Here is an 81,180-nt window from a genome sequence, read left to right on the forward strand (position 1 = left end):
GGCACCGGCTCCCGTCCAGCCGGCCCCGGCCCCCGCGCCCGTCGGCCAGCCGCAGACGAGCGCCGTCGAGACCGCGATCTCGTACGCGTCCGCCCAGCTCGGCGAGCGCTACGTGCTCGGCGGCATGGGCCCGGACGCTGGGACTGCTCCGGTCTCACCAAGCAGTCGTACGCCACCGCCGGCCTCTACATCGGCACGCACTCGGCGACGAATCAGTACAACACCATGGCGGGCGCCGGGAAGCTGGTGCCCTACGGCGAGCGTCAGCGCGGCGACCTGATCTTCTGGGGATCGGCGGGCGACTACTACCACGTCGCCATCTACCTCGGGAACGGCCAGATCATCGAGGCACCGAACCCGAACGCACCGGTGCGCATCCACTCCATCTGGGGAGCGCCGACCGGCATGGTCGGCCGTCCGAGCGCTTAGCGCCTCCCCGCGAACGACAGAACCCGCCTCGACCGGGGATCCAGCAGTGCTGGACTCCGGCGGAGGCGGGTTCCGTCGTTCGAGAGGCGACCCGAGGGGTCAGTGACCCTCTTCGGCCAGCTTCTTGATGCCGTCCTGGACGATCTGCTCGGCCTCGGCCGCGTCGCCCCACGCCTCGACCTTGACCCACTTGCCGGGCTCGAGGTCCTTGTAGCGCTCGAAGAAGTGCTTGATCTCGTTCTTCGTCTGCTCCGGGACGTCGCCGATGTCCTGGATGTGCTGCCAGCGCGGGTCCTTCGCGGGGACCACGACCACCTTGGCGTCGGAGCCGGCCTCGTCGCTCATGTTGAGGACGCCCACGGGGCGCACCGAGACGCCCACGCCCGGGAAGACGGGGTACTCGAGCAGCACGAGCGCGTCGACGGGGTCGCCGTCCAGGCCCAGCGTGTTCTCGAAGTAGCCGTAGTCCGTCGGGTAGACGAACGAGGTGAAGAGCACGCGATCCAGGTACACGCGACCGGTCTCGTGGTCGACCTCGTACTTGTTGCGGCTGCCCTTGGGGATCTCTACGACGACGTCGTATGCGGCCATGTTCGCTCCTTGAGTCGGTGGCGCCGCGGGCGGCGCATCGGCGGATCGGATCCGCCTCCCGAGCGCGTGCACACGCCAGCGCTCGCAGGCCGGATCGCTGGCCTAACGTTACTTGATGTGCCCGATCGCCCCCGTCTGACCCCCGCCGTCGCCGACCTGCGCCGAGCCGTCCGCGCAGGCTTCGACGGCCTCGAGCGCGGCTCCCTCGTCCTCGTCGCGCTGAGCGGAGGAGCCGACTCGCTCGCCCTCGCGGCGGCCGTGGCCTTCGAGGCGCCGCGCGCCGGGCTGCGCGCGGGCGTCGTCGTCGTCGACCACGGCCTGCAGGCGGGGTCGGACGGAGTCGCCCGTCGCGCCGCCGAGCAGGCGCACGCTCTCGGTCTCGCGCCCGTCCTCGTCGAGGTGGTCACCGTGCAGGAGGGGGGAGGGCGGCCCCGAGGCGTCGGCCCGCGCCGCGCGGTACCGCGCCCTCGCCGACGCGGTGGAGGCCACCGGGGCGACGGCGGTCCTCCTCGGGCACACGCTCGACGACCAGGCCGAGACGGTCCTCCTGGGCCTCGCCCGCGGAGCCGGAGCCGCGAGCCTGCACGGCATGGCGCCGGTGAGCGGACCGCTGCGGCGGCCCCTGCTCGGCGTCCGCCGGGCGACGACGCGGGCCGCGTGCGAGGACGCCGGCCTGGAGCCGTGGGAGGACCCGCACAACGACGACGTCCGCTACTCCCGGGTGCGCGTGCGCCGCTCGGTGCTGCCCGTGCTCGAGGACGAGCTCGGCCCCGGCGTGGCCGAGGCCCTGGCCCGCACGGCCGAGCAGCTGCGCGAGGACGGCGACGCGCTCGACGCGATGGCGCTCGACTGGGCGCTCGAGCTCGTCGGCCAGAACGACGACGGCCACGTGACGGTCGCGCCCGCGGGCTCGCCGCCGATCCGCCCGCGCTACGGCAGCGCATCATCCGCCTGGTCGTGTCGAACGAGTTCGGAGTCTCGCTCTCGCGCGCGCAGACGCTCGCCGTCGCCGCGCTCGTCACCGACTGGCACGGCCAGAAGGGCGTCGACCTGCCGGGCGTCCTCGCCACCCGCTCGGGCTCCGACCTCGTCTTCGCGCCGGCCCGCCCGCGCTGACCTCCAGCTGCTCGCTCTGCAGGACGCGGGTCTCGATACGCCGCTGCTTGCTGATCGAGCAGCCCGCGCAGCGGGCGTATCGAGATCCACCCTCGGCAGGACGTGGGTCTCGATACACCGCTCGCGCGGCTACTCGACCAGCAGAGCGGGGATCGGCTCGCCGAGCGCGCGCGCAGCCCCCGTAGAGTGATCGGGTGGAAGCAGCCGACATCGCCGACGACATCACCGAGGTCCTCTACACCGAGGCCGAGATCCACGCGCGGATCCGCGATCTGGCCCGCGCGATCGAGCGCGACTACGCCGGGGAGAACCTGCTCATCGTGGGCGTTCTGCGCGGCGCCGTGATGGTCATGGCCGACCTCGCCCGCGAGCTCAAGATCGACATCGTCATGGACTGGATGGCCGTCTCCTCCTACGGCAGCAGCACCAAGTCCTCGGGCGTCGTGCGGATCCTGAAGGACCTCGACACCGACATCACCGACCGCAAGGTGCTGATCGTCGAGGACATCATCGACTCCGGCCTCACCCTCTCGTGGCTGCAGGGCAACCTGCGGAGCCGAGGAGCGGAGTCGGTCGAGATCTGCGCGCTGTTCCGCAAGCCCCGCGCCGCCAAGGTCGAGGTGGACGTGGCGTACGTCGGGTTCGACATCCCGAACGACTTCGTCATCGGCTACGGACTCGACTACGCCGAGCGCTACCGCAACCTCCGCGATGTCGCGATCCTCGCGCCCCACGTCTACGCCTGATCCGACTCCGCCGGCCGAGCGGGCCGACGTCGCGCAGCGCAGCCTCGACCGGCTGTTCCGGGCGCCCCTGATCGGGTACCACGCGAGCTACCCGACCTCGGTCGCCGCCGATGCGCCGTTCCACTACTGGTGGCTCGCGCACGCGATCGACGCCGCGGTCGACGCGTTCGAGCGCACGGGCGACGCCGCCCACCTCGAGCGGGCGCGCCGCGTGCACCGGGCGATCCGGCTCCGCAACGGCGGCCGACTGGTGAACGGCTACTTCGACGACATGATGTGGCTCGGTGGCGCTCTCGCGCACCTGGGAGCGGCGTCGGGCGAGCAGCGCTGGCTGGACCGCGCGGACCGGCTCTGGCGCTTCTCCGCCCGGAAGGGCTGGAACCTCCGCCACGGCGCGAGCCTGGCCTGGCGCCGCAGCCAGCTCGACTACAAGAACGCCCCGGCGAACGGCCCGTTCGCGATCCTCGGCGCGCGGCTCGAGCTGCTGCGTCCCGACGGGCGGGAGGTGCTCGCGCGCGCGGCGTTCGACTGGATGCACGTGCGGCTGCGCGACGACGAGTCCGGCTTCGTCGCCGACGGCATCGGCCGCGAGGGCGGCTCGGTGCGCGACGACTGGGCCTTCAGCTACAACCACGGCGTCTACATCGGCTCGGCGCTCGCCCTGCACCGACTGCAGCCGGATGCACGCCTCGTCGCCCACGCGTCCCGCACGGCCGAGAACCTGCTCGACCGCCTCGCTCCCGACGGCGTCCTCGTCGATCAGGGGACGGGCGACGGCGCCCTGTTCGGAGGGATCGCCTACCGCCACCTCGTCGATCTCGCGCTGACCGAGGGGGTCGCCCCCGCGGCCGCCGAGCGCCTCCGCTCCTTCGTCCTCGGCAGCGTCGATGCGCTCTGGAGGTCCGGGGAGAGGAACGGCGTCCTGCTCGCCGGCCCGCGCTGGGACGCCCCGCCGACCCTGCCCGCCACCCTCTCGGCCCAGTTGGGCGCGGTCCTCGCCACCGAGGCCGCCGCCCGCCTCCTGCGCTGACCGCCGCCACCCGTCGGCTCTCCCGGTCGGTGCTCGTACGATCTGCAGGCATCCCGCCCGGGAATCCGTTTCCCTCCGCGTGCCCTCGCCGTCCTGGGCCGGATCCCCTGCGAATCGCACGCTCGCGCGTCAGGAGCGAGCTCCGGCACGCATGCCCACGGCGAACGCGCGGGGCGCGTTCAGAGTGCGGGAGGTAGCCTGACACTCACATTTCTCCGTCAGAAAGGTGCCGGGTCTCCACCCGCAACATTCATGAACGTCAAGCGCATCTTCCGGGGTCCCATTCTCTACGTCGTCCTCGCGATCGTCGCGGTGTGGATCGGGTCCTCTCTGATCACGATGTCCGGGTTCCGGCAGATCAGCACGCAGGAGGGCCTGCAGCTGCTGCAGGACGGCCGGGTCGAGTCGGCGAAGATCGTCGACGGGGAGCAGCGGGTCGACCTGACGCTCGCGCAGGCCGACGGCGACAACGGCACGCAGGTGCAGTTCTACTACGTTGCTCCGCGCGGCACCGAGGTCATCGACGCCGTGACCGCGGCCGATCCGTCGGACGGCTACGACGACGAGGTCCCGCAGACGAACTGGTTCCTGTCGGCGCTCGGCTTCCTGCTCCCGATCCTCCTGATCGGCGCGTTCTTCTGGCTGATGCTCTCGGGCATGCAGGGCGGCGGCAACCGCGTCATGCAGTTCGGCAAGTCGAAGGCGAAGCTCGTCTCGAAGGAGTCGCCGAAGGTCACGTTCCAGGACGTCGCCGGTGCCGACGAGGCGATCGAGGAGCTGCACGAGATCAAGGAGTTCCTCAAGGAGCCCGCGAAGTTCCAGGCCGTCGGTGCCCGGATCCCCAAGGGCGTGCTGCTCTACGGCCCTCCCGGAACCGGCAAGACCCTGCTCGCCCGCGCCGTCGCGGGAGAGGCGGGAGTGCCGTTCTACTCCATCTCGGGCTCGGACTTCGTCGAGATGTTCGTGGGCGTCGGCGCGAGCCGCGTGCGCGACCTGTTCCAGCAGGCGAAGGAGAACTCGCCGGCCATCATCTTCGTCGACGAGATCGACGCCGTCGGCCGCCACCGCGGGGCCGGCATGGGCGGCGGGCACGACGAGCGCGAGCAGACGCTGAACCAGCTCCTCGTCGAGATGGACGGCTTCGACGTCAAGACGAACGTCATCCTGATCGCGGCGACGAACCGCCCCGACATCCTCGACCCGGCGCTGCTGCGCCCGGGCCGCTTCGACCGCCAGATCGGCGTCGACGCTCCCGACCTGCTCGGCCGCAAGCGCATCCTCGAGGTGCACGGGCGCGGCAAGCCGCTCGCCGAGGGCGTCGACCTCGAGGTCGTCGCGCGGAAGACCCCGGGCTTCACCGGCGCGACCTCGCGAACGTCCTCAACGAGGCCGCGCTGCTCACGGCCCGCTCCAACGCGCAGCTGATCGACAACCGCGCGCTCGACGAGGCGATCGACCGCGTCATCGCCGGCCCGCAGCGCCGCACGCGCGTCATGCGCGACAAGGAGAAGCTGATCACGGCGTACCACGAGGGCGGGCACGCTCTCGCCGCCGCCGCGATGCGCCACACCGACCCCGTCACCAAGGTGACGATCCTGCCGCGCGGCCGCGCCCTCGGCTACACGATGGTGCTGCCGCTCGAGGACAAGTACTCGACCACCCGCAACGAGCTCCTCGACCAGCTCACCTATGCCATGGGCGGCCGCGTCGCCGAGGAGATCGTCTTCCACGACCCCACCACGGGCGCGTCGAACGACATCGAGAAGGCGACCGCCATCGCCCGCAAGATGGTCACCGAGTACGGCATGTCCTCGAACGTCGGAGCCGTCAAGCTCGGCCAGTCCTCGGGCGAGATGTTCCTCGGCCGCGACATGGGCCACCAGCGCGACTACTCCGAGCAGATCGCCGAGCGGGTGGACGCCGAGACGCGGCAGCTCATCGAGCAGGCGCACGACGAGGCCTGGCAGGTCATCAACGCCAACCGCGACATCCTCGACCGGCTCGCCGCCGACCTCCTCGAGAAGGAGACGCTCGACCACGACCAGCTGGCCGACATCTTCAAGGACGTCCGCCGCATCGACGAGCGCCCGCAGTGGCTCTCGAGCGACAAGCGCCCGCTGTCCGACCTCCCGCCCATCGCGATCCCGGCCGCCAAGGCTCCGATCGACGCCGGCGCGACCGACGGAGGAGTCGTCTCCGAGAGCACGGAGCAGACCGCGCCGCAGCGTCCGCCGCTGATCAACCCGCGTCCCGCGACGGCCTAGGCTCCCGTGGCCGTCGACAGGGCGCGCATCGAGGCCGCCGTCGTCGAGCTCCTCGCGGCGATCGGAGACGATCCCGGCCGCGAGGGGCTCGCCTCCACGCCGCGGCGCTTCGCCGACGCGTACGAGGAGTTCTTCGGCGAGAGCGGTCTCGACCCCGCCTCGCACCTCGACGAGACCTTCGCGGTCGTCGAGGGCGAGGCGACCGCGCACCCGGACGGGCAGACCGTGATCGTCCGCGATCTCGCGTTCCGCTCCGTCTGCGAGCACCACCTCCTGCCGTTCGTCGGCGTCGCGCACATCGCCTACCGCGCGGGGGAGCGGGTCGTCGGCCTCGGCCGCCTGCCGCGCGTCGTCGAGACCGTCGCCTCCCGGCTCCAGCTGCAGGAGCGGCTGACCGAGCAGATCGCGGACGTGATCGAGACGGGCCTCGCACCCGAGGGCGTCGTCGTCGTGGTCGACGCCGAGCACGGCTGCGTGCGGATGCGCGGACCGCGCCAGACCCGCAGCTCGACCGTCACGGTCGCCGCCCGCGGCTCCCTCGCCGAGCCCGCCGCCCGCGCCGAGATCATCGCGCTGATCGGCGCCGCCCGGGGGGAGTGACGTGCCCCCCTCCGCCGCCGACCTCGCCCCGACCGGGCGCGCCGCCCTGCTCGGGATCCTCAACGTCACCCCTGACTCCTTCAGCGACGGCGGCCGCTGGTTCTCGGTCGACGACGCCGTGCGGCACGGCATCGGCATGACGCGCTCGAGCGGCGAGGGGCCGGCCGCGTTCGGCGCCGACCTGATCGACGTCGGCGGGGAGTCCACCCGGCCCGGCGCCGCGCGCGTCGACGCCGACGCCGAGCAGGCCCGCGTGCTCCCCGTGGTGCGTGCTCTGGCCACGGAGGGCGTGCAGGTCAGCATCGACACCATGAGCGCGGCGACCGCCGAGGCGGCCCTGGACGCGGGCGCCCTGGTCGTCAACGACGTCTCGGGCGGTCTCGCCGACCCCGCCATGCTGCCGCTCGTCGCCGAGCGCGGCGCCGTCTACATCGCCATGCACTGGCGCGGCCACAGCGCCGACATGAACGCGCTCGCCTCCTACGCCGACGTCGTGGGCGAGGTGCGGGGCGAGCTCGAGCGCCGGATCGACGCGGCGCGCGAGGCGGGCATCCGCGACGACCGCCTGATCCTGGATCCGGGACTCGGCTTCGCGAAGAACGGCGGCCACGACTGGGCCCTCCTCGCGCACCTCGACTCGATCGTGTCGCTCGGATTCCCGGTGCTCGTCGGGCACTCGCGCAAGCGCTTCCTCGCTCCGTTCGCCGCCGAGGCCGCCGCCGCCGAGCGCGACGACGTCACCGCCATGCTCAGCCTCCTCGCCGCCGACCGCGGCGCCTGGGGTGTCCGGGTGCACGACGTCCGCTCGAGCGCCCGCGCTCTGGCGCTCTCCGCCCGCCTGCACGAGGAGCTCCCGTGACCGAGTCCGAACCGCCCGCCGTCGACCCCGCCGTTCTCGCCCTGCGCGACTCGATCACCCTGACCGGGCTGCGCGTGCGCGCGCACCACGGCGTCTTCGACTTCGAGCGCGAGAACGGCCAGGACTTCGTGATCGACGCGACCGTCTGGCTCGACGTCGCACCGGCCGCCGGAGCCGACGCCCTCGCCGAGACGGTCCACTACGGCGAGCTCGCGATCGCTCTGGCCGACGCGGTGACCCGCGACCCGGTCGACCTCATCGAGACGGTCGCCGAGCGCCTCGCCGCCGTCGCGCTCGGCTTCGCGGCGGCGACGTGGTGCGCATCACGGTGCACAAGCCCGACGCGCCCATCCCGCTGCCGTTCGACGACGTCGCCGTGCAGATCACCCGGGCCCGCTCGTGAGGCCGCGGCAGGAGCGGATCCTCCCGGAGCGCCGGGTCGTGCTCGCCCTCGGCAGCAATCTCGGCGACCGCCTCGGCCACCTCGAGGACGCGGTCCGCGCGCTCGCGATTACTCCCGGCCTGCGGGTGCACGCCGTCTCGAAGGTCGTCGAGACCCCCGCGTGGAAGCTCGACGGCGTCGACCACGACGCGCCCGGCTACCTCAACGCGGTGGTCACCGGATCCACGACGCTCGATCCCGAGGACCTCCTCGCGGCGACGTCCGCGATCGAGCGGGCCGGCGGCCGCCTCCGGGTCGAGGGCGAGGAGCGCTGGGGCGACCGCACGCTCGACATCGACCTGATCGCGGTCGGAGCCGTCGTGCGCGACGACCCGCACCTCACCCTCCCGCACCCCCGCGCCGCCGAGCGCGCGTTCGTCCTCGAGCCGTGGCTCGACGTCGAGCCCGACGCGGCTCTGCCGGGGCACGGCCCCGTGGCGCAGCTGCGGGCCCGGGCGAGCGACCCGGTGCATCCGTGGCCCGGAGCGATAGCGTGGAGGGGCGCCCGCGCCGCGAGCGCACCGACGAGCACCGCCCCCGGAACACCCGACCCCGAGAGCAGCACTCCGTGACGCGCACCCGCCTCAGCACCCTGCTCGGCCTCGCCCTCGCGGGCGCCGTGGCGGGGTTCCTCCTCGACCTGGCGATCGCCTCCTCCGGCCGCCCCGTCCTGCTCCCGCCGCTGACGGTGCCGCTGACCCTGGTGGTCGTCGCGGCCGTGGTGCTCGCCTTCGCGATCCCGATCCACCGGGCCACCACGGGGACGCTGCGCCGACGGATCGATCCGTTCCGCGCGATGCGCGTCGTGGTGCTCGCGAAGGCCTCGAGCCTGGTCGGAGCGCTGCTGCTGGGAGCCTCGGGCGGGATCCTGGTCTACCTGCTGAGCCGTTCGGTGCCTTCGCTAGGCTCCGTGTGGCAGGACGTCGCCACGATCGCGGGATCGATCGTCCTGCTGGTGGCCGGACTGGTCGCCGAGCACCTCTGCACCATCCCGCCGAGCGATGACGACGACGACACCGTCGTCGGCGAGGCGAACCGCGCCTGACGCCGGCGGCCCGAGGGTCGCCGACAGGAGTACGTGAGCATGACGGACCAGCCCCAGCCGCAGTCCCGCCGCGAGGCGCGACTCGAGGAGGAGGCGCGCCGCGAGCGAGCGGAGCCGCTCCCGCACGACGAGCCGCCCGCGTCGCAGGCCCCGCAGAGCCCGCCCGGAACCCGCCTCGAGCTGACCGGGGACTGGCGCCGCGTCTCGCCCCGCTACATCGCCGTCGAGATCGTGTCGGCCGTCGTCTCGAGCGTGGTGCTGCTCGCCGTGCCCGTCGTGCTGTGGCTCGTCGGAGTCGGCTGGGCCTGGATCGCGCTCCTCGCCGCCGCCGCGCTCGCGCTGACCCTCCTGATCGTCGCGCCGCGCCGCGCCCGGTCCTACGGCTACCTGCTCCGCCAGGACGACCTGCTCTTCCGCCGCGGCATCATGTTCCAGCGCTTCGTGTCCGTGCCCTACGGCCGGATGCAGCTCATCGACGTCAACCGCGGCCCGCTCGCCCGGGCGCTGGGCCTCGCCGACCTGCGCTTCGTGACCGCCGCCGCGGCGACCGGGGTGAGCATCCCCGGCCTGGCCGAGGCCGACGCGGAGGAGCTGCGCGACAGCCTCGTCGCGCTCGCCGAGTCGCGCCGGGCAGGGCTGTGAGCGGCGCTGCCGAGGCGCCGGTCCGCGGCATCGAGACCGACCTCGCCGACGGCGAGTGGCACCGCCTCCACCCGGCGACGCCCGTCCTCAAGGGCGGCATCGGCCTGATCGTCGTGCTGGGCATCCTGATCACGAACCTCCGCGAGCGCTTCGTCGAGCTGTTCCTGCCCGGCCCCGGCGGCTACGAGAGCGGCGATCCCGTCGACCAGCTCGTGGAGCGGGGGCTGATCGGCTGGGCGCTGCTCGTGGTGGCCGTCGGGCTCGGCGTCGCGGTCTTCGCCTTCTGGCTGTCGTGGCGGATGCACACCTTCCGCATCACCGAGGAGGTCGTGGAGGTGCGCTCGGGCGTGCTGTTCCGCACGAACCGCCGGGCGCGCCTGGACCGCATCCAGGGCATCGCGGTGCAGCGCCCCCTCGTCGCGCGGATCTTCGGCGCCGCGAAGCTCGAGGTCGGCGTCGCGGGCCAGGACGCCAACGTGCAGCTCTCGTATCTCGGCTCCCGGCTGGTGGACGCGCTCCGCCGCGACATCCTGCGGCTCGCCTCCGGCGTCCGCGAGCACGAGACGGTCGTGCCGGGGGAGGCGCCGGCCGGCGGCTTCCTCGCGCGCCGGCTGGAGGAGTTCGGCGGCACGGACGACGACGGCACGCCCCCGGAGTCGATCGTGTCGATCCCGCCGGGCCGACTGCTGGGCTCGCTCGTCTTCAGCGGCTTCACCCTGTTCCTGGCGGCGTCGATCGTGGCGGTGGTGCTCGTCGCGGTGCACGGCTCGCCCTACGTGCTGATCGCGATCCTGCCGGGCCTCCTCGGCTCCGGCAGCTACTACGTGCGCCAGTTCGTCCGCTCGCTGCGCTACTCGATCGCGGCCACCCCCGACGGCGTCCGCGTCGGCTACGGCGTCTTCTCGACCAGCAGCGACACCCTCCCGCCCGGCCGCGTCCACGCGGTCGAGATCACGCAGCCGCTGCTCTGGCGGCCCTTCGGCTGGTGGCAGGTGAAGATCGACCGCGCCGGCCACGCCGCCTCGCAGGGCGCGAACGGGCAGCCGAACACCACGATCCTGCCGGTCGGCGATCTGCGCGACGTCGAGAAGGTGCTCGGGCTGCTGCTGCCGGGCGCCGCGGAGGGTGCAGAGGCCACTCCGGTCGGCGACGCCCTGCGGCACCGCGACGCCGCCGGCTTCACCCGGGCGCCCCGGGCCGCGGCCTGGCTCCGCCCGTTCTCGTGGCGCCGCACCGGCTACCGGCTCACCGACGACGTGGTGATCCTGCGCAGCGGAGCCGTCTGGCGGCGCGTCGCCGTCGTGCCGCTCGCGCGCATGCAGAGCATCGGCGTCCAGCAGGGACCGCTCCAGCGCCTGCTGGGGCTCGCGTCGGCCCGCGTGCACACGGTCGCCGGCCCCGTCACTCCGATGGTGCCCGTGATGGGCGCGGCCGACGGGATCGCGTTCTTCGACGCTCTGGCGCACGCCGGAGTGCGCGCGGCCGATCGCGACGCGAGCCACCTGTGGGGGAGGCGCGCGTCCGCCGCGACCGCCCCGTCCGCCCCGTCCGCCGCGACCGCCCCGTCGTGGCCCGCCCCCGAAGGAGACCCGTATGCCTGAGCCCCGCCGCGACGGACGCCTCGGCGTCGGGATCATCGGAGCCGGCCGCGTGGGCCCCGTGCTCGGTGCCGCCCTCGCCGGCGCCGGCCACGCGATCGTCGGAGTCGCCACCACGAGCGAGGCCGGCCGCGAGCGCGCCGACGCTCTGCTCCCGGGAGCGCCGATCCTCGCGATCCCCGAGCTCGTCGAGCGCAGCGAGCTCGTCGTGCTCGCGGTCCCGGGCGACGAGCTCGGCGCGCTGACCGCCGGACTCGCCGCCGCCGGGGTCTGGCAGCCGGGCCAGCTCGTCCTGCACACCGCCCCCGAGCACGGGGTCGGGATCCTCGCCCCCGCGCTCGCGGCCGGAATCATCCCGCTTGCCGTGCACCCCGCGATGGCGTTCAGCGGCACCAGCCTCGACCTCGCGCGCCTCGTCGAGACCTACTTCGCCGTCACGGCACCGGGTCCCGTCCTCCCGATCGCGCAGGCGCTCGTCGTCGAGATGGGCGGCGAGCCGGTGACCGTCGCCGAGACGGACCGCGCCGCCTACGCGGAGGCCGTCTCGACCGCCACCACGTTCTCGAGCGCCATCGTCGACCAGGCCGCCGGCCTGCTGGCGGGCATCGGCGTCGAGAAGCCGGGCTTCTTCCTCTCGAGCCTCGTCCGCTCCTCCGTCGACGACGCCCTCCGCCGCGCCGCCGGCTGACCGCCCCGCCCGCCTCAGCGATGGTGGATCTCGAGACGCCCGCTGCGCGGGCTGATCGATCAGCAGGAGGAGGCGGGGTGCCGAGAGCTCGCTGGTCGAGTAGCCCCGCAGGGGCGTATCGAGACCCCCGTCCTCCGAGCGTGATGTCCGGGCGCCGGTGGACCTTGAGACGCCCGCTGCGCGGGCTGCTCGATCAGCAGGGGGAGGGGCGCGCCGCCGGTAGCATCGTCGGGTGATCAGCACCATCGAACGCATCGACGCCCTCCGCGAGCGGGTGGCGGAGGCGCGTCGCGCCGGATCCCGCGTCGCCCTCGTCCCCACGATGGGCGCCCTGCACGACGGCCATCTCGCCCTCGTCGACGCCGCACGCGCGAGCGCCGACCTCGTCGTCGTGTCGGTGTTCGTGAACCCGCTGCAGTTCGGCCCCACCGAGGACCTCGACCGCTACCCGCGCGACCTCGCCGCCGACACGGCGCTGCTGGAGGCCGAGGGCGTCGACGTCGTCTTCGCGCCGTCGGTCGCGGAGATGTACCCGGACGGACCCACGTCGACCCGCGTCGTCGCCGGACACGTCGGCACCCTCTACGAGGGGCGCTCCCGCCCGGGCCACTTCGACGGCATGCTCACCGTCGTCGCGAAGCTGCTCCACATCGTGCAGCCCGACGTGGCGTTCTTCGGGCAGAAGGACGCGCAGCAGCTGTTCCTCGTGCGCCGCATGGTGCGCGACCTCGACGTGCCCGTCGCGATCGAGGCCGTCGAGACGGTCCGCGAGGAGGACGGCCTCGCCCTCTCGAGCCGGAACCGCTACCTCGACCCCCGTGAGCGCCGCGCCGCGCGCACCGTCCCGCACGTGCTCGAGGCCGCCGCCTCCGCGGCCGACGGCGGGATCGACGCCGTGATCGCGGCCGCCCAGTCGGCGGCGATGGGCGAGGCGCTGGTTAAGCTGGACTACCTCGTCGTCGTGAACCCGGCGACGCTCCTCCCGGTCGACGACGACCATCGCGGCCCGGCCCTCGTGCTCGTCGCCGCGATCGTCGGATCCACCCGGCTCCTCGACAACGGCCCGATCCTGCTCGCCTGATCGCGCCCCTCCGCCCCCGACCGAAAGCACCTGCGCCCCGACATGGCCGACACCCCCGACGCCCCCGTGCCCCCGACCGAGCTCTCCGCCGAGGAGGCGTCCGAGCAGAAGGCCGTGCGCCTCGCCAAGCGCGAGCGGCTGATCGAGCGCGCGGGCGAGGACCTCGGCGGCGGCGCCTACCCGGTGGCGGTCGGAGTGACCGACACCATCGCCGCGGTCCGCGCGCGGCACGAGGGCATCGAGCCCGATGTGCGCACGGGCGAGCGGGTCGGCCTCGCCGGCCGCGTGGTCTTCCAGCGCAACACCGGCAAGCTCTGCTTCGCGACGCTGCAGTCCGGCGACGGCTCGCGCATCCAGGCCATGGTCTCGCTCGGCGACGTGGGCGAGGAGTCGCTGGCCCTGTGGAAGGAGCTCGTCGACCTCGGCGACCACCTGTTCGTCGAGGGCGAGGTGCTCTCGAGCAAGCGCGGCGAGCTGAGCGTCTGGGTGTCGAGCTGGACCATCGCCGCGAAGGCGATCCTCCCGCTGCCGAACCTGCACAACGAGCTCGGCGACGAGACCCGCATGCGCCAGCGCTACCTCGACCTGATCGTGCGTCCGCAGGCCCGCGAGACGGTCGTCACCCGCGCGGCGGTCAACGCGTCCCTCCGCAGCACCTTCTCCTCGCACGGCTTCCTCGAGGTCGAGACGCCGATGCTGCAGGTCATGCACGGCGGAGCGTCGGCCCGCCCGTTCGCGACGCACTCGAACGCGTTCGACACCGAGCTCTACCTCCGCATCGCCCCCGAGCTGTACCTCAAGCGCGCCGTCGTCGGAGGCATCGACCGGGTCTTCGAGATCAACCGCAACTTCCGCAACGAGGGCGCCGACTCGACCCACTCGCCCGAGTTCGCGATGCTCGAGGCGTACCAGGCCTACGGCGACTACACCTCGATCGCCGACCTCACGCAGGAGCTGATCCAGAACGCGGCGCTCGCCGTCGCCGGATCTCACGTGGTCACCTGGGCCGACGGCACCGAGTTCGATCTCGGCGGCGAGTGGGACCGCATCTCGATGTACGAGAGCCTCTCGCAGGCCGCCGGCATCGCGATCACCCCGGAGACTCCGCTCGTCGAGCTCGAGACGCTCGCCGAGCGCGAGGGCGTCGAGGTGCACGTGCCCACGCACGGCAAGTACGTCGAGGAGCTGTGGGAGCACTTCGTCAAGGGCGGGCTCACCCGCCCCACCTTCGTGCTCGACTTCCCCGTCGACACCTCGCCGCTCGTGCGCGCGCACCGCAGCATCCCCGGCGTCGTCGAGAAGTGGGACCTCTACGTCCGCGGCTTCGAGCTCGCGACCGGGTACTCCGAGCTCATCGACCCCGTCGTGCAGCGGGAGCGCTTCGTCGAGCAGGCGCGCCAGGCGGCCGCGGGCGACGACGAGGCCATGCGCCTGGACGAGGACTTCCTGCGCGCCCTCGAGCACGGCATGCCGCCGACGGGTGGCATGGGCATGGGCATCGACCGGCTCCTGATGGCCATCACCGGCCTCGGGATCCGCGAGACGATCCTGTTCCCGCTCGTCAAGTAGCCTGGACGGACGGCGGGTCCGCCCCCGCCGAGCACGACGGCGGCCCTCGCGGCCGGACGGGGGAGACGTGGTCCGGGCATCCAGCATCGTCGCGATCGCGGTCGCCGGCGTGCTCACGATCGCGCAGTTCGGAGTGGGCACGGTGGTCGCGGCGTCCGTCCTCGCCGATTCCCGCGACCTCGGAGCGGCCGTCGCGGACCGGCAGGCGGCCGAGGCGTTCGCGCCCGACGCCACCGTCGCCGGATTCGCGGAGCGCACCGCCATGTCCACGCGCGGGCGCGCCCTCTACTACGCCTCGCACCCGTCGGTCGAGCCGACCACGGGCTTCAACGAGCTCTGCGGCTACGGCGCCTCCGACGAGATCGTGCTCGGCTGCTACACCGGCCGGGACATCTACATCTCGGACGTCGACAACCCCGATCTCGACGGCATCCGCGACGTCACCGCGGCGCACGAGATGCTGCACGCGGCCTGGGACCGGCTGGACGACGCCGAGCGGAGCGACCTGGGCGCGCAGCTCGAGGCCGCGTACGAGACGCTGCCCGAGGGCGGCACGGTCGCCGAGCGCCTCGAGCTCTACCGCACCGGCGGACTGGGCGAGCGCGTCAACGAGCTCCACTCCATCCTGGGCACCGAGGCGGTCGACCTGCCGCCGGCCCTCGAGGCGCACTACGCGCAGTACTTCACCGACCGCTCGGTGGTCGTCGGACTGAACGCGCGCTACGAGGCGGTCTTCACCGACCTCGAGAACCGCATCACCGACCTCGTCGCCCGGATCGAGGCCTCCTACGTCGACCTAACGGCGAGGGTCGAGGCGAACAACGCCGAGTACGACGCGTTGAACGCCGAGATCGACGCCTTCAACTCGCGCGCCGACAGCGGCGACTTCGCCTCGCAGTCCGCGTTCGACGCCGCCCGCGCCGATCTGCTGGCCCGCGGAGAGGGTATCGACGCCCGGCGCGACGTGATCGACGCGGACATCGCGGCGTACGACGCGCTCCGCAGCGAGCTCGAGGGTCTGAACGCCGATGCGGCCGCCCTCAACAAGTCCGTCGAGAGCGGCTGACACTCGCGTCACGGACATCCCCAGGCCCGGTCCGGCGCGCCCGGGTAGGATCGCCGCATGGACTGGGAGATCTGGAATCAGGGGCTGTGGGCTCTTCTGCCGACCGTCAGCATCGGCCTCCTCTTCTGGTTCATCATGCGCGCGATGATCCGCTCCGACCGCAACGAGCGCCGCGCCTACGACCGCATCGAGGCCAAGGAGCGCGCCCGCCGCGGCCTGCCTCCGCGCGACGCCTCCTGACCGACCCGTCCTGACCGACCCCGGATCGGGGAGCGGCGCGCAGACCGCACCGCCGCCGACCCCCTGCACGCGAACGGCGAGGAGACGCGGTGCCGCAACCGGACTGGTCGCTCGTCCTCGCGATCGGCGCGATCGTCGTGGAGCTCGTCGTGCGCGTCGTCGCCGTCATCGTGGTGCCGCGCAACCGCCGCCCCACCACCGGCCTCGCCTGGCTGATGGCGATCTTCCTGATCCCCTACGTCGGCATCCTGCTGTTCCTCTTCATCGGCAGCTACCGCCTGCCGCGCAAGCGCCGGCGCAAGCAGGAGGAGATCAACCGGTTCATCCTCGAGTCCACGGAGGGCATCGACCGGGTCGCCCGCAACCACCCGTGGCCGCAGTGGCTCGAGTCGGTCGTGACCCTCAACCGCAATCTCGGCGCCATGCCCCTGGTCGGCGGCAACGACGCCCGGCTGCAGGGCGACTACGAGCAGACGATCCGCGCGATGGCGGCCGAGATCGACCGGGCGCGCCGCTACGTGCACTGCGAGTTCTACATCCTCGCCGCCGACGCGACCACCGAGCCGTTCTTCGACGCGCTCGACCGGGCGGTCGCCCGGGGCGTGCGGGTGAGGATCCTGCTCGACCACATCGCGTCGATCCGCGTGCCGGGCTACGCGGCGGGCACCTACCGCCGGCTGCGCCGTCTGCGGCAGGCCGGCGCGCACTGGTCCTACATGCTGCCCGTGCGCCCGTGGCGCGGGCAGTACCAGCGCCCCGACCTCCGCAACCACCGCAAGCTCCTGATCGTCGACGGCAACGCGGCCTTCATGGGCTCGCAGAACGTGGTCGACTCCAGCTACAACAAGCGCGGCAACATCCGCCGCGGCCTGCACTGGCACGACCTGATGGTGCGGCTCGAGGGGCCGGTCGTGCAGGGCCTGAACGCCATCTTCATCACCGACTGGTACAGCGAGACCGACGAGCTGCTGCTGCGCGAGTCCGAGCCGATGGAGGCGCTGCAGCAGCGCGACACCATCGACTGCCAGGTCGTGCCGAGCGGGCCGGGATTCGACGGAGAGAACAACCTGCGGCTGTTCCTCACCCTGCTCTACTCGGCGCAGAAGTCGATCATCATCACGAGCCCGTACTTCGTGCCGGACGAGGCGATGCTCTACGCCATCACGACGGCCACGCGCCGGGGGATCCACGTCGAGCTGTTCGTCTCCGAGATCGGCGACCAGGCGGTCGTCTACCACGCGCAGCGCTCGTACTACGAGACGCTGCTGACAGCCGGCGTGCGGATCTGGATGTACCGGGCTCCGACCATCCTGCACGCGAAGCACTTCACGATCGACGACGACGTCGCCGTGATCGGCTCCAGCAACATGGACATGCGCTCGTTCACGCTGAACCTCGAGGTGTCGCTGATGGTGCGCGGAGCCGAGTTCGTGGAGGACCTGCGCCAGGTCCAGCAGGACTACCGCGAGCACTCGCGCGAGCTGACGCTGCGGGAGTGGCGCCGGCAGCCGCTGCGCTCGACGATCCTCGACAACCTCGCGAGGCTCACCTCCGCTCTGCAGTGACACGCGTGCCCCCTTTCTGGGCGGAGACGAGCAAGTCTCACTTCTCCTAGGCTCCGAGAGACGGCGCCTCCGCGGCGGCCGTGCTCACGATCGGAGTCGCCACCGTGGTCCCACGCCCCGTCCTGCAGAACCCCGCCAGCATCCCGGTCGGAGCGGGCGCCCGCACCGTCCGCCTGCGCGGCACCGACGGCGTCGCCGCGCTGCGCCGATCGGCCGACGTCGACGTCCACCTGCCGCTCGCCTTCCGGATGGATCTCGCCCTCGCCGGCGTCGACGGCGTGCGGGCGCTGCACGTCGTCAGCGGCCCGCTCGTGGTCCGCTGGCCGAGCGACCGCGTGGTCGAGCCCTCGACGGTCCTGCTCCTGCCGATGGAGGGGGAGCTCGTCGTGGAGTCCTCGGCCGGCACGATCACGGTGTCGGAGGGGGTACTCGCGCTGTCGTCCGACGTGCCGGTCGTCGTGTCGGCGCGCCGGCCGGTCCGGCTGCTCGTCCTGCGTCTCGCCGTGCCGGCCGCCGAGCGCTCCAGGAGGCCGGAGCCGCCGCGGTACGTCCCGGCGTCGCCGCTCACGGACGCCGCCCGCTCGGTGCTGCGGGTGTTCCTCGCCGACCTCGACATCGGGCACGGGGTGCAGGCCGAGTACCTGAAGGACGCGGTGCAGCGCCTCGGCCGGATCCTCGACTCCGAGCGGGCCGACCCGTCGCCCGAGCGGATGGGGATCCACGACATGGTCGAGGCGGCCGAGCGGGTCGTGCGGGCCGACCACGCCGATCCGGGCCTCGATCCCGGCACCGTCGCCCGCCGCTGCCGGGTGAGCCTGCGCACGCTGCAGCGGGCGATCGCCGACGAGCGCGGCACGACGCTGCGGGAGCTCATCTCGACGGTGCGCACCGAGAACGCGCTCCGGATCGTCGGCGGTCCGGAGGGAGCCGACCTGCCTCTCAGCGACATCGCGCGGCGCGCGGGGTTCTCGTCGCCCGAGCGGCTGCGCCGCGCGATCGCCACCCAGACGGGGCTCTCGCCCAGCGAGTACCGGCGGCGCCTGCGCGAGGAGGAGCGCGCCGTCGGCTGAGCCGCAGCACTCTTGCCGCTCGGCCGCGCGGGCGCAAGGCCCTGTCCGCCGAGAGGCCCTCGGCGTAGCGTCGGACACTCCTCCGCACCGCTGCACCCGGCCGCTCGTCGCGCCGGGTCCGAGAAGGGACCGACATGACGGCATCCGGAACCACGCGCATCCTCATCCTCGGCGGCGGGTACGTCGGCCTCTACACGGCGTGGGGGCTCGAGAAGCGCCGGGGACTCGCTCCGATCGACGTCACGGTCGTCGAGCCCAACCCCTACATGACCTACCAGCCGCTGCTGCCTGAGGTCGCCGGCGGGCACGTGCAGCCCCGGCACGTGACCGTCCCGCTGATCTCGGCCCTCAAGCGCACGCGTGTGATCCGCGGAGCGATCACCGGAGTGAGCCTCGAGGAGCGCAGCGCCACGGTCGCCGCGCTCGACGGCTCGACGCGCACCCTCGCCTTCGACCAGGTGGTCTTCGCCCTGGGCGCCGTCACGCGCACCTTCCCGACCCCCGGGCTCGCCGAGCACGGCATCGGCTTCAAGACCCTCGAGGAGGCTGCGCACCTGCGCGACCGCGTCATCGAGAACATCGCGCGGGCGGCGCTCACGACCGATCCGGCGGAGCGCCGGCGACTGCTCACCTTCGTCTTCGTCGGCGGGGGCTACACGGGCGTCGAGGCGCTGAGCGAGCTGCTCGACCTCAGCCGTCGCACGCTCGCCGCGCAGCCCTCGCTCTCGATGGGGGACGTGACCTGGCACCTCGTCGAGGCGCTCGACCGGGTCGCGCCCGAGGTCGGCCCCGAGCTCTCGAAGTGGACGCTCGAGCACCTGCGCGCCCGCGGCGTGCACGTGCACCTGAAGACCACGATGCCCTCCTGCGAGGACGGCGTCGTCGAGCTCTCGAGCGGCGAGCGGATCCCGTCGGCGACCATCGTCTGGACGGCCGGGGTGAAGCCCAACCCGGTCCTCGACGCCACGGACGCGCCCCGGGGCCCGCGCGGGCACGTGATGGCGGATGCGCGGCTGCGCGTGATCCGCGGGGACGGCACCCCGGTGCCCGGCGCGTGGGCGGCCGGCGACGGTGCGCAGATCCCGGACCTCACCTCCGAGAAGCAGCCGGCGTACTACCCGCCGAACGCGCAGAACGCGGTCCGCCAGGCCAAGCTGCTCGCGGCGAACATCATCGCCGACCTCACCGGCGGCACCGTCGAGGAGTACCGGCACGTCTCCGTCGGCACCGTCGCGGAGTACGGCATCGGCAAGGGCGCGGGCGTGATCAAGGGCGTCAAGCTGCGCGGCCCGCTCGCCTGGCTCGCCCACCGGGCCTACCACGGAGCGGCGATGCCGACCCTGGACCGCAAGTGGCGCGTGATCTCGGGCTGGCTGGTCGACGCGATCGGCTCGCGCGACCTCTCGCCGATGAGTGCGACGCAGGATCCGCGCCGGGCCTTCCGCGAGTCGGCGGAGGCGACCGACCGGGCGGCGGCCGAGAAGGCGGCGCAGAAGGAAGCCGAGAGCGGCGGCCACGAGAGCGGCGAGCAGCAGAGCGGCGCCGACAAGGCGAGTGCCGCGACGGAGTCCTGAGCGACCCGGCGCGCCTCGATCAGACCCGGCGGCGCGGCTTCAGCCGCACCGTCGGGAGGGTCGGCGCCGGGAGGGCGCGGCCGTCGTAGCCGGTGACGGTGCCGAACGGGCCCGCGGGGTCCCCTCCGCCGATCACGTCGGCCTGCCAGCGCTCACGCGCGGCCTCGATGTCGTCGTGGCGTCGGCCGACGAAGTTCCACCACATCACGAGGTCCTCCTCGAAGGGCTCGCCGCCGATCAGGACGACGCGTCCGCCCGCGTCGCCGACCGACAGGCGCAGGGCCTGCGGGCCGGGCGCGACGTAGGCCAGATCGGACCGCGCGACCTCGACCCCCTCGATGACGACCGGGCCGGAGTCGACCAGCACGCCGTGCTCCCAGCCCGTGTCGACCGGCAGGTCGATCGACGCCCCCGGCTCGAGGTCGATCTGCGCGGCGAGGAGCGGAGTGAAGGTGCTCGCGGGCACCGAGGCGCCCAGCATCCCTCCGACGAACACGCGGACCACCGCGCCCGGCAGATCGACGCGGACGCCGCGGTGGTGCTCGAAGAACGGGGCGATGCCCCTGGCGCTCTCGGGCAGGGCGACCCACAGCTGCATGCCGTGCAGCACGGGAGCGCCGCCCGTCGAGACCTCGGAGTGCGAGATGCCGCTGCCCGCGGTCATCAGGTTGAGCTCGCCCGGCCGCACGAGCTGGTGGCTCCCGACGCTGTCGCGGTGGTCGATCTCGCCCTCGAACAGCCAGCTGACGGTCTGGAGCCCGGTGTGCGGGTGCGGAGGCACGTCCATCCCGGCCTCCTCGCCCAGCGTCACCGGCCCGTAGTGGTCGGCGAAGCACCAGGCGCCGATGGTCGACCGCGAGCGCTGCGGAAGAGTGCGCCGCACCTCGATGGCGCGCGGGCCCCCGAGGGGCACGAGGCGCGCCTCCAGGACCTCGACGCCGGGAGAGCCGACCGCCGCGCCGCGGGCGGAGGGCACCGGGTGCTCGTCCGGGTGCTTCTCCAGGTTGCTCATGCGGGAAGTGTATGCCTGCGCATGGAGCTGCGGAGGAGCGCCGGGGATCCGCTGAGGAGCATCAGGGGACGCTGCAGGCGGGCTCCGCCGGCACGGAGGACAGCGGCTCGGCGGGAACGGTGACCGCGGGTGCCTGCACCGGCGCCCCCGCCTCCGGTACCTCGATCACCGTCGCGTCGACTCCACCGCCGCCGGCGATGGTGGCGGCCACGGTGCGATGGACGAGTGCCGTGTCGGGCTGCTCGGGCAGCGTGAGGGGGAGGCCGAGCTCCACGCGCACGAACGGGTGCTCCCGGGCGCTGACGGCGAGGCGGGCGAGTGCGGGGAGGGACGCGGCGGGCAGGCTCGTGGAGACGTTCTCACCGCCCGCGCGGGCGAGGGCGTCGAAGCGGGTCAGGACCGTGAGCGGGTCGGCCTGGCGGAACAGGGCGGCCTGCAGACAGCCCTGCCGCTCGGAGCGGTCCGCGTCCGAGGTGTTCACGCGCGAGCGGGCGAACCAGAGCGCCTCACTGCCGTCGAGGTGCTGGAGCCCGACCGGGAGGGGCGGCCCGTACTCCACGGGGCGGCCGCTGCCGTCGTCGGGCACGCCCGCCTGCAGGACGGGCCGGTTCACGACGACCGAGACTCCGCCGAGGGCGTCGACGAGATCGACGAATCCCCTCATTCGGATCGAGACGGTCGCCGAGACCGGCAGACCCGTGAAGCCCTCGACCGCGTCGCGCATCGCATCCGCACCCGGGTCCTCACTGCCGGGGTAGAGCTCCGGATGCTCGATCCCGTACTGGTAGGTGTGATTGATGCCGCAGCCGGCGAGGCAGCGGGTGCCCTCCGGCAGGGCGCGGGCGAGGGCCGAGCCGGCGGGGTACAGGAAGTTCGCGGCGGTGCGCGGGATCCCGAACAGCACGCTCCGGCCGGTCACCGCGTCGACGCTGACCAGGGTCAGGGAGTCGGGCAGCAGCACCTGGTCGCGCAGCGGATCCTCGTCGATCCCCATCACCAGGACGTTGTACCGGCCGTCGACGGGCTCGGCCCCTGCGCCGGAGGCGGAGATCGCGGTCAGGAGGCGGTGCTGCGCCGAGACGGTCGAGACCCACCAGGTCGTCGCTCCGAGGGGCATCAGGACGGCGAGCGCGGTGACGAGAGCGAGGGCGGTCGCCGGAGCACGGCCGCGGCGGGCGAGCACGGCGGCGGCGACCGGACCGGACGCCCAGATCAGCCCGACGAGCAGGCCGCCGACGCCGAGCAGCCGAAGTGCGCGGGTGTCGGTCGCGAGGCACACGAGGCGCGGGGATCGCGCAGCACGACCAGGGCCGCCGCGGCGATCGCCACGACCGTCGCGAGGCCGACGGCCGCGCGGACGGCGGCCGCGCGCGGTCGACCGAGCAGCCGATGGCCCAGCCCGGGCACGACGGAGGCGAGCACCGCCAGGAGTGCTCGCCTCGTGCTGATCGGAGCGGACGGGCCGGAGTGCTCGCGCAGCTCGGGTCCGACCGCTCCGTCGTCGTGCGTCAGACGCTCGCGCTGCGGCGTCGGGCGACCAGGAGGCCTCCGGCGCCGGCGGCGAGCAGCAGGCCGGCCAGCAGTGCTCCCGTGCCCGCCTCGGCGCCCGTCTCGGCGAGGTGCGCGCCGGGCTTCGAGCCGGGCTTCGAGCCGGTGTGCGCGACGGGTGCCGCGGCGACGGGCGTGGTGGCGGGCGCTGCGGTCGGAGTCGTCTCGGGAGCCGCGGCGGCGCCTCCGTCGAGGGTCGCGGTGGTGAGGATCCGGCCGTAGCCGTCCATCAGGGCCACCGTGCGGGGGTCGGCCGTGTACTCGGCGCCGATCGTGGTCGTGACGGAGCCGCCCGCGATCGTCGAGGCGCCGATCGTGGCCCGCTCGGAGTAGACGATCGTGGTGGTCTGCTGGCCGTCGAGATCACCCGGCGTCGCCCAGTCGAGGTCCGAGAAGGTGAGATCGAACGGCACGCCGACGGTGTAGCTCTCGGGCGCGACCGAGGCGAGCGTGAACGGGACGATGTACGGCTCGAAGCTGCTGAAGGCCGGGGCGACGACGGACGGGACCGCTCCGTCGACGACAGCGGTGCCCGCCTCCGGATCCACGTCGTACTCGATCTCGCCGCCGCGGTAGACGGAGGCGGTCGCGTCGGGCTCGGGCAGCTCGAGACCGGTGTGCGGGGCGCTCGGGCTGAAGAAGTACAGGTTGACGGGACCGGCGAAGTTGACGACCCGTGCGGATCCCTCGGCGTCGAGAGAGGCCTTCCGGATCGTCCAGACGCCCCCGTTCTCGTAGCCCGCGATGGAGCGGGGCGTCTGCGCCTGGACGAAGACGTCGTACCCGGCGTAGTCGGGTCCTGCGTCGACGGTGATGCCGCCCCCGTTGTACTCGAAGATCTCCTCGCCCTCGACGCCGGCGACAGAAGTGGCGGCTGCAGCGGGCGATGCCGCCGCGAGGACGAGGCCGACGGCGAGGAGCGCGCTGCCGAGCAGCGGACGGGTGGTGCGGTTCATGCGGACGATTCCCCCGGAGATGCGGCGCCTCCCCCGCGGAGGCGCGTCGCCATCCTGGCGCCGTCGAGCGTCCCGTGCATCCTCCGTCGGACGGATGATGCGCATCCGGGACATCGCGTCCCGGAGCCCGCATCGCCGGGCCTCCCCGATCGGCTGCACGCCCAGGGCGAACAGGGGGTCCGACCCGGGGGAGCGCTGGTTACAGTCGTCCTATCGGAGCCCACCCCTGCGGGTTCCGTAGGGAGTGACAGCATGTTCGAGAGATTCACCGATCGCGCACGGCGCGTCGTCGTCCTGGCCCAGGAAGAGGCCAAGATGCTCAATCACAACTACATCGGCACCGAGCACATCCTGCTCGGGCTGATCCACGAGGGCGAGGGAGTGGCCGCCAAGGCGCTCGAGTCCCTCGGCATCTCGCTCGACGCAGTGCGCGAGCAGGTCCAGGACATCATCGGCCAGGGGCAGCAGCAGCCGACGGGCCACATCCCGTTCACGCCGCGCGCCAAGAAGGTGCTCGAGCTCTCGCTCCGCGAGGCTCTGCAGCTCGGCCACAACTACATCGGCACCGAGCACATCCTGCTCGGGCTCATCCGCGAGGGCGAGGGCGTCGCCGCACAGGTGCTCGTCAAGCTCGGCGCCGACCTCAACCGCGTGCGCCAGCAGGTCATCCAGCTCCTGTCCGGCTACCAGGGCAAGGAGCAGGTCGCGGTCGGAGGAGAGCAGCAGCAGCCCCAGGGCGGCTCGCAGATCCTCGACCAGTTCGGGCGCAACCTCACGCAGGCCGCGCGCGACAACAAGCTCGACCCGGTCATCGGGCGCGAGAAGGAGATCGAGCGCGTGATGCAGATCCTCTCGCGCCGCTCCAAGAACAACCCGGTCCTGATCGGCGAGCCCGGCGTCGGCAAGACCGCCGTCGTCGAGGGCCTCGCCCAGGCGATCGTGCGCGGCGACGTGCCCGAGACGCTCAAGGACAAGCAGCTCTACACGCTCGACCTCGGCTCGCTCATCGCCGGCTCCCGCTACCGCGGGGACTTCGAGGAGCGCCTGAAGAAGGTGACGAAGGAGATCCGCACCCGCGGCGACATCATCACCTTCATCGACGAGATCCACACCCTCGTCGGCGCAGGGGCCGCGGAGGGCGCGATCGACGCCGCCTCGATCCTCAAGCCGCTGCTCGCCCGCGGCGAGCTGCAGACGATCGGCGCGACCACGCTCGACGAGTACCGCAAGCACTTCGAGAAGGACGCCGCGCTCGAGCGCCGCTTCCAGCCGATCCAGGTGGCGGAGCCGTCGCTGCCTCACACGATCAACATCCTCAAGGGCCTGCGCGACCGCTACGAGGCGCACCACAAGGTGTCCATCACCGACGGTGCGATCGTCTCGGCCGCGAACCTCGCCGACCGCTACATCAGCGACCGCTTCCTCCCGGACAAGGCCATCGACCTGATCGACGAGGCCGGCGCACGCCTGCGCCTCTCGATCCTGTCGGCCCCGCCGGAGCTGCGCGACTTCGACGACCGCATCGCCGTCGTCCGCGCCGCGAAGGAGGCCGCGATCGAGGACCAGGACTTCGAGAAGGCCGCGTCGCTCCGCGACGAGGAGAAGCAGCTGCTCGGTGAGCGCCTGCGCCTGGAGAAGAAGTGGAAGTCGGGCGACGTCAAGGCGACCGGTGTCGTCGACGAGGGCCTGATCGCCGAGGTCCTCGCCCAGGCGACCGGCATCCCGGTGTTCAAGCTGACCGAGGAGGAGTCCTCGCGGCTCGTCTTCATGGAGAAGGCGCTGCACCAGCGCGTCATCGGCCAGGAGGAGGCCATCGCGGCCCTCTCGCGCACCATCCGCCGCACCCGCGCGGGTCTGAAGGACCCCAAGCGCCCCTCCGGATCGTTCATCTTCGCCGGCCCCACGGGCGTCGGCAAGACGGAGCTCGCGAAGGCCCTCGCCGAGTTCCTGTTCGACGACGAGGACGCGATGATCTCGCTCGACATGTCGGAGTACGGCGAGAAGCACACCGTCTCGCGGCTCTTCGGCGCCCCTCCCGGGTTCGTCGGCTTCGAGGAGGGCGGCCAGCTCACCGAGAAGGTCCGCCGCAAGCCCTTCAGCGTGGTCCTGTTCGACGAGATCGAGAAGGCGCACCCCGACATCTTCAACTCGCTCCTCCAGATCCTGGAGGAGGGACGCCTGACCGACGGTCAGGGCCGGGTGGTCGACTTCAAGAACACCGTCATCATCATGACCACCAACCTCGGCGCGCGCGACATCGCGGGCGGCCCGGTCGGCTTCCAGATCGAGGGCGACAACGCCACCGGCTACGACCGCATGAAGGGCAAGGTCAACGAGGAGCTCAAGAAGCACTTCAAGCCCGAGTTCCTCAACCGCGTGGACGACGTCATCGTCTTCCCGCAGCTGTCCAAGCCCGAGCTGCTCCAGATCGTGGACCTGTTCATCAAGCGCCTGGGCGACCGCCTGCTCGACCGCGACATGACCGTCGAGCTGACGCAGCCGGCGAAGGAGCGCCTCATCGAGGTCGGGTTCGACCCGGCCCTCGGTGCCCGCCCCCTCCGCCGTGCGATCCAGCGCGAGATCGAGGACCAGCTGTCCGAGCAGATCCTGCACGGCCAGCTCGGCTCCGGAGACCACATCCACGTGGACTTCGCCGAGGGGAAGTTCGTCTTCACGACGACTCCGCGCCTCATCTCGATCAGCGCCGGTGCGACGACCGGGGCGGCGACCGCCGGCCCGGCGACGCCCGACCTGATGGCGTAGCACCGCATCACGACGACGAGCCCGTGCCCCTCTCCGGAGGGGGCGGGCTCGTCGTCGTTTCGCCCTACGCTTGTCCAATGGCCGATTGGAAGTACCCGGTGCGCCGGGCGCGCACGAGCGACGTCCCCTTCATCCAGGAGCTGAGCGAGCCCCTGGTCAACGAGCGGATCCTCCTGGGCAAGGACCGAGTGGTGCTGTACGGCGCGGTGCAGGAGTTCCGCATCGCCGAGGACGGCGAGGGCAACGCGATCGGCTGCGGCGCGCTGCACGTGATGTGGGACGACATCGCCGAGGTGCGCACCCTCGCCGTGACGCAGGACTGGCTGGGCCGCGGAGTCGGCCACCACATCCTGGAGCGGCTCGAGAACGACGCGCGCGAACTGGGGCTCAAGCGCCTGTTCTGCCTGACCTTCGAAGTCGACTTCTTCCGGAGCCACGGCTACGCGCCGATCGGCGAGAAGGTCGTCGACCCCGAGGTGTACGCCGAGCTGCTCCGCTCTCCCGACGAGGGTGTCGCGGAGTTCCTCGACCTCGCTCGCGTGAAGCCGAACACGCTCGGCAACACCCGCATGCTGAAGACGCTCTGACGGCTGCGGCGTCGTAGCCTGTTCCGGTGACTCCGCCGCCCCGCCGCCTGCCCTCCCGGGTGTACCGCAGGCGCAGGGCCGGCGTGCTGCTGGCGCTGCTCGTGATCGTGGTCGGCGTGGCCGTGCTGCTGTCGCTCCAGCCGTGGGCGGGATCGCGGCCGGCGGCCGACGGCACGGGCCCGTCGACCAGTCCGCTGCCCACGCTCTACCCCTCGACCATGCCGTCGGCATCGGGAGCCGTGCCGGACTGCACCGCCGACATGGTCGCGGTGACGGCGGTCACGGACTCGACGAGCTACTCCTCGGATGAGAATCCGCAGCTCTCGCTCTCGCTCGCCAACATCTCGAGCTCGGACTGCGTGATCAACGCGGGGACGTCGCAGCAGGTCTTCACCATCACGAGCGGCTCGGACCCGATCTGGTCCTCGACCGACTGCCAGACCGGCGCCTCCGATCTGGACGTGCTGCTGCAGTCGGGCCGCACGGTGACCGGGAGCCCGATCACCTGGGACCGCACCCGCTCCTCGCCCGACACGTGCGACGGCGGACGCGAGGCGGTCGCCGCCGAGGGTGCCGCGTACTCGCTCTCGGTGTCGATCGCGGGCATCCCGTCCGGGTCGACGACGCAGTTCCTGCTGCGGTAACGTCTCGCCCGCTCGGCGGACGCGGCGGGCCACGTCCCGCGCCTACGCTCGGGGACATGAGGGCCACTCTCTCCGCCGTCCTGTCCGCGGTCACCGTTGGAGGGATGCTCCTCGCGGCGCTGCTCGCAGCGCCCGCCGCCTCGGCCTCCGCACTGCGAGCGGGCGTGGACGACTTCCGCTTCTCGGAGTACTCGGCCGACTTCGTGCTCGACCGCGACGCCGAGGGCCGGTCGGTCCTGACGACGGAGGAGACCTTCGTCGCCGAGTTCCCGTCGAACCAGAACCGCGGGATGCAGCGGGCGATCCCGCTCGAGTTCGAGGGGCGGCCGACCGACGTCGACCTCGTGTCGGTGACGGACGGCGACGGCGAGCCCCGACCCGTCGACACGGAGTCGGAGGACGGCTTCCTGATCGTCACCAGCGCCGCGGACGACTACGTGAGCGGCAGCCAGACCTACGTGTTCACCTACACGCAGCGGAACGTCACGCTGCCCGCCTCGGGCACGACGAGCGGCGAGGACGAGTTCTACTGGGACGCGAACGGCACCGCCTGGCGCCAGCCGTTCGACGACTACCGGATCCGCGTGGAGCTGGGTCCCGGGCTGGCCGAGGCCGCGACCGGGACCGCGTCCTGCTACCGGGGCGTCGCCGGCTCGACGGACGGCTGCGTGCTGGAGGAGGGCGACGGAGTGGTCACCGCCACCGGCAGCGACCTCGCGGCGGGGGAGAACGTGACGATCGCGCTGGGCTTCGCGCCGGGCACGTTCACGCCGCGGGACGACAGCTACTTCGCGGCCGGCTGGGCGTGGGTGCAGCTCCTCGGGCTGGCGGCGTCGCTGGCCCTGCTGGCCCTGGCCGCGAGACGGCGTGCCACGGTGCTGAAGGACGCGCCGGGCAGGCCGACGATCATCGCCGAGTACGAGCCTCCGGTGCAGGGGCTGTTCCTGTCGGCGCAGCTGCGATCGAAGACCTCGCGGGCCGCCGCGGCGGCGCTGGTCGACTCCGCGGTGCGGCGGTTCGCCCGGATCGAGGAGGTCGACGGGCCGAAGGGGAAGCCGTCGTTCCTCCTGCGGGTGCTCGATCCGGCCGAGGTGTCGCTGCGGCGCGCCGGGCGGCCGCGTCCGCTGGCGGTGGACGAGCAGCGCTTCCGGGACATCGCGTTCGGTCCGTCGCCGGCGCCCGGTACCGTCCGGGATCTGGCCGGGAAGGACAAGGAGTTCGGCAAGGCGGTCACCGGTCTGCTCGGCGCGCTCCCGAAGCGGGTCGAGGAGGAGGGGCTGCAGCGTCCGGGGACGGTGCGCGGGTCGGTCTGGCTGATCCTCGCCACCGTCGCGGCCGTGATCGTCGCGGTGGTCGGCGGTGCGGGTCTGCTCGTCGCATCGCTCGGCGGGGCGCTGCCGTTCGTGCTGGTGCTGGTGGCGATCGCGGTCGGGGCGCTGGTGTGCGTGCTGCTGGCGAAGGTGCCGGTGACGGCGGCGGGGGCGGAGCTGCGCGATCATCTGCGCGGGCTGGAGCTGTATCTGAAGCTGGCGGAGGCGGATCGGTTCGCAGTCCTGCAGTCGCCGGAGGGGGCGCAGCGCCGGACGCTCGGTCCGGTGGAGGTCGTGGAGGTGACCGAGCGGCTGCTGCCGTGGGCGGTGCTGCTGGGGCTCGAGTCGGAGTGGGCGACGGCGCTGTCGGTCGCGTACGAGCAGTCGGGCGAGGATCCGGTCTGGTACTCGGGGTCGCGCGGGTTCCAGGCAGCGGCTTTCGCGAGCAGCGTGTCGTCGTTCTCGTCGTCGGCGTCGAGCTTCGTGGGCTCGTCGACGAGCTCGTCGAGCGGCGGCGCCGGGGGTGGCGGCAGCTCGGGCGGCGGCGGCGGTGGCGGTGGAGGCGGCGGGGTCTAGTCGGCGGGGTCTAGGCGGCGTCCGCTCCGGGTGCCGGTCTAGGCGCCCTGCATGCTCGATCGGGGGCCGGAGCGACCCTCGGGGATCCGGGCGGGCACCGGCACGAGGGCGTGCGTGATGGCGCTCGAGAGCGTGAAGGCGCTGGAGTCGAGGTGCGAGGAGTGGCCGAGGCGGGTGGCCTCGTTGGCGCGCTGCTTGGCCCCGGAGGCCGGGCGGATGTCTCCGGAGAGGCTGATCTCGCCGAACGCGGCAATGCCGGGCCGCAGCGGCGTGTAGGCGTGGGCGGAGGCGATCGCGACGGCGATGGCGAGGTCGGCCGCGGGCTCCATCAGCTTCACTCCGCCGACCGTCGACACATAGACGTCGCACCGGCGCAACGGGATGCCCGCCTGCCGTTCGAGGACGGCGAGGATCATCGCGACGCGCGAGGCGTCGACGCCGTTGGTGACGCGGCGGGGGTGCTCGCCGTCGTTCGCGATGACGAGCGCCTGGATCTCGACGGGCAGGGCGCGTCGGCCCTCCATCGCCACCGTGACGCAGATGCCCGGGGTGGGGAAGCGGGTGCGCGAGAGGAACAGGCCGCTCGGGTCGGGGATCTCGGCGATGCCCTCGGCGGTCATCTCGAAGCAGCCGACCTCGTCGGTCGGGCCGAACCGGTTCTTGAGCGAGCGGACGAAGCGCAGCGCCGTCTGCCGGTCGCCCTCGAAGTGGCAGACGACGTCGACCAGGTGCTCGAGCAGTCGAGGGCCGGCGATCGAGCCGTCCTTCGTGACGTGCCCGACGAGCACGAGGGGCAGCGCGCGCTCCTTGCAGACCCGGATGAGCGTCGCCGCGACCTCGCGGACCTGGCTGGGGCCGCCGGGCAGGCCGTCGACGGTGTCGCTCGCGACGGTCTGCACGGAGTCGACGATGAGGAGGTCAGGCTGCACCTCGTCGATCTGACCGAGGACCGTCGCCAGGTCGGTCTCGGCCGCGAGGTAGAGGCTGTCGTGCATCGCGCCGGTGCGCTCGGCGCGCATGCGGACCTGGGCGGCCGACTCCTCGGCGCTGACGTAGAGGACGCGCTGGCCCTCGGCGGCGGCGCGGGACGCGACCTCGAGCAGCAGCGTGGACTTGCCGACGCCGGGCTCGCCCGAGAGCAGGACCACGGCACCCGAGACGATGCCGCCGCCGAGCACGCGATCGAGCTCGCCGACTCCCGTGGGCCGATGGTGGGCACCCGAAGTCGTCGGGATCTCGGTGATGGGGCGGGCGACGCGGTTCGCCGAGGGGGCGACGGCCGCGACCGCGCGTACGAGCCCGGTGCGCTCGGTGCTCTCGACGACCGTGCCCCACTGCTGGCACTCGCCGCAGCGGCCGACCCACTTCGCGGTCGTCCAGCCGCACTCCGAGCAGCGGTAGGCGGCGGTGCGCGTCTTCGAGGCGGCCATGAGGTCCTTCCGGAGCGGGGCTGAGTGGGGTGGATCGGCGTCAGCGAGGCTACGAGCGGCCTCCGACATCGGAGCGTTCCTTCGAACGTGTCTTCGACGATAGCCGCCACTGCCGACACTCGTCCGCAGCGCGCCCGGTCGGGGGAGAAGTGCGCGGGCTCGATGCCTGGGGAGAAGCGCCGCTGCAGGGAGCGGCGAGCCCGCGCTGTCGGAGGTCTGCGCGAGACTGACCCCATGTCGTCGACAGTGCACCACCTCAAGTCCGGCCGCGCGCTCGGCGTCACCTGGACGGGGCCGGAGCACGCCGAGCACGTCGTCGTGCTCGCGCATCCCGCTCCCGGATCGGCCGACTTCGACCCCGACCCCGAGGCGACCGCGCGCCACGGCGTGCGCCTGCTCTCGGTCGACCGTCCCGGGTACGGCGCGTCCGAGCTGCTCACCGACCTCGACCAGGCGGGTGCCGGCGCTCCCGCCGCTCCCGAGCAGGCCGCCGCCGACATCGCCGAGTACCTCGCCACGATCGGCATCGCCTCCGTCACCGCCGCGGGATGGTCGGCCGGCGGCCGCGTCGCGCTCGCCCTCTCGGCCAACTACCCCGGCCTCGTCGAGCGCGTGGCCGTCCTCGCGACTCCGGCGCCCGACGACGCCGTGCCGTGGGTCGGCGACGCCAACCGGGCGATGCTCGAGTCGCTCCGGGCCCTGCCGTCCGCCGACGCCGTCCGCGCCCTCGACACGATGCTCGGGGAGGCGTTCGGCCCGGGTCCCGACCCGGCCGCCCTCCTCGGGATGCTCGGCGCGGCCGGCGCCGACGCCCCGCTCCTCGAGGCCCCCGGCGTCCGCGACCGCCTCCTCCGCATGCTCGAGCGCGCCGCCGCGCAGGGCACCACCGGCATGGCCGCCGACATCGTCGGCTACACCCTGCTCGACTGGGGCTTCGCGGTCGACCAGGTCGCATCGCCCGCGCTCCTCCTCTACGGCGCCGAGGATCCCGAGGTCGGCCGCGTGCACGGCGAGTGGTACGCCGCTCGCCTCGCCGACTCCCGCCTCGAGGTCGTCCCGGGCCGCGGCCACCTGCTGGCCGTCTCGGAGTGGGACCGCGTGCTGTCGTTCCTCCTGCCCGCGGCGGTCTGAGCCGGCTCTGCTCGCGGTCGCCGGCCGTCCGGCGCCCCGCCTCCGCGCCGATTGGCGCGACTTGAGAGCGTCGCGTACACTCGACCCCGGTACCGTGTCCGAGCGGCCGAAGGAGCATGTCTCGAAAACATGTGTGGGCTTGCGTCCACCGTGGGTTCAAATCCCACCGGTACCGCCACGAGAAGGCCCCCCGCTTCCACGGAAGCAGGGGGCCTTTCGTCTTGCCTGGAACCGCTGATCCTGATGGGCTCGGACGCCTTGTACCTGGGGTGGGGACAAGCCGCTCGTGTGGCGATTTTTGTCCCCCTTGAACGGGGTCTGGGGCGGAATGCGGCGGGGTGGGACCATCCGGTAGGACTCGGCGATCGTCGACCCGTTCACTCGACGAACCCGGAAGATCCCGACTTTCATGCGCAAAGCCGCACTCAGCTTCTCTCTCTTGCTCGCCCTCTTGATGTCCTTGCTCGTGGCCGCTCCAGCGCAGGCCGCAGGATCGCCCGCTCCGCCCACGAATGTCGTCGCATCGAATGATGGTTGCACGGAGGCCGTGACGATCTCTTGGACTCCTCCGGCCCAGGCGGTCGCCGGGTATCGCGTTCACGTCTATGGAATCAGCTACAGTTCGAGTTCGTTTGACCCGGATGAAACCTATACGGTTGCTTTCGCAAGCGTCGCCGGAAAGAGTTCGACCGTACTGTACCTGCCTCGAATCGACCGGCAACTTCTCGTAGAAGTGTCAAGTGTGACGGATATGGTTGCTCCTTTCGTAGGAGGGGCTAACGGCCAGCTTCTTGAGAGCTCAGCCACACAGAGTGTGACCGAAACATCGTATTTCAGGAATTTCGGGAGTCCACCTGCGCCGACAAACGTCACCGCGGCCGCTGACGCGAGTACGGGCCTCGCTAGCTTCCGGTGGGAGCGGCCGAGCCTCAACGGCCAGTCGTGTGACTTCGACTCTTACCGCTGGTACGTCTTCGATACTTATCGGGGCACGGACAGGGACATGTGGGAAGACGGTGCGGAGTCGTTCCCCGTAACCACTCAATCCCACACGGTTCAGCTCGACCGAAATTCTCGATATGACTTCTGTATCTGGGCAGTCTCACCCTATGAGAGGTCGCGTGAGTCGGACTACACCGAATACGCGAAGTCGCCGCAGGTCTGCGTCCCGTTCAATACCGGTGCATCGAAGCCGTCCGAGCCGGAATACGTATCGACCAGTTCCTCCGGAACGTCGGTAACAGTTTCGTGGTGGCCGCCGAACTCTGATGGTGGCAGCGACATCACCGGATACCGCGTCGCTCGCTCTGGAACGGATGCGTCGGGAAGTGGACCGTGGTCGACGGTCGTCGCAGCGGACAAGCTGTCGCAGACGTTCACGAACCTCCGTGCGAACACCACATACACATTCACAGTGCAGACGATCAATGCCATCGGCGTCAGTTCCCTCGCGAGTGTCGACGGTGTCTCCAACCCCTACTTGCCGCCCTCCTCGCCGACGTCGGTAGGTGGAACCATCAACAACACGGCTCGTACGGCGACCATCGGGTGGATGCCGCCGACGGACCCCGGGAACCCGGCGATCACCGGCTACCGCGTCTCGCGCAACGGAGTCGACAACGCGGGCTCCGGTCCGTGGTCGACCGTGGTCGCCGCGAGTGCTCGGTCGTACACGTTCACCAACCTCGCAGCGGGGGGCACTTACACGCTCAGCGTCACGGCGATCAACGCCGGCGGAGAGAGCTCGCCGACGTCGACGGTCGTGGCGCTCAGCGGGTCAGCGCTCACCGCTCCCACTCCGGCCATCAGCGGGACCGCGACCGTCGGGTCGACCCTGACGGCGAACGCCGGGACGTGGGGGCCTGCTCCGGTGGTGCTCGCGTACCAGTGGCGCGCGAACGGCACGGCCATCAGCGGCGCGACCGCGGGCACCTACCGGCTCGCGTCGACGGACGCGGGGAAGACGATCACCGTCGCGGTGACCGGCTCCAAGAGCGGGTACGTGTCGACGACGCGGGTCTCGACCGCGACCGCGGCGGTCTCGGGAGGCGCGCTGACGGCGGCGACTCCGACGGTCACCGGCACGGCGAAGGTGGGCTCCACCCTCACCGCGAACCCGGGGACGTGGGGTCCTGCGCCCGTGACCTTCTCCTACCAGTGGAAGGCCGACGGCGTCGCACTCTCGGGAGCGACGGCCAGCACCTACACGCCCTCCAGCGCGACTCTCGGCAAGAGGATCAGCGTGACGGTCGCGGGCAGCAAGACCGGATACACGGGAGCGAGCCGCACCTCGATCGCCACCCCGGCGGTCGTGGCCGGCACGTTCGCCGCCGTGACGCCGACGATCACCGGCACCGCGAAGGTCGGCTCCACTCTGACCGCGGTACCGGGCGCCTGGGGTCCGGCGCCGGTCGCCTTCACCTACCAGTGGAAGGCGAACGGAACGGCGCTCTCCGGCGCGACGGGCAGCACCTACCAGCCGTCGGCGGCCACCCTGGGCAAGACGATCACGGTCACGGTGTCCGGAACGAAGGCGGGGTACACCTCGGCGACCCGGACCTCCTCGGCCACCGCGGCCGTCGCCTCCGGCACCCTGACCGCGGTGACCCCGAGGATCACCGGCACGGCGAAGGTCGGCTCGACCCTCACCGCGACCGCAGGAACGTGGGGCCCCGCACCGGTGGCGCTGACGTACCAGTGGAAGGCGAACGGAACGGCGATCACCGGCGCGACCGCGACCACCTACAAACCCACCAGCGCGACCGTGGGGAAGACGATCACGGTCACCGTCACGGGCAAGAAGACCGCGTACACGACGGCGACGCGCACCTCCGCGGCGACGGCGGCAGTGGTGAGGTAACCGCGGAGAGGACCGGTTCGACGGTCGGACGAAGGCCCCTGCTCCCGGTGAGCGGGGGCCTTCGCCGTGTGCGGCTCGCCGAGCTCCTCGGCGGAGGCGGCGAAAGCGTGGAACCGTCCGTTCGGCTCGCGACCGACGTCCTGCGCTCGTCGTCCGTCGACGGAGGCTCGCTGCGACACTCGGCGGATGCGACCGGTGACGTACGGAGCGACCGCGGGGCTGCTCGCGCTTGCAGGGACGGTCCTTCTCGGAGGTCTGCATTCCGCCCTGCACGGTGGTGACCTGATCACAGGAGTGATCGGCGGCGTGATCGGCCTCGTCTGGGGAGCGGCGCTGTCGCTCCCGCTCGGGGTGCTCTGGATGCTCGTCCTCGTCGGCACGCTCCGACTGATCGGGCGCCGACGCTGGTGGGCGGGGGCGTCGGCCGGCCTGCTGGCGGGAGCGGCGGTGGCTGCCGTGCTGCTCGTCGTCCTCGAGTGTTCCCTGACCTCGAGCGAGGGAGGGGTCGCGCAGCAGCGGGCGCTCATGGCGGAGGAGCGCTGGGCTCTGCTGCCGTCCGTCCTCGGGAGTGCGGTGGCGGGGGCTGTTCCGCTCGTGCATCTCGCGAGAGGGTCCGGTCGCCGTCTCCGCGGCCCGACGCGCAGAACCTCAGCCGGGAGTGGTGCTCAGCCACGATCGTGGCTGACGGGTGGTCCTGGGTGACGTTCCGGCGCGGGGCGGCGTCAGCGGCGGCGGGAGGACGCCGCGTGAGCGAGGAGGGTGGCGACGACGCCGACGGCGACGCCGATGGCGGTCTCGAGGGCGCGGTCGCGGAGGAGGACGAGCTCGTCGGTGCGGTGGGCCAGCTCGACCATCAGGATCGCGAGCGGGGTGACGAAGGCGAGGGTCACGCCGTAGTTGCGGCCGACGAAGAGCTCGGCGAGGACCTGGAGGAGGACGACGACGGCGATCGTGGCCAGCGGCGACAGGGGGAGGGCGAGCAGGGCGGCGGCGATCGCGACGCCGACGACGGTGCCGAGCATCCGGTGGCCGGCGCGGACCAGGCGGGCGGCGGTGTCGGCGCCCGAGACGGCGGCGACGGCGGCGACCATCGCCCAGTAGGGGTGGCCGAGGCCGGTGGCGGTGGGGATCGCTCCGGAGACCAGGACGACGGCGCCGAAGCGGAGCATCGCGGCGCGGGTCGAGGGGCGGGCAGCGGCCGCCCGGAACGAGGTGCGCCACGGGGTGGGCGGCAGACGACGGGCCCGGGGCGAGGCCACTCCGGCCACTCCGACGAGGAGCGCGAAGGCGGCGGACGCGGCCGAGAGGAGGAACGCCTCCGGGATGCGGGCGGGATCGGTGGGGACGGAGGCGCACGCCGTGACGGCGAAGACGGGGAAGAGCGGGCCGGGCGGGTGCCAGTGCAGGGCGTCGCTCAGGTACGCGGCGGCGACGGCGACGGCGACCACCACGGGGATGATCAGCCACTCGCGGGCGGGTGACAGAGCGACCGCGGTGCCGACGGTGACCACGGTGACGAGGTAGGCGGCGGCCGAGAGCTGCATCCGCAGGCGCGGGCGGTGGGTGTGCTGGCGGCCGTAGAGGGCGGTGAAGGCGCCGAAGGTCGCGTAAAGCGCGAGGTCGGTGCGTCCGAAGGCCCAGAGCACGAGCAGGGGGACCGCCATCGAGACGCCGGCGCGGATCGCGACGCGGTGGGCGCCGGCGTGCGGGCCGAGGGTGACGAGCTCCTTCGGGTGGGGGAGCGGTGGCAGCAGGGTGGTGGGCATGGCGTCCTCGGGTCGGCGGGCGGATCCGAGCGGCACCGGCCGGAAGTGGTTCACGGGTGAACCGGATATACTTTACTCGTGAATCACTTCGGGAGTCCAGCGCGCGATGCGGTCGATGAGATCCGCGAGGGCTGGGCGGTGCTGCGGCCCGAGCTCGACACCGAGGCGGTCGACGTGATCGGCCGGCTGATCCGCGCCTCCGCACTCGTCGTGCGGGCGACGGAGGAGCGGCTCGCCGCCCACGGGCTCACCCGCGGCGAGTTCGACGTGCTGACGACGCTGCGGCGGGCGGGGGAGCCGCGGTCGCCGAGCGCGCTGCGGACCATCGGGCTCGCCTCCGCTCCCGCGATCACGAAGCGGCTGCACGCGCTCGAGAAGCGCGGGCTCGTCGTGCGCTCGGCGAACCCGGCCGACGGGCGGGGGGCGCTGATCGCGCTGACCGAGGGCGGCGTCGAGCTGATCGACCGGGCGTTCCCCGAGGTGCTCGCGGTCGAGCGCGAGCTGCTGGCGGGGGTGTCGTCAGCGCAGCGGGCCGAGGCGGCGCGCGCGCTCCGCGCGGTGCTCGCGAGCGTGGAGTCGGCGCACGAGCGCTGAACGGGCACGGCGTCCGCTCCGGCGCGCTCGCTACCGTGGGGGCATGCGCCTGACCTCCAGCTTCACCGTGGCCACCCGGCCGCCGCTGCTGCAGCTGGTCAAGACGGCCGTCGCGACCGTCGTCACCTGGGGCATCGCGGCCGCGGTCTTCCCCGGCACGCTGCCCGTGTTCGGCGCGATCGCGGCGCTGCTCGTCGTCGCGCCCAGCGTGAACCAGTCGTTCGCGAAGGCGCTCGAGCGCAGCGTCGGCGTGATCCTGGGCGTCGTCCTGGGCTCGGTGATCGGGACGCTGTTCGGCGGCGAGAGCGTGATCGTGCTGATCGCGATCGTGGCCGCCATCGCGGTGGGCTGGGCGGTGCGGCTGACGCCGGCCTCGGCGGTGCAGATCCCGATCAGCGCGATGCTCGTGCTCTCGGTCGGCGCGGTCACTCCGAACTACGCGTTCGACCGCATCGTCGAGACCCTCATCGGCGCGGCGGTCGGAGTCGTCGTCAACGGGCTCCTCGTGCCGCCGGTCGCGCTCGGGCCCGCCGAGAGGGCGGTCGGCGACCTCACCGCGCAGCTCGCCGCGGCGCTCGACGACCTCGGCGACGCCCTCCAGACGCCGGTGGAGCGGCGACGCCTCGACGAGCTGCTGATCAACGCGCGGCTGCTGCAGACCATGCAGGTGAAGGCCGAGGCGGCGATCGTCACGGGCGAGGAGTCGCTCCGCCTGAATCCGCGCCGCTCCGCCCACCGCGACCGGCTCGAGGCGCTCGACTCCGTCACTCCGCGGCTCGGCCGGATCGTCACGCGCGTGCGCGGGATGACCCGCACGGTGCACGACCTGTACGACGTGGAGCTGGTGCGCGAGCCCACCATCGCCGACATCGCGGTGCAGCTGCACCGCGCGGCGCACGATCTGCGGCTGCTCGTGCAGTCGGCGGTCGACGTACCGGAGCCGGAGATCATCACCGACGAGCTGCCCGCGCTGACGGCGCCGCTGGTCATCGCGACGCCGCATCCCGAGCACTGGATCCTCGTGGGGGCGCTCGCCGAGGACCTGCGCCGGATCCGCGAGGAGATCGTGGGCGAGGATTCCTGAGCGTCGTACTTAGGCGTCGTCGCGCAGCGCGGCCGGATCGGTCGCCTCGGCGTGCTGCGTCTTGCCCTCGGCGATGAGCGAGTCGTCGTCGGTGAGGATGCCGACCAGCTCGGTCACCCGGCCGCGGGCGGCGCCGAGCGGATCGGCGATCGGGGCGTCCTCCTCGGAGCGGTCGATCTCGGCGTCGGGGTAGCGCTTCAGCCCGGCCTCGTCGCGATCGGGCTGCGGGGCCCGGGCGTGCTCGACGCACAGTCGCGCGACCTCCTCGGCGTGCGCGTGCATGACGGAGTGGGCGGCGCCGGGGATCTCCCACGCGCGGGAGTGCGGCATCGACTCCGCCAGCTCCTCGATCCACTCCTGCGGCACGAGGCGGTCGTGCTCGCCGCGGATGAGGAGGGCCGATGCGCGGATCCGCGGCACGGTGTCCTCGATCGGGTAGTGCATCATCTCGGGCAGCACACGCGAGAACCAGCGCGGGCCGCAGAGCAGATAGGCGCCGACGGCGAGCAGGGCCACCCGGCGAGGCTCGCGGAGGCTCGACTGCGCGAAGCGGAGGCCCGCGATCGGCACGCGGCGCTCGTGCCGGTTCATCACAGGGCCCAGCAGCACGATCGTGGTGAGCTCGGGGCGCTGAGCGGCCAGCTCGGCGACGACCTGCGTGCCCATGGAGTGGCCGAGGACGACCGGATCTTTCAGGCCCAGCTCGTCGATCACCCGCCCGACGAGCGCGGCGTAGTCGGGGATGCTCATGTGCCGGGCGTGCGGCGGGTGCGGGACGCCGCCGAAGCCCGGCAGATCGAGGGCGTGCACGGGGCCGAACTCGTTGAGCGCGGGCGCGAGGCGCTCGAAGTACGTGGCCGCGACTCCGATGCCCGGGACCAGGACGAAGGTGCGCTCGCCGGTGCGGCCGACCGTGCTGACCCGGGCCCAGACGTCCTCGTGGCGGACGCGCTGCACCGAGACGTCGGTGCGCCTGTAGCGACGGCGCGGATCGCGGCGACGGGAGCGGGCGGTGGCGACAGCGTCGCGGAGGCGGGCGCGGACGCCGAGGGCGAGCGAGGGGAGGCCTCGGGGCACGGAGCGCCTCCTTCGATCAGGGGTGAGTGGTCGGAGCGAGCCTAGATGCTCGCCCGAGCGCTCAGATCAGCATGTCCTCCGAACGGTGGAGGATCAGCCGTGCCGGGCCGAGGCGGAGGACGCCGTTGCCCAGCGGTGCGGTCCGCACGCCGCCTCGCCGTCGCAGCGCCTTATGGGCGCCGGGGGCGAGCGCGACATCCAGCCACGCGCACGGGTTGGCGGGACGGCCGCCCTGGAACTCGATCCGCTGGTCGTCCTGCTCGAGGGCGAACGTGCGGCCGGCGAGGGCGTCGACGTCGGCACCGCGCAGGGTGATGTTCCGGCGCGCGTCGGCGGGGTCGAACGGCCCCGCACCGAGCTCGGCGGCCGCGTGCTCGAGCGATTCGATCGCGAACAGGGTGATCGCGGCCGTCCGGTGCGCCCGCTGCGCGAAGAAGCGGTCGCCGACGATGCCGAGCCCGGCGCGGATCTCGATGCGGTCGGGCTGCTCGTTGCCCTCGAACGGGATCGCCCCGTCGGCGGGCCGGCCCTCGTAGCGGTGGAGCGGCGACACGACGAACCGCACGATCTCGATCGAGGCGGCTTCCATGCGCTCCACGCTACGCGGGCTCAGCCCGGGGTGGGTGAGGGAACCCGGATGGTCGAGACAGCCAGGTGCAGCGGGACGCCTCGACCGTCCGGGGTTCCCTCGAGCACCGGGTGCGGCGCGCCGGGTGCGGCGCGCCGGGTGCGGCGCGCCGGGTCGGCCACCGCTCCGGAGCCCGCCGGAGGCTCACGCGATGTACACGCCGTCGACCCGCCGCGGGACGCCCAGCGGGTTGCCCTCGCGCAGGGCGAGCGGCAGCAGGCGCTCCGGAGCGTCCTGGAACGCGACCGGGCGCTGGAAGCGGCGGACCGCCGTCGCTCCGACCGAGGTGTGCTGCGAGGTGGTCGCCGGCCACGGCCCTCCGTGCTGCTGCGCCCACGAGACGGCGACGCCCGTCGCCAGCCGGCGAAGAGCACCCGGCCGCTGCGGTCGACGAGCGCGGCGAGCACGTCGTCGACGTCGTCGTCGGACTCGGAGTGGAGGGTCGCGGTGAGCGAGCCCTCGAGTCCGTCGAGAGCGGCGAGCAGGTCGTCGCGCTCGCCGTAGCGCACGAGCAGCGTGGCCGGGCCGAAGACCTCGGCGCCGAGCACCTCGTGCTGCTCGACGAACACGGCGCTGTCGACGGCGTAGACGCCGGGGCTGCCGGCGCCGGAGGAGGCGAGCAGCGTCTGCACGCCCTCGACCCCGGCCAGCGCGGTCGAGCCCTGGACGAATCCGTCGGCGATCGATCCGGTCAGCATGGTCGCGGCCGGCGCGGTGACGGCCGAGGGCAGGGCCCGCTCGAGAGCGGAGCCCTCCGGCACGAAGACGATGCCCGGCTTGGTGCAGAACTGGCCGGCCCCGAGCGTGAAGGAGCCCGCGAGCCCTGCGGCGAGCTCGCCTCCGCGCGCCGCGTCGGCGGCGGCGGTCACGACGACCGGGTTCGCGCTGCCCAGCTCGCCGAAGAACGGGATCGGAGCGGGTCGCGCGGCGGCCCGGTCGGCCAGCGCGCGGCCCCCGCGGACGGATCCCGTGAACGCGGCGGCGGTGATGCCGGGGTGCTCGACGAGGTCGATCCCCTCCTGGTACCCCTCGACCATGCCGAAGAGCCCGGTCGGAGCGCCCGCGGCGGCGAGCGCCTCCGTGACGATCGCGGCCGTGCGGAGCGACGTGCGCGGGTGGCCCGGGTGCGCCTTCACCACGACGGGGCAGCCGACGGCGAGGGCCGACGCGGTGTCGCCGCCCGCCACCGAGAAGGCGAACGGGAAGTTCGACGCGGCGTACACCGCGACCGGGCCCAGCGGCACGAGCACCCGCCGGAGGTCGGGACGGGGCGGGGTGGTCGTGGCGTCGGCGTGGTCGACGACGGCCTCGAGGTACGAGCCCTCCTGCACGACGGACGCGAACAGCCGCAGCTGCGCGGTGGTGCGGGCGACCTCTCCGGGCAGGCGCGGCGAGCCCAGGTGGGTCTCGGCGTCGGCCAGGGCGACGAGCTCGGCCGAGGCGGCGTCGAGGGCGTCGGCGACGGCGACGAGCCAGCCCGCGCGCTCGGCGTCCGAGGCGCGGCGGGCCGCGGGGGCCGCGGCGACGGCCGCCCGGACGGCGGAGTCCACGGCGCTCACGCGACCATCTCCCGCGCGGTCTCGAGCAGCCCGGAGAGCACCGACAGCTGCGCCGGCGACGGATCCACGAGGGGCGCGCGCACGGATCCGGCGTCGATCCCGCCGAGCCGCACGCCCGCCTTGATCAGCGAGACGGCGAACCCCGGTGTGGTGTCGCGCAGCTGGATCAGCGGAGTGTAGAAGCCGTCGAGCAGGCGGCGCTGCACGGCGACGTCGCCGTCGCGGTAGGCGGCGTAGAAGGCGAGCGCGATGTCCGGCGCCATCGCGAAGACGGCGGAGGAGTAGAGCGGCACGCCGATGGCGCGGTACGCGGCCTGGCTGGCCTCGGCCGTGAGCAGTCCGTTGAAGAACTGCACGTCCTCGCGGCCGACGCGGGCGGCCAGGTTCACGAACTGCTGGGCGAGCGCGATGTCGCCGACCCCGTCCTTGATGCCGACGAGGGTCGGCAGGGCGAGCAGGCGCTCGGCGGTGCGGAGGCTGAAGGCCGCGGTGCCGCGGTGGTAGGCGATCAGCGGCAGCGCGGTGGACGCGGCGAGCTGCTCGACGTAGCGCGCGATGCCCTCCTGCGGCCCGCGCACCAGGTACGGCGGCAGGATCAGCAGGCCGTCGACGCCGCTCTCCTCGGCCGCTTGGATGCAGGCGCGGGCGTGGCCGAGCGGACCGCCGACTCCGGCGATCACCGGCACGCGACCGGCGGTGGCCTCGACTCCGGTGCGCACGGTCGTGGCGTACTCGTCGATGCCGAGAGCGTGGAACTCGCCCGTCCCGCAGGCGATGAAGACGCCGCCGGCTCCGGCCGAGACTCCTCCGCCCACGTGCGCGGCCAGCGCCTCGACGTCGACGCGGTCGTGCTCGTCGAACGGGGTGACGGGGAAGAAGAGGACGCCGTCCAGAGCGCGGACGCCCCCGGGTGCCTCGGTGGTCGCGTCGGTCATCGGGGTGCTCCTCGTGAGGGTGGTCATCAGAACCTCGGCAGGGTGGGGTCGTAGGTGGGATCGATGCGGCGCATATAGCCGGTGTCGTCGCGGCGGCTGCGTCCGGACTCGAGGAAGACGCGGTGCTGGCGCTCGAGCGCCTCCTCGTCGAGCTCGACACCGAGGCCGGGGCCCCTGGGCACGACGATGTCGCCGTCGACGATCTCGAGGGCTCCGGGCCGGACGATGTCGTCGCCCCGGTTCCACGGGTAGTGGGTGTCGCAGGCGTAGCTGAGCTCGGGGCTCGCCGCGGCGACGTGCGTCATGGCCGCGAGGGAGATGCCCAGGTGCGAGTTCGAGTGCATCGACATCCCGATGCCGAACGTCTCGCAGATCGCGCCGAGCTCGCGGGTGTGCCGCAGTCCGCCCCAGTAGTGGTGGTCCGAGAGCACGATCTGCACCGCGCCCTTCGCCACCGCCTCGGGGATGTGCTCGAACGCGACGACGCACATGTTGGTCGCGAGCGGGAGGCCGGCGCCCGGAGCGACCGCGGCCATGCCGTCGATGCCGAGGACCGGGTCCTCGAAGTACTCGAGCACGTCGCGCAGCTCGTCGCGACGTGGAGGGCGGTCTCGACGGTCCACGCGCCGTTCGGGTCGATGCGGAGCGGGTAGCCGGGGAACGCCTCGGCGAGCGCGCGGATCGCGGCGATCTCCTGCTCCGGGGCGAAGACGCCCGCCTTGAGCTTGATCGAGCGGAAGCCGTAGCGGTCGATCAGCTGCCGGGCCTGGCGGACGATGCCGTCGGGGTCGAGCGCCTCGCCCCACTCGTCGGCCGGGACGTCGCTCCCGCCGTCGAGATCGGGATGCGCGGCCCACTTGTAGAAGAGGTACGCGCTGTAGGGCACGCGGTCGCGCGCCGCTCCGCCCAGGAGATCGACGACGGGCAGGCCGACGAGGTGCCCCTGCGCGTCGTGGCAGGCCACCTCGACGATCGAGAAGACGGTGCGCTGCTCGCGCCGGGCCAGGTCCCGCTCGTCGTGCAGCAGCGCGGCGCTGATCGCGCGCTCGATGCCCACGAGGTCGAAGACGCTGCGGCCGATGACGGCGGAGCGCACGCGCTGGAGCCGGTCGAGGACGACCGCTCCGCCCGTGCCCTCGCCGAGGCCGATCACTCCGCCGTCGACGACGAGCTGGAGGATCGTGCGCAGCGCGAGCGGCTCGTGCACGCCGTCGGAGTTGAGCAGCGGAGGATCGCGGAAGGCGATGGGGGTGATGAGGAGATCGCGGATGATCACGGCGGACTAGCCCTTCGTTGCGCCGGAGGTGATGCCACGGATCAGCGACTTCTGCATGAGCAGGTAGATGACCAGGCTGGGGAGGAGTGCGAGGAGCGCGCCGACCAGGAGGACGCCCGTGCCGACCTGCGCATCGACGCGCAGGATGCTCAGGGCCACGGTGAGCGTGTAGTCGTCCGGGGAGTCGGCGGCGATGAGCGGGAGCAGGTACTGGTCCCAGATCATCATGAAGCCGAAGATCGTCACGACGCCGAGCACCGGCGTGCACAGCGGCAGGATGATCTGCCACAGCATCCGGAGCTCGCCGATGCCGTCCAGGCGGGCGGCCTCCTCGATCTCGTCGGGGATCTCCTTCATGAACTCGGTCATGAGCAGGATCGAGAAGCCCCAGACGGCGACCGGGAGGATCACGCCGAACGGAGTGCCGCGGAGGCTGATGCCCAGCAGCGGCACGTCGCCGATGACCTGCGAGAGCGGCACGGCGATGACCTCCTCCGGCAGCATCATCGTGAGCAGGAACAGCAGCAGCACGAACGACTGACCGCGGAAGCGGTGCCGGGCCAGCGCGTACGCGGCGAGGATCGACACGGCGATCTGCAGCACCAGCCCGCCGCCGACGATGACGAGCGAGTTGAGGAAGTAGCCCCACACGCCCTTCTCGGTCGCGACGCGGAACGGCTCGAGCGAGGGCGCGGCCGGGAACAGGCTGAGGCTCGTGGAGTCGGCGTTGGAGTCGAAGGCGCCCGACAGGATCGTGACGAACGGCACGGCGAAGATCACGACGATCAGCGCGCAGAGCGCGAAGCGGACGACGTTCGAGACGGAGAAGCCGGGGCGCCAGCCGATCGCGCTGTCGAACTGCGTGTTCTGCGCGGTGCTGCGTGCGCGGCGCGGCGAGAGGGCGGTCATGCGGACGCCTTCCGGTTCGAGAGGGTGCGGACCACGACGGTGAGCACGAGGGTGGCGACGAGGAGGAGGACGGAGGCGGCCGAGGCGACGCCGAGGTCGTTCGCCTGGAAGCCGAGCGAGTAGACCCGGGTCATCCAGACCTCGGTGCTGCCGGCCGGGCCGCCGCCGGTGAGCACGTACACCTCGGTGAAGGTGCGCAGGCTCCGGATGGCCGCGAGGGTGAGGACCACCGAGACGGCGGGACGCAGCGCCGGCAGCACGATGAAGCGCAGGCGCTGGCGCACGCTCACCCCGTCGAGGGCGGCGGACTCGTAGAGGGTGCGGTCGATGCCGGTGAGCCCCGCCAGGATGATGACCATGTTGTAGGGGGCGCCGGTCCAGATCCCGACGACCGCGATGTAGCCCAGCGCCGTGGACGGATCGCTGAGGAACTGCTGCGGCGGGACTCCGAGGAGCCCCAGGGCCTGGTTGAGGAAGCCCGACTCGGTCGGGAAGTAGAGGATGCGCCAGATCTCGCCGACGACCGCGAGGGCCGTGACGACCGGGAGGAAGACGGCGGTGCGGACGAACCACAGGCGGCGGGCCTGGCCCTCGAGCAGGAGGGCGAGCACCGCGCCGAAGACGAGGGCCCCGAGTGTCTGCACGAGGCCGAGCACCACGGTGTGGCCCAGCGCGTCGCGGAAGCGGCTGTCCGAGAGCACGCGGACGTAGTTGTCGGCGCCGACGAAGACGTCGCCGAGGAACGGCTGCACCTTGACGGTGCTCATCCGGAAGCCCTCGATCATCGGATAGAACTTGAACACCAGGCCCAGCAGCAGGCCCGGCGCCAGGAACGCCCAGGGGATCAGCCACCGGGCGGTCCAGGGGCGGCGGCGGGCCGCGGGCCGCCCGGCCCGGGAGCGCTGAGGCTCCCGAGCGGGCGGTCCTGCGACCGCGCCGGTGACGAGGGGGGCTGTCACTTCACGAGGTCCTGGGCCTCGAGCTGCGCCTGGAACTGCTCGTCGATGGTGGCGAGGCCAGCGGGGATGTCGCTGTCGCAGTCCGCGACCATCGCGTTCATGTTGTCGGCGAGGATCTGGCGGAACGCGGTGAAGTCGATGTTCCACGGGAACGTCTTGGAGTCGTTCGCGTAGTCCTCGGCCACGATGCTCCACCGGTCGTCGCCGGTCACCGCGGCGACGTCGACCTGGTCGTTGACGGGGAGGCGGACGACCGGCTGGGAGGTGACTCCGGCCGCGTTCGTCTCGATCTTCATCGCGATCTCCTGCGCCTCGGGCGTGATCAGGAACTCGGCCAGCTGCTTCTGCAGGTCCGCCTTCTCGGAGCTGGCGCCGAAGTAGATGTTCTCGCCCTCGGCGAAGGTGGTGCTGCCCTCGGGTCCGGACGGCATCGGGATCACCTCGACGTTCTCGGCGCCCACCGCGGCGTCGAACGAGCTGATGTTGTAGGGGCCGGTGAGGTAGATGCCGGCGGTGCCCTGCGCGAAGAACGGGGTCTCGGCGGTGGTCAGGTTCACCGAGCCGGGGACGATGTTCCCGGGGGTGCAGAACTGGTCGCGGATGAAGGTCATCGCCTCCTCGGCCTCGGGGGAGTCGATGACGGAGGCGTAGGTGCCCTCGCCGTCCTCCTCGAGGATGTCGGCGCCGGCCTGCCAGAGGTAGGAGTTGCCCCAGCGGGCGATGTAGCCGTTCTTGGCGCTGCCGGGGACGACCATGCCGTAGGTGTCGGCCTGTCCGTTGCCGTCGGGGTCCTGCGTCGCGAAGGCGTTCGCGAGCGCCGAGAGCTCGTCCCACGTGGTGGGGATCTCCAGGCCCAGCTTCTCGCGCCAGTCCTTCCGGATGATCGTGACGTTGGCCTGACGCGACCACGGCACTCCGTAGGTCGCGCCGTCCAGGCCCACGTTCTGCTCCCAGGTCTCGTCGGCGATGTCGCCCTGGCCCTCGATCGAGTCGCGCTCGATCGGGAGGATCAGGCCCTGCGCCACGTAGGTGCCGAGCGAGGACGCGTCGTTGATCAGCACGTCGGGGAGGTCCTTCTGCGAGGCGCGGGCCTGCAGCTGGGTGTCGAACTCGACGACGGGCTGGTAGTCGATCTCGACGCCCGTCTTCTCGGTGAAGGCGTCGAACACCATCTGGTAGGAGGCGGCGGCCTCGGCTGCGCTGCGGGTCCAGACCTCGAGGCTCTGCTCGCCCTCTGCGGCGTCGTCGGCGGGCTCGCTCGAGCAGCCGGCCACGGAGGCGACCAGGCCGGCCGCGAGGACCGCCCCGACGAGCCGCCGCGTTCGCATGGTGTTCTTCATCGAATCTCCATTCGCATATGCAAACCGTTCACATCCTTGTGAATGCGAGTGGTAGCGTATGTACACATCGACGACGCTGTCAATGCGGAGCGGACACCGCTCCCCGATCGAGACCAGGGAGTCTGGCGCTTGCCGAACCGCATCCTCCTCACCGGCGCCGCGGGTGCCGCCGCCACGGGAATCCGGCCGCTGCTCGCCGCCCGCGGCCACCGCGTCGTGCTGCTCGACATCGCTCCCGTGCCCGGGCCTCTCGCTCCGACCGAGACCGCGGTGCGGGGCAGCATCACCGACGCCGCGGTCCTCGACGCGGCCCTCGACGGCGTCGACCTCGTCGTCCACCTCGGCGGGTTCTCCCGCGAGCGGCCGTGGTCCGACATCGCCGAGGTCAACATCGGCGGCACGCAGCTCCTGCTCGAGCGGACGCGCCTCGCGGGAGTCGCGCGGGTCGTGCTCGCGAGCTCGACCCACGCCGTCGGCTTCCACCCTGTCGGCACCCCGGTCGAGGCGATGCAGCCGCGCCCCGACACGTTCTACGGAGTGTCGAAGGCCGCGATGGAGGCGCTCGGCAGCGTCTACGCCGACCGCTTCGGCACGACGGTGGTCGCCGCGCGGATCGGCACGATCGAGGAGCGGCCCAGCGGGCGGCGCTCGCTCTCGACCTGGCTCTCCTTCGCCGACTTCGTGCGGCTGATCGAGGCGACGGCGACGACCCGGCAGCGCGGCTTCCACGTGGTCTGGGCGGTCTCGGCCAACACCCGCGGCTGGTTCCCGCTCGAAGCGGGCCTCGCGATCGGGTACCGTCCCGAGGACGACGCCGAGCGCTTCGCCCCGGAGATCGAGGCGTCGGCGCAGGGGGAGCCGCCCGTGTCCCACGGACTGATCGGCGGCGCGTTCGCGGATGACGAGCATCCGCTGGGAGGAGTCTGGTGAGCGATCGCGACGAGGCGGGGGCGGCCGCCGTCCGCGCGGTGAAGTCGTCGGAGCGCACGCTCCGCCTGCTCGAGGTGCTCGCCGCGCACCCGGGGCCCCTCGCGATCACCGAGCTGCACCGGCTCACCGGCTATCCGCGCTCGAGCCTCCACCAGCTGCTGCACACCATGGCCGCGAGCGACTGGATCGCGATGACGGCCGACGGCGCGCACGCGGCGATCGGCTCCCGCGCCCTCATCGTCGGCACCTCCTACCTCGACCACGACCCCGCTCTGCCCTGGGCGGTCGCCGCCCTCGAGCGGGTCCGCACGCAGGTCGGCTACACCGCGCACTACGCCCGGCTCACCGGCTCCGACGTGCTCTACCTCGCCACCCGCGAGGCCCAGGAGTCGCGTCGCCGGACGTCCCGCGTCGGCCGGTTCCTGCCCGCCCACGCCACTGCGCTCGGCAAGGCGCTGCTCAGCGAGCGCACGAGCGTCGAGCGGGCCGAGGCCCTCGGGCAGGGCGAGCTCGTGGCGCTGACTCCGCACACGATCACCGACCGCGCGGCGCTCGAGACGCAGCTCGACGAGGTGCACGCCCGCCGCTACGCCGTGGAGCGCGAGGAGAACACCCCGGGCGTCTGCTGCATCGGAGTCCCTGTGCGGTACCGGATCCCCGCGACGGACGCGATCAGCGTCTCGATCCCGCTCGACCGCGCGGGCGACGACGAGATCGCGCACGTCGCCGAGACGGTGCGCGACATCGCCGACGAGCTCGCGACGACCCTGCAGCGCTCGGGCGTGCGATGAGTCCGCGCACCCGCTTCTGCGCCTACTCGTGGGACCTCGCCGACGACCCGGCCGCCGCCGACCGGGCGCTCGCCGCGGGGGCTTCGGGCGTCGCGATCGCGGCCGCCTACCACTCCGTCCGCGCCGCGACTCCGCTGCACCCCCGCCACCGCGTCGTCGACGCGGCGACCGCGGCCTTCTACCTGCCGGTGCGCCCGGAGGCGTGGGGGCGGCTCGTGCCCCGCTCGGCCGCGCCGTGGGCGGGCGAGGACGCGTTCGAGCGCGCCGCCGCGACGGCCCGCCGCGCAGGACTCGACGTCGAGGCGTGGGTGGTGCTGACGCACTCGTCGGCCCTCGGCGCCGCGCATCCCGAGCTCTGCGTGCGGAGCGCCGCCGGCGACGTCTACCCGTACGCGCTCTGCCCGACCCACGAGGACGTGCGCGCCTACGCGGTGTCGGTCGTGACCGAGACGGTGCTGCTCGGCGGCGTCGACACCCTCATGATCGAGGCGTGCGGGCCGCTGGGGCTCGGGCACCTCGGCCACCACGAGAAGACCGCGGGCGCCGACTGGACCCGGGTCGACGAGGACCTGCTCTCGCTGTGCTTCTGCACGGCGTGCGGAGCGTCCCTCCGCTCGCGCGGGGGCGATCCGGAGGCGCTCGCCGCGAGAGCGCTCGCCGCCGCCGGCACCGGGGCGGCCCGTGTCGAGGACGCGCTGGGGGAGGCGGCGACGCTGCTGCTGGAGGTGCGCGACCACTCCCGCCGACAGCTCACCGCCGAGGTGACGGCCGCGGCCCGGGCGGCGGGCGCGCGGCGACTGCTCTTCCACGCGCAGGCGGACCCCTGGGCGACCGGGCCGTTCGCGGCGCTCCTGGACACGCCGGGCGCGACGGCGTCGTGCTCCCGGTGACCGATCTCGCGCTCGACGGCGGGGTCCGTCCGGCGGTGGCGCCCGGTGTCCGCGTCGGCGGCTACCTGCCCGTGCTCCCGCCCGTGGATCCGGAGGCGGTGCCCGGCTGGGCGGACCGGCTGCGCGATCTCGACGACCTGTACCTCTACCACCTGGGGCTGCTGTCGCGGCGGCGGCTCGACGCGGTGGGCGAGCTGGTGGCGGGACTGCGCGCGTAGCCTGAGCACGACACGGGAGGGGTGCGGAGTGATGCAGGACCTCTCGGAGCGTGCCCGCGTCCAGCGCTGCACGCTCGTCGTCGTCGTGGTCGGGCAGGTGCTCGGCGGGGCGGGCCTGGCGGCGGGGGCGACCGTCGGCGCGCTGCTCGCGCAGGACCTCTTCGGCGGCGAGGGGCTCGCGGGCCTGTCGACGGCGCTCCTCACGCTCGGATCGGCGCTCGCCGCGTTCCTCGTCGGGCGCACGGCGCAGCGCCGCGGCCGCCGGCTCGCACTCGGCCTCGGCTTCGCCGCGGGCGGGCTCGGCGCGGTCGGCGTGGTCGTCGCGGCGGCCACCGGCAGCGCCGCCCTGCTGTTCGCCTCGCTCGTCGTCTACGGCGCGGGCAGCGCCACCAACCTCCAGGCCCGCTACGCCGCGACCGACCTCGCCCTGCCCTCGCACCGCGGCCGCGCCATCAGCACCGCGCTGGTCTCGACGACGCTCGGAGCGGTCGCCGCCCCGGCCGTCGTCGAGCCCCTCGGCGTCGTCGCGATCGGCCTCGGGCTGCCGGCGCTCGCGGGGCCGTTCCTGCTCGCGGCGGCGGCCTACCTCTCGGCGGCGCGCCCTCCTCCTGCTCCTGCGGCCCGACCCGCTCCTGCTCGCCCGCCGCCTCGGCGCGACGGCGGCGCCCGTCGCGGCGGCACCGGTGCGGCGAGGGGCGGCGCCCGTGGGGGCGACGGTGATGGTGCTCACGCAGATCGCCATGGTCGCGATCATGACGATGACCCCGGTGCACATGCTCGCCCACGATCACGACCTCGGCGACGTGGGGCTGGTCATCGGGATCCACATCGGAGCGATGTACCTGCCGTCGCTCCTCACGGGTCCGCTGGTCGACCGCGTCGGTCCCAAGGCCGTGGCGGGCGCCTCGGGGATCGTGCTCCTCGGAGCCGGAGCGATCGCCGCCCTCGCGCCGGGCGACTCCCTCGCGCTGCTGATCACCGCGCTCGCGCTGCTCGGGCTGGGCTGGAACCTCGGCTTGATCTCGGGCACCGCCCTCGTCGTCGAGGGCACCTCGCCGGCGGACCGGGCCCGCGTGCAGGGGTCGCTGGACGTGCTGGTCGCCCTGTCCGGGGCGGGCGCGGGAGCCGCCTCCGGAGCGGTCGTCGCGAGCTCGGACTTCGCGGTGCTGAGCCTGGGCGGGGGCCTGCTGGCGCTGCTGCTGATCCCGGTGCTGGTGGTGGCGCGGGTGCGGCGGAACGCGGTGTGACGGAGGCGCATCGTCCACCGAATCTGCCCGATGACGCACAATGCGGGGATGTCCACTCTTCTCGTCTCCGAAGCACGCGCACGCTTCTCCGAAGTCCTCGAGCGGTCCCGCAACGAGGCTGTCATTCTCGTGCGGCACGGGCGAGCCGAGGCGGTAGTGATCAGCCCGGAGCAGTACGAGCGGATGCGTGGCGCGCTGGAGGAGCTCGAGGACGTCAGAGCTTTCGATGAGGCGCTGACCGACGAAGGCGAGAACGTCCCCTGGACGCAGGCGACGGCCGACCTCGGCTGGGGATGAGCCGCTACCCGATCGAGTTGCGTCCTGTACCCGGTCGCGGTGTGACGCCGGGTCGATGCGATGGACTGCACTGGTGTGAGCGCGTCGAGAGCGCTGCTCGCCGGGGATCCTCGACTCGGAGCCCCTTCCCTCCGGCACACGACGCCCCTACTCTGAGCGGCGAACCCGACCTCCGGAGGCTCCCGTGTCCCTCGTCCGCGTGCACAACTTCTCGATCTCGCTCGACGGCTTCGGCGCGGGGGAGGGCCAGACGCTCGAGGCCCCCTTCGGCCACGCCGGCCACCGGCTGATGGGCTGGGCGATGGGCACCCGCACCTTCCGCGATATGGGGCTGCCCGGCGACGGGCCGGGCTCGCGCGGCGTGGACGACGCGTTCGCGAGCGCCTGGGGTGAGGGCATCGGCGCCGAGATCATGGGCCGGAACAAGTTCGGGCCCCAGCGCGGACCGTGGGAGGACGAGCAGTGGCGCGGCTGGTGGGGCGAGGATCCGGTCTTCCGCACGCCGGTCGTCGTCCTGACCCACCACCCGCGTCCGACCCTCGAGATGGCGGGCGGCACGAGCTTCCACTTCGTCGACGCCGATCCGGCGGCCGCCCTCGCGAAGGCGCGGGAGCTGGCCGGCGGCAGCGACGTGCGGATCGGCGGCGGCGTCGCGACCGTGCGGCAGTTCCTCGAGGCGGATCTGATCGACCACCTGCACATGGTGGTCGTGCCGATCGTGCTCGGCCGGGGCGAGCGCCTCTGGGACGGACTCGAGGGCCTGGAGGAGCGCTACTCGGTCGAGGCGACGCCCTCGCCGTCCGGAGTGGTGCACCTCGTCCTGACGCGGCGGCCGCGCTAGCGGGACGGGCCGGATCCGACCCGCGCGACTACGCTGGGGAGCCACATGGCATCCGACAGCGAGTACCCCGTCACCCTGACCGACCCCCTCGAGGAGCGCCTGCGCGCCCAGGTCGCCCGCCAGGGCGAGCAGACCGTGGCGCTGCGCTCCGCCGCGCTGCTGACGGGCGGCTACGAGGGCGAGTCGTTCCTCCTCACCGTCGGCGGCGAGCACGCCGACGGCGTGCTGAAGGGCGCGCCGTCGCTGTACTGGCCGGAGCTCTGGGGCGCCCGCGCCCTGCTCTACGTGTGGGACGACCAGGCGGCCGACGCCGTCGTCGCGGGTCTCGCGAACGCGTCGTGGCGGGTCCGCGAGATGTGCGCGCGCGTCTGCGCCGAGCGGATCCTGGGCGGCCAGAAGAAGCTGTCGCGCCTGACCACCGACGAGCACGCCCGCGTGCGGAGCGCCGGGGCGCGGGCGCTGGTCGCCGTCGCGATCGCGGGCATCGGCTCCGGACGCGACGAGAAGGGCGAGTTCGCGGCCAGCGTGGAGCAGACGCTGACCGCGATGCTGCGCGACCCCGACCGCGACGTCCGCCGCGCGGTGCAGCAGTCGCTCGAGGCGCTGCGCGCAGCGCGCGGCTGAGCCGGCCGGGTCAGTCCACTCGCGCCGGCACCGCCTCGCGGGCGGCGGCCGCGGAGTCGGCGAGCAGCTGCTCCCCGCCCGCGACCTTCGTGAGGACGAGCGCCTCCGGAGCGACCGCCAGGAACTCCGCGAGGACCACGGGATCCAGCAGGCTCGCGCCGAAGCCCTCTCGCGCCGCGCGGGCGGTGCGGACGGGGAGGTGCGCGTCGCTGAACGCCGGGCCCAGTCGCGTGGCGACGTCAGACGCTCCGGACACCCCGAGGGCGACGAGCGTCCCGGCGTCCCGAGCTCGTCGCGCGTGCTCGAGCGGTCCGTCGAGGCGGCGGGTCTCGAGCCAGGAGCGGCCCCAGTTGATCGCGATGCCGAGGCCGTGGCGGGCGGCCTCCTCGAGCTCGGTGCCGAGATCGAGGAAGCCCTTCACCGGGTCGGGGCCTTCGAGGGAGTCGCAGTGCTCGACGACGATCCGCACCCCGTCGCGGTCCTTCCGGGCCACCTCGCCGAGGCTGCGGGCGAAGGCCGCTCGAGCGGCGGACGGGTCGCGAGTGCCGGCGGGCGCGGAGTGGACCAGCACGGAGTCGATCACGAGCCGCCCCTCGCGGTCGTTCAGCGCCGCGGCGCTCACCAGCGCCCGGCGGGTCAGCGCGACGGCTGCGCCCCTCCGCCCCTCGTCCGCGCTCGCCAGGCCGATGCCGCGCTCGAGGACCGCCGGGAGCAGGGTGAGCACGTGCCTCCCCGAGCGCGCCAGCAGCCGCAGCATCGCCGCCTCCTCCGGGACGAAGGCGCTGCCGAACGGGATCTCGAACCCGGAGCACCCGGTGACGAGCGCGATCCGCTCGTGGAACGCGTCGAAGGCCGCCGCGTCGGGCCGGGCCCGCTCCGGCGCCGACGGGTAGGCCCCGACGAGCACCTAGCGCGCGCCGTCCACCCGCGCCGACGCGGGCAGGGCGAGGTCGTGGATGTAGGCGGCGAGGTCGAGCAGCGGCTGACCCTCGTGCGGTCCGATCCCCTCCGGCTTCCAGCGGCTGATCGGTTCGATCATGAGCCGAGAGCTGTGGCGGAGGTAGTACTTGGCCGAGGTGGGGTAGCGCGAGTTGATCGTGTGCTCGGCCACCGTCAGGAGGCGCTGCACGGCGACGGCCTCCTCCGAAGGCTGGTCGTCGTAGTGCTCGCAGAGCCACGCCACGTGCTCGGGGTAGATGTTGGCGGCGTAGCCGCTGAGTCCCGCCGCGCCGAGGCGGAGGGACTCGGTCAGCGAGGAGATCTGCGCGTTGTAGAGCTTCATCGGCGTGCCGACGATCGCCCTCAGCCGCTCCTCCATGGTCGCGAGCGAGTGCGAGGTGTCCTTGTAGAAGACGAAGCGCCCGGTGCCGGCCATCCAGGCCACGTTCTCGGTCGAGGGCAGCCGCTTGAAGGGCACCGGGCACTCGTAGATGCCGAACCGCGCCTCGGGGACGGCGTCGAGGATGTGCTGCACCGTGGCGCGCCACTCCTCCTCGGTGGTGGTGAGCCCGCCGACCAGGGAGGAGATGAGGACGACCGCGTCGACCCCGGTCGCGGCCATCGCCGCCGCCGACGCCGCCTGCTCGTCGGGCGTCCCGGAGGAGACGGAGGAGGCGACCACGGGCACCCGGCCGGCCGCGCGGTCGACCACGCGGCGCGCGAGGGCGAGCCGCTCCTCCTCGGTCAGGTCGTACATCTCGCTCGAGAGCGCGACGGTGAAGATGCCGGCGGCGCCGTTGTCGATCAGCCAGTCGGTCAGGGCGTCGACCTGCTCGAAGTCGAGGGAGCGGTCGGGACGGAACGGGGTGAGCATCACGGGCCAGCCTCCATCGGGCAGGGTCGCTCCGGCGGTCGTCGTGGTCGTCGGGGTGTCGGTGCTGGTCATGTCGGTCCTTGTCTGTCGAAGGGTCGGTGCGGAGGGGCGTCAGCCCTTGAGCGAGCCGCTCACCAGGTCCAGGCGCCAGTAGCGCTGCAGGAACAGGAAGAGCGCGATGAGGGGGATCGTCGAGATCAGGCAGCCCATGATCACGACGTTGTAGGTGTTGGGCTGGTCGTTCCCCTGGTTCATCAGCGAGTAGAAGCCCACCGTCAGAGGGAAGGTCTCGGTGCGCGAGAGCATGATGAACGGCAGCAGGAAGTTGTTCCAGATGCCGACGAAGTGCAGCAGGAACACGGTGATCAGGCCCGGCACCATCGGGTACACGGCGATCCGCGAGAAGATGCGCCACTCGCTCGCGCCGTCGATCCGGCCCGCCTCGAGCATCTCGGTGGGCACGACCGCGGTGGCGTAGATCCGGCACAGGTAGATGCTGAACGGGCTGATCATGCAGGGCAGCAGCACCGACCAGTACGTCCCGGCGATCCCGATCGAGGAGAGCAGCAGGTACTGCGGGATCGCGAGGATCACCCCGGGGATGAGGACGCCGATCAGCAGGAAGTCGAAGACCAGCTTCTTGCCGCGGAACGAGTACTTCGCGAGGCCGTAGCCGGCGAGGGCCGAGACGACGGTGCCGAGCAGCCCGCCGCCTCCGGCGAAGATCAGGCTGTTCAGGCACCACGACCAGAACGCGCCGTCGCCGACTCCGAGCAGCAGGGCGAAGTTCTCCTGGAACCCGCCGGTGAAGCTCGGCGCGAGCGAGAAGGTCGTGAACAGCTCGCCCGAGCGCTTCGTCGCGGCGGTGAAGAGCCAGACGACGGGGAGGAGGCAGTAGCCGGCTCCGATCAGCAGGACGGCGGTGGGCCAGAACGCGGCGCGCGGCCGGGTGACGGTCGGCCCGCGGCGGCGCGAGCGGACCGACTGCGCGGCCTGCCGCGGATCCTCGACGACGGGAGGCAGCTTCGTGAGGGTGTCGGTCATGATCAGTCTTCTCCGAAGGCGCGCGTCTGCAGGAACCGCAGCAGGCCGAGCGAGGCGATGAGGGTGAGGAGGGTGACCACGACCGAGGTCGCGGACGCCGAGAACAGGTCGTTCGTGACGAAGGCGTCGCGGTAGATCAGCATCATCGGCACCCAGTCCGAGCCGATCACCGTGGTGAGCGTCACGAGCGTGTTCGGCTCCGAGAACACCTGCAGCGCGCCGATGATCGAGAACAGGCCGGTCATGATGACGCCCGGGACGATCAGCGGCAGCTTGATGCGCAGGGCGAGCTGCCACTCCGAGCAGCCGTCGATGCGGGCGGCGTCGTAGATCTCGGGCGGGAGGCCCCGCAGCGAGGTGTAGAGGATCACCATGTTGAAGCCGACGGAGCCCCAGATCGCGATGTTCGCGACCGAGAGGAAGACGGAGTCGGGGCCCAGGAAGACCGGCGCGGGGAGTCCGAGGGCGCTCGCCGCGTCGACGAAGGGGCTGACTCCCGGCAGGTAGAGGAAGCCCCACATCAGCGCGGCGATCACGCCCGGCACCGCGTACGGCACGAAGATCGCGATCCGCGAGAAGCGGCCGAAGCGGGTCGAGAGGTTGTCGAGCAGGAGCGCGAACACCAGCGCGAGGATCATCGTGACCGGCACCGAGAGCAGCGCGTAGGTCAGCATCCGGCCGAATCCGGCCCACAGGGCGGGGTCCGACAGGGTGCGCGCGTAGTTGTCGAAGCCGACGAACGTCTCGCGCTTGACCCCGAGGCCGCTGCCGCTGACCGTGCTGCCGCGGAAGCTGAGCCAGACCGTGTAGAGCAGCGGGAGGGCGAGGAGCCCGACGGCCAGGAGCACAGCGGGAGCCACGAAGAGCCAGGGTGCGGCTCGCGGGGCGAGGGTCGAGGGGCGCCCGGGGGAGGGCGCGGTCGTGGTCGTCATGGGAACCTCACTGTTCGAGACGGACGGACGGGGCCCCGCGGCGCGCGGGGCCCCGGGGCGCTACTCCGCGACGTCGTAGCCGGACTTCTCGAGGTCGGCGACGGTCGCCTCCTGGACGCTCGAGAGAGCCTCCGTGAAGTCGCCCTTCTCGTTGACCGCGGCGCTGAAGGCGTTGGTGAAGGCGTCGTAGGCGACCGAGACGTTGGGGCCCCAGGTCACCGACGCGGTCATCCGGTCGATCTCGTCGGCGGTCGCGTAGAAGTCAGTCTGCTCGGGGAGCAGGGCCGGGGCCTGCTGCAGCTCGGGCAGCTCCCGACCGGCGAGGGAGGCCGGCCAGATGCTGGCGTACTCGATGTACGCCTCCAGGGCCTCGGTCGAGGTGTTGAGCCAGAGCGCGAACTCGCGAGCCTGCTCCGGGTGGTCGGAGCCGGTGGTCACGATCGTCCCACTGCCGCCCAGGACGCCCGAGGCCGGGTCCGACGGGGTCCACTGCGGGATCGGCACTGCGGCCCATTTCCCGATCGTGTCGGGCGCGTTGTTCTGCAGCAGCGGAGGGGTCCAGACCGCGCCGAGCCAGCTGGCCAGGGTGCCGTCGGCGAGGGCGGCCTGCCATTCCGGCGTGAAGGTCTTGAAGGTCGCGAGGCTGCCGTCCTCGACGAGACCCTGCCAGTACTCGGCGACCTTCTGCGAGGCGGGGTCGTCGATGGCGACGGTCCAGGTGCCGTCCTCCTGGCTCCACCACTCGGCGCCGGCCTGCTGGCTGAGACCGGCGAACAGCTGAGCGTCGTTCGCGGGGAACGTCGCGATGTACTTCGTCGGATCGGCGGCGCGCAGCGCCCGGGCGGTGGCGGCGTACTCGTCCCAGGTGGTGGGGGCGGTGAGGCCGTTCGCCTCGAAGATGTCGGTGCGGTAGTAGAGGAACATCGGCGCGGTGCCCTGCGGGACGGCGTAGTTCACTCCGTCGAAGGTCGTGAGGTCCCAGGCAGGTCCGGCGGTCTCGTCCTCGCGGTCGCCCATGATCGACGTGACGTCGGAGGCGATCTCGCTCGTGATCAGGTTCGGCAGGTTCTCGTAGGTGGTGTTCGAGAGGTCGGGCAGGGTGCCGGCCTGCTTCGCGGCGCTGAGCTTCGCGACGATCTCGGCGCCGCCGGTGGAGGTGTTGACCTTCACCTGCGTGTCGGGGTTGGCCTGGTTCCAGACGTCGACGATCTTCTCGATGTTGGGCGCCCACGACCAGTACTCGAGGGTGACGGGGCCGTCGGCGGCGTCGCTCTCGGCGGCCGAGTCGGTCGCGCCGGAGCAGCCGGCGAGGAGGGCGGCGGCGGTGAGGGCGGTCACTGCCGCGAGGGACCTGGGGAACATCTTCGTTCTCATCGGAGTCTTCATCCTGACGTCGATCCTCTGCGGCTCTGCAGAGGGTGATCGGGTCGCCGTCCCGGGGTTCGTTACCGGTAACGAAGTGTGCGACAGCATCACAGTAGGGCGGCCCGTCGTCCGCCGCAAGAGGTGCTTCGTTACCGCTCACGATTCGATCGGCCGGCGCCGGCGGACCCTGCGCAAGGGATCGCGTCAGGCGGACGGGGCCGTCGACGCGCGCACGACGAGCCGGGGTGCGGGGTACTCCACGGTCTCGGTCGGGGCCGACTCCTCGACCATCGCGATCAGCGAGAGGACCGCCGCGCGTCCCATGCCCTCGAAGTCCTGCCGGATCGTGGTGAGGGGCGGATGGAAGAACTCGGCCTCGGCGATGTCGTCGAAGCCGACGACGCTGATGTCCTCCGGGATCCGCCGCCCGGTCTCGTGCAGCCGGAGCAGGAGCCCGAGGGCCATCCGGTCGTTCGCTGCGACGACCGCCGTGACGCCGGGATCGGCAACGAGCGCGGGCGCGCCGAGTAGCCGGATCGGGACGACCAGTCGCCGTGCACCAGCGGCAGGGCGGGCAGACCGGCGTCGGCCATCGACTCCTCGTAGGCGCGGGCGCGGTCCTGCGCCGAGATCCACCGCTCGGGACCGGCGAGGTGGGCGATGCGGCGGTGCCCGAGCTCGAGCAGGTGGGACACGGCGAGCCGGGTGCCGACGGCGGAGGCGCCGCTCGCGCGCGGGCCGCCGCGGTCGATGTGCACGGGGATCGGCAGATCGAGCGTGCGCAGGGCCTCGCCCACCTCGTCCGTGGGAGCCGTGGCGAGGATCCCCTCGAGGTCCCGACTGCCGAGGGCGTCGAGCGCGTCGCGGAGCTCGGCGGGGTCGGACGAGTCGACGCTGATGATGTCGAGGGAGTAGCCGACGCGGCGGGCGGCCTCGCTCGCTCCCTGCATCGTCTTGCCGGGAGCGGTTCCGGCGAGCTCGTGCACCAGGGCGCCGAGGCGGTGGGTGCGCCGGGTGGCGAGGGAGCGTGCGGTGGTGTTCGTCCGGTAGTTCAGCGCGCGCAGGGCCTCCTCGACCCGGACGCGGTTCGCGGGGCGGATGCCGCCCGTGCCGGTGAGGAATCGCGAGACGGTCTGGTGCGAGACCCCCGCCATCCGGGCGACGTCGTAGATGGTCGCCGCCCGTGCTGGTCTCTCGGACATCCCGCCTCCGTCCTCGTCGATCCGTCTGCGGCAACGATAGGGGAGCGTCGCGGTCGGGACGGCGCGAGCCGGCCGGCGCCGCCGCTCCCCAGCCCGGCTCTAAAGCAGAACTGTATGGTACAGTTCTGTTCGTGCAGCCTCCCGTGTCCGCCTACTCGCTCCGCCGTGCGGACGCGGTGCTCGAGGCGACGCTGGACGTGCTGGCCGAGGTCGGCTTCGCCCGCCTGACCGTCGACATGATCGCGACGCGGGCGCACGCGTCCAAGGCGACCATCTACCGCCGCTGGGCGACGAAGACCGAGCTGGTGCGCGCTGCCGCCGCGCTGGTCGAGGTCGAGACGATCCCGGCCGAGGTCGGGGCCGAGCCGGCCGAGGCCCTCCGCGCCGTCCTCGAGAGCCTGCGGTCGATGACCGTCGGCCGGCTCGGCCGCCTCGTCAGCGCCCTGACCACCGCGGCGGTCGACGACCCCGGCATCCGCGCGACGGTCCACGAGGAGCTCGTGATCCCGCTGCACCGCGGCACCGCCGCCGCCCTCGACGAGCTGCGCGACGCCGGAGTGATCGACGCCCATGCCGACACCGCGCTGGCCGCGCGGGCGCTGATCGCGCTGACGGTCGACCGCGCCGTCGCCACGGGCACTGCGGCGACTCCGGCCGAGCTCGAGGCGCTGCTCGCGGCCTGGGTGCTGCCGGTACTCGCGCCGGCCGCGACGGGACGACGGACGAAGGGGCCGACGGCCGGACCCGGATAGCAGGAGCCCCGCTCCCGCATCCCCGTCACCCTCTCCAGTCAGGAACACCCGTGCCCACGTCCTCCCGCGCGCCCGAAACCGCGCGCCGCACTCCTCGTCGGGGCCGCCCCGGCGTCACCCTCGCCGCCGTCTCGTTCGGCCTCTTCATGGTCGGACTCGACGGCACCGTCGTCTCGATCGCCAACCCCGCCATCGCCGCCTCGCTCGGCACCTCGTTCGCCGAGCTGCAGTGGATCACCAACGCGTACCTGCTCGGCCTCGCGGTGTTCCTCATCCTGGGCGGCACGCTCGGCGACCGCTTCGGCCGCCGCCGCATGTACCTGATCGGCGTCGCCGCCTTCGCCGTCACCTCGGTCGCCATCGGCCTGGTCGGGTCGGCGGAGGGGGTCATCGCCTTCCGCGCCCTCCAGGGCCTGAGCGCCGCGCTGCTCATGCCGCAGACGCTCGCCCTGCTGCGCTCGACCTTCCCGAAGGAGAAGTTCGGCATGGCCGTGGGCATCTGGGGCGGCGTCTCCTCGGTCGCCATCGCGGCGGGTCCGATCGTCGGAGGAGCGCTCGTCGCGCTCTTCGGCTGGGAGTCGGTCTTCTTCATCAACGCCCCGATCGCCGTCGTCGGCCTGCTCCTCGGCTGCAGCGTGCTGGCGGAGTCGACCGCTCCGACCCGCGGGCGCTTCGACGTCGCCGGCGTGGCGCTGCTCGCCCTCGGCCTCTTCGGCCTCGTGCTGGGCGTCGTCCAGTCGGAGTCGTGGGGCTGGACGAGCCCGCTGACGCTCGGCGCGATCGCGCTCGGGCTGGTGCTGCTCGCTGCCTTCGTCGTGGTCGAGAACCGCGTCGGGACGCCCCTGGTGCCGATGTCGCTGTTCCGGAACCCGACGCTCTCGGTCGGGGCCGTCGCCATCGCCGTCAACTTCTTCGCCCTGTTCGGGGCGACGTTCTTCCTGTCGCTGTTCCTGCTCAACCTGCGCGGCGTCTCGGGCGTGCAGGCCGGCGTGATGCTCCTGCCGCTCAGCGGGGTGTCGATCATCGCGTCGCCGCTGGGGGCGATGCTGGTCGCGAAGTGGGGCATCCGGCCCACGATGACGACGGGGCTCGGCCTGATCGCCGTGTCGATGCTCGGACTGACGTTCCTCACGACCGACTCGGCCTACCTCGCGATGGCCGTGCCGTTCGTGCTGCTCGCCCTCGGCGTCGGCCTGGTCATGACCTCCGGAGCGACGCGATCGTCGGCAGCGCACCCGTCCGCCTGGCGGGCGTGGCGGGGGGGCTCCAGGCCACGTCGCTGCAGCTCGGCGGCGCGCTCGGCACCTCCGTCTTCGCCGCGGTCGTCGCGGCGGCGGCGAGTGCGGGCACGAGCGGGCTCGGTCTCTCGGAGTCTGCGCGCGAGGGCGTCGCGCAGGGGCTCGTCCCCGCCGGCGCCGCACCGGACGTCGCGGCCGCGGCCGCCGACGCGTTCCTGGGCGGGCTGCACACCGCGTTCCTCGCCGCCGCGGTGGTCGCGGCGGTCGCCGCGGTGCTCGCCCTGGTCTTCGTCCGCTCGAGCACCCCGCACCACGACGGAGCGACGGTGCTCGAGGAGGTCGCCGCGGGCACGGCGGCCTGACGACGACGAGGGGCTCCCGACGCGGGAGCCCCTCGCTCAGCCGCCGACGCTCGAGCCGAAGCCCGACTTGCCCGTGCTGCCGAAGCCGCCCGAGAGGGTCTGCTTGGAGCCGACGGTCGCTCCGGCCGGCGCCTTCTGCACGACGTCGGGCTGCGTCGCTCCGCGCGCCGCGAATCCGCCGCTCGTGACGGGCGCCCAGCTGGTCGCGCGGGTCGAGTTCCACCGCGACGACGCGAAGATGAGGGGGCCGAGCCAGAAGCCGCCGGCGTAGTGGCCGCGGTACTCGTCGGTCGCCTCGCAGAGCTGCTCCGGATCGTCGGCCACGGTCTCGCCCTCGGCCTGCAGCTTCGCGATCTGCTCGCGGACGTCGGCCAGGCAGTCCTCGCGGCTCGCGTAGACCGGGCGCTCGGCGTTCTCGGGGATCACGTAGTCCTCGCCGTCGGCTCCGGTGGTCACGACGCCGTCGGACGACGGATCGCCCGCGCTCAGCGCGACCGCCAGGCCGATCGCCCCGACCGCGACGACTCCGCCGATGATGAGGCCGCGGCGCTTGGAGGCGATGCCGCTGATGCCCACGTCGGCGGAGCGGCGGCGGTCGGTGCGGACGCCGCCGCCGACGTTCTCGGTGCCGGCGTCGCGGGGACGGTTCTCGGGGTCGGTCATCGGGTCTCCTCGTCCTGCGGGCGGTCGTCGCGGGCGTCGTGGGGGCGGGTCGGCTCGGGACTGCCGAAGGCGGGCTCACTCCGCCCGCCCTCGATGTAGTGGGGCACGAACTCGGCGAGATCGCCCGTGATGAGGCCGGTCGTCTCGCGCACGTCGATCCCCGCCGGGGTCTCGCCGACGATCCAGCTGCCGATCACGACGGTCTTGCCGTCGATCCGGGCGAGCTCGGCGCGCGCCTGGTGGATGAAGCCCTCGTCGCCGTAGACGCCGCCGTTCTCGGCGACGACCGAGCCGTCGGCGTCGAGGACCGTGACGTTCGCGCCCTCCCGGCCGAGGCGGGGCTTGCGCACCTGGGCGGTGCCGACGAGCGGCTCGGCGGAGGCGGGGAGCAGGTTCGGGTGCCCGCGGAACATCTCCCAGAGCACGACGAGCAGCTGCTTGTTGCTGAGCAGGAGCTTCCACGCGGGCTCGACCCAGCGCGTGCGCTCGCGCCGGTCGAGCAGGAGCCCGCCGAACTGCTCGCCGAGCATCCACTCCCACGGGTAGAGCTTGAAGATGCGGCGGATGGGCTCACCGTCGGCGTCGACGAAGCCCGCGCCGTCGAGCTCGTAGCGGATGTCCTCGACGAAGATCAGCTTGGGGTCGAAGCCCGCCTGCGCCGCCGTCTCGGCCATGTAGGCCACGGTGTCGGCGTCCTCCACGATCAGCTCGCCGTCGCCGGAGTCGCGGAGCGACGCGAGGTGCAGGCGCGCTCCCTCGTCGAGCGTCCAGCGCTCGAGCCGGAGGTGGCGCCACTGCTCGACGAGCTGCTCGTGCAGGCTGTTGAACTGGTCGGCGTCCGGCCCGTGCACGTCGATCAGCCACTGCCACTGGGCGGCGGCGGTCTCGACGAGCGAGGTGGGGGTGTCGGCGTTGAACTCGAGCAGCTTCACCGCGCCGCGGTCGTCGTAGGCGAGGTCGAAGCGGCCGTAGACGGTGGGGTCGTCCTCGTCCCAGGAGGTGCGGACCAGCTCGTGGAACCGCTCCGGGATGCCGAACTCGGCGAAGCGCCCCTCGCGCACGACCTTCTCGCACGCCTCCATGCAGAGGTCGAACAGCTCCTTCGTCACGCCCTCGAGCAGGTCGATCTCGGCCGGGGCGAAGCTGTAGGCCGCGAGCTCGTTCCAGTAGGGCCGGCCGCCCTCGGACGGCAGGTCGTAGAAGCTGAAACCGACCTCGTCGAGGCGGGCGCGCCACTCCGGACGCGGGGTAGAGCTGTGTCTGCGCATGGTGTCTCGTCAGTGTACGTCCGGCTTCCGACAGCGGGCAGGGGGTTCCCGTGCGGCGCGGAGGCGCTCCACCGGGCAGACTCGACGGGAGCACGACGCAGGGGTGCGCAGGGCGCCGCCCGCGCCCCCGATGCCGTCGTCGGATCCGACCGGAAGGCAGTCCATGACCACCGCACCCCGCATCGCTCCGCTCGACGGGCTCCGCGTGCTCGAGCTGGGCAACTTCATCGCCGCGCCGACCGCGGGCCGACTGCTGGCCGACTTCGGCGCCGAGGTGATCAAGGTCGAGCGGCCGGGCACCGGCGACGAGCTGCGGAAGTGGCGCCTGCACGCCGGCTCGACGACGTCGATGCTGTTCCACACCATCAACCGCAACAAGAAGTCGATCACCCTCGATCTGCGCACCGAGGAGGGACGCGACGCCGTCCGCCGGCTGGCCGCCGAGTGCGACGTGGTGCTCGAGAACTTCCGCCCCGGCACCCTCGAGCGCTGGGGGATCGGGCCCGACGTGCTGAACGAGGCGAACCCCGAGCTCGTGATCGGCCGGATCTCGGCCTTCGGGCAGACCGGCCCGCTCTCGGAGCGCCCCGGATTCGCCGCGGTCGCGGAGGCGATGGGCGGGTTCCGCGAGCTCGTCGGCGATCCCGACCGGCCGCCCGTGCGCGTCGCGTCTCGATCGGCGACTCCATCGCGGGCCTCTACGCGGGGTACGGAGTGATGATGGCGCTCTTCCAGCGCGAGACCCGGCGGGCGGCGGGCCTGGGCCCGGCGCCGCTCGAGGAGCGGGTGATCGACGTCGCCCTGAACGAGGCGATGTTCTCGATGATGGAGTCGCTCATCCCCGACTACCAGGCCCACGGCATCGTCCGCGAGCGGGTCGGCGGGCGGATGGAGGGCATCGCGCCCACCAACGCGTACATCTGCTCCGACGGGTCGAGCATCGTGATCGCCGGCAACGGCGACGCCATCTTCCAGCGCCTCATGGAGATCATCGGGCGCGAGGACCTCGCCGCCGACGAGGGGCTGGCCTCGAACGACCTGCGCTGGCGGCGCCGCGACGAGCTCGACGCCGCGATCGGCGCGTGGACGGCCACCCGCACCTCCACGGAGGCCCTCGCCATCCTCGACGAGAGCGGTGTCCCCTCCGGCCCCATCTACACCGCGGCCGACATCAGCGCGAGCGAGCAGTACGCCGCGCGCGACATGATCCAGAAGTTCGACGTCGAGACCGGCGCCGGCACGATCGAGGACGTCGGCTTCCCCGGCGTCGTCCCCGTGCTCGGCGGCCGGTCGCTCCCGATCCGCACACTCGCCCCCGAGCTGGGGCACGACACCGAGGAGGTCCTGGCGATGCTCCAGGGCGGAACCCCGACCACCCGCGCCGCCGAGGCGGACGCCCGATGACCGCGCGACTGCGCGACGTGACCCTGCGCGACGGACTCCAGCTCACGGGCCGGATGCTGTCGACCGAGCGCAAGGTGAGCCTCGCCCGCGCGCTCCTCGCCGCGGGGGTGCCCGAGCTCGAGATCGGCTCGATGGCCCGCGGCGACGTGGTGCCTCCGATGGCGAACACGCTCGAGGTGATCGCGGCGCTGACCCCCGAGGAGCTCGAGCGGAGCTGGGTCTGGGTCGCGACTCCGCGGCACATCGAGAAGGCCGCGGCGGCCGGGGCGCGGAACTTCCAGTACTGCTTCTCGGCGTCCGACTCGCACAACCGGGCGAACATCGGCCGCCCCACCGAGGCGAGCCTGGACGCCATGCCCGACGCCGTCGCGCTCGCGCACGGCGTCGGGGGGCGCATCCAGCTCTGCATCGCCACCTCCTTCACCTGCCCGTTCGAGGGGACGGTGCCGGAGGAGCGCGTCCTCGCGATCGCGAACGACCCGCGGGCCGAGGGTGCCGAGGACGTCGTGATCTGCGACACCCTCGGGCAGGCGCATCCGGGGCAGGTCGCGTCGCTGGTCGCGCGGGTCGCCGCCGAGACCCCGCCCCGCGAGATCGTGTTCCACGGGCACGACACCTGGGGCTCGGGCGTCGCCAACGCGCTGGCCGCCGTGGGGGCGGGCGCCTCGGTCGTCGACGGAGCGCTCGGCGGGCTCGGCGGCTGCCCCTTCGCGCCGGGCGCGAGCGGAAACACCGCCTCCGAGGACCTCCTCTTCGCGATGCGGCCGGAGTGGCTCGACACCGCGGCGTTCGCGGCGCTGGTCCGGGAATCGGAGAGCCTGCTGGAGGAGCTCGGCGAGCCGAACCGGTCGAAGGCGCGGCAGGGTGCGCGGTCGCCCGCGAAGGCGTTCCCGTGGGTCCTGGCGGACTGACAACCCTCCGGCCGCACGCCCCCAGCCCAGCGGGAGGAGAAGAGCGCTACTGTAATTGATCAGCCAGCTGATCGATCGAGGAGCGACATGTCCGCCGCAGAGACCCCCACCCGCGCCGACCGGATCCGGCAGACGGTCGTCGCCGTCAGCGCCGTCCTGGCCCTCGTCGGCTCCTTCATCGGCTCCGGCGCCGCGGGGGGCACGCAGATCGCGGACGCCGCCGGCGGCGCGCTCAGCGCCTCCTCGACGCCCGTCGCTCCCGACGGCCCGGCCTTCGCGATCTGGAGCGTCATCTACACCGGCCTCATCGCCTACGCGATCTGGCAGTTCCTCCCGTCGCAGGCCGCGCGGACGTGCCATCGCCGACTCGGCTACTGGGCTGCGGCGAGCCTCCTGCTGAACGCCGCGTGGATCCTGGTCGTGCAGGCCGGACTGCTCGTGCTCAGCGTCGTCGTGATCGTCCTGCTGCTCGCGGTCCTCGCGCGGATCTTCGTCCTGCTGCGCACGACGCGCACCTCCGGGAAGGTCGACGCGGTCGTCACCGACGGCACCTTCGGCCTCTACCTCGGCTGGGTCTGCGTCGCGACCGTCGCCAACGTGACGGCGGCGCTCGTCGGCTCCGGTATCGGCAGTGCGGACGGCCCGGGCGCGGACGTCTGGGCGGTGGTCGTGCTGGCCGTGGCCGCGGTGGTCGGAGTGGCGCTCGCCGTGGCGGGACGCGGTCGCATCGCTCCGATGCTGTCGCTGTGCTGGGGCCTCGTCTGGGTGGCGGTCGGCCGCTTCGGCGGCGAGCTGATCTCGGTTCCCGCCGGGATCGCGGCGCTGGTCGCGGCGGTGGTGGTGATCGTGGCGACGCTGGCGGTGCGCCTCACGGCGGGGCGACGCGTCTCGGCCTGACGCGCTGCGCTCAGACCGAGCGCGACTCCACGCTCTCGCGGCTGCCCGAGAACCAGCGCGGCGCCTGGAAGCCGTACTTCAGCACCGGGAGGTCGCGGGTGAGGCGCCAGTAGCCGAGCGCCGCCGCGACGGAGACGCCGCAGACGATCAGGGGCACGGCCGGCCCGATGGCGTCCAGCCAGCGCTGCCCCTCGAACAGCAGCAGGACGCTGGTGGTCAGCGAGACGAACAGCACGTGCACCACGTAGACCGGCAGGGTGTTGCGGCCGATGTACGTGATCCAGTCGGCGGCGCGCACTCCCGAGAGGAAGCGCGCGAGGACGAGGCCGGCGAGGACCGCGAGCACGCTCACGAGCACGAGGCCCACGGTGAGCAGCGGGAACGGTCCGCGGGCGATCAGGATGCCGGCCGCGGCCACCAGGAACAGCAGGCTGAAGCCGATCCCGCTCAGCAGCCCGCGGCGCTCGACGAACGCGAGGATCGCCGTGCGCAGGTGCAGGCCGATCAGGAAGAACATCAGGTAGCGGGACATGCCGTCCCAGGCGATGTTGCCCGTCCCCTCGGACGTCGTGGAGCGGATCGCGTACCAGGCCACGGCGATCGCGGTCGCGATGCCCACCTGCACGCGCCAGTCGACGCGTCCGTCGGCCAGCTTCGCGAGCACGAAGAAGATGGTGAGGGCGTAGAGGAACCAGAGCCCGTTGTGCGGCACGAGCGGCGACAGCAGCAGGTCGATCGGGTTCGTCTCGTCGGTCCCTCCGGGGTTCGGGACCACGGTGAAGAAGAGGAAGCGCACGAGCGTCCACAGCAGGAACGCCCAGACGAGGAGGCTGAGGCGCGAGCGCCAGAGCTCGCGCCACGAGCGCTTCAGCACCGAGCCGGCGAAGAGGCCGGAGGCGAGGAAGAACAGCGGCATGCGGAAGACGATCAGCAGCAGGTTGATGTCGTCCCAGGCCCGCGGGGCGATGCCGGCCGAGATCGTCCACTGCACCGAGTGCGCGAGGGCCACCAGGATGATGGCGATCCCCTTCGCTGTGTCCACCCAGGTGATGCGCGTGCGTGCCATGGTCCCTCGTCCGTCGTGATCATCGATGACAGTGGCGTCGGTGCCGAGCAAGTGTCGCACGGCTGTGGAACTGCTGTGCGTCGTTCGGCGGCTCGGTGCGTTACAGGGATGTGACAGTCGTTCCCCCGCGGGGGAGCTCCGGTGGCGGGCCCCCCGACGGGGGCGGAGGCAGCTCGCGCCGACTCCGATGTCCGATGATCGTCGTATGACTCCCGCGACGACCCCGGCCGGCGACGGGCGCCGACGTCCCGTCCTCCTCGTCCTGCTCGGCGTCCTGCTGATCGCCGCGGTCGTGGGGGTGGTCGTGGCCGTCACCGCTCCGAGGGACGGATCGTCCTCGTCGCGCTCGTCGGTGGACATGGAGGAGCGCGTCGCCGCGATCCAGAAGCGCTTCCCGGACGGCTACCCGCAGCACAGCATCCTGCTCACGGGCAGCTCGTCGTTCGGCCGGTGGACGACCTCGAAGGAGGACCTGCGCCCCCTCGAGACCTACAACCTCGGCATCGGCGGCACCACCGTGGCCGATCACCTGGCCCACCTCGACAGCATGATCGCGCCGTTCGATCCGCGCGCGGTCCTCGTCTACGTCGGCGCGAACGACATCAGCGGCGACGCCGACGGCCGGACCGGTGCCGAGACGGCCGACGCCGTCGTCGAGTACCTCGGCCGGCTGGAGGAGGTCGCGCCGGACGCCGAGGTCTTCTACGTCGAGATCGCCGAGACGCCGGCGCGCGAGGCCGTCCGCGACGAGGTCCGAGCCGCGAACGACCTCGTCCGCGAGTACGCGGACACCGACGACCGCGTGGTGTTCGTGCCGACGGCCGAGGCGTTGCTCACCTCCGACGGCGCGATCGATCCGTCGCTCTTCATCGGGGACGGCCTGCACTTCGACGACGCGGGCTACGACCGCTTCGCGGAGGCGATCCGCTCGGTCGTGCTGCCCGCGCTGGAGTAGGCGGCCGCGCGGCGACTCCCGAGAGGTGCATCGCGGTCGACGGGGCTACTCGTCGTCGGCCTTGTACACCTTCCGGAACGCGTCCTTGCGCGCGATCCTGCCGCCGCGGAACTCGTAGATGTCGCAGCCGCGCGTGACCTGGACCGCGCCGTCGGGCCCGGTTCCGGTGAAGGACCACGTGCCCGCACCGCGGGTGCCCGCGATGAGGGGCAGCGCATCCTCGTGGCGCTCCTGCCCGGTGTCGAAGGCGAGCATGAGCGCGAAGCCTCCCGGACCTGCTCCCGGCCGGTCCAGGTGCGGCCTGGCTCGGGACCGACGGACGCGCTGTAGACGCAGTCATCGGTGATGTGGCTCATCAGAGCCTCGAGGTCGTGGCGGGCCCAGGCGTCGCTGAACGCCGCGAGGATCTCGGGCGTCATCTCGCTCGCGCTGGTCTCGGTCGAGGAGGAGTCGTTCATGAGCCGGTCCTTCGGATCGGGGGACCGTCGTCGGTCGCTCTGCGAACCTTGGCAGGTGCCCGGTCGCGGTGGCAACGGCCTCTAGCGGTCATGTCCGGAAGCGGGCGACCCGCGTCGTCGATCCCGCGCCGGGCCGCCGGAGTCCGCAGGGTGTCTGCAGGCCGGTCAGTCGGTGCCGAGCGTGCTCTTCGGGTACTCGCCGAAGCGGCGCTCGTAGGAGGCCGAGAAGCGTCCGAGGTGCGCGAAGCCCCATCGGTGCGCCACCTCGGCGACGGTGACCGTTCCGGCGTCGCTGGTGCGCAGCTCGGTGTGAACGCGATCGAGGCGGATGCGGCGGAGGTAGTCGAGCGGGGTGACGTCGAGCTCGCGGCGGAACGCGCTCTGGAGGACGCGGACGCTGAGGCCCGCGGCGGCGGCGACGTCCTCGGTGTGCACGGGCAGGTGGGCGTGGGCGTGCAGGTACTCGATCGCCGCGCGGAGCCGGTCGCTCGACGGCAGGGCGAGCGGGGTGGAGAGGGCGAGGCCGATGTGGGGGAAGGTGTCGAGCAGGGCGATCGCGGCGGAGCGGTTGGCCTCGCTCCGCAGGAGGGCGGGGCTGTCCGGGTCCTGGATGACGCGGGCGACGGTGGCGACGGTGCCGGCCCAGCGCTGCAGCGCCTCGCCGGTGGGGCGCGATCGGGTGTCGAACAGGAGCGGCCCGGTGGAGCCCTCGTGCTCGGCGGCGATCCGCTCGAGGAACGCGGCGTCGAAGTGCATGAGGTTCTGCCGGTGGTCGGCGAAGTCGAACTCGGACGGCCGGTCCGTGACGAACATCGCCGGCTGGCCCTGGTTCAGGCGAACGATGTCGCCCGTGAGGTCCAGCGCTCCGGAGCCGGCGGTGATCCACGAGACGATGTACTCGCCCTCGGTCCGGATCGTGCCGCGCAGCGATCCGCGGAAGAGGTTGCCGCGGAGGGTGAGCTCGTCGTCGCCGACCGAGGTGTAGCGGTAGGAGAAGTCGTCGCCGGTCGGCCCGGCGCTGAATCCGCCGCCGTTGTACTCGCCCTGGAGCAGGGAGAGGGCTTCGTCGATGTCGCTGCCGGCGATCTCGGAGCGCACGAAGCGGTCGGCGTCCTCGTTCATCACCCGCAAGGATCCCACGGGAGCGCGTCTCGGGCTGAGAGAATCCGCGTCGCCGCCGCCGGGCGCTCACGCCGCGCGGAGCAGGACGCCTTCGGGGCCGATGGTCCTCGTCATGGCGAGGACGGTCGCCGTGCGGAAGTGCGAGAACAGCTGGGTGCGGTGCGCCGTGTCGCTCTCGACGGTCAGTGCGAACATCCTCCCGCGGGGGGCGGAGGACCAGGTGCGGATGTCGCTCGCATCGATGCGCAGGATCCCGCTCTCCTCGCCCAGGTAGACGGCGTCGGCGGTGATGGCGACGCTCCCGCCTCCGTCGCGGGCGGATGTCGAGCACGCGAAGAGCGCGGTGACGTCGGCGGGCACTCCGGGAGCCGCGGGGGAGAGGTCGAGGAAGTCGGCACCCGACCCGTCCGCTGCGCTCATCGCGACCACCCCCACTCCCTCATTATCGACAGGACGCACGCGGCGACCGGCACCGGACGCAGACCCTTGCCAACCGGCGGAGCGTCTGAGTGCCGCCGCGGTCGCCCGTCCGTGGCCTGTACCGCTGCACCTGCGCCGACCGACCCTCGCGGAGGAGCGCCGGTCGGCGCGGGTGCTGAGAGAGGACTCCGGTCAGCGCTGCACGAGCGGAACGGCGATGTCGGTGATGTCCGCGCCGAGAGTGCCGAGCGACGTGGCCGTGCCGTCGAGCAGGCCGACCTCGTAGAGCGACCCGTTCACGGCGGCGAGGCCGATCGAGCCGACGGAGGCGCCGCCTCGGAGGATGGAGTAGACGTCGAAGCCGGTCGCCCCCGCGGCGTCGAGGCCGAGCTTCCCGGTCGGCGCCAGCGACCCCGCGTTCGCCGGCGACTGGATCGTGATCTGGTCGAGAGCCGTGTCGAGGACGAAGAGGGTGGTTGCCGTGTCCGGGTCGAGATCGTTGTTCGTGTACGCGGCTCCGGTGACTCCCGTGGCCACGGCCGGTGCGGCGTAGCTGAGGGCGCCGTCGGCGACCGTCGCGGCTCCGGGAGTGGCGAAGGGCTGGCGGAGGTTCTGGCCGGTGTCGCTGATCACGCGGAGGGCGTTGGCGGCGGGGTTGAAGTCGACGCCGAAGGACGTGCCGCTCAGCGGGACGGTGAGCCGCGTCACCGGGGTGGCCACTCCGGTCTTCGCGTCGAGGGAGTAGACGCCGGCGCTCCCCGCGTTGTCGCCGACTCCGTAGAGGCTGCCGTCCTGGACGCGGTGGTCGATGCCGATGAGCGCCGTGTCGCCGCCGGTGAGGCCGGTGATCGCGACCCTGCCGGTGACCTTGCCGGGCTTGGTCGGGTTGAACTGCACGAGCTCCGTGCCGTCGCCGGCGAGACCGACGACGCGCAGCTTCGCGGCCACGGCGCGGGCGGTGTCGACCAGCTTCCTGTCGACGGCGCTCGCCGAGGCGCTGCTGGAACCGCTGGACGTCGCGGCGGGAGCGGCACTGCTCGCGCCGGCGACGACGGGTGCCACGGCCAGGACGCCCGCCAGGGTGAGGGCTGCGACGCCGACTGTGATGGTTCTGCTCATCATGTACTCCTCGAGATCTCCGGTCGCCGCAGATCGGCGACTCGCAGAGGGGTACTGCCCGGAGGGCGCGAGCGTTCATCCGGATCGCGACTTCTTCCGCGTCGCCGTCGTGGCCTGCCGGAGGAGCACGGCTCCCAGGCCGAGGAAGACGACGAGGGTGATCGCGATCACCGGGTCGGCGAGGGGTCGCAGAGACAGGATCGTCGTGAAGTCGGCCGCCGCGTGCAGGAGGATCAGCGGCAGGACCCACCGGTAGCGGTACTGGAAGGCGGCGAGGGCGAACCCGTAGCAGGCCGACACGAGCACGTTCAGGGCGATGTCGTCCGCGGTGCGGTCCGTCGTCGCGAAGGCCGAGAGGTGCTGGAGCCCGAACAGCACGGCGGTGATCGCGACGGCGGCGGGCGCCGCGAACGAGGACCGGAGCCGCTCCAGCACGACCACCCGACTGATCAGCTCCTCGTTGACGCCCACGAGCAGCAGGGTGAGCGCCCACAGACCGACGCCCGGAGGACGGTCCTCGAGACCGCCGGTCGTCCACGCGAGCACTTCGAGCAGGAGGGGCACGAGGAGCAGCAGCGCGGTCCGTCCGCGCCAGGCGACCAGGATCCCGCTCGTGCGCCACAGCCGACGCCAGGTCACGAGCGCCGCAGCGAACACGACGCAGGCGACGTTCGCCGTCAGGCCGAGGTACCAGCCGGGCACCCCGACCGCGGCCGCCGCCGCGAGGGTGCCGACGATGACTCCGAACCGTGCGAGATGGACCGCGACTCCGAAGAGGACGGCCCGCGTCCTGTCAGTCGACACGTGGCGCACGCTAGCAGTGCGCGGGGTGGCCGACCAGGGTCGGCTCGGGGCCGGTGCGGTCCGGGCGGAACCGATCCGTCACTACCTCGACCGCATGGTCCTCTTAAGCGCGTTCCCCTCGTGCGGCGCTTGCGGACGAGCCCTCGGGCGGGAATACTCAAAACCACCCGCTGCTAGGTTTCACGCTCAGACCGTGCGCAGCGGCAGTACTCGAGGATGAGGGGAGCCGGACATGACCAGTCGTCAGACGGCACTCCGAGCGCTCGACGAGATCGACGCCCTGCCGCGGATGCACGCCACGCTGGTCGACGGCGTCCCCGCGAACGATCGCACCGGCGACGGATCGCGGTCCAGCATCCACGCGGACGCGGCGATCCTCGGCGCCCCCGCCATCCTCCCCTTCAGGAAAGTCCGATAGACCGGGTCGGTCCGCCTGATCCGGACCGGCTGCTCCTCCCTACGAACGAAAGCGGTACCGACCATGACCCTTCCTCTGGCCTCCGTCCAGCTGTACACGCTGGCCAAGCAGTTCTCCGATGACCCGAACGGGTCGCTCGACAAGCTCGCCGCCATCGGCCTCCGGAACGTCGAGGCGTTCGACTTCGTGGGCCGCCCCGCCGAGATCCGCGCCGCCCTCGACGCGAGCGGACTCGCCTCCCCGACCGGGCACGCCCCGCTGCTCTCGGACGAGCTGTGGACCCCGGACGGCTCGATCCCGACGCCCGCGCCCGAGGTCGTCTTCGAGGCGGCCGCGCAGATCGGCATCCGGACCGTCATCGATCCCTTCGTCCCGGTCGAGCGCTGGCTGACCGAGGACGGCGTCGCCGACATCGCCGACCGCCTGAACAAGGCCGCCGAGATCGCCGCGACCTTCGGACTCAAGGTCGGCTACCACAACCACGCGCAGGAGTTCATCGCCTCCTTCGACGGGCAGACCGCCTACGAGCGCTTCATCGCGAGCACCGACGAGCGCGTCGAGATCGAGCTCGACCTGTTCTGGGCGCTGACCGGCGGCCAGGACGTCGCCGCGCTCGTCTCCAAGCTGGGCTCGCGCCTGGTCGCCGTGCACGTCAAGGACGGGATCGCTCCGGCCGAGAACCCGTTCGCTCCCGACGCCGCCGCGTTCGGCTCCGACACCCTCGACCAGCGCCGCCCCGGTGAGGGCGACGTGCCTCTCGTCGAGGCGCTCAAGGCCGGCGAAGGTGCGATCGAGTACGCCGTGATCGAGTACGACAACGCCCCCGGCGACGTCTTCGCCGACATCCAGGCGAGCTACGACTTCCTCGTGAAGGGCGGGTACGCGGCATGAGCGGCCCCATCGGCATCGGCGTCATCGGCGTCGGAGTCATCAGCGACACGTACCTCGAGAACCTGGCCTCCTTCCCGGACGTCGAGGTGCTCGTCGTCGGCGACCTGATCCTCGACCGGGCGAAGAGCCAGGCCGAGAAGCACGGCATCCCCGCTTGGGGCTCGGCCGAGGACGTCCTCGCGCACCCCGACGTGCAGGTCGTCGTCAATCTGACGATCCCCGCCGCGCACATCGAGGTCTCGGCCGCCGCGATCGCCGCCGGCAAGCACGTCTGGAGTGAGAAGCCGCTCGGTCTCGACCGCGCCGCGGCCGCGCAGCTGCTGCAGGACGCCGCCGCGAAGGGCCTCCGGATCGGCTCCGCGCCGGACACCGTCCTCGGCCCGGGCTTCCAGACGGCGAAGCGCGCGATCGCGGAGGGCGTCATCGGCGAGCCGATGTTCGCCTCCACCACGTTCCAGACCGTCGGACCGGACCTCTGGCACCCGAGCCCGGCGTTCCTCTTCGCCCAGGGCGCCGGCCCGCTGCTCGACATGGGCCCGTACTACTTCACGGGCCTCGTCAGCCTCTTCGGCCCGGTCGAGCGGGTGGCCGCCCTCGGGCGCAAGAAGCTGGAGGAGCGGGTCATCCGCTCCGGACCCGACGCCGGCACGACGTTCCCGGTCGAGGTCCCCACCTCGCTGCAGGTGCTGACCTCGTTCGCCGCGGGCCAGCAGGCGTCGAGCCTCCTGAGCTTCGACTCCGCTCTCGAGCGCCACGGCGTCTTCGAGATCCACGGCACGGAGGGGTCCCTCGTGATCCCGGACCCGAACCAGTTCGAGGGCCGCACCGCCTTCGTGAAGGCCCCGACCTCGATCGCCGACGGCGCGTGGGGCGAGCAGGAGTGGACCGAGATCGAGCAGAAGGGCACGGTCGTCGGCCGCGGCCTCGGGCTGCTCGACATGGTCCGCGCCATCGCCGAGGACCGCCCGCACGTGGCCACCGGCGAGCTCGGCTTCCACGTGCTCGACGTCATGCTCTCGGCGCAGGAGTCGGCCGAGAACGGCGGATTCGTCGCGGTCGACAGCACCCTGTCGGCCCCGGTGCCGGCGGTGCCGGTCGAGTTCGACCCGTTCGCGCAGACGGTCTGACGCTCCCTCCCGACACGAACGCCCGCGGCTCCCCTCACCAGGAGTCGCGGGCCGTTCGTGCTCTCCCGTCCGAGCATTCCGGTGAGGGGGCGCTCGAGGAGCAGCTCGCTGCGCTCGTCCGTCGTCGTGCAGGCTGTGCCGGCTCGGGTCCTGTGGCCGGTTCCGTCAGATCGACACGGTGAGGTCGTAGGGTTCTGCGCGCCAGCCGCATCCGGGTCCGTTGGGCTCGTCGGTGAGGGTCCAGTCGATCGTGTGCTGCTGCTGGTCGAGGGTGCTGCCCGCCGCGTCGAGGAAGGTGAGGTGCACGGTGCCGGGGTGGTGGTCTCCGAGATCGTAGATCCAGAGGTCGGGGACGGCGGAGTGGTGCGTGACCCAGTAGCTGCGGCCGGTGGGCGGCGCAGCCTCGGTCGAGGGGTAGGTGCGGATCTCGTCGGCGCACAGTCGCACCTCCGCAATCCGAGTGCGGTCATCGCCTGACGCCGTGACGCGCAACTCGTTGCGGTAGCCGATCTCGGTGCACCCGAAGCCGCAGGAGGAGAGCGCGATCGTCCCGGCGACGCCGAGCGTCGTCAGCCCCAGCAGACGCACGCGAACCCTGACGCGGCTCGGCACAGTCACGCGGTCCTGGTGTCGTGCTTCGGTCGCCGTTCCACGGCGCGGCCGGACTTCGTGCGGCCGTTCGTCGTGGCACCGGGCACGACCTGCTCGGGATCGGAGTCGGTCGTCGTGACCGGCATCATGCACTGCCGACGACGCCGACGGGAGCCCGAGCCGTGCTGGTCGTCTCGTAGTAGCGGTCGGCGGGAACCGATCCCGTGCGCACTACGAGGATGCAGCACGCGAGGATCCCCACTCCCATGCTGACCAGGAGGGCGTATCTCCACCGCTGGTAGGCGCGCTCAGGGATTGCGGCGGTGGCGGCCGCCAGGGCGAGTGTCGTCAGCACCGCGACGGACAGGTCCGGCCAAGGGACGGCGAAGCCGGTGCACTGCGGAGGGATCGGCTCGTTGCACGCCAGCGCGACTCCGTCGAGAACGAACGCCAGCCCCACGACTGCGATCGCCGCGGCGCCGACCATCAGCGCGGGCATCCTCGGAGACCATCGAGCAGACACGAGGAGATCGTCACCGACCAGGATGAACGATCGGCTTCATCGCGGTCAGTCGTCACGTTCGCCCAGAGAAACGGAAGTCCCGCCGAAGCGAGCCTCGGAACGAAGAAAGGCCCGCCGAAGCGGGCCTTCCAGCACTCTCGCGAGTGGCACTGTCTCAACCAGTACTCGGTGGCTCCGAACCACAGAGTGGTCTGGATTCCGAGTGCGCCCGGAGGGATTCGAACCCCCAACCTTCTGATCCGTAGTCAGATGCTCTATCCGTTGAGCTACGGGCGCAGTCCATCGCGTGACCCCGGGGGGCGCACGCAACGAGGTACGACTATACACGCCGGTGGGCCCCTCCGCGAATCGGCGTCCGGGCGGAGGAGGGTGGTGCTCCTCCGCCCGCACGGTGCTCAGTCGACCGCGGTCATGCGAGCGCCCAGTCCCTTCAGGGTCGCGACGGTCAGGGTGCCGACGGGCTGCGGGGCGCCCTCCGGCGAGAGCACGAAGGCGTTGCGGGCGACGTACAGGGCGCCGTCGCGCAGCTCGATCGCGGCCGGCGACGTCACGGCGAGACCGGTGACCGGCGTCGACGTGCGCGGCAGGATCAGGGCCACGCGGCCGGTGCCCTGCGGTCCTCCGAACAGCTCGGTCACGGCGATCGTGCCGGTCAGGCGGTCGACGGCCAGGCCGGTCGCGCTGATCAGGCCCTTCGCCACCGTGCGGATCTCGCCGGTGCCGGGGTGGATCTTCAGGACCGAGCCGCGGGCGCGAGGCTCGGGTCCTCGGGGCCGCCGGGCAGGGACGTGACGTACAGCCAGCCTCCGGGGCCGACCTCGATGTCGGTCGGGACCGGCTCGAAGGAGTAGCCGTAGCCGGCGCTGCAGGCGGGGAAGCCGAAGGCGGCGGCGGTCTCGGCGGTGATCGTGACGGGTGCGGTCGGAGGCAGGACGGCGACGGTCGAGACGTCCCCGTCGGGCGCGACCTTCACGATCGCGTTGCCGGCGGCGTCGGCGACGTACACGCCCGCGCTCGTCGCGGTGGAGGCGTACGGGTGCACGTCCACGACTCCGGAGTAGGAGGCGGGGCCCGCGACCGATGGATCGACCTGGGCGGCGCACTCGGCCGGCAGATCCACGAAGCCGTAGGTGCTGCCGGCGTCCGGATTCGCAGTGGCCTCGTACTCGCCGAGGTCGGCGAGGGTCGTCGGCGAGCCGCCTCCGGTCGGCACGGAGCGCAGGAGCGCCGTCCCCTCCTCCTGGATCCCCTCGGTGTAGTAGACGGTGGAGCCCCTGACCGAGACGGCGCCGATCTCGGAGCCCGGGGCGGATGCGGCGACCGAGGTGGTGCCGTCGGGGGCGACTCGGGAGAGCAGGCCGGCGAAGTTCTGGGCGACGAAGGCGGTGCCGCGGGCGTCGACGGCGAAGCTCAGCGGAGAGACCAGACCGGTGGCCCGGTCGGTGACGGAGACGAAGGAGAGGGGGGAGGGGGCGGCCTGCGCGGCGGGGGCGAGGCCGAGGGTGGTCACGGCGACGGCTGCGGTCGCTGCGACGAGGAGGCGTTTGTTCACGAGGTGCTCCTTTGCACTCGGGGTGCGGGCGGAGCGAGGGGCGGATCATGCGGTCCGCTTCTCCGACCGCGACGGCGGGGATTCGCCGACGGGGGCAGAGTAGGACGACCCCGGGCCGGTGTCCAGGTGGTGGACCCGTCGTCCGCGACGGATCGCGCATCATCCGTCACGGACGGCGGCGGGGGAGCGCTCGTGGCGGCCGTTCGCGACGGATCGGCCGCCGCAGAGCGCTCAGGCCTGAGCGCGGTGGTCCGCCCGGTACTGCGACGGACTCGTGCCGTTCACGGCGCGGAACTGGCGCGAGAAGTAGAAGGCGTCGGAGTAGCCCACGGCCTGCGCGATCTCGGCGACGGTGTCGTCGGTGGTGATCAGCAGCTCGCGGGCGCGGGCGCTGCGCAGCCGCTTCACGTACTCCACGGCTCCGAGGCCCGTCGCGCGGGTGAACAGCGCCGAGAAGTGCGAGGGGCTGAGGCCGGCGAGGGCGGCGAGCTCGGTGATGCTGGTCGGCGACGCGAAGTGCTCGCGGAGGTGCTCCTGCGCCAGGCGGATGCGGTCGCCGGACTCGACGGGGCCGCGGGAGCGGTCGGCGGCGAGCTGCGCGAGGAGGTGGAACGCGGCTCCGCTCGCCGAGTAGAGGCTCGCGGCGGTCTCGTCGCGCTCGAGCGCCAGGACGGCCTGCTCGATCAGGGCCTTGGCGGCGAAGGCGTCGCCGACCGGCACGACCGGGCCGGAGGAGTCGCCGAGAGCGGCCGAGACCAGCGCGGGCACGTCGGCGCCGCGCACGTGCAGCCACCAGACCGACCACGGCTCGGCGGGGTCGGCGCCGTAGCGGTGGGGGGTGCCGGCGGGCAGCACGACGGCCTGCCCGGACGAGACCACCGTCGTCGCTCCGCCCGCGTGGACCGCGCCGCGGCCGGCCGTGCACAGGATCACGATCGCCTCGTCCGCGCCGTGGGAGCGACTCCGGCTGTGGGACGCGGCATGCGGGAAGTGTCCAGCATCGGTCACGAGGAGCCGGTCGGTGATCGGCTCGCCGAGGGCCCGCTGCACCAGCGGAGCCGGGAGGACTCGCAGTCTCTGCCCGAGGAAGCCGTCCGTCATCGCCACGTCGTCGAGTGTACGAGGGGCAGCGGATCGTCCAGCCGGTCCGTCGGATCCGCCATGGGATCGGCGCGGCGCGCTGCCTAGGCTGGCGCGATGACGGCCCAGAACTCCGCAGCCCAGCATCCCGCAGTCCGGAACTCCGCACCCCTCTACCCCGACTCCCGCTACGTCCCGGTCCCGCTGCCCGCCCATCTGCCCGAGACGCTGACGATCACCCTCTGGGACTTCTCCTGGTACGTCCGCACCGGCCCCGGCGAGCCGTTCGAGGACCTCGAGGCGGCCTTCGCGGGCGCCGTCGAGCGCGGCTACAACACCATCCGCGTCTGCGCCATGCCGTTCCTCCTCTTCGGCTCCGGCCTCGACACGCGCGAACTCCGGCTCGGCCCGCTCGGCGGCGCCTACGGGCAGCGCGTGCGCTGGTACGACGTGAAGGAGGAGACGGTCATCGACGGCCGCGCCCACCTCCTCGCCCTGTTCGAGGCGGCCCGCCGGCACGGCGTGTTCGTGATCGTCTCGTCGTGGGAGTACCAGCAGTCCTCCTCCTTCGCCCTCGAGCGCGACTGGTTCGACGCCCTGACGGCCGTGGCGCCGGAGGAGCGGGCCGAGCGGCTCGCCGAGGCGCAGGCCGCGCTGGTGGCGTTCGTCGCCGAGCACGGTCTCGACGACCGGATCGCCTACGTCGAGCTGCACAACGAGGTGCAGGCGGGGCACCTCACCGAGGGGCTGGACGTCGACCTGACGGACATCGACGCGGCGACCGTCGCCCTCACTCCGCGCCTGACCCGGGGGATCGACCGGTTCCACGAGCTCGCGCCCGGGGTGCCGTGCGCCGTGAACTACGCGCACGTGCCCGTCGGCGGGATGCGCGGGATCCCGTGGAACTCGGACGTGCTGGCCCTCCATCCCTACATCTACGGCGTGCTGAACGAGATGATCAGCGAGTTCGGCCTGCGCGGACCCCTCGAGGGGTTCGAGCAGGAGCGCGCCGAGCGGGCGTTCCTGCTGCCCGGCGCCCCTCCGATCGCCGAGTGGACACTGCCGCCCGAGTCGCAGTGGAAGCTGTCGGCCACGATCGTGGGCCGGGGCGAGATCTACGCGCACGACTGGGGCGACGCCTCCGCCATCGACCGCTGGCTCGAGGAGCACTACGACCGGCACCACCTCGAGATGCGCTCGACGCTGCGCCAGTGGATCGCGGTCGCGGCCGATCACGCGGCGCTGCGGGGCGTCCCGCTCGTCTTCGGCGAGGGCTGGGTCGGCTACACGCCGCTCGAGGGCCGCTTCGAGGAGGGCGCGATCGGCGCCGAGTACTGCCGTCTCGCGATGACGGAGTCGCGGCGCGTCGGCGCCTGGGGCTCCATCGTCTGCTCGAACGCGGCTCCGCAGCACCCGATGTGGGACGACGTGGCGCTGCAGCTCGAGTGCAACGCTCTCTTCACGGGGGAGTGAGCGCGCTCGCGACCGGCCGTCACTCCCGGTGGAACAGCAGCAGCTCGGGCAGGCTCGTCGCGAAGTAGTCGGTCGATCCGTCCTCGCGCACGGCCGCCGGCGCGGTGAAGGCGGGGCGCGCCTCGCCGAGTGACGCGGGAGGCGTGCCGAGCGGCAGTCCGAGGGCCGCGCGAGCCGCGTCCCAGGCCGCGAGGGCGCGTCCCTCCCCTCCTTCCCAGGGCTGGAACCGGCGCGATTCGAGCAGATCGAGCGCCTCCGCGGCCCGTCCCGCGGCGGTGAGCAGCTCGGCGTACCCCACGGTGAGGTCGTCGCGCGAGAGCACGAGCGGCAGCTCGCTCTCGAGACGGGCGAGGCGGTCGTCGTGGCCGAGGTGCGCGGCGAGCTGGTCGAGCTCGTAGAGGAGCCGGGCGTCGTCGGGGGCGAGTTCGCGGGCCCGCAGGTAGGCCGACCACGCCGCGTCGTCGTCGCCGGAGTCGTTGTAGGCGGCGAGGCCGGCGTTGCGGTGGGTGACGGCGTCGGTGCTGCCGCCGGCGATCGCCCGCCGCCAGTGCTCAGCCGCTTCCCTGCGGCGTCCGGCGTCGTAGAGCAGCATCCCGAGGAGCGCGTGCGCGCGGGTGTCGGCGGGATCGGCGGCGACGGCCGCGACGAGCGCGTCGTGCGCGTCGAGGCCCGCGGGGAACGCGCGGACGGCGTCGACCGAGGCGGCGGCGCGACGGGCGGCGGCGGCGTCGTG

At 72.6% G+C, this 81,180-nt stretch carries 74 protein-coding genes, 2 tRNA genes and 10 pseudogenes; 50 read left to right on the plus strand and 36 right to left on the minus strand.

All coding sequences use genetic code 11. From position 1 onward, the window contains the following. A partial coding sequence (locus tag B0T42_RS19410) for a C40 family peptidase (protein WP_139344417.1) occupies positions 1–429 on the plus strand: 429 nt, incomplete at its 5' end. A gap of 99 nt (positions 430–528) precedes the next feature. On the opposite strand, the gene ppa is transcribed toward B0T42_RS19410, so the two are convergent. Beyond that, entirely contained in the window at positions 529–1,020 is a 492-nt protein-coding gene (gene ppa, locus B0T42_RS04695; protein WP_056868278.1) for an inorganic diphosphatase, read from the minus strand. A 117-nt stretch (positions 1,021–1,137) separates the two neighbouring features. On the opposite strand from ppa, the pseudogene tilS reads away from it, so the two are divergent. The 19 genes and pseudogenes from tilS to B0T42_RS04790 all read left to right on the plus strand — a co-directional run bounded on the left by tilS (position 1,138) and on the right by B0T42_RS04790 (position 20,215). Continuing rightward, positions 1,138–2,136, plus strand: a pseudogene (gene tilS / locus B0T42_RS04700) (tRNA lysidine(34) synthetase TilS). A 194-nt stretch (positions 2,137–2,330) separates the two neighbouring features. Further along, entirely contained in the window at positions 2,331–2,882 is a 552-nt protein-coding gene (gene hpt, locus B0T42_RS04705) for a hypoxanthine phosphoribosyltransferase (protein WP_056868276.1), read from the plus strand. Further along, entirely contained in the window at positions 2,848–3,912 is a 1,065-nt protein-coding gene (locus tag B0T42_RS04710) for a glycoside hydrolase family 76 protein (protein ID WP_077222139.1), read from the plus strand. The genes hpt and B0T42_RS04710 overlap by 35 nt, the downstream gene beginning before the upstream one ends. A 252-nt stretch (positions 3,913–4,164) precedes the next feature. Further along, a pseudogene (ftsH, locus tag B0T42_RS04715) lies at positions 4,165–6,176 on the plus strand (ATP-dependent zinc metalloprotease FtsH). A gap of 6 nt (positions 6,177–6,182) precedes the next feature. Beyond that, positions 6,183–6,776: a GTP cyclohydrolase I gene (folE, locus tag B0T42_RS04720; RefSeq protein ID WP_077222140.1), complete on the plus strand. Its 594-nt coding sequence runs from the start codon at positions 6,183–6,185 to the stop codon at positions 6,774–6,776. Between the two features lies 1 nt (position 6,777). Continuing rightward, positions 6,778–7,635, plus strand: a complete 858-nt coding sequence (gene folP / locus B0T42_RS04725) for a dihydropteroate synthase (protein ID WP_077222141.1) — start codon at positions 6,778–6,780, stop codon at positions 7,633–7,635. A 74-nt stretch (positions 7,636–7,709) separates the two neighbouring features. Then, a pseudogene (folB, locus tag B0T42_RS22225) lies at positions 7,710–7,916 on the plus strand (dihydroneopterin aldolase); the annotation flags it as partial. 118 nt (positions 7,917–8,034) lie between these two features. After that, positions 8,035–8,649 (plus strand): 2-amino-4-hydroxy-6-hydroxymethyldihydropteridine diphosphokinase, encoded by a 615-nt coding sequence (gene folK / locus B0T42_RS04735; RefSeq protein WP_077222142.1) that lies wholly within the window; start codon positions 8,035–8,037, stop codon positions 8,647–8,649. Further along, positions 8,646–9,122, plus strand: coding sequence for a DUF3180 domain-containing protein (locus B0T42_RS04740; protein ID WP_077222199.1), 477 nt, complete (start codon positions 8,646–8,648; stop codon positions 9,120–9,122). The genes folK and B0T42_RS04740 overlap by 4 nt, the downstream gene beginning before the upstream one ends. A gap of 39 nt (positions 9,123–9,161) precedes the next feature. Beyond that, a complete protein-coding gene (locus B0T42_RS04745) occupies positions 9,162–9,764 on the plus strand; it encodes a PH domain-containing protein (protein WP_077222143.1) in 603 nt (200 codons plus the stop codon). After that, a complete protein-coding gene (locus tag B0T42_RS04750) occupies positions 9,761–11,365 on the plus strand; it encodes a PH domain-containing protein (protein ID WP_077222144.1) in 1,605 nt (534 codons plus the stop codon). The genes B0T42_RS04745 and B0T42_RS04750 overlap by 4 nt, the downstream gene beginning before the upstream one ends. Beyond that, positions 11,358–12,050: a DUF2520 domain-containing protein gene (locus B0T42_RS04755; RefSeq protein WP_077222145.1), complete on the plus strand. Its 693-nt coding sequence runs from the start codon at positions 11,358–11,360 to the stop codon at positions 12,048–12,050. Before B0T42_RS04750 ends, B0T42_RS04755 begins: the two co-directional genes overlap by 8 nt. 232 nt (positions 12,051–12,282) lie before the next feature. After that, the gene (gene panC / locus B0T42_RS04760) at positions 12,283–13,131 is read left to right on the plus strand and encodes a pantoate--beta-alanine ligase (protein ID WP_077222146.1); all 849 of its coding nucleotides are present in this window, start codon (positions 12,283–12,285) and stop codon (positions 13,129–13,131) included. Positions 13,132–13,173: 42 nt separating this feature from the next. After that, entirely contained in the window at positions 13,174–14,700 is a 1,527-nt protein-coding gene (lysS, locus tag B0T42_RS04765) for a lysine--tRNA ligase (RefSeq protein ID WP_077222147.1), read from the plus strand. A 67-nt stretch (positions 14,701–14,767) separates the two neighbouring features. Beyond that, complete coding sequence (locus B0T42_RS04770) at positions 14,768–15,766, plus strand: hypothetical protein (protein WP_077222148.1); 999 nt, start codon at positions 14,768–14,770, stop codon at positions 15,764–15,766. 57 nt (positions 15,767–15,823) lie between these two features. Beyond that, the gene (locus tag B0T42_RS04775; protein ID WP_077222149.1) at positions 15,824–16,006 is read left to right on the plus strand and encodes a hypothetical protein; all 183 of its coding nucleotides are present in this window, start codon (positions 15,824–15,826) and stop codon (positions 16,004–16,006) included. An 89-nt stretch (positions 16,007–16,095) separates the two neighbouring features. Then, positions 16,096–17,571, plus strand: a complete 1,476-nt coding sequence (gene cls / locus B0T42_RS04780) for a cardiolipin synthase (RefSeq protein ID WP_077222150.1) — start codon at positions 16,096–16,098, stop codon at positions 17,569–17,571. 104 nt (positions 17,572–17,675) lie between these two features. After that, positions 17,676–18,641 carry a helix-turn-helix domain-containing protein gene (locus B0T42_RS04785; protein ID WP_158078037.1) on the plus strand — a complete coding sequence of 322 codons (966 nt, stop codon included), beginning with the start codon at positions 17,676–17,678 and terminating at the stop codon, positions 18,639–18,641. 134 nt (positions 18,642–18,775) lie between these two features. Continuing rightward, entirely contained in the window at positions 18,776–20,215 is a 1,440-nt protein-coding gene (locus tag B0T42_RS04790) for an NAD(P)/FAD-dependent oxidoreductase (protein ID WP_077222152.1), read from the plus strand. Positions 20,216–20,234: 19 nt separating this feature from the next. Here the strand turns inward: B0T42_RS04790 and B0T42_RS04795 are convergent, their stop codons facing one another. The 3 genes from B0T42_RS04795 to B0T42_RS04810 form a co-directional block, all read right to left on the minus strand. Beyond that, positions 20,235–21,227, minus strand: a complete 993-nt coding sequence (locus B0T42_RS04795) for a pirin family protein (protein ID WP_077222153.1) — start codon at positions 21,225–21,227, stop codon at positions 20,235–20,237. 61 nt (positions 21,228–21,288) lie between these two features. After that, positions 21,289–22,506, minus strand: a complete 1,218-nt coding sequence (locus tag B0T42_RS04800) for an LCP family protein (protein WP_077222154.1) — start codon at positions 22,504–22,506, stop codon at positions 21,289–21,291. 229 nt (positions 22,507–22,735) lie between these two features. Continuing rightward, positions 22,736–23,731, minus strand: coding sequence for an LPXTG cell wall anchor domain-containing protein (locus tag B0T42_RS04810; protein ID WP_158078038.1), 996 nt, complete (start codon positions 23,729–23,731; stop codon positions 22,736–22,738). Positions 23,732–23,983: 252 nt separating this feature from the next. Here B0T42_RS04810 and B0T42_RS04815 point away from each other — a divergent pair, with 252 nt between their 5' ends. The 4 genes from B0T42_RS04815 (at position 23,984) to B0T42_RS04830 (ending at position 29,611) form a co-directional block, all read left to right on the plus strand. Beyond that, the gene (locus tag B0T42_RS04815) at positions 23,984–26,494 is read left to right on the plus strand and encodes an ATP-dependent Clp protease ATP-binding subunit (protein WP_077222157.1); all 2,511 of its coding nucleotides are present in this window, start codon (positions 23,984–23,986) and stop codon (positions 26,492–26,494) included. A gap of 77 nt (positions 26,495–26,571) precedes the next feature. Further along, positions 26,572–27,081, plus strand: coding sequence for an amino-acid N-acetyltransferase (locus B0T42_RS04820; protein WP_077222158.1), 510 nt, complete (start codon positions 26,572–26,574; stop codon positions 27,079–27,081). Between the two features lie 26 nt (positions 27,082–27,107). Next, a complete protein-coding gene (locus tag B0T42_RS04825) occupies positions 27,108–27,725 on the plus strand; it encodes a hypothetical protein (RefSeq protein WP_236720119.1) in 618 nt (205 codons plus the stop codon). Positions 27,726–27,781: 56 nt separating this feature from the next. Then, entirely contained in the window at positions 27,782–29,611 is a 1,830-nt protein-coding gene (locus B0T42_RS04830; RefSeq protein WP_077222160.1) for a DUF2207 family protein, read from the plus strand. Between the two features lie 38 nt (positions 29,612–29,649). Here the strand turns inward: B0T42_RS04830 and radA are convergent, their stop codons facing one another. Continuing rightward, positions 29,650–31,041, minus strand: a complete 1,392-nt coding sequence (gene radA, locus B0T42_RS04835) for a DNA repair protein RadA (RefSeq protein WP_077222161.1) — start codon at positions 31,039–31,041, stop codon at positions 29,650–29,652. Positions 31,042–31,275: 234 nt separating this feature from the next. Between radA and B0T42_RS04840 the strand changes: the two genes are divergently transcribed. The 4 genes from B0T42_RS04840 (at position 31,276) to B0T42_RS04855 (ending at position 35,734) form a co-directional block, all read left to right on the plus strand. Next, entirely contained in the window at positions 31,276–32,172 is an 897-nt protein-coding gene (locus B0T42_RS04840; protein ID WP_158078039.1) for an alpha/beta fold hydrolase, read from the plus strand. 88 nt (positions 32,173–32,260) lie between these two features. After that, positions 32,261–32,350 (plus strand) — tRNA-Ser (locus B0T42_RS04845). Positions 32,351–33,175: 825 nt separating this feature from the next. Next, positions 33,176–35,032, plus strand: a complete 1,857-nt coding sequence (locus tag B0T42_RS21030) for a fibronectin type III domain-containing protein (protein WP_446737355.1) — start codon at positions 33,176–33,178, stop codon at positions 35,030–35,032. 186 nt (positions 35,033–35,218) lie between these two features. Further along, positions 35,219–35,734 carry a hypothetical protein gene (locus B0T42_RS04855; RefSeq protein ID WP_139344418.1) on the plus strand — a complete coding sequence of 172 codons (516 nt, stop codon included), beginning with the start codon at positions 35,219–35,221 and terminating at the stop codon, positions 35,732–35,734. Between the two features lie 20 nt (positions 35,735–35,754). Here the strand turns inward: B0T42_RS04855 and B0T42_RS04860 are convergent, their stop codons facing one another. Then, positions 35,755–36,798 (minus strand): FUSC family protein, encoded by a 1,044-nt coding sequence (locus B0T42_RS04860; RefSeq protein WP_139344419.1) that lies wholly within the window; start codon positions 36,796–36,798, stop codon positions 35,755–35,757. A 78-nt stretch (positions 36,799–36,876) separates the two neighbouring features. On the opposite strand from B0T42_RS04860, the gene B0T42_RS04865 reads away from it, so the two are divergent. Continuing rightward, positions 36,877–37,392 carry a MarR family winged helix-turn-helix transcriptional regulator gene (locus B0T42_RS04865; RefSeq protein WP_077222166.1) on the plus strand — a complete coding sequence of 172 codons (516 nt, stop codon included), beginning with the start codon at positions 36,877–36,879 and terminating at the stop codon, positions 37,390–37,392. A 43-nt stretch (positions 37,393–37,435) separates the two neighbouring features. After that, positions 37,436–38,476, plus strand: coding sequence for an FUSC family protein (locus tag B0T42_RS04870; RefSeq protein ID WP_077222167.1), 1,041 nt, complete (start codon positions 37,436–37,438; stop codon positions 38,474–38,476). A gap of 9 nt (positions 38,477–38,485) precedes the next feature. Here the strand turns inward: B0T42_RS04870 and B0T42_RS04875 are convergent, their stop codons facing one another. From B0T42_RS04875 to B0T42_RS04910, 8 genes and pseudogenes are all read right to left on the minus strand, one after another. Next, entirely contained in the window at positions 38,486–39,553 is a 1,068-nt protein-coding gene (locus B0T42_RS04875; RefSeq protein ID WP_077222168.1) for an alpha/beta fold hydrolase, read from the minus strand. 61 nt (positions 39,554–39,614) lie between these two features. Further along, a complete protein-coding gene (locus B0T42_RS04880) occupies positions 39,615–40,142 on the minus strand; it encodes an MOSC domain-containing protein (protein WP_077222169.1) in 528 nt (175 codons plus the stop codon). Positions 40,143–40,325: 183 nt separating this feature from the next. After that, a pseudogene (locus B0T42_RS04885) lies at positions 40,326–41,740 on the minus strand (aldehyde dehydrogenase family protein). After that, complete coding sequence (locus B0T42_RS04890) at positions 41,737–42,675, minus strand: 5-dehydro-4-deoxyglucarate dehydratase (RefSeq protein WP_094742677.1); 939 nt, start codon at positions 42,673–42,675, stop codon at positions 41,737–41,739. Before B0T42_RS04890 ends, B0T42_RS04885 begins: the two are co-directional and overlap by 4 nt. Positions 42,676–42,701: 26 nt before the next feature. Next, positions 42,702–43,951 (minus strand): annotated as a pseudogene (locus B0T42_RS22600) (glucarate dehydratase family protein). A gap of 6 nt (positions 43,952–43,957) precedes the next feature. After that, the gene (locus B0T42_RS04900; protein ID WP_077222171.1) at positions 43,958–44,860 is read right to left on the minus strand and encodes a carbohydrate ABC transporter permease; all 903 of its coding nucleotides are present in this window, start codon (positions 44,858–44,860) and stop codon (positions 43,958–43,960) included. Continuing rightward, positions 44,857–45,819, minus strand: coding sequence for a carbohydrate ABC transporter permease (locus tag B0T42_RS04905; protein WP_077222172.1), 963 nt, complete (start codon positions 45,817–45,819; stop codon positions 44,857–44,859). The genes B0T42_RS04900 and B0T42_RS04905 overlap by 4 nt, the downstream gene beginning before the upstream one ends. Next, positions 45,816–47,159, minus strand: a complete 1,344-nt coding sequence (locus B0T42_RS04910; protein ID WP_077222173.1) for a sugar ABC transporter substrate-binding protein — start codon at positions 47,157–47,159, stop codon at positions 45,816–45,818. Before B0T42_RS04910 ends, B0T42_RS04905 begins: the two co-directional genes overlap by 4 nt. Positions 47,160–47,288: 129 nt before the next feature. On the opposite strand from B0T42_RS04910, the gene B0T42_RS04915 reads away from it, so the two are divergent. The 9 genes and pseudogenes from B0T42_RS04915 (at position 47,289) to B0T42_RS04945 (ending at position 52,997) form a co-directional block, all read left to right on the plus strand. Then, the gene (locus B0T42_RS04915) at positions 47,289–48,089 is read left to right on the plus strand and encodes an NAD-dependent epimerase/dehydratase family protein (RefSeq protein WP_236720122.1); all 801 of its coding nucleotides are present in this window, start codon (positions 47,289–47,291) and stop codon (positions 48,087–48,089) included. Continuing rightward, positions 48,086–48,880, plus strand: coding sequence for an IclR family transcriptional regulator (locus B0T42_RS04920; RefSeq protein WP_173892300.1), 795 nt, complete (start codon positions 48,086–48,088; stop codon positions 48,878–48,880). The genes B0T42_RS04915 and B0T42_RS04920 overlap by 4 nt, the downstream gene beginning before the upstream one ends. Further along, entirely contained in the window at positions 48,877–49,770 is an 894-nt protein-coding gene (locus B0T42_RS04925) for a hypothetical protein (protein WP_236720123.1), read from the plus strand. Before B0T42_RS04920 ends, B0T42_RS04925 begins: the two co-directional genes overlap by 4 nt. After that, on the plus strand, positions 49,767–49,988 hold the full coding sequence (locus B0T42_RS21035) for a hypothetical protein (RefSeq protein ID WP_236720124.1): 222 nt from the start codon (positions 49,767–49,769) through the stop codon (positions 49,986–49,988). Before B0T42_RS04925 ends, B0T42_RS21035 begins: the two co-directional genes overlap by 4 nt. 31 nt (positions 49,989–50,019) lie before the next feature. Next, positions 50,020–50,574 (plus strand): annotated as a pseudogene (locus B0T42_RS22240) (MFS transporter); the annotation flags it as partial. A gap of 118 nt (positions 50,575–50,692) precedes the next feature. Continuing rightward, positions 50,693–51,235, plus strand: coding sequence for an MFS transporter (locus B0T42_RS21040; RefSeq protein WP_236720125.1), 543 nt, complete (start codon positions 50,693–50,695; stop codon positions 51,233–51,235). A gap of 48 nt (positions 51,236–51,283) precedes the next feature. Beyond that, entirely contained in the window at positions 51,284–51,532 is a 249-nt protein-coding gene (locus B0T42_RS04935; RefSeq protein WP_077222200.1) for a type II toxin-antitoxin system Phd/YefM family antitoxin, read from the plus strand. A 184-nt stretch (positions 51,533–51,716) separates the two neighbouring features. Continuing rightward, on the plus strand, positions 51,717–52,373 hold the full coding sequence (locus tag B0T42_RS04940; protein WP_077222176.1) for a dihydrofolate reductase family protein: 657 nt from the start codon (positions 51,717–51,719) through the stop codon (positions 52,371–52,373). A gap of 45 nt (positions 52,374–52,418) precedes the next feature. After that, entirely contained in the window at positions 52,419–52,997 is a 579-nt protein-coding gene (locus B0T42_RS04945) for a HEAT repeat domain-containing protein (protein ID WP_236720126.1), read from the plus strand. 10 nt (positions 52,998–53,007) lie between these two features. Here B0T42_RS04945 and B0T42_RS04950 read toward each other — a convergent pair whose 3' ends face one another. From B0T42_RS04950 to B0T42_RS21885, 7 genes and pseudogenes are all read right to left on the minus strand, one after another. Beyond that, a complete protein-coding gene (locus tag B0T42_RS04950; RefSeq protein WP_077222177.1) occupies positions 53,008–53,904 on the minus strand; it encodes a DUF4862 family protein in 897 nt (298 codons plus the stop codon). After that, complete coding sequence (locus tag B0T42_RS04955) at positions 53,905–54,882, minus strand: dihydrodipicolinate synthase family protein (RefSeq protein ID WP_077222178.1); 978 nt, start codon at positions 54,880–54,882, stop codon at positions 53,905–53,907. 39 nt (positions 54,883–54,921) lie between these two features. After that, positions 54,922–55,854, minus strand: a complete 933-nt coding sequence (locus tag B0T42_RS04960; protein ID WP_077222179.1) for a carbohydrate ABC transporter permease — start codon at positions 55,852–55,854, stop codon at positions 54,922–54,924. Positions 55,855–55,856: 2 nt separating this feature from the next. Next, positions 55,857–56,786, minus strand: a complete 930-nt coding sequence (locus B0T42_RS04965) for a carbohydrate ABC transporter permease (protein ID WP_077222180.1) — start codon at positions 56,784–56,786, stop codon at positions 55,857–55,859. 60 nt (positions 56,787–56,846) lie between these two features. Continuing rightward, entirely contained in the window at positions 56,847–58,148 is a 1,302-nt protein-coding gene (locus B0T42_RS04970) for an ABC transporter substrate-binding protein (RefSeq protein ID WP_158078041.1), read from the minus strand. A 207-nt stretch (positions 58,149–58,355) separates the two neighbouring features. Then, positions 58,356–58,787, minus strand: a complete 432-nt coding sequence (locus B0T42_RS21880; RefSeq protein ID WP_269087497.1) for a substrate-binding domain-containing protein — start codon at positions 58,785–58,787, stop codon at positions 58,356–58,358. After that, positions 58,736–59,353, minus strand: a pseudogene (locus B0T42_RS21885) (LacI family DNA-binding transcriptional regulator); the annotation flags it as partial. The pseudogene B0T42_RS21885 and the gene B0T42_RS21880, both read right to left, overlap by 52 nt. A gap of 131 nt (positions 59,354–59,484) precedes the next feature. Here B0T42_RS21885 and B0T42_RS19915 point away from each other — a divergent pair. Both B0T42_RS19915 and B0T42_RS04985 read left to right on the plus strand, forming a co-directional pair. Next, positions 59,485–60,105, plus strand: a complete 621-nt coding sequence (locus B0T42_RS19915; RefSeq protein WP_236720127.1) for a TetR/AcrR family transcriptional regulator — start codon at positions 59,485–59,487, stop codon at positions 60,103–60,105. Positions 60,106–60,155: 50 nt separating this feature from the next. Then, positions 60,156–61,976, plus strand: coding sequence for an MFS transporter (locus tag B0T42_RS04985; RefSeq protein ID WP_201788482.1), 1,821 nt, complete (start codon positions 60,156–60,158; stop codon positions 61,974–61,976). A gap of 388 nt (positions 61,977–62,364) precedes the next feature. On the opposite strand, the gene B0T42_RS04995 is transcribed toward B0T42_RS04985, so the two are convergent. Further along, positions 62,365–63,636 carry a glutathionylspermidine synthase family protein gene (locus B0T42_RS04995; protein ID WP_077222185.1) on the minus strand — a complete coding sequence of 424 codons (1,272 nt, stop codon included), beginning with the start codon at positions 63,634–63,636 and terminating at the stop codon, positions 62,365–62,367. A 163-nt stretch (positions 63,637–63,799) separates the two neighbouring features. Here B0T42_RS04995 and B0T42_RS05000 point away from each other — a divergent pair. From B0T42_RS05000 to B0T42_RS05010, 3 genes and pseudogenes are all read left to right on the plus strand, one after another. Next, positions 63,800–65,040 (plus strand): annotated as a pseudogene (locus B0T42_RS05000) (CaiB/BaiF CoA transferase family protein). Next, positions 65,037–65,951 (plus strand): beta/alpha barrel domain-containing protein, encoded by a 915-nt coding sequence (locus tag B0T42_RS05005; protein ID WP_077222186.1) that lies wholly within the window; start codon positions 65,037–65,039, stop codon positions 65,949–65,951. Before B0T42_RS05000 ends, B0T42_RS05005 begins: the two are co-directional and overlap by 4 nt. A gap of 87 nt (positions 65,952–66,038) precedes the next feature. Then, a complete protein-coding gene (locus B0T42_RS05010) occupies positions 66,039–66,848 on the plus strand; it encodes a tryptophan-rich sensory protein (RefSeq protein WP_077222187.1) in 810 nt (269 codons plus the stop codon). Between the two features lie 10 nt (positions 66,849–66,858). On the opposite strand, the gene B0T42_RS05015 is transcribed toward B0T42_RS05010, so the two are convergent. Further along, complete coding sequence (locus B0T42_RS05015) at positions 66,859–67,914, minus strand: acyltransferase family protein (protein WP_158078042.1); 1,056 nt, start codon at positions 67,912–67,914, stop codon at positions 66,859–66,861. 205 nt (positions 67,915–68,119) lie between these two features. Between B0T42_RS05015 and B0T42_RS05020 the strand changes: the two genes are divergently transcribed. Further along, positions 68,120–68,869 carry a GDSL-type esterase/lipase family protein gene (locus B0T42_RS05020; RefSeq protein ID WP_158078043.1) on the plus strand — a complete coding sequence of 250 codons (750 nt, stop codon included), beginning with the start codon at positions 68,120–68,122 and terminating at the stop codon, positions 68,867–68,869. Between the two features lie 45 nt (positions 68,870–68,914). Here the strand turns inward: B0T42_RS05020 and B0T42_RS21045 are convergent, their stop codons facing one another. Together B0T42_RS21045 and B0T42_RS22605 are read right to left on the minus strand one after the other, a co-directional pair. Further along, the gene (locus tag B0T42_RS21045; RefSeq protein WP_236720128.1) at positions 68,915–69,124 is read right to left on the minus strand and encodes a nuclear transport factor 2-like protein; all 210 of its coding nucleotides are present in this window, start codon (positions 69,122–69,124) and stop codon (positions 68,915–68,917) included. Positions 69,125–69,162: 38 nt separating this feature from the next. Then, positions 69,163–69,225 (minus strand): annotated as a pseudogene (locus B0T42_RS22605) (hypothetical protein); the annotation flags it as partial. On the opposite strand from B0T42_RS22605, the gene B0T42_RS21050 reads away from it, so the two are divergent. Beyond that, entirely contained in the window at positions 69,215–69,412 is a 198-nt protein-coding gene (locus B0T42_RS21050) for a hypothetical protein (RefSeq protein WP_236720129.1), read from the plus strand. The pseudogene B0T42_RS22605 and the gene B0T42_RS21050 overlap by 11 nt on opposite strands. An 80-nt stretch (positions 69,413–69,492) precedes the next feature. Here B0T42_RS21050 and B0T42_RS05030 read toward each other — a convergent pair whose 3' ends face one another. The 4 genes from B0T42_RS05030 to B0T42_RS05045 form a co-directional block, all read right to left on the minus strand. After that, positions 69,493–70,449: a helix-turn-helix transcriptional regulator gene (locus tag B0T42_RS05030; RefSeq protein ID WP_077222189.1), complete on the minus strand. Its 957-nt coding sequence runs from the start codon at positions 70,447–70,449 to the stop codon at positions 69,493–69,495. Positions 70,450–70,515: 66 nt separating this feature from the next. Beyond that, positions 70,516–70,869, minus strand: a complete 354-nt coding sequence (locus B0T42_RS05035) for a hypothetical protein (RefSeq protein WP_139344421.1) — start codon at positions 70,867–70,869, stop codon at positions 70,516–70,518. Positions 70,870–71,061: 192 nt separating this feature from the next. Further along, positions 71,062–71,988: a DUF4394 domain-containing protein gene (locus B0T42_RS05040; protein ID WP_077222203.1), complete on the minus strand. Its 927-nt coding sequence runs from the start codon at positions 71,986–71,988 to the stop codon at positions 71,062–71,064. Positions 71,989–72,063: 75 nt separating this feature from the next. Next, positions 72,064–72,792, minus strand: coding sequence for a CPBP family intramembrane glutamic endopeptidase (locus tag B0T42_RS05045; RefSeq protein WP_158078044.1), 729 nt, complete (start codon positions 72,790–72,792; stop codon positions 72,064–72,066). Between the two features lie 232 nt (positions 72,793–73,024). Between B0T42_RS05045 and B0T42_RS05050 the strand changes: the two genes are divergently transcribed. The 3 genes from B0T42_RS05050 (at position 73,025) to B0T42_RS05060 (ending at position 75,228) form a co-directional block, all read left to right on the plus strand. Next, the gene (locus B0T42_RS05050; protein WP_077222192.1) at positions 73,025–73,210 is read left to right on the plus strand and encodes a hypothetical protein; all 186 of its coding nucleotides are present in this window, start codon (positions 73,025–73,027) and stop codon (positions 73,208–73,210) included. A 63-nt stretch (positions 73,211–73,273) separates the two neighbouring features. Beyond that, on the plus strand, positions 73,274–74,101 hold the full coding sequence (locus B0T42_RS05055; RefSeq protein WP_077222193.1) for a sugar phosphate isomerase/epimerase family protein: 828 nt from the start codon (positions 73,274–73,276) through the stop codon (positions 74,099–74,101). Next, positions 74,098–75,228: a Gfo/Idh/MocA family protein gene (locus tag B0T42_RS05060; RefSeq protein ID WP_055789953.1), complete on the plus strand. Its 1,131-nt coding sequence runs from the start codon at positions 74,098–74,100 to the stop codon at positions 75,226–75,228. Before B0T42_RS05055 ends, B0T42_RS05060 begins: the two co-directional genes overlap by 4 nt. A gap of 165 nt (positions 75,229–75,393) precedes the next feature. On the opposite strand, the gene B0T42_RS05065 is transcribed toward B0T42_RS05060, so the two are convergent. The 6 genes from B0T42_RS05065 to B0T42_RS05090 form a co-directional block, all read right to left on the minus strand. Continuing rightward, positions 75,394–75,816, minus strand: coding sequence for a hypothetical protein (locus B0T42_RS05065; RefSeq protein ID WP_077222194.1), 423 nt, complete (start codon positions 75,814–75,816; stop codon positions 75,394–75,396). A 148-nt stretch (positions 75,817–75,964) separates the two neighbouring features. Then, on the minus strand, positions 75,965–76,318 hold the full coding sequence (locus B0T42_RS05070) for a hypothetical protein (protein WP_077222195.1): 354 nt from the start codon (positions 76,316–76,318) through the stop codon (positions 75,965–75,967). Positions 76,319–76,545: 227 nt separating this feature from the next. Beyond that, a tRNA-Arg gene (locus B0T42_RS05075) sits at positions 76,546–76,618 on the minus strand. A 119-nt stretch (positions 76,619–76,737) separates the two neighbouring features. Next, positions 76,738–77,043, minus strand: a complete 306-nt coding sequence (locus B0T42_RS05080) for a hypothetical protein (RefSeq protein ID WP_077222196.1) — start codon at positions 77,041–77,043, stop codon at positions 76,738–76,740. A gap of 32 nt (positions 77,044–77,075) precedes the next feature. Then, positions 77,076–77,894 carry a ScyD/ScyE family protein gene (locus B0T42_RS05085; RefSeq protein ID WP_077222197.1) on the minus strand — a complete coding sequence of 273 codons (819 nt, stop codon included), beginning with the start codon at positions 77,892–77,894 and terminating at the stop codon, positions 77,076–77,078. 231 nt (positions 77,895–78,125) lie between these two features. Then, positions 78,126–78,995, minus strand: coding sequence for an AraC family transcriptional regulator (locus tag B0T42_RS05090; RefSeq protein ID WP_077222198.1), 870 nt, complete (start codon positions 78,993–78,995; stop codon positions 78,126–78,128). Positions 78,996–79,091: 96 nt separating this feature from the next. Between B0T42_RS05090 and B0T42_RS05095 the strand changes: the two genes are divergently transcribed. Further along, positions 79,092–80,447 carry a cellulase-like family protein gene (locus B0T42_RS05095; RefSeq protein ID WP_083741861.1) on the plus strand — a complete coding sequence of 452 codons (1,356 nt, stop codon included), beginning with the start codon at positions 79,092–79,094 and terminating at the stop codon, positions 80,445–80,447. A gap of 19 nt (positions 80,448–80,466) precedes the next feature. On the opposite strand, the pseudogene B0T42_RS19920 reads toward B0T42_RS05095, so the two are convergent. Beyond that, positions 80,467–81,180: pseudogene (locus B0T42_RS19920) on the minus strand (DUF5107 domain-containing protein); the annotation flags it as partial.

Origin of the sequence: Rathayibacter rhapontici, from assembly GCF_001995175.1 — a bacterium.
Lineage (GTDB): Bacteria > Actinomycetota > Actinomycetes > Actinomycetales > Microbacteriaceae > Rathayibacter.

Coding starts and splice junctions, on each gene's coding strand:
- B0T42_RS05015 (WP_158078042.1), bottom strand. CDS start 67,914: ATGGCACGCACGCGCATCACCTGGGTGGACACAGCGAAGGGGATCGCC.
- B0T42_RS21050 (WP_236720129.1), top strand. CDS start 69,215: ATGTGGCTCATCAGAGCCTCGAGGTCGTGGCGGGCCCAGGCGTCGCTG.
- B0T42_RS04910 (WP_077222173.1), bottom strand. CDS start 47,159: ATGAAGAACACCATGCGAACGCGGCGGCTCGTCGGGGCGGTCCTCGCG.
- B0T42_RS04890 (WP_094742677.1), bottom strand. CDS start 42,675: ATGACCGACGCGACCACCGAGGCACCCGGGGGCGTCCGCGCTCTGGAC.
- B0T42_RS05035 (WP_139344421.1), bottom strand. CDS start 70,869: ATGAGCGCAGCGGACGGGTCGGGTGCCGACTTCCTCGACCTCTCCCCC.
- B0T42_RS04745 (WP_077222143.1), top strand. CDS start 9,162: ATGACGGACCAGCCCCAGCCGCAGTCCCGCCGCGAGGCGCGACTCGAG.
- radA (WP_077222161.1), bottom strand. CDS start 31,041: ATGGCCGCCTCGAAGACGCGCACCGCCGCCTACCGCTGCTCGGAGTGC.
- B0T42_RS05040 (WP_077222203.1), bottom strand. CDS start 71,988: ATGAGCAGAACCATCACAGTCGGCGTCGCAGCCCTCACCCTGGCGGGC.
- B0T42_RS04970 (WP_158078041.1), bottom strand. CDS start 58,148: ATGTTCCCCAGGTCCCTCGCGGCAGTGACCGCCCTCACCGCCGCCGCC.
- B0T42_RS05050 (WP_077222192.1), top strand. CDS start 73,025: ATGACCAGTCGTCAGACGGCACTCCGAGCGCTCGACGAGATCGACGCC.
- B0T42_RS05005 (WP_077222186.1), top strand. CDS start 65,037: ATGACCGCGCGACTGCGCGACGTGACCCTGCGCGACGGACTCCAGCTC.
- B0T42_RS04795 (WP_077222153.1), bottom strand. CDS start 21,227: ATGAGCAACCTGGAGAAGCACCCGGACGAGCACCCGGTGCCCTCCGCC.
- B0T42_RS04870 (WP_077222167.1), top strand. CDS start 37,436: ATGCGCCTGACCTCCAGCTTCACCGTGGCCACCCGGCCGCCGCTGCTG.
- B0T42_RS04955 (WP_077222178.1), bottom strand. CDS start 54,882: ATGACCAGCACCGACACCCCGACGACCACGACGACCGCCGGAGCGACC.
- B0T42_RS05020 (WP_158078043.1), top strand. CDS start 68,120: ATGACTCCCGCGACGACCCCGGCCGGCGACGGGCGCCGACGTCCCGTC.
- B0T42_RS04710 (WP_077222139.1), top strand. CDS start 2,848: ATGTCGCGATCCTCGCGCCCCACGTCTACGCCTGATCCGACTCCGCCG.
- B0T42_RS04830 (WP_077222160.1), top strand. CDS start 27,782: ATGAGGGCCACTCTCTCCGCCGTCCTGTCCGCGGTCACCGTTGGAGGG.
- B0T42_RS05095 (WP_083741861.1), top strand. CDS start 79,092: ATGACGGCCCAGAACTCCGCAGCCCAGCATCCCGCAGTCCGGAACTCC.
- B0T42_RS05090 (WP_077222198.1), bottom strand. CDS start 78,995: ATGACGGACGGCTTCCTCGGGCAGAGACTGCGAGTCCTCCCGGCTCCG.
- ppa (WP_056868278.1), bottom strand. CDS start 1,020: ATGGCCGCATACGACGTCGTCGTAGAGATCCCCAAGGGCAGCCGCAAC.
- B0T42_RS04935 (WP_077222200.1), top strand. CDS start 51,284: ATGTCCACTCTTCTCGTCTCCGAAGCACGCGCACGCTTCTCCGAAGTC.
- B0T42_RS04775 (WP_077222149.1), top strand. CDS start 15,824: ATGGACTGGGAGATCTGGAATCAGGGGCTGTGGGCTCTTCTGCCGACC.
- B0T42_RS04840 (WP_158078039.1), top strand. CDS start 31,276: ATGTCGTCGACAGTGCACCACCTCAAGTCCGGCCGCGCGCTCGGCGTC.
- B0T42_RS04815 (WP_077222157.1), top strand. CDS start 23,984: ATGTTCGAGAGATTCACCGATCGCGCACGGCGCGTCGTCGTCCTGGCC.
- B0T42_RS05055 (WP_077222193.1), top strand. CDS start 73,274: ATGACCCTTCCTCTGGCCTCCGTCCAGCTGTACACGCTGGCCAAGCAG.
- B0T42_RS04755 (WP_077222145.1), top strand. CDS start 11,358: ATGCCTGAGCCCCGCCGCGACGGACGCCTCGGCGTCGGGATCATCGGA.
- B0T42_RS04860 (WP_139344419.1), bottom strand. CDS start 36,798: ATGCCCACCACCCTGCTGCCACCGCTCCCCCACCCGAAGGAGCTCGTC.
- B0T42_RS21030 (WP_446737355.1), top strand. CDS start 33,176: ATGTGGGAAGACGGTGCGGAGTCGTTCCCCGTAACCACTCAATCCCAC.
- B0T42_RS04880 (WP_077222169.1), bottom strand. CDS start 40,142: ATGGAAGCCGCCTCGATCGAGATCGTGCGGTTCGTCGTGTCGCCGCTC.
- B0T42_RS21045 (WP_236720128.1), bottom strand. CDS start 69,124: ATGCTCGCCTTCGACACCGGGCAGGAGCGCCACGAGGATGCGCTGCCC.
- B0T42_RS04790 (WP_077222152.1), top strand. CDS start 18,776: ATGACGGCATCCGGAACCACGCGCATCCTCATCCTCGGCGGCGGGTAC.
- B0T42_RS04960 (WP_077222179.1), bottom strand. CDS start 55,854: ATGACCGACACCCTCACGAAGCTGCCTCCCGTCGTCGAGGATCCGCGG.
- B0T42_RS05070 (WP_077222195.1), bottom strand. CDS start 76,318: ATGCCCGCGCTGATGGTCGGCGCCGCGGCGATCGCAGTCGTGGGGCTG.
- B0T42_RS04810 (WP_158078038.1), bottom strand. CDS start 23,731: ATGAACCGCACCACCCGTCCGCTGCTCGGCAGCGCGCTCCTCGCCGTC.
- B0T42_RS04855 (WP_139344418.1), top strand. CDS start 35,219: ATGCGACCGGTGACGTACGGAGCGACCGCGGGGCTGCTCGCGCTTGCA.
- B0T42_RS04945 (WP_236720126.1), top strand. CDS start 52,419: ATGGCATCCGACAGCGAGTACCCCGTCACCCTGACCGACCCCCTCGAG.
- B0T42_RS04820 (WP_077222158.1), top strand. CDS start 26,572: ATGGCCGATTGGAAGTACCCGGTGCGCCGGGCGCGCACGAGCGACGTC.
- lysS (WP_077222147.1), top strand. CDS start 13,174: ATGGCCGACACCCCCGACGCCCCCGTGCCCCCGACCGAGCTCTCCGCC.
- B0T42_RS04995 (WP_077222185.1), bottom strand. CDS start 63,636: ATGCGCAGACACAGCTCTACCCCGCGTCCGGAGTGGCGCGCCCGCCTC.
- B0T42_RS05010 (WP_077222187.1), top strand. CDS start 66,039: ATGTCCGCCGCAGAGACCCCCACCCGCGCCGACCGGATCCGGCAGACG.
- B0T42_RS04925 (WP_236720123.1), top strand. CDS start 48,877: ATGAGTCCGCGCACCCGCTTCTGCGCCTACTCGTGGGACCTCGCCGAC.
- B0T42_RS04965 (WP_077222180.1), bottom strand. CDS start 56,786: ATGACGACCACGACCGCGCCCTCCCCCGGGCGCCCCTCGACCCTCGCC.
- B0T42_RS05030 (WP_077222189.1), bottom strand. CDS start 70,449: ATGAACGAGGACGCCGACCGCTTCGTGCGCTCCGAGATCGCCGGCAGC.
- B0T42_RS04900 (WP_077222171.1), bottom strand. CDS start 44,860: ATGACCGCCCTCTCGCCGCGCCGCGCACGCAGCACCGCGCAGAACACG.
- B0T42_RS05060 (WP_055789953.1), top strand. CDS start 74,098: ATGAGCGGCCCCATCGGCATCGGCGTCATCGGCGTCGGAGTCATCAGC.